The organism is Xenorhabdus ehlersii (assembly GCF_003610465.1).
Lineage (GTDB): Bacteria > Pseudomonadota > Gammaproteobacteria > Enterobacterales > Enterobacteriaceae > Xenorhabdus > Xenorhabdus ehlersii.
Window position 1 is genome coordinate 861,460 of record NZ_RAQI01000001.1, and the last position, 115,343, is coordinate 976,802.

At 43.2% G+C, this 115,343-nt stretch carries 106 protein-coding genes, 7 tRNA genes and 2 pseudogenes (1 of these 115 running past the window's edge); 66 read left to right on the forward strand and 49 right to left on the reverse strand.

Features of this window, described 5'->3' with window-relative positions; translation table 11 throughout:
- Together BDE27_RS04130 and BDE27_RS04135 are read right to left on the reverse strand one after the other, a co-directional pair.
- A protein-coding gene (locus BDE27_RS04130) for a DUF637 domain-containing protein (protein ID WP_099130981.1) crosses the window boundary here: on the reverse strand, positions 1 to 3,199 show its 5' portion. It extends 1,925 nt beyond the left edge of the window; the window shows 3,199 of its 5,124 coding nt (coding positions 1–3,199); the start codon lies at positions 3,197 to 3,199; its stop codon lies beyond the left edge, outside the window.
- A 29-nt stretch (positions 3,200 to 3,228) separates the two neighbouring features.
- Positions 3,229 to 4,875, reverse strand: a complete 1,647-nt coding sequence (locus tag BDE27_RS04135) for a ShlB/FhaC/HecB family hemolysin secretion/activation protein (RefSeq protein ID WP_167450540.1) — start codon at positions 4,873 to 4,875, stop codon at positions 3,229 to 3,231.
- Between the two features lie 459 nt (positions 4,876 to 5,334).
- On the opposite strand from BDE27_RS04135, the gene BDE27_RS19225 reads away from it, so the two are divergent.
- The 9 genes from BDE27_RS19225 (at position 5,335) to BDE27_RS04180 (ending at position 12,088) form a co-directional block, all read left to right on the forward strand.
- Positions 5,335 to 5,472 (forward strand): type VI secretion system baseplate subunit TssF, encoded by a 138-nt coding sequence (locus tag BDE27_RS19225; RefSeq protein ID WP_143707505.1) that lies wholly within the window; start codon positions 5,335 to 5,337, stop codon positions 5,470 to 5,472.
- A 301-nt stretch (positions 5,473 to 5,773) separates the two neighbouring features.
- Positions 5,774 to 6,367, forward strand: coding sequence for an antirestriction protein (locus BDE27_RS04145; protein ID WP_244208686.1), 594 nt, complete (start codon positions 5,774 to 5,776; stop codon positions 6,365 to 6,367).
- A gap of 96 nt (positions 6,368 to 6,463) precedes the next feature.
- A complete protein-coding gene (locus BDE27_RS04150) occupies positions 6,464 to 6,925 on the forward strand; it encodes an antirestriction protein (RefSeq protein ID WP_099130984.1) in 462 nt (153 codons plus the stop codon).
- Positions 6,926 to 7,049: 124 nt separating this feature from the next.
- Positions 7,050 to 7,592 carry a hypothetical protein gene (locus BDE27_RS04155; RefSeq protein WP_099130985.1) on the forward strand — a complete coding sequence of 181 codons (543 nt, stop codon included), beginning with the start codon at positions 7,050 to 7,052 and terminating at the stop codon, positions 7,590 to 7,592.
- Positions 7,593 to 7,608: 16 nt separating this feature from the next.
- The gene (locus BDE27_RS04160) at positions 7,609 to 7,917 is read left to right on the forward strand and encodes a TA system toxin CbtA family protein (protein ID WP_099130986.1); all 309 of its coding nucleotides are present in this window, start codon (positions 7,609 to 7,611) and stop codon (positions 7,915 to 7,917) included.
- Between the two features lie 89 nt (positions 7,918 to 8,006).
- On the forward strand, positions 8,007 to 8,930 hold the full coding sequence (locus BDE27_RS04165; RefSeq protein ID WP_099130987.1) for a DUF1281 domain-containing protein: 924 nt from the start codon (positions 8,007 to 8,009) through the stop codon (positions 8,928 to 8,930).
- 100 nt (positions 8,931 to 9,030) lie between these two features.
- On the forward strand, positions 9,031 to 9,720 hold the full coding sequence (locus tag BDE27_RS04170; RefSeq protein WP_099130988.1) for an N-6 DNA methylase: 690 nt from the start codon (positions 9,031 to 9,033) through the stop codon (positions 9,718 to 9,720).
- A 228-nt stretch (positions 9,721 to 9,948) separates the two neighbouring features.
- Positions 9,949 to 10,980 (forward strand): TraI domain-containing protein, encoded by a 1,032-nt coding sequence (locus BDE27_RS04175; protein WP_099130989.1) that lies wholly within the window; start codon positions 9,949 to 9,951, stop codon positions 10,978 to 10,980.
- 79 nt (positions 10,981 to 11,059) lie between these two features.
- Complete coding sequence (locus tag BDE27_RS04180) at positions 11,060 to 12,088, forward strand: tyrosine-type recombinase/integrase (RefSeq protein WP_099131205.1); 1,029 nt, start codon at positions 11,060 to 11,062, stop codon at positions 12,086 to 12,088.
- A gap of 635 nt (positions 12,089 to 12,723) precedes the next feature.
- On the opposite strand, the gene BDE27_RS04185 is transcribed toward BDE27_RS04180, so the two are convergent.
- From BDE27_RS04185 to mutY, 20 genes are all read right to left on the reverse strand, one after another.
- A complete protein-coding gene (locus tag BDE27_RS04185) occupies positions 12,724 to 12,990 on the reverse strand; it encodes a helix-turn-helix domain-containing protein (RefSeq protein WP_099130990.1) in 267 nt (88 codons plus the stop codon).
- 66 nt (positions 12,991 to 13,056) lie between these two features.
- Positions 13,057 to 13,227: a hypothetical protein gene (locus BDE27_RS19360; protein WP_167450541.1), complete on the reverse strand. Its 171-nt coding sequence runs from the start codon at positions 13,225 to 13,227 to the stop codon at positions 13,057 to 13,059.
- 1,070 nt (positions 13,228 to 14,297) lie between these two features.
- Positions 14,298 to 14,924 carry a DUF6445 family protein gene (locus BDE27_RS04190; RefSeq protein WP_099130991.1) on the reverse strand — a complete coding sequence of 209 codons (627 nt, stop codon included), beginning with the start codon at positions 14,922 to 14,924 and terminating at the stop codon, positions 14,298 to 14,300.
- An 82-nt stretch (positions 14,925 to 15,006) separates the two neighbouring features.
- Entirely contained in the window at positions 15,007 to 15,567 is a 561-nt protein-coding gene (locus tag BDE27_RS04195) for a GNAT family N-acetyltransferase (RefSeq protein WP_222941604.1), read from the reverse strand.
- Between the two features lie 184 nt (positions 15,568 to 15,751).
- Complete coding sequence (locus tag BDE27_RS04200; RefSeq protein WP_099130992.1) at positions 15,752 to 17,086, reverse strand: MFS transporter; 1,335 nt, start codon at positions 17,084 to 17,086, stop codon at positions 15,752 to 15,754.
- A 6-nt stretch (positions 17,087 to 17,092) separates the two neighbouring features.
- A complete protein-coding gene (locus BDE27_RS04205) occupies positions 17,093 to 17,758 on the reverse strand; it encodes a TfuA-like protein (RefSeq protein ID WP_099118160.1) in 666 nt (221 codons plus the stop codon).
- A 3-nt stretch (positions 17,759 to 17,761) separates the two neighbouring features.
- Positions 17,762 to 18,916 carry a YcaO-like family protein gene (locus tag BDE27_RS04210; protein WP_167450542.1) on the reverse strand — a complete coding sequence of 385 codons (1,155 nt, stop codon included), beginning with the start codon at positions 18,914 to 18,916 and terminating at the stop codon, positions 17,762 to 17,764.
- Complete coding sequence (locus BDE27_RS04215; RefSeq protein ID WP_099130994.1) at positions 18,897 to 21,929, reverse strand: carbamoyltransferase C-terminal domain-containing protein; 3,033 nt, start codon at positions 21,927 to 21,929, stop codon at positions 18,897 to 18,899. The genes BDE27_RS04210 and BDE27_RS04215 overlap by 20 nt, the downstream gene beginning before the upstream one ends.
- A gap of 55 nt (positions 21,930 to 21,984) precedes the next feature.
- Positions 21,985 to 22,818: a multinuclear nonheme iron-dependent oxidase gene (locus BDE27_RS04220; protein ID WP_099130995.1), complete on the reverse strand. Its 834-nt coding sequence runs from the start codon at positions 22,816 to 22,818 to the stop codon at positions 21,985 to 21,987.
- Positions 22,815 to 23,399 carry a hypothetical protein gene (locus tag BDE27_RS04225; protein WP_099130996.1) on the reverse strand — a complete coding sequence of 195 codons (585 nt, stop codon included), beginning with the start codon at positions 23,397 to 23,399 and terminating at the stop codon, positions 22,815 to 22,817. The genes BDE27_RS04220 and BDE27_RS04225 overlap by 4 nt, the downstream gene beginning before the upstream one ends.
- A gap of 1 nt (position 23,400) precedes the next feature.
- Entirely contained in the window at positions 23,401 to 23,661 is a 261-nt protein-coding gene (locus BDE27_RS04230) for a ubiquitin family protein (RefSeq protein ID WP_099130997.1), read from the reverse strand.
- Positions 23,662 to 23,679: 18 nt separating this feature from the next.
- Positions 23,680 to 24,756 carry a molybdopterin-synthase adenylyltransferase MoeB gene (moeB, locus tag BDE27_RS04235; RefSeq protein WP_167450543.1) on the reverse strand — a complete coding sequence of 359 codons (1,077 nt, stop codon included), beginning with the start codon at positions 24,754 to 24,756 and terminating at the stop codon, positions 23,680 to 23,682.
- 113 nt (positions 24,757 to 24,869) lie between these two features.
- Complete coding sequence (locus BDE27_RS20160) at positions 24,870 to 24,992, reverse strand: hypothetical protein (RefSeq protein ID WP_255430643.1); 123 nt, start codon at positions 24,990 to 24,992, stop codon at positions 24,870 to 24,872.
- A 980-nt stretch (positions 24,993 to 25,972) separates the two neighbouring features.
- Positions 25,973 to 28,408: a toprim domain-containing protein gene (locus BDE27_RS04240; protein WP_099130999.1), complete on the reverse strand. Its 2,436-nt coding sequence runs from the start codon at positions 28,406 to 28,408 to the stop codon at positions 25,973 to 25,975.
- 108 nt (positions 28,409 to 28,516) lie between these two features.
- Positions 28,517 to 28,723 (reverse strand): helix-turn-helix transcriptional regulator, encoded by a 207-nt coding sequence (locus BDE27_RS04245; protein ID WP_099131000.1) that lies wholly within the window; start codon positions 28,721 to 28,723, stop codon positions 28,517 to 28,519.
- 139 nt (positions 28,724 to 28,862) lie between these two features.
- Complete coding sequence (locus BDE27_RS04250; RefSeq protein WP_099131001.1) at positions 28,863 to 30,134, reverse strand: tyrosine-type recombinase/integrase; 1,272 nt, start codon at positions 30,132 to 30,134, stop codon at positions 28,863 to 28,865.
- A 165-nt stretch (positions 30,135 to 30,299) separates the two neighbouring features.
- A tRNA-Phe gene (locus tag BDE27_RS04255) sits at positions 30,300 to 30,375 on the reverse strand.
- Between the two features lie 168 nt (positions 30,376 to 30,543).
- Complete coding sequence (gene mltC / locus BDE27_RS04260) at positions 30,544 to 31,617, reverse strand: membrane-bound lytic murein transglycosylase MltC (RefSeq protein ID WP_099131002.1); 1,074 nt, start codon at positions 31,615 to 31,617, stop codon at positions 30,544 to 30,546.
- Between the two features lie 111 nt (positions 31,618 to 31,728).
- Positions 31,729 to 32,001, reverse strand: coding sequence for an oxidative damage protection protein (locus tag BDE27_RS04265; protein WP_099131003.1), 273 nt, complete (start codon positions 31,999 to 32,001; stop codon positions 31,729 to 31,731).
- 34 nt (positions 32,002 to 32,035) lie between these two features.
- The gene (mutY, locus tag BDE27_RS04270) at positions 32,036 to 33,076 is read right to left on the reverse strand and encodes an A/G-specific adenine glycosylase (protein WP_099131004.1); all 1,041 of its coding nucleotides are present in this window, start codon (positions 33,074 to 33,076) and stop codon (positions 32,036 to 32,038) included.
- A 246-nt stretch (positions 33,077 to 33,322) separates the two neighbouring features.
- Here mutY and trmB point away from each other — a divergent pair, with 246 nt between their 5' ends.
- The 7 genes from trmB (at position 33,323) to BDE27_RS04305 (ending at position 38,772) form a co-directional block, all read left to right on the forward strand.
- On the forward strand, positions 33,323 to 34,042 hold the full coding sequence (trmB, locus tag BDE27_RS04275) for a tRNA (guanosine(46)-N7)-methyltransferase TrmB (RefSeq protein WP_099131005.1): 720 nt from the start codon (positions 33,323 to 33,325) through the stop codon (positions 34,040 to 34,042).
- Complete coding sequence (locus BDE27_RS04280; protein WP_099131006.1) at positions 34,042 to 34,368, forward strand: YggL family protein; 327 nt, start codon at positions 34,042 to 34,044, stop codon at positions 34,366 to 34,368. Before trmB ends, BDE27_RS04280 begins: the two co-directional genes overlap by 1 nt.
- Positions 34,369 to 34,414: 46 nt before the next feature.
- Positions 34,415 to 35,386, forward strand: a complete 972-nt coding sequence (gene glsB / locus BDE27_RS04285) for a glutaminase B (RefSeq protein WP_099131007.1) — start codon at positions 34,415 to 34,417, stop codon at positions 35,384 to 35,386.
- Between the two features lie 36 nt (positions 35,387 to 35,422).
- The gene (locus tag BDE27_RS04290; RefSeq protein WP_099131008.1) at positions 35,423 to 36,160 is read left to right on the forward strand and encodes a DUF2884 family protein; all 738 of its coding nucleotides are present in this window, start codon (positions 35,423 to 35,425) and stop codon (positions 36,158 to 36,160) included.
- A gap of 128 nt (positions 36,161 to 36,288) precedes the next feature.
- On the forward strand, positions 36,289 to 37,248 hold the full coding sequence (locus BDE27_RS04295) for a siderophore ABC transporter substrate-binding protein (RefSeq protein ID WP_099131009.1): 960 nt from the start codon (positions 36,289 to 36,291) through the stop codon (positions 37,246 to 37,248).
- Between the two features lie 217 nt (positions 37,249 to 37,465).
- Positions 37,466 to 37,951 (forward strand): YbhB/YbcL family Raf kinase inhibitor-like protein, encoded by a 486-nt coding sequence (locus BDE27_RS04300; RefSeq protein ID WP_099131010.1) that lies wholly within the window; start codon positions 37,466 to 37,468, stop codon positions 37,949 to 37,951.
- A gap of 41 nt (positions 37,952 to 37,992) precedes the next feature.
- Positions 37,993 to 38,772 carry an L-threonylcarbamoyladenylate synthase gene (locus tag BDE27_RS04305; protein WP_099131011.1) on the forward strand — a complete coding sequence of 260 codons (780 nt, stop codon included), beginning with the start codon at positions 37,993 to 37,995 and terminating at the stop codon, positions 38,770 to 38,772.
- Positions 38,773 to 38,859: 87 nt separating this feature from the next.
- Here the strand turns inward: BDE27_RS04305 and BDE27_RS04310 are convergent, their stop codons facing one another.
- The gene (locus BDE27_RS04310; RefSeq protein ID WP_099131012.1) at positions 38,860 to 39,777 is read right to left on the reverse strand and encodes a LysR family transcriptional regulator; all 918 of its coding nucleotides are present in this window, start codon (positions 39,775 to 39,777) and stop codon (positions 38,860 to 38,862) included.
- Positions 39,778 to 40,000: 223 nt separating this feature from the next.
- Between BDE27_RS04310 and BDE27_RS04315 the strand changes: the two genes are divergently transcribed.
- From BDE27_RS04315 to BDE27_RS04325, 3 genes are all read left to right on the forward strand, one after another.
- Entirely contained in the window at positions 40,001 to 41,299 is a 1,299-nt protein-coding gene (locus BDE27_RS04315) for a 3-isopropylmalate dehydratase large subunit (RefSeq protein WP_099131013.1), read from the forward strand.
- Positions 41,296 to 41,847 (forward strand): LeuD/DmdB family oxidoreductase small subunit, encoded by a 552-nt coding sequence (locus BDE27_RS04320; protein ID WP_099131014.1) that lies wholly within the window; start codon positions 41,296 to 41,298, stop codon positions 41,845 to 41,847. Before BDE27_RS04315 ends, BDE27_RS04320 begins: the two co-directional genes overlap by 4 nt.
- Positions 41,848 to 42,036: 189 nt before the next feature.
- Positions 42,037 to 43,044 carry a taurine catabolism dioxygenase TauD gene (locus BDE27_RS04325; RefSeq protein WP_099131015.1) on the forward strand — a complete coding sequence of 336 codons (1,008 nt, stop codon included), beginning with the start codon at positions 42,037 to 42,039 and terminating at the stop codon, positions 43,042 to 43,044.
- 190 nt (positions 43,045 to 43,234) lie between these two features.
- Here BDE27_RS04325 and hemW read toward each other — a convergent pair whose 3' ends face one another.
- From hemW to BDE27_RS04350, 5 genes are all read right to left on the reverse strand, one after another.
- A complete protein-coding gene (gene hemW / locus BDE27_RS04330) occupies positions 43,235 to 44,365 on the reverse strand; it encodes a radical SAM family heme chaperone HemW (RefSeq protein WP_099131016.1) in 1,131 nt (376 codons plus the stop codon).
- Positions 44,358 to 44,951, reverse strand: coding sequence for an XTP/dITP diphosphatase (locus BDE27_RS04335; protein ID WP_099131207.1), 594 nt, complete (start codon positions 44,949 to 44,951; stop codon positions 44,358 to 44,360). The genes hemW and BDE27_RS04335 overlap by 8 nt, the downstream gene beginning before the upstream one ends.
- 65 nt (positions 44,952 to 45,016) lie before the next feature.
- Positions 45,017 to 45,580, reverse strand: coding sequence for a YggT family protein (locus BDE27_RS04340; protein WP_099131017.1), 564 nt, complete (start codon positions 45,578 to 45,580; stop codon positions 45,017 to 45,019).
- A gap of 32 nt (positions 45,581 to 45,612) precedes the next feature.
- On the reverse strand, positions 45,613 to 46,434 hold the full coding sequence (gene proC, locus BDE27_RS04345) for a pyrroline-5-carboxylate reductase (protein ID WP_099131018.1): 822 nt from the start codon (positions 46,432 to 46,434) through the stop codon (positions 45,613 to 45,615).
- Between the two features lie 65 nt (positions 46,435 to 46,499).
- Positions 46,500 to 47,195 carry a YggS family pyridoxal phosphate-dependent enzyme gene (locus BDE27_RS04350; RefSeq protein WP_099131019.1) on the reverse strand — a complete coding sequence of 232 codons (696 nt, stop codon included), beginning with the start codon at positions 47,193 to 47,195 and terminating at the stop codon, positions 46,500 to 46,502.
- Positions 47,196 to 47,217: 22 nt separating this feature from the next.
- Between BDE27_RS04350 and BDE27_RS04355 the strand changes: the two genes are divergently transcribed.
- Positions 47,218 to 48,216, forward strand: coding sequence for a type IV pilus twitching motility protein PilT (locus BDE27_RS04355; RefSeq protein WP_099131020.1), 999 nt, complete (start codon positions 47,218 to 47,220; stop codon positions 48,214 to 48,216).
- Positions 48,217 to 48,288: 72 nt separating this feature from the next.
- Here BDE27_RS04355 and ruvX read toward each other — a convergent pair whose 3' ends face one another.
- The 4 genes from ruvX to rsmE all read right to left on the reverse strand — a co-directional run bounded on the left by ruvX (position 48,289) and on the right by rsmE (position 51,082).
- Complete coding sequence (gene ruvX, locus BDE27_RS04360; RefSeq protein WP_099131021.1) at positions 48,289 to 48,711, reverse strand: Holliday junction resolvase RuvX; 423 nt, start codon at positions 48,709 to 48,711, stop codon at positions 48,289 to 48,291.
- Complete coding sequence (locus BDE27_RS04365) at positions 48,711 to 49,274, reverse strand: YqgE/AlgH family protein (RefSeq protein ID WP_099131022.1); 564 nt, start codon at positions 49,272 to 49,274, stop codon at positions 48,711 to 48,713. The genes ruvX and BDE27_RS04365 overlap by 1 nt, the downstream gene beginning before the upstream one ends.
- Positions 49,275 to 49,381: 107 nt before the next feature.
- A complete protein-coding gene (gene gshB, locus BDE27_RS04370; protein ID WP_099131023.1) occupies positions 49,382 to 50,341 on the reverse strand; it encodes a glutathione synthase in 960 nt (319 codons plus the stop codon).
- A 9-nt stretch (positions 50,342 to 50,350) separates the two neighbouring features.
- Entirely contained in the window at positions 50,351 to 51,082 is a 732-nt protein-coding gene (gene rsmE, locus BDE27_RS04375) for a 16S rRNA (uracil(1498)-N(3))-methyltransferase (protein ID WP_099131024.1), read from the reverse strand.
- 362 nt (positions 51,083 to 51,444) lie between these two features.
- On the opposite strand from rsmE, the gene BDE27_RS04380 reads away from it, so the two are divergent.
- Complete coding sequence (locus BDE27_RS04380; protein WP_099131025.1) at positions 51,445 to 51,879, forward strand: prepilin peptidase; 435 nt, start codon at positions 51,445 to 51,447, stop codon at positions 51,877 to 51,879.
- A 703-nt stretch (positions 51,880 to 52,582) separates the two neighbouring features.
- Here the strand turns inward: BDE27_RS04380 and BDE27_RS04385 are convergent.
- On the reverse strand, positions 52,583 to 53,467 hold the full coding sequence (locus BDE27_RS04385) for an MBL fold metallo-hydrolase (protein ID WP_099131026.1): 885 nt from the start codon (positions 53,465 to 53,467) through the stop codon (positions 52,583 to 52,585).
- 140 nt (positions 53,468 to 53,607) lie between these two features.
- Here BDE27_RS04385 and BDE27_RS04390 point away from each other — a divergent pair, with 140 nt between their 5' ends.
- Positions 53,608 to 54,522: a LysR family transcriptional regulator gene (locus tag BDE27_RS04390; RefSeq protein ID WP_099131027.1), complete on the forward strand. Its 915-nt coding sequence runs from the start codon at positions 53,608 to 53,610 to the stop codon at positions 54,520 to 54,522.
- Here BDE27_RS04390 and BDE27_RS04395 read toward each other — a convergent pair.
- Positions 54,505 to 55,434 carry a LysR family transcriptional regulator gene (locus tag BDE27_RS04395; protein WP_099131208.1) on the reverse strand — a complete coding sequence of 310 codons (930 nt, stop codon included), beginning with the start codon at positions 55,432 to 55,434 and terminating at the stop codon, positions 54,505 to 54,507. The genes BDE27_RS04390 and BDE27_RS04395 overlap by 18 nt on opposite strands.
- Before the next feature lie 132 nt (positions 55,435 to 55,566).
- On the opposite strand from BDE27_RS04395, the gene lysA reads away from it, so the two are divergent.
- Positions 55,567 to 56,844, forward strand: a complete 1,278-nt coding sequence (gene lysA, locus BDE27_RS04400) for a diaminopimelate decarboxylase (RefSeq protein ID WP_099131028.1) — start codon at positions 55,567 to 55,569, stop codon at positions 56,842 to 56,844.
- A 70-nt stretch (positions 56,845 to 56,914) separates the two neighbouring features.
- Here lysA and fadE read toward each other — a convergent pair whose 3' ends face one another.
- Positions 56,915 to 59,362 (reverse strand): acyl-CoA dehydrogenase FadE, encoded by a 2,448-nt coding sequence (gene fadE, locus BDE27_RS04405; RefSeq protein ID WP_099131029.1) that lies wholly within the window; start codon positions 59,360 to 59,362, stop codon positions 56,915 to 56,917.
- A 253-nt stretch (positions 59,363 to 59,615) separates the two neighbouring features.
- Between fadE and lpcA the strand changes: the two genes are divergently transcribed.
- From lpcA to nqrM, 10 genes are all read left to right on the forward strand, one after another.
- The gene (lpcA, locus tag BDE27_RS04410; RefSeq protein WP_099131030.1) at positions 59,616 to 60,197 is read left to right on the forward strand and encodes a D-sedoheptulose 7-phosphate isomerase; all 582 of its coding nucleotides are present in this window, start codon (positions 59,616 to 59,618) and stop codon (positions 60,195 to 60,197) included.
- Positions 60,198 to 60,233: 36 nt separating this feature from the next.
- On the forward strand, positions 60,234 to 61,001 hold the full coding sequence (locus BDE27_RS04415) for a class II glutamine amidotransferase (protein ID WP_099131031.1): 768 nt from the start codon (positions 60,234 to 60,236) through the stop codon (positions 60,999 to 61,001).
- 559 nt (positions 61,002 to 61,560) lie between these two features.
- Entirely contained in the window at positions 61,561 to 62,904 is a 1,344-nt protein-coding gene (locus tag BDE27_RS04420) for a Na(+)-translocating NADH-quinone reductase subunit A (protein WP_099131032.1), read from the forward strand.
- A 3-nt stretch (positions 62,905 to 62,907) separates the two neighbouring features.
- On the forward strand, positions 62,908 to 64,146 hold the full coding sequence (locus BDE27_RS04425) for an NADH:ubiquinone reductase (Na(+)-transporting) subunit B (RefSeq protein ID WP_099131033.1): 1,239 nt from the start codon (positions 62,908 to 62,910) through the stop codon (positions 64,144 to 64,146).
- Entirely contained in the window at positions 64,139 to 64,933 is a 795-nt protein-coding gene (locus BDE27_RS04430; RefSeq protein ID WP_099131034.1) for a Na(+)-translocating NADH-quinone reductase subunit C, read from the forward strand. The genes BDE27_RS04425 and BDE27_RS04430 overlap by 8 nt, the downstream gene beginning before the upstream one ends.
- On the forward strand, positions 64,926 to 65,555 hold the full coding sequence (locus tag BDE27_RS04435) for an NADH:ubiquinone reductase (Na(+)-transporting) subunit D (RefSeq protein WP_047769693.1): 630 nt from the start codon (positions 64,926 to 64,928) through the stop codon (positions 65,553 to 65,555). The genes BDE27_RS04430 and BDE27_RS04435 overlap by 8 nt, the downstream gene beginning before the upstream one ends.
- 8 nt (positions 65,556 to 65,563) lie before the next feature.
- Positions 65,564 to 66,160, forward strand: a complete 597-nt coding sequence (gene nqrE, locus BDE27_RS04440; RefSeq protein ID WP_099131035.1) for an NADH:ubiquinone reductase (Na(+)-transporting) subunit E — start codon at positions 65,564 to 65,566, stop codon at positions 66,158 to 66,160.
- Positions 66,161 to 66,175: 15 nt separating this feature from the next.
- A complete protein-coding gene (nqrF, locus tag BDE27_RS04445) occupies positions 66,176 to 67,402 on the forward strand; it encodes an NADH:ubiquinone reductase (Na(+)-transporting) subunit F (protein WP_099131036.1) in 1,227 nt (408 codons plus the stop codon).
- A 159-nt stretch (positions 67,403 to 67,561) separates the two neighbouring features.
- Positions 67,562 to 68,542 (forward strand): FAD:protein FMN transferase, encoded by a 981-nt coding sequence (locus BDE27_RS04450; RefSeq protein WP_420882885.1) that lies wholly within the window; start codon positions 67,562 to 67,564, stop codon positions 68,540 to 68,542.
- 16 nt (positions 68,543 to 68,558) lie between these two features.
- The gene (nqrM, locus tag BDE27_RS04455; RefSeq protein ID WP_074020165.1) at positions 68,559 to 68,783 is read left to right on the forward strand and encodes a (Na+)-NQR maturation NqrM; all 225 of its coding nucleotides are present in this window, start codon (positions 68,559 to 68,561) and stop codon (positions 68,781 to 68,783) included.
- A gap of 88 nt (positions 68,784 to 68,871) precedes the next feature.
- On the opposite strand, the gene BDE27_RS04460 is transcribed toward nqrM, so the two are convergent.
- Positions 68,872 to 69,387 carry a sigma-70 family RNA polymerase sigma factor gene (locus BDE27_RS04460; RefSeq protein WP_099131038.1) on the reverse strand — a complete coding sequence of 172 codons (516 nt, stop codon included), beginning with the start codon at positions 69,385 to 69,387 and terminating at the stop codon, positions 68,872 to 68,874.
- 131 nt (positions 69,388 to 69,518) lie between these two features.
- On the reverse strand, positions 69,519 to 71,816 hold the full coding sequence (locus BDE27_RS04465; protein ID WP_099131039.1) for a TonB-dependent hemoglobin/transferrin/lactoferrin family receptor: 2,298 nt from the start codon (positions 71,814 to 71,816) through the stop codon (positions 69,519 to 69,521).
- A 22-nt stretch (positions 71,817 to 71,838) separates the two neighbouring features.
- Between BDE27_RS04465 and BDE27_RS19365 the strand changes: the two genes are divergently transcribed.
- The 3 genes from BDE27_RS19365 (at position 71,839) to BDE27_RS04475 (ending at position 73,087) form a co-directional block, all read left to right on the forward strand.
- Positions 71,839 to 71,991 (forward strand): hypothetical protein, encoded by a 153-nt coding sequence (locus tag BDE27_RS19365; RefSeq protein WP_167450544.1) that lies wholly within the window; start codon positions 71,839 to 71,841, stop codon positions 71,989 to 71,991.
- A 32-nt stretch (positions 71,992 to 72,023) separates the two neighbouring features.
- The gene (locus BDE27_RS04470; RefSeq protein ID WP_099131040.1) at positions 72,024 to 72,461 is read left to right on the forward strand and encodes a hypothetical protein; all 438 of its coding nucleotides are present in this window, start codon (positions 72,024 to 72,026) and stop codon (positions 72,459 to 72,461) included.
- A 185-nt stretch (positions 72,462 to 72,646) separates the two neighbouring features.
- Positions 72,647 to 73,087: a GNAT family N-acetyltransferase gene (locus BDE27_RS04475; protein ID WP_099131041.1), complete on the forward strand. Its 441-nt coding sequence runs from the start codon at positions 72,647 to 72,649 to the stop codon at positions 73,085 to 73,087.
- 138 nt (positions 73,088 to 73,225) lie between these two features.
- On the opposite strand, the gene betA is transcribed toward BDE27_RS04475, so the two are convergent.
- The 3 genes from betA to betI are packed head-to-tail and all read right to left on the reverse strand — an operon-like array spanning position 73,226 to position 77,029.
- Positions 73,226 to 74,890, reverse strand: coding sequence for a choline dehydrogenase (gene betA, locus BDE27_RS04480; protein ID WP_099131042.1), 1,665 nt, complete (start codon positions 74,888 to 74,890; stop codon positions 73,226 to 73,228).
- Between the two features lie 27 nt (positions 74,891 to 74,917).
- Positions 74,918 to 76,396 (reverse strand): betaine-aldehyde dehydrogenase, encoded by a 1,479-nt coding sequence (betB, locus tag BDE27_RS04485; protein WP_099131043.1) that lies wholly within the window; start codon positions 76,394 to 76,396, stop codon positions 74,918 to 74,920.
- A 36-nt stretch (positions 76,397 to 76,432) separates the two neighbouring features.
- Positions 76,433 to 77,029 (reverse strand): transcriptional regulator BetI, encoded by a 597-nt coding sequence (gene betI / locus BDE27_RS04490; protein ID WP_099131044.1) that lies wholly within the window; start codon positions 77,027 to 77,029, stop codon positions 76,433 to 76,435.
- 209 nt (positions 77,030 to 77,238) lie between these two features.
- Between betI and BDE27_RS04495 the strand changes: the two genes are divergently transcribed.
- A complete protein-coding gene (locus BDE27_RS04495; protein WP_099131045.1) occupies positions 77,239 to 79,278 on the forward strand; it encodes a choline transporter in 2,040 nt (679 codons plus the stop codon).
- 148 nt (positions 79,279 to 79,426) lie between these two features.
- Here the strand turns inward: BDE27_RS04495 and BDE27_RS04500 are convergent, their stop codons facing one another.
- The 4 genes from BDE27_RS04500 to BDE27_RS04515 form a co-directional block, all read right to left on the reverse strand.
- Positions 79,427 to 79,963, reverse strand: coding sequence for a MarR family winged helix-turn-helix transcriptional regulator (locus BDE27_RS04500; protein ID WP_244208688.1), 537 nt, complete (start codon positions 79,961 to 79,963; stop codon positions 79,427 to 79,429).
- 65 nt (positions 79,964 to 80,028) lie between these two features.
- The gene (locus tag BDE27_RS04505) at positions 80,029 to 80,418 is read right to left on the reverse strand and encodes a nuclear transport factor 2 family protein (protein WP_099131046.1); all 390 of its coding nucleotides are present in this window, start codon (positions 80,416 to 80,418) and stop codon (positions 80,029 to 80,031) included.
- Positions 80,419 to 80,620: 202 nt separating this feature from the next.
- Positions 80,621 to 82,882 carry an ATP-binding cassette domain-containing protein gene (locus BDE27_RS04510; protein ID WP_099131047.1) on the reverse strand — a complete coding sequence of 754 codons (2,262 nt, stop codon included), beginning with the start codon at positions 82,880 to 82,882 and terminating at the stop codon, positions 80,621 to 80,623.
- Positions 82,883 to 82,887: 5 nt separating this feature from the next.
- On the reverse strand, positions 82,888 to 84,126 hold the full coding sequence (locus BDE27_RS04515; protein ID WP_099131048.1) for a multidrug effflux MFS transporter: 1,239 nt from the start codon (positions 84,124 to 84,126) through the stop codon (positions 82,888 to 82,890).
- A gap of 381 nt (positions 84,127 to 84,507) precedes the next feature.
- On the opposite strand from BDE27_RS04515, the gene dinB reads away from it, so the two are divergent.
- Positions 84,508 to 85,563, forward strand: a complete 1,056-nt coding sequence (gene dinB / locus BDE27_RS04520) for a DNA polymerase IV (RefSeq protein ID WP_099131049.1) — start codon at positions 84,508 to 84,510, stop codon at positions 85,561 to 85,563.
- A gap of 62 nt (positions 85,564 to 85,625) precedes the next feature.
- Here the strand turns inward: dinB and pepD are convergent, their stop codons facing one another.
- A complete protein-coding gene (pepD, locus tag BDE27_RS04525) occupies positions 85,626 to 87,086 on the reverse strand; it encodes a beta-Ala-His dipeptidase (RefSeq protein WP_099131050.1) in 1,461 nt (486 codons plus the stop codon).
- Positions 87,087 to 87,349: 263 nt separating this feature from the next.
- Here pepD and gpt point away from each other — a divergent pair, with 263 nt between their 5' ends.
- The 22 genes from gpt (at position 87,350) to luxS (ending at position 106,422) form a co-directional block, all read left to right on the forward strand.
- Positions 87,350 to 87,811: a xanthine phosphoribosyltransferase gene (gene gpt / locus BDE27_RS04530; RefSeq protein ID WP_099131051.1), complete on the forward strand. Its 462-nt coding sequence runs from the start codon at positions 87,350 to 87,352 to the stop codon at positions 87,809 to 87,811.
- 15 nt (positions 87,812 to 87,826) lie between these two features.
- Positions 87,827 to 89,074: an esterase FrsA gene (gene frsA / locus BDE27_RS04535; RefSeq protein ID WP_099131052.1), complete on the forward strand. Its 1,248-nt coding sequence runs from the start codon at positions 87,827 to 87,829 to the stop codon at positions 89,072 to 89,074.
- Positions 89,075 to 89,145: 71 nt separating this feature from the next.
- Positions 89,146 to 89,547: a sigma factor-binding protein Crl gene (crl, locus tag BDE27_RS04540; RefSeq protein ID WP_099131053.1), complete on the forward strand. Its 402-nt coding sequence runs from the start codon at positions 89,146 to 89,148 to the stop codon at positions 89,545 to 89,547.
- Between the two features lie 129 nt (positions 89,548 to 89,676).
- A complete protein-coding gene (gene proB, locus BDE27_RS04545) occupies positions 89,677 to 90,780 on the forward strand; it encodes a glutamate 5-kinase (protein WP_099131210.1) in 1,104 nt (367 codons plus the stop codon).
- A gap of 29 nt (positions 90,781 to 90,809) precedes the next feature.
- Positions 90,810 to 92,063, forward strand: coding sequence for a glutamate-5-semialdehyde dehydrogenase (proA, locus tag BDE27_RS04550; RefSeq protein WP_099131054.1), 1,254 nt, complete (start codon positions 90,810 to 90,812; stop codon positions 92,061 to 92,063).
- A gap of 167 nt (positions 92,064 to 92,230) precedes the next feature.
- Positions 92,231 to 92,761: a shikimate kinase AroL gene (gene aroL, locus BDE27_RS04555; RefSeq protein ID WP_099131055.1), complete on the forward strand. Its 531-nt coding sequence runs from the start codon at positions 92,231 to 92,233 to the stop codon at positions 92,759 to 92,761.
- Positions 92,762 to 92,889: 128 nt separating this feature from the next.
- Positions 92,890 to 95,058: a bifunctional acyl-ACP--phospholipid O-acyltransferase/long-chain-fatty-acid--ACP ligase gene (aas, locus tag BDE27_RS04560; RefSeq protein WP_099131056.1), complete on the forward strand. Its 2,169-nt coding sequence runs from the start codon at positions 92,890 to 92,892 to the stop codon at positions 95,056 to 95,058.
- A 33-nt stretch (positions 95,059 to 95,091) separates the two neighbouring features.
- Positions 95,092 to 96,261: an IS701 family transposase gene (locus BDE27_RS04565; protein ID WP_120211290.1), complete on the forward strand. Its 1,170-nt coding sequence runs from the start codon at positions 95,092 to 95,094 to the stop codon at positions 96,259 to 96,261.
- A gap of 4 nt (positions 96,262 to 96,265) precedes the next feature.
- Positions 96,266 to 96,412 (forward strand): hypothetical protein, encoded by a 147-nt coding sequence (locus BDE27_RS19370; protein WP_167450507.1) that lies wholly within the window; start codon positions 96,266 to 96,268, stop codon positions 96,410 to 96,412.
- A 33-nt stretch (positions 96,413 to 96,445) separates the two neighbouring features.
- Complete coding sequence (gene lplT / locus BDE27_RS04570; RefSeq protein WP_099131057.1) at positions 96,446 to 97,630, forward strand: lysophospholipid transporter LplT; 1,185 nt, start codon at positions 96,446 to 96,448, stop codon at positions 97,628 to 97,630.
- A gap of 25 nt (positions 97,631 to 97,655) precedes the next feature.
- Positions 97,656 to 98,159 (forward strand): nicotinamide-nucleotide amidase, encoded by a 504-nt coding sequence (gene pncC, locus BDE27_RS04575; protein WP_099131058.1) that lies wholly within the window; start codon positions 97,656 to 97,658, stop codon positions 98,157 to 98,159.
- Positions 98,160 to 98,262: 103 nt separating this feature from the next.
- Complete coding sequence (gene recA, locus BDE27_RS04580) at positions 98,263 to 99,339, forward strand: recombinase RecA (RefSeq protein ID WP_099131059.1); 1,077 nt, start codon at positions 98,263 to 98,265, stop codon at positions 99,337 to 99,339.
- A gap of 339 nt (positions 99,340 to 99,678) precedes the next feature.
- On the forward strand, positions 99,679 to 102,306 hold the full coding sequence (gene alaS / locus BDE27_RS04585) for an alanine--tRNA ligase (RefSeq protein ID WP_099131060.1): 2,628 nt from the start codon (positions 99,679 to 99,681) through the stop codon (positions 102,304 to 102,306).
- A gap of 247 nt (positions 102,307 to 102,553) precedes the next feature.
- Positions 102,554 to 102,739 (forward strand): carbon storage regulator CsrA, encoded by a 186-nt coding sequence (gene csrA / locus BDE27_RS04590; protein ID WP_010845367.1) that lies wholly within the window; start codon positions 102,554 to 102,556, stop codon positions 102,737 to 102,739.
- Between the two features lie 429 nt (positions 102,740 to 103,168).
- Positions 103,169 to 103,261 (forward strand) — tRNA-Ser (locus BDE27_RS04595).
- 7 nt (positions 103,262 to 103,268) lie between these two features.
- A tRNA-Arg gene (locus BDE27_RS04600) sits at positions 103,269 to 103,345 on the forward strand.
- An 82-nt stretch (positions 103,346 to 103,427) separates the two neighbouring features.
- A tRNA-Arg gene (locus BDE27_RS04605) sits at positions 103,428 to 103,504 on the forward strand.
- Between the two features lie 85 nt (positions 103,505 to 103,589).
- Positions 103,590 to 103,666: transfer RNA gene (locus BDE27_RS04610), tRNA-Arg, on the forward strand.
- Between the two features lie 85 nt (positions 103,667 to 103,751).
- Positions 103,752 to 103,828 (forward strand) — tRNA-Arg (locus BDE27_RS04615).
- Positions 103,829 to 103,914: 86 nt separating this feature from the next.
- Positions 103,915 to 103,991 (forward strand) — tRNA-Arg (locus tag BDE27_RS04620).
- Between the two features lie 193 nt (positions 103,992 to 104,184).
- Positions 104,185 to 105,744: a glutamate--cysteine ligase gene (gene gshA / locus BDE27_RS04625; RefSeq protein WP_099131061.1), complete on the forward strand. Its 1,560-nt coding sequence runs from the start codon at positions 104,185 to 104,187 to the stop codon at positions 105,742 to 105,744.
- A gap of 162 nt (positions 105,745 to 105,906) precedes the next feature.
- Positions 105,907 to 106,422, forward strand: a complete 516-nt coding sequence (gene luxS / locus BDE27_RS04630) for an S-ribosylhomocysteine lyase (RefSeq protein ID WP_099131062.1) — start codon at positions 105,907 to 105,909, stop codon at positions 106,420 to 106,422.
- Between the two features lie 252 nt (positions 106,423 to 106,674).
- Here luxS and BDE27_RS04635 read toward each other — a convergent pair whose 3' ends face one another.
- Positions 106,675 to 107,949: an HlyC/CorC family transporter gene (locus BDE27_RS04635; RefSeq protein ID WP_143707506.1), complete on the reverse strand. Its 1,275-nt coding sequence runs from the start codon at positions 107,947 to 107,949 to the stop codon at positions 106,675 to 106,677.
- A 52-nt stretch (positions 107,950 to 108,001) separates the two neighbouring features.
- Entirely contained in the window at positions 108,002 to 108,793 is a 792-nt protein-coding gene (locus tag BDE27_RS04640; RefSeq protein ID WP_099131212.1) for a cytochrome C assembly family protein, read from the reverse strand.
- Positions 108,794 to 108,991: 198 nt separating this feature from the next.
- On the opposite strand from BDE27_RS04640, the gene ffh reads away from it, so the two are divergent.
- The 5 genes from ffh (at position 108,992) to rplS (ending at position 112,512) form a co-directional block, all read left to right on the forward strand.
- Positions 108,992 to 110,353: a signal recognition particle protein gene (gene ffh, locus BDE27_RS04645; RefSeq protein ID WP_099131063.1), complete on the forward strand. Its 1,362-nt coding sequence runs from the start codon at positions 108,992 to 108,994 to the stop codon at positions 110,351 to 110,353.
- A gap of 137 nt (positions 110,354 to 110,490) precedes the next feature.
- Entirely contained in the window at positions 110,491 to 110,739 is a 249-nt protein-coding gene (gene rpsP / locus BDE27_RS04650; RefSeq protein ID WP_074020141.1) for a 30S ribosomal protein S16, read from the forward strand.
- A gap of 18 nt (positions 110,740 to 110,757) precedes the next feature.
- Positions 110,758 to 111,306: a ribosome maturation factor RimM gene (gene rimM, locus BDE27_RS04655; RefSeq protein WP_099131064.1), complete on the forward strand. Its 549-nt coding sequence runs from the start codon at positions 110,758 to 110,760 to the stop codon at positions 111,304 to 111,306.
- Between the two features lie 37 nt (positions 111,307 to 111,343).
- Positions 111,344 to 112,096, forward strand: a complete 753-nt coding sequence (gene trmD / locus BDE27_RS04660; protein WP_099131065.1) for a tRNA (guanosine(37)-N1)-methyltransferase TrmD — start codon at positions 111,344 to 111,346, stop codon at positions 112,094 to 112,096.
- A gap of 62 nt (positions 112,097 to 112,158) precedes the next feature.
- Positions 112,159 to 112,512, forward strand: a complete 354-nt coding sequence (rplS, locus tag BDE27_RS04665; RefSeq protein WP_074020138.1) for a 50S ribosomal protein L19 — start codon at positions 112,159 to 112,161, stop codon at positions 112,510 to 112,512.
- A gap of 117 nt (positions 112,513 to 112,629) precedes the next feature.
- Here the strand turns inward: rplS and BDE27_RS04670 are convergent.
- A pseudogene (locus tag BDE27_RS04670) lies at positions 112,630 to 112,974 on the reverse strand (anaerobic C4-dicarboxylate transporter family protein); the annotation flags it as partial.
- A 66-nt stretch (positions 112,975 to 113,040) separates the two neighbouring features.
- Here BDE27_RS04670 and BDE27_RS04675 point away from each other — a divergent pair.
- A protein-coding gene (locus tag BDE27_RS04675) for an IS5 family transposase (RefSeq protein WP_120211323.1) occupies positions 113,041 to 113,882 on the forward strand; the annotation gives its coding sequence in 2 pieces (ribosomal slippage) (positions 113,041 to 113,383 and positions 113,383 to 113,882; 843 coding nt in all).
- 11 nt (positions 113,883 to 113,893) lie between these two features.
- Here BDE27_RS04675 and BDE27_RS04680 read toward each other — a convergent pair.
- Positions 113,894 to 114,895: pseudogene (locus BDE27_RS04680) on the reverse strand (anaerobic C4-dicarboxylate transporter); the annotation flags it as partial.
- Positions 114,896 to 115,343: the final 448 nt, after the last annotated feature.

Sequence of the window (115,343 nt, forward strand, 5' to 3'; positions counted from 1 at the left end):
CTTTGGCTTTTACATCCGCACTGACACCTTGCCCTGCATCCACCGTCAATGTCCCGCCAACACGCACTGACGGTATGGACCATACCTCCTCACTGCTACCTTTATCGCGATGCGTAACAAAAAAACCTTCTGATACTGAGACAGTCCGCTCAAACGCGGTATTTGGCATCGCCCTGAAGTTTACTTTTCCTGTTTGGCTGGTAATTTTCGCGTTTTTGTTGGTGTCGATCCGGCTCGCTTCCAATGTCACATCGTCTTTTGCCATCAGGGTAATATCACCACCCGCAATAAACTCAGCCGGTTTACTCGTTGAGTTATGTTTTATCCGGGTTGCTTCCTTACAGCTCCTGAAGATTAAAACGCCGCCACATTTCCTTTCCTTGTCTTCCCATTTATATGACTCCTCCATCGCTTGCGCATAGAGAAAACCCCCTTTGGCAGCAATATCCATTGCCCCTTTAGCCATCAACGCGGTTGCCTGAAATAAAATACTGCCCTGGGCATGCATCGTTAATGCACCGCCACTCTTAAGCTGGCTAACACGTTGTGTGAAGCGTTCACGGTTGCCGTCTTCGATATGTTCCTGTACCGACTCTAAGCGGATATTCCCGCCCGTGGAGAGCGTCATATCGCGCCCGGCTGTCAGGCTTGAGCCATAGGTTAATAAATTCCCTGTAGCAGAGAGGGTAAGATTTTGGGCGGCATTAAGGGTGCTGATGCCAGCAGCATAGGATTTATAATCTGAAGCGTGGTCAGGTGAATATTTTTGCGCCAGGAAAACCACGTCTTGCCCCGCGTTAACGGAGATACCCCCTCTGGTTGAGGTTAATGTAGCAAACCGGCCAATGATATCCCTGCCAGCACTCAGTTGCAGGTGATCGCCGGCAGTAATACGGGCGCTACCCGCCAAAATTCTGGCGCTGGCTTCGCTTAAAGGCACATCTTGTGCATGATGTGCATGCATATCAATGTCACGCCCTGCACTCAACGTGACTTGTTGTCCGGCATCAATCTCTCTCCTGAGTAGCTTAATATCATTGCCCGCAAACAAACTAATACTGCCCGTCGTCTTCAGTGGACCAACATTCCAATCAGGAAGTGGGGGGGTAACATCCAGGTTATGGCCGGCGCTTAATGTCAGGTTATAGGATGCATTGGGCAGAGTCGCCGTGTAGAAACTCAAATCCTTACCCGCAGACATCCGTAAATTTTTAGTGGCTGAAATGGAGGGTTCATAACCGCTACCTATTGTGATATTTCCTTCACGCACGACATACTCAACATTATCCCCTTTCAATACCACATCTTTTGCATTGAGGTATCTGCCCGCGGTTAATGTCAGATCACTCTTTGCTTCCCATTTTACGGATTGTGCATCAATAGCATTTCCCGCATTCAACGTGATGTTATTTGCCTGATTTGACGGAAGCCCAACAATCTGGATATTATTACCCGCTAACATCTGTAAATTATTATCAGCCGCAGTAATACCATTTTTCACCATGATATTTCCTGTGCGAGCAACAAGCTCAATATCTTTCTTTCCTGTCAACGTTGCAGCATCAATCTGGATATTATCTCCTGCAACCAATGCCAGATTATTATCTGCATGCATCGTTCCTTGGGAAATATCTATGTTACGATCAGCGACGACTGACAGCTCATTTTCTGCTTTCACTTTAAGGTGACCGGGGCCTGTCATTTCACCGGCATGAAGCAGGATATTTCCCCCGATGATTGAGGTCATGCCCGATAATAGATCGAACCTATTTTTAAAATCGGCAACAATATTATGACCCTGGAGTGATGTGAGTTGTTTATATACTGTCCAGTCATAATGGTTACCCGTGAAAAAGTTGTTACCGGTTAAAATAAGATTATTACGTGCACTTAACTGGCTGGTATTTTTGTTGGTGAGGTTCGAGGCATTAATATAAGCGTTCGCCCCTGAAGCGAGAAGGCCACCCTCAATATTACTGAATTCTTTTGTGCGCATGACGATATCGCCATATTGGGTTTGCAGTGTCCCTTTATTGTTGCGAACCCAACTCGCTGGATTGCCCACCCAGTCTTTTTGCAGCCACAGGTTGCGATTGGCTTGAATCAGGTTAACTTCTCCCCCTTGATTATCCAAACGATCAACAAATAAACGCATATCACCGCCTGAGATCACCTTACCTGCATTGTTCAGGGTATTGGCAGCTAATGTGATATCTTTCCCGGCTTTGACCTGACTGTCTTTCGCTATTTCAATGTCTTTACTACTCACATTAATATCGGTTTTGGCGTTGGCATTCCCAAGGGTGATTTTGCCATCCACCGTCAAACGGATGCCGTCTTGGTGAGTGGTCAAATTGGCAAGGTTAACGCCAACGCCGCTTTCCGTTCCCACCAGGCTGATTTTATTGGCATACATCCCCCCCATCGCCCGTGTATCAATGGCAAGCTTGGGGACTGTTCCACTCCCTTTGACAGGGAAATTCCCATGTTCAAAGTCAAACAGGTTAGCCCCTTGTACCAACAACAGGTCTTTGGCTTTTATTACACCGTTAATGGTTGTTGCACGGCTGATAATATCAACATAATCTGCTGACTGTGCATCCAATCCATCCTTGCCAATGGTGATGTGCCCTTGTCTCACACCGATGGCCGCCAGTGCCCCATTTTTATCAATCATCGGTTCCCCGGTCGTTAATGTCACCCCCGTGGTATTGAGAAAACGACAACCATCACAGGTAATGCCATTCCAGTTGGCAATGACGATACTAGCTTTTTGACCCGCCACTTCCAGAGTCCCCGTCAGATTAGAAGGGTCGGGACCCATCACCTCATTAATAATCAGGTTTGCTCCTTTACCGTTAATCAGGTTCGGATTCGCCCGAATTCTCCCTGCCATTTCGGTTTGTGTTTCTGTGTTCGAGTTATTTAATACCAATTCGGCACCGCCCTTGACCTCAAAACCACCGTAATAAATATGGCTGACCCCTGCCGCATTTGGTTTTGGGATATGTATAACAGGGACAAATTTTTCAGCACCTGTGAGCGAGTCCTTGTAATGGTATTTCACAATATCGCCTTCTTGCAGTCCGTGGGCATCAGGATTGGTTTTTCCTATTGCCGGATGCAGTGGAGACACCGCAGTCAGGTAAGTGATCAGATAAATCAGGTACTTCATTTTGGGTGAGTGTTGTTCAGACATAATGGATACCTTTTATTATCGAAGTTAACTTAGAATTCGAATGAGACGCTGGCATAAAGCGACCACGCATCAGGCTTTAGGGTGTGCGGGTAATACAATGGTTTGCCAATCATTAGCTGAGATGACATCACCTGTTGCGTCAGCGTGACACCAAGAGCACTGCCCAATAAATGGGCCTTTGCTACGCCATAACGAGGCTGCCCAACCCGATGGCCATAATCCAATGCACCAATGAACGTCAGTGCACCAATCTGGCCAACGTCAAGTTGATGGGTGACTTCCTGTCTCCAGTAAAACCCCTGGTTGCCACTCAAGTATTGTGTTTTGTATCCACGTACTGAGTACCCCCCCCCCAGAGACAACCGTTCAGGGGAGGGCAAATCATCGGGAGTCAACTGCCCATAAAATGAGGTTAAATACGCAGTATTGGGGGAGAGAGGGTAATAGTAACTGCTGCTTAAGTTGAATTTACGGAAGGTGTTTCGGGTTGCGAGAGGAGGGGATGTGACCGCGTTTCCATACTCAAAGGTGGGTCTGAAGGTAAAATAACCGCCTCCCAATAGGGTACTGTATTGGGAGCCAATATAGGCTGTTTTTATCACCGGACTGCTTAAAAAAAGCTTTTGATACGCAATCGCACTTTTCACCTCCTTATAGCGTCCACCGGCTTGTAAACCCAATTTTTGTTTTCCATCCCGATAAAGAGTGTGAGTGATATCAAGCTGATGTGTCTGGTTTTCACTGTCATAGGGATAATTTTCCCCCATGATAGCCAGTTCTTGCCGCGAGGTATGATAAAAATAGTGATAACGCGCCGTCCAATAGCCGTAGGGGATACTCATGGACAATGCCAGGCTGCGGCTATGATGCATTGGCCTAAAATCCGTATCCTGTAACCAGGAAAATGACCACTGTTCCCCCAGTCCCAAAGGGGAATCCAAGACCAATTCGGCACTGGCCTGATATTCGCCTATTCCTTTTTGACCACTGTTATCGACACTGATCAGTCCCCTGCCCGGAAAGCGACGGGCTTGCTGCCGAATATGTACTGTAGAGTACCCGGGTTGTGTACCCGGTTTGATCTCAATAGTGAAACGGGACGAAGCCAGACGATTAAGGTGCTCCAGTCCCTGTTCAATATCGCGCAAATTTAGGATCTTTCCCACTATCCCCGGAAACAGCATCTTTGCCATGTGGGGCGGTTTTCCATCAATTTTAATGGCATCAACCCTGCCTTCTATTACCGTAATGTGGAGTTTGCCATCGGCCAAACTCTGTTCAGGTAAGTGTGCCTGCGAAGTAATATACCCTTCTGTGATATAGGTGTTGGTGATTGTCCGCACTAATTGTTTAAGTTCAGCCAGCGTCACGCAACGATGCACATAGGGCTGGATCACTGTGTGCTGCGCAGATACGGTCAAGGACTCTGCGCCTTGAAACAGGATTTCGTTAATGTTGACGCACTGAGTATCAGTAGCCGGTTCACTCTCCATTGTCTGTTCAGGAATAACCGATTTTTTCCGTAAATCCTCCCGCTGTTGCCGGGCATCATCCAGCAATGTTTTTTGCTGCTGACGCTGGCTATCAAGTATCGCTGACGAAGACTCCAGACGCGACTCTTGTGCTTGATGACTAATGAGAAATTCGTCGGCTTGTGCGGTGTGTATGACAAACACAGCCCAACCCAATAACCCAACTTTTATTTTGTGAAATATTCCTATTGCCATAGTCGAATTAATTAATCAGTTAATAATGATTTATAAAAAGCGAGATTGCCTATTTTGATATCTATTATCTGATTGTAAATATGGCCTAAATCACAAAGTGATATTTACAGGTTATAAACCCACAAATATATTAAAAAATAATATATTTACTATCACTTAAACTTATTAAGCTTAAAAATGAGTGTGTTTATCTGTTATTTATATTAATACAATAATAACAAAATTTAATATACCAACCGTCATTGAAAAATAAGCCTGATACTCGACCATCCTTCTAATTTGCATATTATTAAAGAAATTAATAATTAAATTTGTAAGATATCGAATGCAGCCCTTCACTCATTTTTTTATAAATATTATCGATGAAGTGCCGATTAATAATTGATCGAAAATGGAAGAGTGAGAAAAATGAAAAACAACAAGGAATCTCTGTACCTGCAAGAACTGGCTTATCTGCGAGAAAAGATGAAGTTGGCCGCCGCCGAAAATCCACATTTAGCCAAGTTTCTGGAGCATCCCAATGATCCGGATATCCAAGGATTTTAAGAATGGCAACCATTTTACTAATTATTTTGGGGGACGCCAAAGAAACATAGCAGTAGAGAAAAGGCCAGGTACGGAGATGGGTGAGGTCGCTATATTAAACAGGTGTATTATCAAAATATTGATAGCAACTGAGGCCATCACACTTTTGGCCTTATTTTCTGTCCCGGAAAATGAATTACCCGTTGACTTTATTATTTTCGTTTATTAGCGTGGTCAGGCTTACATATGATCCGGTCGCTTGTGAGGATCACCTTCGGGCAGCGACACCCACACTCCCGTAACCTGCAAGGGAGTACACACTGTGTGGTACATCTGCCCACCTTTGGAAGCAGATATCATCTTTGTTGATGATGAAGGTTATTTAATCCACGCTGGCAACCCAGCCAGTCAACCCGGACGGGGAACATGCTTCCCGTCGGGCAAGGTGTTCTCCGTTATTTTAAAGGAGTCCACCATGCAACAAAACGAAACCAGGACAACGGTGCATGCTGTACCGGCGTCTGAATTGTCCCCTTTTGCGGACGTCTTTCCGCGAAGTAGCCCACTGGAATTGAGGCTGCTGGAACACTCGGTCATTAAAGCGGCGGTTACGCTGTGTGAGGATTACCGGTGTGATACCTGGCAGTGCCGGAAAGTGTCCGACAAAATTGCCTATGCCGTGCCGACCCGTGCTGACACGTATGGGGTCAAAATCGAGACCACTGACTTTAACCGCGAGGTGTCAGCAGATACGTTCGGGCTGATGGTCACCCTGACGGTACTGGGCTATCTGACGGCACTGGTAAAGCAGGATGAAATCGCTGAACGGTTGTGTGATTTGCGGGAATATGCGCTGCAACACCCTCAGGCCCCGTGTATCCGGGCGGCTTTAAGTTTAGCGGGGGCGTGGCGATAATTTAATCTACCCTGGCACAATGCCAGTCACCCGACGGGGAATTCCTTTCCCGTCGGGCAGGGTGTTCTCCGTCTTTTTTATTTACAGGAGAACATCATGCAAGAAGGTGACCTTATCATGCTGGACAGTCTCGCGCTGTCCGCGGCATTTCCCGGCAAAAAATCGCTGGAGCGGTTGTTTCTGGGATTTCTGATTGTCAATACTGCCTCAACGTTATGCCGGGATTACCCGTCTGAGCAATGGACAGGCCGTCAGGTGTCTGAGTCGCTGGCCTATATGGTGCCGACATCAGCGAAAAACTATCCGGTGTACCTGTCGGACACGCAGTTAACGGTGACACTCTCAGCCGATGCCTTCGGGCTGGCGGTGACGTCAATCGTGCTTGCCCGTATCGCCGCGCTGAATGAGCTGAATGCGGATGCCTGTCGGTTTCGCGAACTGCGGGAATATGCGAAGCAACATCCGGAAAATGGCCTGATAGAGTCAGTCATGACATCGAGATTCCACGAGGACTTTATCAGCCCGTCATTAATCGAAAATCAAAATCATAATCATTGAGGTTATCGGCCTATGTCGCTGTTAACCCTGCTCTTTTCTTAAGCGCCTGACCAGGGAGCTGAAAACACCTTCCCGGCATCGGGCGGGTGTTTTCTTTATTTGACATTCCATCAAGGAAATACCGATGAACCCGATTTTTCTGCCCGTGCCGGCTGAAACCAACCCGGCCTTACGTGAAGATATTTTTACTGCCCAGGTCACCGGCCTGATGCAACCCCCACAAATGCCCCCGTCTCTGCGGGCGGAAACCCTGGCGGTGTGCGAAGCTTTCTCGGTTATGGAGGTGGTGCAGCGGCTGAAGGTTATCCATTTACTGGGGGACTGGCCGGTGTCGGAGACTTCATCCGGTCAGGCGGCGTGTGTGTTTTTTCCGCTGACCGTCATGATTTATGACGCCGGGGACAGAAAGGTGCTCGGTGGCCGGTTTTATGACGAGATTGTCTGGGCACAGCCGGTGACGCTGGCCTCAGAGCGCCTGTCACTGGCACAACGGCAACAGCAATTGTGTCAGTCGGCGGTACTTGAGCAGGGCTGGCAGAATATCCCGGCCGCCCGGGCATTGTGGCATGAGGCGCACTTACTGTCGCTGCATGGGGTTTCACCCCGTTATCACGAGTGCCGTGAAGTGCAGGATATTCTCCGGCACAGCACGACAGTCAGCGTCTAATGTGTGAGGTATCACTATGGCACTTTTACGTCTAACCGTCTGGCAGGTGATTGCCGGCACGTTGCTGAAACGGCATTTTGGCCTGAACCTGAATGATACGGCCCTGTGTGATGCTGACACAGTGGCTGAACTGATGGCCAGTGGCGTCCAGCCCTTTGAAGCCATCAATGCGTTGGTGGATAAATACGATTTAACCCGGCTGAATGCGCAGGGTATCCAGAGCAGTACACCGTATCTGGGTATTCATGATGAACTGAGGGTGATTTTCGACAGCGGTATTACCGAAACGCTGCTCAGTCAGGACACCGGGTCACAGTCCGAATAACCCATTTTTCAATCACCCATCGGGGGAGCGGTGCCCTGATGGCGCGGTTCCTCCGGTTTATGCTTATTCATCCAATGAGGAACCTGACCATGGCAGAATGGTATACTAATCAACTGGACATCACCGGTAAGTCGGTGTGTATTGACGTGATGCAGCAATGGGTCTGCGGGGAAGAAATCCCCCGTTACCGCCAGGCAATGCAGCAAAGCCTGCGGCTGTTTCTGGCCGGCTGTGCGGGGATACTGAAACCGACTAAACCGCAAACCTATGCGCCTTACCCGGCACTGGTGTGCGGCACGGCGGCGCCGACGGCACAGAACCTGGCTTTTGAACAGTGGCTTAAGTTGTTGCAGGATAATGTGCCGTTAAACAGTGACAACATTAAACGGACCGATAACCTGTACCGCCAGTCCTGTCTCAGCCTGTTGCGTTGGGAAAGCGTACCGGCACCGGCGCGTGACATTATCACCCGTCTCCTGACCCGCCAGTATACCGACTGGTTTGGCATGGTGGGCTGGTCTGAAACTATCGATATCGGCGCGTGCTGGGATAAGCTGAACACTTACCCGGCATCGGCGCAGCCCTGCGATATGCTGATGATAATGCCGACCCGTCTTGCCACCGAGATTAACGGCAACAGTGGCTTGTTGAAAGGCATCGCGACTACGGCGCAGTTTTACGACGCGCAATACGGTATGGAATGGCCGTTGGGTCACCATGTCCGCTGGGAGCGCCGGCATGTCAGCAGCTTAACCGTGCGCTTTGATTCCCCCTGGGCACCGCCTTCGGCCGAACTGATGGGCGAGCTGTCATCGGTGTTTGACTGTGAAATCCGCCACTGGTACAGCGAACCGTCAGGAAGCCTCAAAGGCTACGATTGCTATGACCAGGGCGAGCATGTGGACAGTGGCAACGGGCTGTCAGGACGGGAGAACCGGCCTGCGCTTTATCTGGTCAACGATGACAAACGGGCGGTGAACCTGCCCGTGCCGGCCATTGCCGTTGGGCAGTAACGCATTGCTTATTTAAACTATACCAACCGAATGGGGAAGCACGTTCCCCTTTCGGGACGTGTTTTCCTTTTTCTCTTTTTTTCTTCAGGGAAAACAGGTGATGGCATCTCAACCCGATTATCAGAAAGCCTTTATTTCTTTGTTTAACCAGACGGCACGTGACCACCGTCGTTATCAGGTTTTTCAGGACTTTTGCAATTGTGCGATGGCCGCCATTCACAATAAATACCATTATTGTGAGGAGCTGGAGCAGTATTACCTGAAAACCATCAATAAGTACGAACGGGAGGATGTTGACCGGATTGTAGAACTCTTTTCCTGTACCGTGCTGGGGCTGGCGCAGGAACCCGGTGATTTTCTGGGCAGTGTGTTTATGGCGCTTGATTTAGGTAATAAAGAACTTAATCAGTTTTTTACCCCCTGGTGCGTGGCCAGAATGATGGCGGAGATGCAGTTGCAGGATGTCTCTGCACGCTTGCAGGAGAAACCCTTTATCACCCTGTACGAGCCGGCCTGTGGGGCGGGTTGTATGACGCTGGCCGCTGCCGACGTCTTGAGAGCGCAGGGGCATGATCCGTTATGCAGTCTGTGGGTATCAGCGATTGATATTGATCCGCTGGCCGCGGTGATGGCCTACATCCAGCTTGCCCTGACCGGCATTCCGGCCGCGGTCACCATTGGCAATGCCCTGCATGATGGCGGCAGTCAGCGAACCCGCTATACACCGGCACATTATCTGGGTAACTGGTCGAACCGTTTACGGGAGCATCAACAGCCACAGGCAGCCTGAATTTTTCTCAGTATCTATTCTATTGTTCTCATGCGCCTTTCGGGGCGCTTTCTTACTTTTGAGTAGTATTAATGCATTGATTTATAATTAGAATTAAAGTGACCCGGTAAATGAATCCATGGATGAATCGGGTCAGTTTAATTTTCATTTCCGCAAAAAGAGTTTCTCCTTGTTTCCGATTGTGATCCACCGACACTGAACCCAATTTGAACCGAAAGAGGAAAAACTATGTTTGAACGTTTTAAATCGCATTTTGCCCGCCAGTCTGCCACACCGCAAAAATCCCCCGAACAACAACCGGCCGCTATTCGTGACAGCCAGGGCTATTTCCGGCCGCAATCGGCTGACGAGTTACTGGCAACGCCCCTGCGCCGCCAGTGTCTTCAGCAATTATGGCAAAACAGTGCCTTGCCGGAAGGGCTGTATCAGCGTTTCTATCTTGCACCGGTGAAGCAATTACTGGGCAGTGTCCAGCAAGTACCCGCTACGTCGGAAGGTGACTGGTCAGGGGCAGGGGGATTTGCCGACCTGACGCTGCAATTTACCACCTGTGCCGTGCGGCTGGCGAAAGGGCATCTGTTACCACCGGGGGCGGCACCCGAAACGCAGGCGGCACAGAGCCTGTTGTGGCAGGCGGTGGTGTTCTGGGCGGCGTTGTTTTACCACCTGCCGTTATTGCGGCAGCTCGAAGGAGAACTGGAAGACGGGCATGTCTGGCAACCGGGCATGGGTATCCCCGATAAACCGTTTCGTTTCCGTTTTCGCGCACCGGAGAACATACCGTCGGTTCCGCAGGAAGTGTTGCTGGCTGCCTGTTTGTTACCAGAAAAAGCCATGATGTGGCTGGTGAGTGTACCGGCAGTCTGGCATTGTCTGATGCAGCATCTCAATGGGTGTCCCTCCACTGTTCCGCTGATAGATACATTGCTTCAGGACGCTGCCGGGCAGGTTCATTCCCCTTTGCGGGGAAAACAGGGAGTTTCTCCATCTCCGGCGAAGGAGGCGGTGTGCTCTTCCGAATATAATCCGGTACCGGAAACGATACCCACGCCGCCTGTCAGTGAAATCACAACCCCACCGCTATCCGTGTCTGATGATACCCTGACATTATTATCCTTATTTCAGTCACCTGATGGATCTTCGCCGCAAAATCAGGGAAAAAGTCACCCCCCCGCCTCAAAACTGACCAAACGGTCAAAACGGGAGAAAGAAAGTATTGCCCCTGACAGTCACCAGCGTTCATCATTTAAAGATAAATAATTCAAACAGTTATTTTTATTTTATTGCCGCGAATTGTTTTTGGACAGGAAACGGCAGGATGAGCCGAGGAAAAAATAATATGTTGCACACAGCAGAAGCCCACAGTTGGGAAGCGCTATTAGAAGAGTACTTTTTTTCACATATCCTGCGACCGGATACCGAATGGAGTTATCGTAAGGTCACACGGGGTTTTATCCGGTTTATGGGGGAAGCGGCATCACCGGCGCAGATCACTCATCGGGATGTGTTGCGGTGGCGGCGCCATCTTCTGGTGGAAAAAAAGCAGTCGAGCCATACCTGGAACAATAAGGTAGCCCACCTGCGGGCGATTTTTAATTTCGGTATGGCGCAAAAATTGCTGCCCCACACCGAAAACCCGTTTAACCACGCCGTGGTTAAAAAAGAGAAGAAAAAGAAGAAGATTTTGAGTCAGCCGCAGATAACCCGTATTAACCTGTTGATGGGGAAGTTTGCGGAAGAAGAAAGAACCGACGTGATGCCACGGGGAGGGCGGTGTGCGCTGTACCCAACCTGGTATTGGTCAACCGTGCTGGCGACATTGCGCTTTACGGGAATGCGCCAGAACCAGTTACTGCACCTGCGGCTGCGGGATATTAACCTGGAAAGCAATTATATTGAACTGGGGCTGGAAGGCAGTAAAAACCACAGTGAATGGGAGATACCGATTATTCCGCAACTCAAACCCTGGCTGGCACAACTCGTGGCAAGGGCGATGGCTGCCGGTGCTGAAGGCCACGATCCAATTTTCGATCTCAGCCGGTTAAGTGTGCCGCACCCCAGCCGGCTTTCCCGTTACCAATATGATATCAATCGGGAAAAACAACAGCTCCGTTCTTTCTTTCGTCGGCTGTCCAGGGAGTGTGATTTTGCCGTCTCGCCTCACCGTTTTCGCCATACCGTGGCCACGACGCTGATGAAAGCGCCGGATCGGAACCTGCCGTTGGTGAAAAGATTACTGGGGCATCGTAATGTCGCGACCACGATGGAGTACATTGATCTCGATATGGAAGTGACGGGGAAAACACTGGAGCGGGAGCTGGGATTGTACACCGATCGTTCTGATGAGCCTGCCGGTGAGAAGGAATAAAGCGGATTAAAAAAATCAGGGCAGATCGCAGGATGGATTAAGGAGGAGATAGCGTGAGCTGCCCTGCATCAACAGTGATGGGATGGAAAAAAGCGTTCATGCTGATCCGGTATCCCGTCGTGAAGTTTTCACCTGACTTGACATCAGAATCAATTACTGAAATCATTACCTTAAACAAGAAAAGGGCAACTGATAAAACAGCCACCCTGTCATCTTGTCTTAAATGTTCTTATCGACTAAACAGTACAAATTGAACTGATTAGGCTTTAACATTTAATTAACGATTGATTCTTTTTTGCGCTTTTGTCAGGGAATTTAATAATCTACGACAAACCCGCATGGAAACTTGGTGCCGGAGGCGGAATCGAAAATCATTGTAACTTGTTGAATATACAAAGTCTATAACCTGACTTTCCTTTTATGCCCCTTTTAATGCCCCCAGATTTTTTTGCTTACCTTTTCTTTTTTATCTAACTGATTTTGCTTATTTATATCATTCATTGTGCGCTTTTTAATCATCTTAAAGCAAAAAAGCCGTGAGGGTTAAAAATGGTCAAATTGGGCTGCCATTTTACGCTCAGGGCTTAAGATAAAAAATATTCATTTTTACGACGTTGATCACAAATTGAAGCGGGTTATTCCTGTGGTTTACTGCGAACCTTACGTTCAATCAGTTGACCCTGCTTATCAAAATAACGGCTTGGCCAGATTTCTGAGGGATGGATACCGAGATAATTCGCGATAATCCACTCGCCCTTAGGCCACTGTCTGCTGAGTGCATTTGCTAATGTTGATGAACAGAGTCCCGTCTCACGGGAGAGCGCCGCTAAGGTTGTACCGCGTTTACGTAATGCTGCGATGATATCGGCCTGATGCCAGTCAGTTCTAATGTTGTTATTCATTCCTGCTACCCCTTCCATTAATTAATATTGATGGTGGCGATTCAGACAGGGTTAGCAGACCGGCGCTTACTCCGGCGAGACGTGAGTCTCCCCTGCCTGAACCGCCATAGAAAAGGCGTATGCAGGCACACTGGTAAAGATTCTTACCAGTGTATAAGCGCACAAGGCTGCTAAACCTTGACCATTGGATTGTGCCAATGGCGGGAATACTTTAACTGATTGCTTTAGCTTACTCAATAACTGAACGGCTAAGTTTAACGGCTATAACTCCCCTCATGAGCGCACAAACTCAGGGGAGAATACGGACGGCTAAATCAATCTTTGTTGTTTATTCTCGTTCGTAATCGTTTCGCTGTCCGTATTTCCCCTTTGTTTTTCAGACTAATTTTACTCATTTAGAAACATTTTCCCTGCGTGTCGGTTAGGTTCACCGTTCCGTGGTGCGTCAGATAATGTGTATACAGGGCGAGGATTTCGGTGAGTTATTGCAGGAGTTCGCTACGTGCTCTGCACGGCGGTGGAGTACTCCCCATTCAGTGCCTGATTCAATCAGGATGAACGCCTCATTATTCGTGACGTGTGATATCTCCTTTCTTTACTGCATCGGCCTATTACAAGGCGGTGAGTGAAAAACAAACGAAATAAGTGAATTAAGGCAGAAAAATGCCAATGAAAAGTGGTTTCACTGAGTAATACGAGGTTCAAATCGGTCGTAAAGCCAGACCGGACGTGTTCTGGACGTTGACGCTTGGCCGCGTCACTTGGTAATCGCTACGCTTTAACGCAAGTGACGCCGCGTAGTTTTCAGGACGTTTATCGAGCATTTAATCAGCGTATAGGTAAAAATCGTACAGAATAAATTGAGATTGTGAATATGGCAGGAGCTATTGCTCTGCATGAATGAAAAGCCGGTGCATAACGAGACCGGGAAACTTTCACCGCTAGACGATAGGTTAGGTGTCCGGCGATATCTACTTCCAAAAGTGTGCAGATGTACCGCAATTATGCTCTCCCTTTCAGGCTACAGGAGTTTTTCGCCACCAAATGGATGATCCTTGCAGACGATGAATCATTAATAAATAGGTTATACTGTATCGGTTGAATTGAGCGGGGTCAAATTTTTTTCAATGATGGGGAGTGGAAAAAGCACCATTATTTTTTGATGGAAATGACTTAGCCTTTGTTAATAATCTCAACATACTTTTGGTCTTTATAAGATTATCATTCCACTACACACCATTTTTATTAAATTAGCATCGATGATTTGATTATATTTTCATAATGCAAAAATTCAATCACACTAATATTTATTTATCATAGGTATAAAATTCGAAATGTTGAGTTAATCTACCAGTTTCCATAGAGTCACCAAAAATTCCAGTGGATCCATGAAACACTCTGGCCATAATAATTACAGCACGATTAAATCGCATTGGAATTTCACCAATTTTATCCCAATTATTATCATCCTTAAAGTATGAAAGAACTCTCTTATGAAAATCATCGCCAACGGTAGGGAATCCTTTACTTTGAATTACAGTTTTATTAAAAAAAACCTCTCCTGTTTTTTTATGTTTATAAAAAGCAACCCCTCCTTGGCAAAGAACGTTAGGTGTTAGATATATAATTCCTGAATATTTCTGTTGATCTACATGGACATTATCTAGACGTTTTTTATTATCATTTGCAACAGCAATGCGAAATTTTCCCTGTGCAAATCCATCCGATTTAGGACAGGGGGCACTGACATCTTCATTTATGTATGACATGAGAGTATTTCTAACTATTTCCCAATTTCGTTCAGATGTAGCCTCCATTCCTGGATACGTAGCTCCATTTTTTTGTTTATAATCAAGTGAAAGTGCATGCTTTCTGATTTCAATGGGATTATGATAAAAATCATCGATTACAATAATACTTTGTGATTTTAACATTTTATCACTCCAAAATTAAGAAACACTAATTGCTTTGGGAAAACTAACATGTGTGATTTTTACATTGAAAAAATAATTATAATTAATCTTCAAATACAAAAGAATTCAATACATGATCTTGCCATACTCCATTTATCTTAAGATATGATTTGGCATAACCTTCTTTAATAAACCCAATTCGTTGTAATAAATGAGCACATCTATCATTAGTTGGAAGGTGATTAGCCATTACGCGATGTAGTTGATATTTATTTCTGATATGTTTTAATGATTCTGTTAAAACTTCACGCATCACACCTTTACCCTCAAAACTAGTATCAATTGAGAAACCAAGGTGGCATGCTTGAAAAACCCCAAAAACGAAATTAGTAAAATTGATATTCCCAACTATATCTGATGAATTTTTGGGAGTAAATACAAGTGAGACTCCTTTATTTTTCTCTTGCAGATTCACAGTTGCTCGAATACGCTTTTTTACTTCATTTAATTCGTAATATTCGTAAGTCCTTAATGGCTCAAATGGAGCTAATCTATCTTTATTATTCACCAAATACTTCTGAAAGGCATTAGCCATTTCCTCATTGAAGTAGTGAACATCCATTTGTTTTGTACTAAATGATGTAATATAATTACTTTTATGCATAATATTTTCCTATTAATTGCGTAATTAAGAATGGTTGCTAGGGTTATGTGAAATTAATTAGTGAAACAAATAGTCATAATAAAATAGTTCCTCAAGAAAAAATATATACTTAAATATTGAGAGCGATAAGTAACATGCTATTGTTATACTCTATAAATTAGTTTAAGTATAGTCAAAATTATATTTAATTCATTGAATTAAAAACAGAATTTTCAGTATCTATTTGTGGGGTGGTTTTTATATAGAACGTCAAAAGTCCTCCTATCAGTGCAATCACTGCTATTTCTAACAAGATATATTGTGCAGGCTCTGCACCAATACCAGTAAAGGTTAAATAGACAGAATAAGCACCATATAATATAATTACAGTACCTGTTATGAGACTCAAAGAAAAGGCTCGGATTTCCTCAGGTAAGCGAGAAAGAAAATTACTGATCGCCACGTCTTGACCAATAGTCACGGTCGTTCTAAAAAACAAAACATACAAAGTTAATGCTAAAATTCCGTTGAAATAAAGATAAAGAAGATAACAAAGTCCTGAGAGTAACATCAAACTGACGAAAGAAATCATAATCATCGTATTATCTGAGAACTTTGCTGCTACACGTGGAACTATCACACCTTTAATATAATGAGCTACATCAAATGATATAATAAAAAAAAATAAAGGAATTAGATAATCTATTTCAACCTGAATTATATTGTATTCTCTGAATTCAGAAATCATGAGATAGGTATGAACATGAATCATAGAGAAATTTAGAAGAATTATTACTATAGAAAGTTTCAAAAAAATCAAAAATTGGGTATGTGATAATTCACGCATATATAAAATAAAGTGACGTAATGTACTTTTACGCCTGATGTGATCGTTCTTTTTTCCGAGATTTTCATGCATACCACTCAACTGAGGAAAACACCATAGCCATATCCCTAAACCAATAAACATTATAGTTGGAATAAATAATATAATTTCAGCATGTCCTATAGTCCGGTAAAGCACTAATAATAGCAATAAAAAAAGAACAGGAACGATAGAAACAATTTCTTTACCATATCGTTGGGAAAGTAGAAGTGCTTTTGTACGTAGAGTGCTCTCTTCACCATGTTTAATGATTTGATAATCAATCAAATCCTGTAACATTGCTTGATAAGCACCAGAAATCAAAGACATCGCGATGGCACTTAAAAAAGAACTGATAATAAGTAATGTAATTTGATTATTGATATTATCTGCCGTTGCGAGTGAACAGTACAATATAAGTAGGGCGATAGCACTAAACCAGTTCCCTAAAGCAACTGTTTTAAAATGACCTAATCTATCAGCCAGTAATCCAGAAGGAACTTCAAGGAAGAGAGATGAATAGAATGCAATAGAAACACGTAATGAAACCGCTGTACCAAACATACCACCTAAGCTTCCGACTAATAAATGACTAATTTGATTTGATGTTGATTGCATTGCACGCGATATGCTATCTAGATAACCTATGTTTTTTAACCAATTTTGATTTTTCATTTCTTATTACTCACATTTGGCCAAATAAAATTTCACTAAATAATCTATTGCTAATCTGGCATCTTGTTTTTTAGGGTGCATAGTGTCGTCTTTAAATAAAGAATACAGCTGCGCTATGTCTAAATGTGGAGCAATCTTAAACATGGCATCAATCACCCGATCAATGTAGCGTTCGTACCAAATGATTTGTCGTACCAAAGCCATCATCTGACGTTTTTGTAGTGAACTTATCTGCCCTTCTGCCATCAGATAGCAAGCAATATATTCTATATGCACATAAGAGAGCGTGATTTCCTGATAATTATCAGTATGATATCGCAGAGCCACATCTGCATCTGAGTGGTAATACCCGAATAGATATCCCTGAAATATTTGCCCTATTCCTACCATTCCTTGAATGTAGCAGTCTGCAGCGCGCAATGCTCCCATGCTGGAACTACCGAGTAGAATTCCTCCTGCGTTGATAAAATTTAAGCACTCCACTACAGTAATCGACATATTGCTACCAAAAAGGCCATCTGTAATCAAAACCGGCCTACCACTCCCTGACAGTTCCAGTAAATCTCCTGTCTGGATTGGTGGGCGAAATTCAATTATTGCGTCATAACGCTGATCACAGGGTAAGGAAGAACCACCAAACACAACTGGTTTTTGTTTACGAGCAAATAGCACGATTTATTTCCTCCTTCCTGGATTAACATGCCAATCAAATAGCCCTGGGATAATAGCTTTTACCGTATGAAAAGGTACATCGGGCAGAGATAAATCCGTGATATAAACCTGTTCCTTTCCTTCCTCCGCTAGCTTTTGGGTTAAAAACTCGGTAGCAGAAGCCGGTGTTGTCGGGGCATTCTGCTCAGTCGATATATTCATCATTTTATAATGCTTGCGAAATAATTCGCGCAGTACGTAGAAACGTGAATGATTAAAGAAATTCTTATCATCATACTTTTTCTGCTGACGGCTTAAATCTTCTCGTGAAGCTTGTAAACAGACTACTAATCCCTGAACTGCTTCCATTAGCGCAGCATCCAGAGCTAGTGTTTCAGTAAATCCAGAGGCGGAACCGGCAACCATAAATTTTGGTCCCATATTGGTTGGATCGTATAAAGCTACATAACAAGTCGGTATCGTACCGTAGATACGTAAGGCGAAACTTTCATACCCTTTGTCAGATAACGATTGCCATAAAGCTTTTGTCGACGGGTAGTTGATGCTTTCTGGATCTATAATATCTGCACAAATACTCGATAAACAGTTTTGGTAAAATAGAGAAGTAATATTGCGTTCAAAGGATTCTAATATAGCAAAACAGATCGCTTCTTCTAAGGTACCACCACACGCCAGTCCCGAAGTGTGAGCGTGTATATTTACCCGTTGAGTATCTGAACCATGATAAGGAAACTGTACTTCTACAGCAGGTAATAAAATTTTTTTTCCAGTTTGCAACTCGTATCCTGGTATCCAGTCTTTGATATCATACTCTGGATCAAATCCCAGTTGCCGCTGTATGAGACGGTCATAATAATACGTATTTTGGTGAACAATCAGATCATCACACCAACAAGCACAGTGGCGTTCATAGGCCTCCATTAATGCGCTACAGGTGGCTGTATATAAATTTCGCCCTTTTCCTTGGGTGGTTGATATTTGTCCTTTTTTCAATGTGGTACGAACTGCATTTACTATACTGATGCCAGCAATATCCACAAATTCACCAACAGAAGCCAAGCGTGAGATTCCCAGTTTCTTACGTAATGGTAAAATTAATTTCAGTGCCTCTCGGGTAGAGTAACGGCGCAACCCTAATTCAGTGATGGAGATCGTCACACTCAAATTCCTCAGTAAAATCACGTGCAATATTAAGAAATTTCAATCGAACATAGTGCATCACTGCTTTCCTTAGCTCAGGGTTTAACTCATCATATACAGCTTGGGTATCCGCCAGAGACATTTGCTTCACTAATAGTAAAAGAGCCTGATATAGTGAGGCAGTAATAATTTGATTATTACCTTGGTATTCGTGGCTTATTATATGACGCAGTTGATTTTTCTCTAGGCTGCTTTTTAAGCTACAACCCGGACTCAAACGTAACAATCCTGAAACTACTTCTGGATTAAACGATGGAGCGAATAGTTCGACTATATAGTCACCAAATACCACCGCATCAATATGGGTGGAAAGCAACATTTCGATTGCCTGTTCTGCCCGTTCTACGATAGGTTTTCCACGAACATTAAACGATGTATTCAATAAAACGGGAAATCCAGAAAGTTTGCCAAATGCGGAGAGCAAAGCATGGATTTCTTCATTATCATTGACAGACACTGTTTGTACACGTGCTGAACCATCTACATGCGCGATAGCGGCAAGTTGCTCCCGGTATTCAGGACGAACTGGCAGCACTTCAAGCATATATTTATAGTCACCTTCACCTTCGAAATAACGACTCAGGTGCTCAGTAGCAACCATCGGCGCAAAAGGACGAAAATCCTCACGGAACTTCACCCAGCGATTGATGAATTTCCATGTATCCATCGAGCAAGGGCTAGCTAGTATTGAACGGGCACCCAACGCACGTGGACCAAATTCAGACCCTTTAGTACAGGAGTAGTAACCAATGATCTGTCCCGCATGTAACCGTTCGGCTAGTGTAACAGTATCAATAGGTTTCACTATTACCCTATCAGCAAATAAGTTAAGGGCTCTGGCAATATCTTCATATCTGTAAACTTTTCCCAGATAATCGTGATTAAAAGCATCACTAAGAATTCGGTTATGCCTTTTATAATAAGCAGCATTAGCGGCACCGATAGAAATACCAGCATCATGTTGAGCTGGGAATAAATAGAAATCACGTAATTGAAAGTTCTGACGCACCTTATAGTTCACTACAGAATTTAGAGCAACACCTCCTGTCATGACAAGAGGTTCATTATTAGTTATGTGGTAATGCTCTAAGCGAGAAAAAATCCCTTTTTCCAGAACGAGTTGTACCGAAGCGGCCAGATCTGCGTAATCCATCACGTTAAGTGTTTTCTTGCTAAATTTTTGCTTCCAAGTATAACCAAAAGAAATACCCTGCGGGCTTTCAATCGCAATCTCCTCAGCAAATTTTGGTATACCATAAGGTGCAAGCCCCATTAATTTTCCAGAAGCGTGCCAAGAATTAAAAACAAGTTGGCTCACAGAGGCATAAGCCTCGCCCAATGAGCGACTTCCAGTTCGAATATTAAATGATGGGCTGTATTCACGGGCTAGCAGCGTATATCCATTTTCACAAAAGGTATAATGAGAAACTACATGCAATTCCGGTTTATACTCTTTAAGTCCAGCATTTAAGTACTCAGAAAACTCTTGCCCAGAGATGAGTAAATCATTTTGTCCTACGACACTACCTCCGGAACCATCCGCTACCACTACATTTCCTCTGGAAAACTTTGACCCCGACCAAGCGGCAAATGCGTGACACAGATGATGGCTAACAACTACAGCCTCTGGAGAGAAGGGGTCAAACAACGAAAAATCTGTACTACAAACAGGCTGATTTAGCCCGATATACTCCGGAGTCATTGATTGAATATTATAGGCAAAACAGCTTACATCTTCCCGCATTAAACCAGCGGCATTCAGACAATAATCTACAGCTAAAGTAGTATTGAGGGATTGGCTTCCATCGTGTTTGACACGGGTTAAACGCTCAAGCTGAATTCCATAACGAATTTTTCCGTTAATCATCACACAAGCAGAAGCATCGTGACTTGCAGAGATACCAACAATAATTTCATCGTCAGGCGCGACAAGTAGTTGCGAGCTAATACATTTTATTACCAGTGTGTTCTGACATGCCACTGTCACATGATCGAGACGTCCTACAACGCATACTGTAATATTAAGGGGGGATTTTTCAAGCAAATGAGCTGGTATTAATAATGTACCTCTTTGCCCTACAATTTCTTGACCATTGATTACGGTTGTCAGGCGTGTTTGTCTGGCAATGGACGCTTGATAAGAAACGACCAATGCAATTTGATTGTTTCTGACGGATTTGTTTGGAGTAAGCGTAAGCAGTATTTCTGCTTCCTTCGAACGCTCCAAAGGAATACTCCATGTTTGAGGCATGCTTTCTTGCTCTGATACATCATCAAAAAGATATCTACCTTGAAATGCTTGGCTCATGCAAATCATGGCTGCATGTAAAGCATGGCGATCATAGACCATTTGATTTCTTTTTAACCACGAATGAAGTTTTCCAGCCAGACTAGCGAGATAGACTACTGCCGCAGAGGTACCTTTTGTTGTGGTTAGTGCCCCTTGTTCGTCGTAGGTGGAATAGTCACATTCTTTGACCAAAAACTCGATATTACCCCATCCTAAGGGTGTCATACCTGGAATACTGCCATTATGGCATAATAATCCTACGCCAATAGTTTCACTGCATGACCCAGGAAAACGCTGGCGACCAAAATCATGGCCTACAGAAGCTAAAATATAAGGAGCTAGTGCTTTATCATGGAATGTAGATAATGAGGTATGAATATCTGTAATATATTCATCCTCTGGCAGAGAGTATGCATGTGCTTCTATAGGGCAGATGTCAAAACGCTCATATATATGAGTGCGCAACTCTGAATATCCTTGCTCAAACGCATCCAAGTAGCTGGCTGATATTAAATCCAGAGAGACTTGTGTTGTCCATGGAAAAGATATTTGTGATAAAATATTAGCGATTTTAGCGGTATGATTATGTAAATTATTCTGTTGAGAAACGTCATTAAGCTTGGATAACTGATTTTTTTTAGCACTATCGATAAGAAGAATAGATGTTCTATCATTTTCCATATACTCATTACCTTTAAATTTGCAATAACCTGATTATCAGCTCTTGTTTGTTTATTCAGAATGAAGGGATAAACGCCATTCGTTGACAAATATCTTCAATATTCTGTAAATCTGTACGGATCACAATTGGAGTAATTCCCACCCCTAACTCATATGTCACAGCTTTCAGATTTGGGCACTGAGCTAGTGCCTGTTCCAACAGTGGGAAAACACTATCAACAATTGGTTCTGAGTGTGTATCACGGTATCTCCATGAATGGTTTGGGTGTACACTCCCCCCAGCAATATGAATTTCGTTCACTGAGGTCAATGGAAGGCTGGCCAATACATCCAGTGGCTGTAGATCACAATAAATGGCATATGAAAATACGTGGCTAATGTCTAAAACAATATTACAGTCTGTCGCATCAACTAGCCGATGGAAAAACTCACCTAAAGCCATTTCTCCGGCAACAATGCTGAAAGAAGGTATTTCCGCAGAAAAAGGGATACTGGAAACAGACTGAATCGTTTTCACACCTTCAATTGCCATAGAAAGAACGGATTCACAAAGTACTGGTGCAGCAAAATAAGGTAAGTTGTAAGGGCCAATATTCCAAATACCGATATCTTCCAGACACCAGTATGCCTGAAGAGTCTCACTAATGGCATTTTGCCTTACAAGCACATCAGAGCGTAATCCATCAATACCTGCTGGCTCCATTCCAGAAAAATGATGAATGATAGGATATTGAGGATATTTATTACGAAAAGCTTGTGCAATATCCTCATTAGGTATGGCCACGACAGATAAATGACTAATTCCGTTTTGCGCTAATTGTAATAATTTAGTTAAGTCATAACCATAATTATGTGTATAATCAATTCCTAACCCTACTCGTGCATTCATACAACCTCCCGACAGGATAATGCCACTTTGCCACTTTCGTTATGAAAGCGAAGCTTAGCTAATTTATTTTTAAAAATTATTTCCTTGAGAGAATTTATTGTATCTAATTTAGATAGAGTAAAATAACGATCACAGTTAATTTCTTCTGTTATGGATTTTTCATTGTTTCTGGAAATTGTAGAACTCCATGGTGAGTTTATCATTCCAGTAGAAATGCCAGAATAAATACCATCAATAAGAAAAGGAATTTTTTCTTCTTCCATCAAATCTGCATTTGTATAAACAAAATAGCAAAAGCTTTCAATCAATGTTCTACTATTCCAATTCCAGAAACTATCCGAATCACAATATAAATTTACAAGCTTAAGGAAAAAATCCTTACTAAAAAAGCGTGGAGAAAAATGCATATCTGCATAAAGTACTGTACGTAAATTTCTGCGACGAGCAGCCCGCTCAACTACCAGTCTGTCGTGATCCATTGTAGAATGGATATAATGATACTCTTTTTCCGCACCTGTAATACAAAAATGATCACTATATAGTAGTGATACGTAGGCTTTTTGTAATAACTTAGCATCCATTTCATCCTCCTGAAATAGCTATTTCAAAAGACAAAATGTCTCCATCATTTAATGAAGGATTACTCTCTACTGACATGACATTATTTATAAAAAGAGTAACGAAAGGTTTAAGTTTAAGATTATCGTTTTTAGATATCGCAATCAAAGAAAAAATATCGGTATGTTTCTTCTGCATATTTTTTAATATTTCATAAAGATTATTTGCTGAGATAACAATCTGTCTATTTCCGCTAACAGATTCAGGAAATGATACAGTAATCATATTAATTCCTTCAATTATTTATTGGTTGTGACACAAACAGTCAGTGCGTCTCTTGGTCTCTAATAATTGATATTTATTATTTAACAAATCAAGTTTAAATAGCTTTCCATCTAATGTATCACCTATATTTAGAATAATTTTCAATGCTTCATTTGCCTGATGTAATCCTAAAATACCCGGAATAATTCCAACTACACCATTCTCAGAGCATGAGGGGGACAAAGTTGTTGGTGGAGCTTCGGGGTAGATACAGCGGTAGCAAGGAGAATAAGGTTGAGTACGTGCCATTACATGGCCTGTAAATTGTTGTACGGCAGCAGAAATTAATGGTTTATTTGCCTTTACTGCAGCATCATTTATCGCATAACGAGCATTAAAGTTATCTGTACAATCGATGATTATATCGTAATCCTCCAGAATAGGCTGAATATTCTTGGTATTAATGGCAACATCTATGATTTTTATTTTGATGCCAGAATTTAATGCTTTTAGCGTATGAAGGGCTGATTCAACTTTTTTCTTTTGTAACATCGTTTCATTATGGATAACTTGCCGTTGTAGGTTACCTAAATCGACGATATCGTGATCAACAATGGCAATCTCACCTACCCCAGCGGCTGTCAAATAAAGCAGACAAGATGAACCTAGTCCCCCTGCTCCAATGACCAGTATTTTAGACTTCATGATTTTTAATTGTCCATGAAGTCCAATATCTTTTAAGGAAATATGACGTGCATATCGGTTTTTCTCGGTTTGGCTTAAGATTGTGGAGGGTTGTTCTACAGAATTACCTCCTGCTTTCCATGCTTCGAAACCACCCTCAAGAGAATATATATTAACGAAATTCAGTGCAATTAAGCCCAATGCAGCGTATTTTGAACGAAGCCCACTAGCACAAAACAGAACAATTGGATGATCTAGTTCAATTTGTCTGTTTTTTAGCTCAATTTCCAAAAAACCTCGTCCTAGGGTTAATGCTCCGGGAATTGTGCCATTAGCAAATTCATGGCTTTCCCGAACATCCACCAATAGAAAGCTATTAAGTTCTTTTAATGCATTAATTGTTATTGTTTCAACATCTTGAATATCACCCATAATATTGCTCATATTAAAGTCTGTTTTTAGATGAAAAACTAATTTTAATTAAAATTATATGGTTAATAATTTTAGTCGTGATTTAGACATGGCCGCATCGCGGCCATGTAGTATTATTCTTGCCACTCTTTGTTGGAAACTACACCTGTAATATCTAACAACAATTCATTTTCCGCATCGGAATTTTCTGCATTCAGTTCGGCTACAGCAATTTCCAATTCTTGAGCTTTATCCATTTTATTTTCCTTCTATATATGTTTGTAAGAGTGTAAAAAATGTCAATATACGCACCATTTTACATTTTATGTTGCGAACAAAACCCATGTTAATTTAATGTGTTTTTTTGTCAAAAAAATGTTCTATCTTGTATATGAAATATTGATAAATGATAACGGCATTTCTGATATTGGCTAGGAGAAAATATATCCGTTATTCCGCACAGCGATATCTGTAATACAATGATTTTAAAGCGTTTGCATAATACTTGCGTAAATATTAATTTTTAATTAAAACAATGGATTAAGAATACGATTCGGAATGTAGATGTATCTTCAGGTCACATATTTTATGATCTCTGATTTAAATTATCTGGGATATACACCTAACGCGTTGGATTATATTTTGAAGTTATTGTTAATTAAATTTAAATTTAAATTTAAATTTGACTGACAAGAGTATATGTAGATACATTGCTTGGGCATTAACTTGCAGGTACTCCCGTCGTTCCTAAACATTGAGTTATGTCGGGTATACAACATTATTAGGGCATATCTCTATCATCGATAGTTCCTGCTGATAACCACTTTAACCTACTTAGAGCGACACTGACGCGCTATGCTTGTCTTCTCCGAGTTACCGGGCTAATACATTAACCCAGTAACTCGGAGAGCTGAAAAACACCTTCCAGAGAAAACTTTTTTGCTTACCCCCTGTATTAAAGAATTAGGGATAAAACTGTTCACCCTGTTCACCTTTGAATATTTTTGTTTAAATTCATATTGTTAAAGGTTGATGACTTGAAATAAAACTCATCACCACTCTTCACCTAACCGTTCACCTCAAACTAAGATAAGGTGAACAGAGGTGAAGACTTGTGAACAGTTTAAAAATAACTATTCACCCTATAATATATTGATATATCTGGTTTAAATTATAGAGTGAACAGGAATGAACACTTTTTTATATTTCTTTGAAAAATGTCTGTAATCAGAAAGAATTATTCTTCTGGTAGGTTATCCCTTGTCAATTTTGGCAGCCACTCGATGGCAGTATCAAGATCCAGACTCAGATTGCTGCGAATACCCTGTTTGCTTTTCTTGCGCAGGTATTGCTGGTTGTACTCTGCCAATGCGCCCGGCATATCCATGCCAAAGCGGGTCACGGAAACGGGTTTATTCAGGTTATTGCCTTTCATATAAGCAAGGTAAGCGTGGTAAAGGTATTTGCGGGGATTGAACGGCATAATTTCTGCATTGCCGATGAGCAAGCCGTCAGCTTCATCGGACGCAATCAGGTAGCCGCAGAAATCGACCAGTGGATCGGTACCGCGTTTGATATCCAGTGCTTCTGCGGACTTTTGTTGCTCTGCCAGTAAACGCCTTGCGGCTTGTGAGTCAGCAAACCGATGCAACAGGTGCCGGATAATCACAGGCAGTTCTGTTGCGATTTTGTCCCGCAAGAGCGGATCGCGTTCATTCTCCGGTACGACTTCGGAAAAATTGAAGATTACCCGACGCCGTGATACGCCACCACTGCGATCACTGAAACTCATGGCATTATTATTCACCGCCAGTACCACAGCAGGAATGCGGGTTGAGTAGGGCTGTTTATGCTTTGGATCGATAGCCACTTCATCGCCGCCTGTAATGGCCTTAATACCTGAGCCATCGCCCACATAGCGGGTCTGGTCTGGCAGGATAATCAGCGAATAGCCGACAATCAACGCCCGTTCCCGTGGAATTTCTAATGCAGACATACTTGCTGAAACAGTATTACCTTTACCCGCCAGCATGGAACAAATTTCAGCAAAGATACTTTTGCCGCTGCCTCCGGCACCAGTGACTTCCAGAAATAGCTGCCAGTCGTAACGGTTCGCCAATACCATAAACAGTGCCGCCAGTACCCGATCAAACTTGTTCTCACAGTTGACTGTTGCCCGGTTAAGCCAGTGCCAAAAATGTGAAGCATGGTCTTTCAGGGTTTCCCCCGAAACAGGGGAATTGAATTCAACCTCATTAGCCAGCAGCAACCAATCATGTTTACGATGAGGCCGGAACTGGCAGGATTTCAGGTCAAACACGCCGTTGCTGAATCCGATTAAGTGACGTTCTGGTGGCTGCATCATAGGAAGCTGTAATTTGAGAGCATCCACGGCAGAGCTGATGCCATGCGGTGAATACGGTAGTTTCTCTTCCATAAAGGCAACCACCATTTCCCGTCGTAAATCGCGGTCACTGACCGGACGCCAGACAATACCATCATAGTGATGGATGGTTTCCGAAGCGCCATCCAACGCCAAATTGCTGTCATAACGCGCCAGCAACACTTCTCCGCGCTGGCTGGCACCCATCTGGCATAATGTCAGCTTAGAAGACTCGACGTCATTGGGCTGAATAGCTTCTTTTTTCTTTGTTGGTGTCGGTTGATAAAGCCCCTGAACAAAGGCCAGCTCTGCTATTTTCACACTATTTTTCTGACGATAATCATCCCAATCGGCTTTAACAGCATCCGGTGGTAACGTGACCCAACCATTCACCGCAAGGGCAGCTTTTTCTGCTGAGATCTTGCCGACATTCACTTTGGGTTTGCCGTTCTTATCCAGCTCGCCGGGAGAGTGCCAATCATTATCCGCTGCAATAATGATTTTTGTGTCCGGCCAGCGTTCCCGAATGGATTTGGCAACAGAAGATAAATTGCCCTCATCCAGCGCCGCCAGAACAGTACCTTTATAGAGCTGGCTAACCGTGAGTGCTGTGGCGTAACCTTCGGTGATAATTACCGTCTCCGGATGCTCTTCCAGCGCTGTCAAGGGAATAAACGCCCCTTTTTTCTGGCTACCGGGGAAGAATTTTTTCTCGCCATTGGGTTTAATGATCTGCGCCCCGGTGACTTGTTTATCCAGTGCTGTCAGTACCAGCACTGTCGAATTATCAAACAGTAGCCGCTGATCAAGATGTTGCAGACCCTTTGCAGCCAGATAAGGCGATTGCCCCACGACAGTTTGCGCCATCAGTGCTGCCACTCTTTCAGCAATCGGTAGTGTTGGATGGGTTTCTTTGGTTGGCTTGGGATCTGGTAAAGGTAGCGCCAGTACATTAGCGACAACTTTTGCCGCCTCAGTAACAGAGATCCCTTTGGTTTTTGCCACTAAATCCAGTCCATCACCATAATTCGGCGCGTCACACTGACGGCAATGCCAGTTGCCGTGATGGTGATCATCGATAAAGTGGAAACGGTCAGTACCACCGCAGATGGGGCAGGCGCCATGCTTTCCCTTTACCGGAACAGTAATACCGCAAGCGGGCAGCAGGTTTTGCCACGAATACATGGCGGATGTTTTTACGGTCTGGATCAGATCAAGCGGTTTTTGATTGCCCGCTGTTTTTTGAACTGTAAATTCAGGGCGAGTTTGGGTATGCTGTGTATCAGCCATAATTTTTTACCTTACGAATGGTTATTGGTTAAACGCCTCAGATGTGTTCTCAGCACGCTGGGGCGTTGTGTTTTATAGTAAATGTCTTATGTCATAGTCTTTTGTTTGTTATGCCGCTCGCGATTCAGCAATACGCTGGGCAATCCAGTCATCAATCTCTGCTTCAATAAAAGCAACGGAACGCGGGCCAATCTTGACCTGCTGCGGGAATGCGCCGTCGCTAATCAGTTTGTAGATCCATGCTTTGCTATAACCCGTTCTGCGTTGCACTTCTGGCAAACGAATCAGGCTTGTTTTCAATGCTGCCATTGTCATGTCACTTCTCCTGTTACCCAGTCCCTGAAATATCATCGTGGACGCTGTTTGATGACAGGCGGATTATTTAAAAAGCAAGACTTAATGAACAGCGTTAATTGTTTTTCTTCCGATGAAAATTAACGGGTTGCAAATTGTACTAGCGGTTTTTCCTGTCACGCAGCGGTTTGGCGAAGTCATAGGGTGTGATTGACTTTTCCCTGTTCGCATCCAGATAATCCGCCCACCACTGCACCATCAGCCGCCGTTCGTCCAGATGTTTGGATGTATGAATATACGCCGCCCGGACGTTGTTTCGTTCGATATGACTGAGCTGGCGTTCGATGGCATCATCGCTCCACAGGCCGGATTCGCCCATTGCACCGCGCGCCATTGTGCGGAAGCCATGCCCGCAGACATCGGTTTGGGTGTCATAGCCCATCGCCCGTAGCGCCTTATTGACGGTGTTTTCACTCATAACTTTCGCAGCATCATGATCACTGGGGAATACCACTTCGCAGTTGCCGCTCAGTACGCTCAACTCTTTGAATAACGAGACAGCTTGACGGCTCAGCGGCACGATGTGATCCGTTTTCATTTTCATGCCGCGCTCAGAAAAACGAACGCCTTTGATGGGTTTTCGTGTAGCGGGAATTTTCCAGACAGCGTTTTCAAAGTCGATTTCCTGCCAGCGGGCAAATCTCAGTTCGCTGGAACGGACAAACGTCAGCAGTGCCAGCTCGACAGCGATTTTGGTCAACAGGCGCCCGCGGTAAACAGACAATCGGCTCAGAAAATCCGGTAAATATTCATGGGGCAGGGCAGGATGGTGACGGGATTTTGCGGTGGTAAGTGCGCCTACCATGTCATTAGCCGGGTTGGATTCCAGAATATCATTCTGGACGGCGTAGCGCATGATGGCAGTGATACGCTGGCGCAGCCGCTGGGCGATATCGTGTTTGCCCTGTTCATCAATGGCCTTGACGGGGGCTAAAAGCTGGCTGGTACGTAACGTGGTAATATCGCGTGCGCCGATATGCGGGAAAATAGACTGCTCAAGGCTGCGCAGCACTGTTTGGCTATGTCTGTCACTCCAGCGTTTGTTACTGGCGTGCCATGCACGGGCGACTTCTTCAAACGAATTGACTTTGGCGGGCGTTGGGGTGCCTTTCTTTTCGGCTTTGGGATCGATGCCCTGTGCCATCAGCTTTTTGGCTTCATCCCGTTTAGCACGGGCATCGGCTAATGATACCGCCGGATAAACGCCGAACGCCAGACGATCTTCTTTCTTATCGGTGGGGCGGTAATACTTCATGCGCCAGTATTTCGAGCCGCGTGACGAGACTTCTAAATAGAGACCGCCGCCATCGGCGAGTTTGTAGGTTTTTTCTTTGGGCTTTGCAGTTTCGATTTGCCGGGCGTTTAGTTTCATTATTAAGGGCATTCCTTGAATCGAACGGTAAGTGCCCCGAATTATGCCCTTCGCTGCATCTTGATTGCAACAGACGAAACTAGACGTAGAAATAGGAAATAGTATTAATTTTGCAGGATTTACTAAGAATTGTTTGACTGGGCTGGACTTCACTGGAAGTTGAAGTGGTGCCCGGAGGCGGAATCGAACCACCGACACGGGGATTTTCAATCCCCTGCTCTACCGACTGAGCTATCCGGGCTAACGGGGCGCATTAAACCGTATTCAGCCCAATCCGTCAAACACTTTCTGCATAAATTTATTTATGTGCTTTTAATTCACACAATAAGCTATAAATATAAACAAAACGGAGAAGCAATTGCTTCTCCGTTTGTTATTTCTCTACTATCCGTTGCTAATTTGTTATCAACTATCTTCGATAGCTTTTCTGTGCATTGTTCACTTTTATCAAATAGCGACGTGATTCAGCAGCAGGGTGTTTATTGGTTAGAGTTGCATAAATATCACCAGGTTCCATTGAATTGATGATTTGAACCGCTTTCTTTTTATCATTGGAGAATACGCGTAATACACTGCCTGCACCGCCATTGTAAGCAGTGATAACGGCATATCGACGTGAAGTTGCGTTTTTGATTTCCCCTAAGTATGTATTTTGCAATATTGATAGATAGGCAGTACCGGCATCAATATTGTTTTCAGGATCGAAGAGATAATTGCGGCTAGGCTGGCCTGACTTTCCTTGCATCTTGAAAACATCTCGTCCGGCGGTGTGTTGCATTACCTGCATAAGGCCCAAGGCATCAGAACGGCTGACGGCATAAGGGTTAAAACTGGATTCAGTCTGCATGATGGCAAGGATCAGGGATTCATCAACGCCATATTTTATGGATGCTTTGCGAACGATAGGAAGATATTTATGAGCGCGTTTATCCAAATGGTTAGGAACCAACTGTATGGTGACTGACCAAATGATGTGTAATCCCGATTGACGTTTTTGCAATTTATTTTGGATCAGATAATTGGCAAAATGACGTGCGCGCCACTCCCAGCGAATGGGTTCACCAGTGTTATCCAGAACCTGTCCATATAGAAAGGGTTCTTTGCTGATCTGAATATCGTTGGTGTCGGAATAAAGATCGATAGTTCCAGGATCATCTCCCATCAGCAAAGTCGTAACGATCGCTTTGCGTAAATGTTCAGTGGGTTCAATTGGGGAAATGGTTTCAATCGTAATATTTCCCGTCTCAAAATTGATATGGCTACGGGTCTTATATTGATCTGTATATTTAACGTAATCTTTTGGGCCTGCGATTAAAACTTCCTGTAATCCCCAAATATTTTCAATATTATGGGCAAATTGTCCCATCAAAATATCGAATCCATTGGTGTCTTTTATATATTCTTCTCTGTATTCAACGTCTTTTTTGCCAGAACAGGAAATTAGAAGTGGAGCAAGGAGGATCAGAGCCAGCAGTCTTTTCATTTTACAATGCCGTTGGATATTAATGCTGTTGGATATTCAGGTTTTAATCAATGTTTAGAGCCATACAAAATGGCTCTTATTATGTCAATCTATACGAATAGCGTAGTAATATTATTTTTCTGGAGGTGTATAACCGTCGATTTTAATGTCATGTCCTTCAAACAGGAATTTAACCATCTCTTGTTCAAGCAGTTTGCGATCTTCTGGATTCATGGTATTGAGTTTTTTTTCATTAATCAGCATGGTTTGTTTACTCATCCATTGTTGCCATGCTTCTTTCGAAATCTCATTGAAAATACGCTTGCCCAATTCTCCTGGATAGAGCTGAAAATCTTGACCTTCCGCTTCTCGTTGTAAAAAAGTGCAAAAAATAGTTCTGCTCATAATTAATCCTCAAATCCTCAAAATAGTGGGCAACTTAACCCAATTGTTGCAAAAGGTACTCAATGGGAGCTGCCAATCCAATAGTTGCTGGCTGACGTAAGTTATACCAAAGTCCCTTACTTTCATCCATGCAGGAATCAAAAGCTAAGATATCGATCTTAATAGGAACGATATCTAAATGAAAATGGCTGAATGTGTGGCGAAATGCTGTCAGTTGTTCAAGTTTGCTGTGTGAGATACCTGAATTTTTTAGCCATTGTTCCAGTGATATTTGATCAGTAAATTGCGGGAAAGCAAACAATCCCCCCCAAATACCAGAAAGTGGGCGCTGCTCTAGCCAGACCATATCGCCATGTTGCATTAATAAAAAGTAGGCTGTTTTTTCAGGAATGCTTTGTTTTGGTTTTTTCCCCGGATAGTTTGCCCAACTGTGATTGGCGTAAGCGATACAACCCGTATTAAGTGGACAAATCTCACATTTTGGTTTGCTGCGGGTGCAGACTATAGCGCCCAAGTCCATCATCGCCTGATTAAAATATTCGACACCTTGTTTGGGCGTTACGCGTGTGCTGATATCCCATAACTGGTTTTCAACCTCTTTTTTCCCCGGCCAGCCGTCAACAGCGTAGCAACGAGCCAAAACACGTTTCACGTTACCATCAAGGATCGGGTAATGCTTACCTTGGGACAATGAAAGAATGGCTCCGGCAGTTGAACGTCCTACACCGGGCAGGGCAACAACATCATCAAAGGTTGTTGGAAATTTACCCTTGTGCAATGTCACGATCTGTTGTGCGGCTTTATGTAAGTTACGGGCACGGGCGTAATATCCTAAGCCAGTCCATAAGTGGAGAACCTCATCCAGTGGGGCAGCAGCCAAAGAGGTAACATCAGGAAAACGTGAAATAAATTTTTGGAAATAAGGAATGACCGTCGCAACTTGAGTTTGTTGCAGCATCACCTCTGAAAGCCAGACGTGATAGGATGTTTTTTCCAACTGCCACGGCAGGGTTTTGCGGCCGTAGCGGTGATACCACTCAAGTACCACTTGTGAAAATTGCTCAGCTTCCATCATTAGAATAATTGTCTTTATATCTGGTAATTGTTTCGTGAGCGGGATTGCAACATAGTGTAACCTCAGTGTAAACCCGAACTTTGTTTCGAAGCATTACGCAAACATAGCATTAAAGTTGTGCTTATGGACACTGAACTTGATAAACTCAGCCATCTTTGCATAATTGCGCTCTCTTTGGGCAATCCTGCGGTACATAAAGTCCCAGACGCCTGAAAAAAATGTCTTTAGAAACTGACAAAAAGTACCATGATAAATAATGTAATTTCACCGGAATATGATGAAAATGGCAGGGCATTGCGCCGTGTCCGCAGTTTTGTGCGTCGGCAGGGGCGGTTAACGAGTCGCCAGCAACAAGCACTTGATAATGTGTGGCCAAGGATGGGAGTGGACTATCAGACAGAATTGTCCAATATGGAAGAGATCTTTGGTCGTGAAGCACCTGTTGTGTTGGAAATCGGTTTTGGTATGGGCGCATCATTGGTCACAATGGCAAGCGAAAATCCAGAGAGAAACTTTTTGGGAATCGAAGTTCATGTGCCGGGAGTTGGGGCTTGTTTGGCATCCGCAGAAGATGAAAATCTCAGTAATCTGCGAGTGATGTGCCATGATGCTATCGAAGTATTGAATAACATGATCCCAGATCAGAGCCTGGCAATGGTTCAGCTTTTCTTCCCTGATCCGTGGCATAAAGCGCGCCATAACAAACGTAGAATTGTGCAGCCTGAATTCGCTCAATTAATTAAAAGTAAACTGAAAATTGGTGGTGTCTTCCATATGGCGACCGACTGGCGGCCATATGCAGAGCATATGCTGGAGGTGATGAGCACAGCAGAAGGGTATCACAACTTATCGGAAAACGGTGATTATGTGCCACGTCCTGAGTCGCGCCCGGTCACAAAATTTGAGACGCGTGGTCAGCGGTTAGGTCATGGTGTATGGGATCTAATGTTTGAGAGGGTAAAATAATGGCTAAAAACCGTAGTCGTCGTCTGCGTAAAAAATTGCGTATTGATGAGTTTCAGGAATTGGGTTTTTCAGTAAAGTGGAACTTTCCGGCTGATACATCCGTTGAGGTTGTCGATAGCACAGTTGATGCCTTGATTGAAGAACTGATCGAGCCAAATGGCCTTGCTCTGGATGCCAGCGGTTATTTGCAATGGGAAGGTATTGTCTGCCTGCAAAAAATCGGCAAATGTACGGAAGAACATCGCCAATTGGTTGAGAGTTGGCTGAAAGATCGCGGTATGGAAGACGTTATCACATCAGAATTGTTTGATGTGTGGTGGGATTGATTCGCTGTTGCATAAGAAAAAGCGTATTACGTAAAAATAGCGCTGTATGCAGGGGCTCGTTAGGGGCCCCTGTTTGTCTGGAGAAAAAGTGGTGAAGGTAAGGTTCTCTAATTCGTTGTTGGCAGATATCTTAGAAGAAGTACGCCCTTTGATTGGTCAAGGAAGAGTAGCAGATTACATTCCTGCTCTGGCGGAAATTCCGGCAAATAATTTGGCGATGGCCATTTGTACGGTAGATGGGCAAGTTTTTAAAGCGGGAGATGCGGAAAAGCGCTTCTCCATCCAATCCATTTCTAAAGTGTTGAGCTTAACATTAGCGATGACACGTTATAAGGAAGAGGATATCTGGCAACGGGTGGGTACGGAACCTTCGGGACAGCCGTTTAACTCATTGGTACAGTTGGAGTTGGAAAAGGGAATTCCCCGCAATCCTTTTATTAATGCGGGAGCATTGATTATTTGCGATATGCTGCAATCTCGCTTGAGCGCACCTAAACATCGAATGCTGGAGTTTGTTCGTAGCCTCACAGGACAAAAAAATATTTCTTATGATGATATCGTTGCCCGTTCAGAAATGGAGCATTCCAGCCGCAATGCCGCGATAGCTTACCTGATGAAATCATTCGGTAATTTTGGGAATGATGTTATCACCGTTCTGCAAACATACTTCCAATACTGCGCCTTGAAAATGAATTGTGTTGAATTAGCTCAATGTTTTATTTATTTAGCCAACCAAGGACGAATGATGGATTCCGGTCAACAAATTTTGAGCCTTCGACAAACTCGTCAGATTAATGCACTTATGTTGACATGTGGTATGTACGATGGTTCTGGCGAGTTTGCTTTCAGGATCGGTATGCCAGGGAAATCGGGTGTTGGTGGTGGCATTATCTGTGTGGTTCCGGGAGAATTCACTGTTGCGGTATGGTCGCCTGAACTGGATAAATCCGGCAACTCATTGGCAGGTTGCGCAGCACTGGAAAAATTAGCAGGGCGTATTGGACGTTCTATCTTTTAATCTGTCTGTGTTTAACCTTAGAAATCAGGAGAATGTATGCTACGCAGGATCACGATTGCTGCATCATTATTATTTGCGTCTCAAGCCATTGTCACTCAGGCACAGGCGAGTTCTGAATGTCATGCGACACTTAATGATGACATTATTGTCACACCAAATTCTGTCCAAATTACAGGAGCGAGTGGAAACCTGAAAATATTGTCTGATGGTTCCATAACCAGAGAGGGTAAGGTGTTATCGCTGAATACAGAACAACGTAGTAAAGCTCAGCAATATCAACAGACGATCCGTCAGGATTTACCTTGGGTTAAGAAAGAAGCGCTAAGTCATTTGACGAATGCGCGCCAGTCACTGGATAAAGTGGTGGTCGAAACAATGGGTAAGGAAAGTAATATCCGTAACCGTTTATCTCAATTGGAATCTGGCCTCATTAAACAAATCGATAAAGTGATTGAAACCCGTGCTAATGGTTTTGCCTTTAATGCTCAGGCCGTCAAACAGGTAGAACCTGAAGGCCGGAAACTCATTGAACAGAGCCTTGGTGGTATTTTGCAGGATAGTATTAACGAAATGAGCCGTAAAAATAGTGACCAAAATGGTGACGGCAAACAAATGATAATGTCTCTTCTCGGTGGGTTAGGCGGCATGCAAAATGGTTTTGATGCAGAATGGAAAAAGCAGGAACAAGAATTAAAGCGTTTAAAAGCGGAAGTATGTAGCAAAGCCAGTCAATTAGAACAACAGCGCATTAGTCTTATGAATGAGATTAAGTAAAATAGGTTGTTTACCCTACAAGTAAATAAGAATCAATATGAAATTGATTCTTATTTTGTTGACATATTAATGTTGCCACCTAGAATGCAAGCCACCTCTTATTAATAGACTTAATTTAGGTGTAACGAATGAAAAAAATCTTGTCAATTGTTATTGCATCACTGCTTTCTGCTATCAGTTACTCTGCATTCAGCCAATCACCAGAATTAGTTACGCCAAATTCAGTGACAGCTCAGTCTGGTGATTATGCCACGGTGAAACATATTTCCGGCGAAACCCAGGTTAAAAAGAATCCAAAACGGGTGGTTTTATTCGATTTCGGAACTTACGATTCAATGGCGAAACTGGGATTGTCTGATCGAGTGATTGCATTACCCATTAATAATTTACCTGAATATGTGCGTACTGAATATGTGCGTAATAGTGTGTCTACAACTATGCACAATGCCGGGGGAATGAAAGAGCCGAATTTGGAAAAATTAGCGGAAATTAAACCAGATTTAATTGTCATTACCGGACGTCAAGGTGCTTTTTATGATCGTCTGTCACAAATAGCACCAACCATTAATTTAAGCACGGACAATAAAAACTATCTGTCATCCGTTGATAGTAATCTTAAATTGTTGGGTGAGTTATTCAATAAGCAGGATATCGTGAAAGCGCAATTTGCTGATTTGGAAAAAACGATTGCATCCGCTGAGGAAAAAGCAAAAGCAGCAAACAGTAAGGTATTAGTATTACTGCATAATGCGGGTGAGTTATATCCTAATAATCAGGTTATTGTTTACAATGTGATTAAAGCGCCTCGTGCTGTATTGCCGGTTACATCGGATAAAGACAAAAGTCGAATTGTGACGGCGGATATGATTGCACAAGCTAACCCTGATGTGATCTTGATTATCGACCGTAGTGAAGCAATTGGTGCAGGTAAATTAGAAAAAGATCAGTTTGAAAATGATCAAGTCAAATCAACTAATGCCTATCAAAATGGGAAGATAGTGTATTTACAGTCTGATCTCTGGTACTTGTCTGGCGGTGGTTTAGATAGCATGACGCGACAAATCAAAGCGGTTGCTGATGCATTATAATTTCATCACGTTGTAATTTCACAAATTAAAATTCTTTTTCTCTGAAGTTACCCTGAAGTCTGAATAGTGAGATTTCGGGGTATTTTTGACTCACTTATTACCCCTAACCCGTTATTGTTCCTAAATTGAAACAATCAAGCAAAATCATAACCTGGCCTTGCGGTACAGAAAATCTACGTTAGGATATTTCAAAAGGCATCCAATGGGGGACATAAGCATGATTATTAGTTCAACTGAATTTAAGAATAGTGATTTCTTGAAAAAAGAGCATGAATTTAATCAATTTGATGGCAATGGTGATAACCGTTCCCCCGAACTTGCTTGGGCGGACGTACCAGCCGGAACCAAAAGTTTTGCGATTACTGTCTATGATCCTGATGCACCAACGGGTAGTGGCTTCTGGCACTGGGTCGCTTTTGATATTCCCGTTGTAACACAATCCTTACCTGCAAATGCAGGGCAAAGTGATGGTAGCAAATTACCAACCGGTACAATTCAGAGCAGAAATGATTATGGCCTGTTTGGTTTCGGTGGTTGTTGTCCACCTGTGGGAGATAAAGCCCATCGCTATGTTTTCACTGTACATGCCTTATCGGTAGAGAAACTGGGAATTGATGCTGAAACAACAAATGCCGTTGCGCGTTTTATGATCCAGGCCAATACCTTGGCAACAGCTTCTATTACCGGCTACTACCAGCGTTAACCGAATCAATAATTCTTCCGTTTCCAGTAAGGGGTATCAATATGAGCAGCAAAAAAATTCAATGGAACTATGGGTTACAGCCGGAAGCGGTAGAGATCCTCGCTAATGATGGAGGCATGATCGTCTGCCCAACCAAAGTTGGCTACATTATCATGACATCTGATGCGCAAGGTCTGGAGCGTAAATTTGAGGCTAAGCTGCGTAATCGCAACAAGCCTGGTGTTGTTTTATGTGGTTCTTTGGAACAATTGAAAGAGTTGGCTCAGCTTAACGCGGAAATTGAAGAACTTTATCAAAGACATTGGGATGAAGACGTATTATTAGGTTGTATCTTGCCGTGGAAAGAAGAAGCGATAGCCCGTATTCCAGATGATGGTTCTAAAGAACTGATGATGGATCAACGTGGTACGAGCTGTTTCGTCATTAAATTTGGCAAACCCGGCGAAATCCTGGCAAAAGAACTGTGGGAAAAATATGGTAAGTTCTCTTTTGCCAGCTCGGCTAACCCATCAGGTAAGGGAAATCGCGGGCTGGTTGAATGTATCGGTGAGAGGATAGAAGAGCGGGCCGATCTGATTATCTGCGCTAATGACTATGTCAAATCTATCCAGCCAAATGAAACTGAGCAAACTCGTTATGAACAAGGTGTGATGGTTTCAATGGTAGATGAAAATGGTAAATTAGTTCCGCTGCAACAGGGGCAACGCGATATTACTCCATGTCCGGTATTAATCCGAAAAGGGTTGGATGTACATAAAATCATGGCAATGATGTCCGACACTTTCACTACCTGGGATTACCGTCACGGCAATTACTATTAATTATTGTTGATTAATAGTAATGGCTATTGATACCTCTGACAGATAATATCTTTGGCGGGTGCTGTTGTACCCGCTTGATATCTGTAGTTATGCTTTTTTTCCTTTCTCCAAATCTTGCCTTAGCTTGCGTTGCAAAGAGCTTGCAAATTTTTGTACACGCGAAGATAGCGTATTTTCTGATTTAAATAGTATCCATGCCTGATAAATATCCATGCTCCATTCTGGGAGAAGTCGTACTAATTTCCCTTCTGCCACGGCTTCATGAGTAACATAATCGGGGAGATAGGCAATACCCGCTCCTGACAGAGCGGAACTCATTAACGCCACACTGTTATTGATGCGAAATCGGCTGCGTACTTCAATATCCAGCTTATTTCTTTCCTTACGGAATGGCAGGGAAATCGTATGTGCAGGGCCACGAAATAGCAGATAATCGTAACGAGGAAGATCTTCAGGTTTCTCTATTGGAGAAAATGGGTTTATATAGTCTGGGGTTGCGTAAAGTCCCCAGGTGATATCAATTAAAGGCATAACAAGTGGATATTGTGGCGTTTCACGCCCTATGATGATGGCAATATCGCATTGGTCTTCTTCCATATTAATTGTTCTGTCGGTCAGTTCCAAATCGACACTGATATGAATATTACTGGCGATAAAGTGATTCAGGGCGGGAACAATACATTGGCTGCCAAAGGATACCGGCGCAATCAAGCGTAAGCTTCCCATCGGTTCTTCATGGAAATTACGTATAAAATGTTCAGCATTTTGGGCTTCGGTAAGGATCCGATGGCAGTATTGGTAATAACTCATCCCAACTTCTGTTACTTGAATTTTACGTGTAGTGCGGTTGAGTAATTGGGTGCCTAATCTTACTTCTAATTGTGCAATCTCGCGGCTGACAGAAGACTTGGATAGCCTTAACGATCTTGCTGCTTCAGTAAAACTCAGCGTCTCTACAACACGGGCAAAGACCACCATTGAGGTAAGATTCTCAATATTATTCATGCAATAACCTGATGATTTACTCGTAGGAACCAGCCTATAACATATCACATATCCTATAGTGATATGTCAGATTCAATGGGTAAGAATTTCCCATTTTGTGGACAACTGTTCCATAATGGAAACAGTGAATCATACGATGGTATTTCCCTACGTTAAGGAGTCGTAATCTTGTTAGGATGACAGTCTATTGAGTCTGTTTTTATCTTTCGGAGGGCAATGTGAGATGAGCCAAACTATTACACAAAAAATTCTTGCACGGGCAAGTGGGCGTGCGCAAGTCACTCCGGGTGAAGTGGTTTGGGCGAAAGTGGATATTCTGATGTCTCACGATCCCTGCACGCCAGGTGTAGCCAGCGTATTTAAAAAGGAGTTTGGGCAAGATGCAAAGATATGGGATCCTGAACGCTTTATTTTAATTCCAGACCATTTTGTCTATTCGGCTGACTCACAAGCTAACCAGAATATTCGGGTGATGCGTGAATTTGCCGCTGAACAGAACATAAAATATTTTTATGATGTTGGGACACCCAATTATAAAGGTGTGTGCCATATAGGGCTTGCAGAGGGAGGACATATTCGCCCGGGTGAAGTGTTACTGGGCACAGATTCTCATACTGTAACTGCGGGGGCTTTTGGTGCATTTGCCATTGGGTTAGGGATTACTGACGCAGCTTATGCATTAGGTACGGGAGAAATTCCTCTTAAGGTGCCAACAACCATTAGGGTCAATTTTACCGGAACCAAGCCAGCCCATGTTTTGGCTAAGGACATGATTTTATCTGTATTGTCAGAGTTAACTGTCGATGGTGCAACCTATCAGGCTATAGAGTTTGGTGGTAACGTTATTGATGAGTTATCAGTAGAAGAGCGCATGACGATTTGCAATATGGTCGTTGAGTGTGGAGCTAAAAATGGCATTATGGTTCCCAATCAGGCGACTCTGGATTATTTAGCAGAAAGAAATAATCTCCCGTTTGAAATTGTCTACCCTGACGAGGATGCACAATATAGCCGTGTGTTAAATATTGATGTTTCCACGATGCAGCCAAAGATTGCCAAACCCCATTCTCCGGATAATGTCGTTTCCATTGAGCAGGTAGCCAATGTTGCCATTTCTCAGGCATATATTGGTTCTTGTACCGGGGGCAAGCTGGAGGATTTTGTTGCGGCAGCCCGCGTTATCAAAGGGCATAAAGTGATAATTCCAACTTATGCAGTACCTGCAACAAAAGAAGTTTTCCATAGAACGATTACGACCCAAATCGATGGCGTTTCTGTCTACCAGATTTTAAGCGATGCGGGAGTGAAACTTTCTTCTGAATCAGGGTGTGCCGCTTGTTGTGGTGGCCCGCCAGATACTTTTGGCCGCGTCAATGAGCCAATATCAGTCATATCCACCACCAATCGCAATTTTGTCGGCAGAATGGGGCATAAACGCGCCAATATTTATCTCGCTTCTCCTTATTCTGTTGCCGCGGCTGCTATTACTGGTCAAATAACAAATCCTAAGGAGTTTTTATGAGTGAGTTAAAGGAAAGTATCATTCGGGGTGAGGTTTATGTATTGACCGATAATATTGATACTGACCAGATTCTTTCAGCGGAATATCTCAAGGTCAATCCTTCTACTCCTGAAGGATACGCTCAACTGGCTTCGCTGGCGATGTGTGGATTACCGGAAGGTTCACTGCCTTTTATTGATGAATGCAAGGGAAAAGCGAAATACCCGATCATTGTGGCAGGGCAGAATTTTGGTTGTGGATCTTCACGTGAACATGCTGTGGCAGCCTTAGGTGCTTCAGGGGTGAAAGCGGTGCTTGCTCAATCTTATGCCCGTATATTCTTTCGAAATTGTGTATCAACTGGCCAGTTATTGCCCGTTGCAGCCCAAGAGCGCTTGTGTGACCAATTAGTCACGGGAGACAGTATTGAGATTGATATTGAAAACCAGACTGTCATTCTGTTGAAAAATGGTGAAAAATATCAAACCGATCCTATTGGTGAACTTGCCAATATTGTCTCTGCCGGAGGGCTATTTTCTTACGCCCGTGCTTCAGGCAGAATAAGATGATATTGAAAACAGCCATCTTTTCTTAATAGATGGCTGTTTAATTTAGAAAAATTCTGGTGATAATTTTATTCTCTCTTGATTTATTTTTCCTTTTATAAATTTTAATGTGATTAATTCACTTAAGATTTTTATAAGATATTGTTGGTAGTATAATGACATGTTTGGAATAATATTATTTGGAGGTTTAAAATGATTAGTGTTTACAAATTTGACAGGTTGGAAAACAAAGATATTTTTAATGCTCTTGATATAATTAATGTTAATCCTTATGAAAATTATATTAATTTTAAGCATGAAGTTAGCAATCTTATTTTGTTGGGAAAAGTACCAAAGAAATTTGTAGAAGTATGTCATAAAATAAAAGATGAAAGACGACTATATGGTATTAATGCACAGCTATTGAAAAATCTTCCTATTGATAGAGTTATTCCTGAATTCGATCAGGAAGACCCTGTGAATGATAAATACAGGAAGAAAACAACATTTATTGGAGAAAGCCTGTTAGAACTTTTCTCACAGTTAACTGATTCTCCTCTACTGGCTTACCAGACACGCAATAACGGTGATTTCTTTCATGATGTCTACGCCCATAAGAAATATTCTAATACACAAACGCAAAAAACTGATGGTGAACTCTATTTCCACAATGATCGTACCGCGCATCCTGTGAGAGCGGATTTTCTTAGTTTACTTGGTATGCGTTGTAGTGAACGAAATTTGATTTATACAGGTTATCTTGATGGCAAGGATATACTTTCTTACCTAAAGCCAGAATCGCAGCACTGGTTACGTCAACCTTGGTATATGACTCCTTATGACGAATATTCAAGAGACTCTAACAAAAAACAAATTTACTCTGAAAAGCATATCATTCTTGAGAACATACATACTTTTCGTTACTACGATACCCGTACTACCTATTTATTAGATGCCCCTAAAGAAGCTATTGAGGCTCTTCTTGAATTGAAAATTGCTATCACTAAAGCAAAAAAGGAACATATTTCTATTAATAGCGGAGATTTATTTTCTTTTGCAAATCAGGATTCACTACATAATCGTGAAATTATCAAGGTTGTTGATAAAAATGCTGCGGAAAAGCGTTGGTTACTTAAAACATATAGTTTCAGAAATGAAGAGTGTTTAAATAAATATAGAGAATATTTTCATCCAGAAATATCTGGTCTTGTTCAGGAATAATTATAATGTTTTCTAATATGAAATATTACCTTTATCTGGTAATGCTGTTTGATTAAGAGAGAACTAAGTAATGTGGGTAACTATGTGCACTGGTTAAAATATAGCTCTAAAAACAATATTCCCTCAGATTCTAACCAATAAAACTGCACCTTTTAATTTTTAGGTGCAGTTTATTTATAAGTTTATTTCTTCAAAGAAACAGCTCTAGTAAGGAATTCAGGAATAGTTTTCCGTGCTTGGTGATTTGCCAATGTGTATCGCTTTCAGTGATATAGCCTTTCGTCAGTGCCTCGTCAATTTGTGGACGAATGACACTTTCCGATAATCCGGTGAAATCACTGAAATCCTGGCGTGGCATCGATTCCAGCAAGCGAAAACGGTTCATGAAAAATTCAAATGGACGATCTCCATTATCCACCTGATTTTGCTGATCCAGATAATTCCCTTGCATATAACCGCGTGGATGTTTGGTTTTTACCGTACGGAGAATACGGCCATCTGCAAACGAAATTTTGCCATGTGCTCCGCAACCAATCCCCAAATAATCACCGAAACGCCAGTAATTGAGATTATGCTGGCATTGATAACCGGGTTTGGCATAGGCCGAAGTTTCATATTGTTGATAACCCGCCTCTGTCAGTAATTGATGGCCTTGGGAAAAAATATCCCATAACGCATCATCATCCGGTAAGACCGGAGGGCGAGAACCGAAACTGGTATTGGGTTCAATCGTTAGTTGATACCAGGACAGGTGGGGGGGCGATAACTCAATAGCCTGACGTAAATCATTCAATGCTTCATTGAGTGTTTGGTTAGGCAGGCCATGCATCAAATCCAGATTGAAACTGCGTAATCCAAGCCCGTTAGCCAATTTAGCTGCCCGTTTGGCCTCTTCCGGGCCGTGGATACGCCCTAAACGGATAAGTTTATCTGAACCAAAACTTTGTACACCGATAGAAATGCGATTGATTCCCGCTTGCTGATAAGCACTGAAACGAGCAGCTTCAACGGTTCCCGGATTGGCTTCCATTGTAATCTCTGCTTGCGGAGAGAGTGGCAGTGAAGCCCTGACCCCATCAAGCAATCGTTGCATACCTTCGGCGCTTAACAGACTAGGGGTTCCTCCACCGATAAAAATCGTTGATACCTCACGATCACCAATCATTGGTAGATCCACATGCAAATCTGCCAATAGATGATCAACATATTCCTGATGCGGTACATCCCCTTTTAAGGCATGTGAATTAAAGTCACAATAAGGGCATTTCTGCACGCACCACGGAATATGAATATAAAGACTCAGAGGTGGCAACTTAAGCATTACGCATGGCTTCCAATAACATTGCTAATGCTTTCCCACGGTGTGAAATGGCATTTTTTTGCTCACGAGTTAGCTCGGCGGCTGTACAGTTAAATTCAGGAGCATAAAAAACGGGATCATAACCAAAACCGCCTTTTCCAGCCGGTTCACGGGTAATCATGCCTGACCAGCGACCGTGATATACCAGAGGGGTAGGATCTTCTGCATGGCGTAGGAAGACCAGTACACAATTGAATTGAGCCTGACGCTGTTCATCAGGAACATCGCGCATGACTTGCAATAATTTTTCCAGGTTCTCCTGATCGGAGGCATTACTGCCTGCATAGCGAGCGGAATAAATACCTGGTGCACCACCTAATGCGTCAACCGATAACCCAGAATCGTCGGCAATCGCAGGTAAACCGGTCACTGCTGCGGCATGGCGAGCTTTGATGATTGCGTTTTCAATAAAAGTGAGACCTGTTTCATCGGCTGAATCCACACCTAATGCGGTTTGAGCCACGATATCTAAGCCAAAATCAGCTAATAAATCAGCCAATTCACGTACTTTACCTGCATTTCCCGTGGCGAGAACAACTTTTTGCATTGCCATTTATTTTATTAACCTGTATATCCAATTAATCTATGTATCTAATTGATCTGTTTATCTAATTAACTTGCGAACATTGAAGCCAGCCACCCCATTACATCGTAGCGCAGGGCATTCAGTGCGTAGAGAATAAGAATGACAATCATGGCAGAGAAATCAAGGCCGCCCATAGAAGGGATAATGCGGCGGATAGGTGCCATTAGTGGTTCAGTTAATTGAATCAGGACATAATCCACAGGGTTGCGTCCTTGGCTGATCCAGCTTAATAACGCGCGGGCGATCACTAACCAGAATACGAGCTTTCCGGCAGCAGTCAGTAACTCAATCACGCTAAACAAGAATATGGCACCAGAAGGGACTAAAAATTGCCCTGTGGCTAACCATATCGGCAACAAGATCTTGATAATAATCAGCAGGTAGGAGAGAAGTACGGACGCGGTATCAATGGGACCAATGGCAGGAATGACTCTGCGTAATGGGCGTACCACAGGTTGGGTAATTTTAACGATAAATTGTGAGAATGGATTATAAAAATCACAACGTGCCCACTGCATCCAGACACGCAGTAGTAAAACGGCAATATATAAATCCAGAATGGTGAAAAAGACGAAGTTTAAGAATTGCATGTAGCAGCCCTGATTGAATTAAACCAATTGAATTAAAATAATTTTTCCATTTCCTGTGCTCGGCGAATGGCTCCTTGCATGGCATTGGACACAATTTCAGGCAGCTTGCCTTCATAAAAAATGCGCAATGCTTCAGCCGTTGTACCGCCTTTAGATGTTACCTGCTCACGCAGGATAGCAAAAGGAAGATCTTTTTGCGTTTCAGCAAGTTTAGCTGAACCTATGGCTGCTTGCAGGACAAGTTCTCTGGCCGTTTCACTGTCAAATCCCAGACGTTCCGCTTCTTGTTGCATCGATTCCATGAACAGGAAGAAATAAGCAGGGGCACTGCCTGCGATGGCGATAATATCGTTGATACCGTTTTCATCATTTACCCAGCTGACTTTCCCGACACTACTCATTAGCGATGCTGCAAAGTCGCGATCAGCTTGCCCGATATGCTCAGGCGCAAACAATCCACTCATCCCTTGCCCTACAAGCGAAGGGGTATTTGGCATAATGCGGATAATATTGAGATTATCCTGCAAGAGCGTATAAAAACGGGACACTGGAATACCAGCAGCAATAGAAATAACCAGTTTTCCACTGAAATCGACGTATGAGTGCAGTGATCCACAAACTTCTGCCATCATTTGCGGTTTAACCGCCAGAACGATGACATTGGCTTCTTGTGCGTAACGAATATTATCGCCTTGACTATTAATGCCATATTCTTTTGCCAGCACATCACGGCGGGCGGTAGTTGGAGAACAGACAGTGATAAGTTCGGCAGGATAACCTTTGCTGACTAAGCCGGCAATAATGGCATGAGCCATATTTCCTGCGCCAATAAAGGTGATTTTACGATTTTCCATTAGATAATCTCGTCTATTAATCAGTTAATTTAAGGTATTGAATCAGGTGATTTTCATTTTCTATATTAAGACTTGTACTGACGGGCACCGAATATTGCCATTCCAATCCGAACTAGTGTAGAACCACAAGTAATAGCGGCTTCCATATCATCCGTCATGCCCATTGATAGTGTATCAGCTTGGGGATATTGCGCTTTTAGCTTAATCAATGCTTGTTCCATTTGGCGAAAAATGGCAATTTGGCGTTCAAAGTTGTTTTCCGGTGCAGGTATTGCCATCAATCCGCGCAATACCAGATTAGGCAATCCATTAATAGTTGCAGCCAATTCGGTTAACTCTTCCAACAAAATGCCTGATTTGCTCTCTTCTCCACTGATATTAATCTGGATCAGAATATTAAGAGGCGGCATGTTTTCAGGACGTTGCTCGCTTAAACGTTGGGCGATTTTTACTCTGTCAACGGTATGACACCAATCAAAATTTTCTGCAACCAAACGACTCTTGTTCGATTGTAATGGGCCAATAAAGTGCCACACTAAATCGTCACGGTTAGTAAAGTATTGGATCTTTTCAACCCCTTCCTGCACGTAATTCTCACCAAATTCCCGCTGGCCATTGGCTATGGCTTCTGCGATGGCATCCACAGGTTTGGTTTTACTGACTGCAAGCAAAGTAATTTCTTCTGAAGAACGTCCGCATTTTTGCGCTGCAAGTGTCATGCGGTTCCTGACATCGTGAAGATTTTGTTCGATATTGTTCATAATTGACTCAGGAGATAAAAAAATGAATATGGAAAAATGGGTGTCCCTTAGTGTAAAGCATAATGCTTCCGATCTGCATCTTTGTGTCGGGCAAGTTCCGGTTTTGCGTATCAATGGTGTGTTATACCCACAGAGACAATATGAGGAAATTCAACCTAATACCCTTATAACATGGAGTGAAGAAATATTATCGGATGCGCAGAAACAGCAGTTACATAAGCACGGTCATGTCGATTTTGTGGTAACAATGCCAGATAAACAGCGACTCAGGGGAAATCTATTCTATCAACAATCTCATTTATCATTGGTATTGCGATTGATTGAGAATAAATGCCCGACATTGGAACAACTCTATGCGCCTGACATCATCCAGCACCTTACCTTGCAGGAGATGAGTGGATTGATATTAGTGACAGGTGCGACAGGAAGCGGTAAGTCTACTACGCTGTCAGCTATGATTAATGCTTTGAATAGCCATGTTTGTAAGCACATCATTATGTTGGAAGATCCAATAGAATTTGTTCACCGAAGCCGAAATTGTTTGATACAGCAAAGGCAGATTGGTAAAGATGTCGAGGATTATCAAACGGCATTGAAAGGAGCATTACGCCAAGATCCAGATGTGATCCTGCTGGGAGAATTACGGGATAAGGAGACGATCAGGTTGGCTTTGACAGCGGCTGAAACGGGGCACTTGGTTTTGTCAACGCTGCATACCCGTGGTGCAATTCAGGCGATAGATCGTCTGGTTGATGTTTTTTCCGCAGAAGAAAAAGGTTGGATTTGTAGCCAGCTGGCCGGAAGTTTAAAGGCAGTTATTTCTCAGCAATTGCTTCCTGCTAAAGATGGTGGAAGAGTAGCTATTTATGAAGTTTTGGTCATCAATCAGGCTGTTAGTCATTTGGTAAGAGAAGGCAAGAATCATCAAATAGCATCATTAATGCAGACTGGTGCTGCTTGCGGTATGCAAACTTACGAGCAAAGCCGAAAACAACGCAATTCGTTGGGGTTGCTGGGATAAACTGCTTACGGTAATAGCCATGCCTAATGGTGAGTATGGCTATTACGGATATTGCTATTATAAATATTGTTATTATTGATATTGCTGTTCAAACCAGCTTTCCAGGATAATAACAGCGGAAGTGGCATCAACCTTACTTTTATTCAGTGCTTTATAGCCACCGTGATCAAAAAGGTGAGAGCGTGCTTCCACGGTAGTTAATCGTTCATCATGCAGTTCAATTTGTACCCCGAAACGGCCATGTATGCGATTGGCGAACTTACGGGCTTGTGCGGTGACAAGTTGTTCTGTGCCATCCATATTGAGTGGCAGACCAACAATAACCAGATCGGGTTGCCACTCTTTAAGTAATTTTCCAATAAGCTCCCAATTAGGGGAACCTTCGTTGGCTTTGAAGGAGGTTAATGCTCTGGCCGTGCCTGTGATTTCTTGCCCGATGGCAGCTCCAATACTGCGAGTTCCAAAATCAAAAGCGATGATTGTACGGTTTTTCATCAGGCGTGTCCTGCTTGTGATGAGAGATTGTAAATATTAACCCCCAGTAAAGAAGCCGCTTCATGCCAGCGGGTAGCAATAGGAGTATCAAAAATGATGGAAGGTTCAGCGCTGACAGTAAGCCAACTGTTTTCCATAACTTCCCTTTCCAACTGACCAGCTTCCCAGCTTGAGTATCCAAGGGTCATTAAAACATTTTTCGGTTGGCGCGATGTGCCCAGAGCTTCCAGCATATCTTTGGATGTCGTGATCATGGTGTGTTCAGAGATCTGAATACTGGAACTGAAACCTGATTGCGGCGTATGCAAAATAAAACCGTGCTCTTCAGACAGAGGACCACCCGCCATCACTGGCCGGTTGAGATTGATCGTACTGTCTCTATCTTTAGGAGTGATATCTAATTTTTGTAAGATACTTTGGATAGAAACTCGGTCTATTGGCTTATTGATAATTAATCCCATTGCCCCGTTTTGATCATGTTCGCAGATATAAACCACGGAACGATTGAAATAAGGATCAGAGAGAGAAGGCATGGCAATAAGAAAATGATGCTGTAGATTCATGTGTTTTCTGATAATTATTTTGGCAATATAAGAATGACTGGCCCACAGTATGTGGGCTCTTATTATAAATGGCAAATATTGTCAGGAAACGAACGTTGTTTGGCCTGTTATGCTATCTGTTTTTCCAATCGTTTTTCGATAGCATCCATCAGTATGCCGGTAATGGAGATGTCTGGGAATGCCGCTTCTATTTCACGTACACAGGTTGGGCTGGTCACGTTGATTTCAGTTAAACGGTCGCCAATGATATCCAACCCAACAAAAATTAATCCTTTTTCTTTTAATACCGGAGCAACTGCACGGGCAATTGCCCAATCGCTTTCTGACAATGGGCGTGCTTCTCCACGACCACCTGCCGCCAGATTACCACGGGTTTCTCCTTGAGCAGGGATACGGGCAAGGCAATAAGGTACAGGTTCACCATCAACAACCAGTACGCGTTTATCTCCATCTTTAATGGCAGGCAGAAAATTTTGTGCCATGCAATAACGAGTGCCATGTTCAGTCAGCGTTTCAATAATAACGCCGACATTGGCGTCATCTTTTTTCAGACGGAAGATGGAAGCGCCCCCCATACCATCCAAAGGTTTAAAAATAACATCGCTATGTTTTTGGTGGAACTCGCGTAATTTTTTGGCACTGCGGGTGACTAGCGTATCGGGTGTCCATTCCGGGAACCAGGCAGTAAACAGCTTTTCGTTACAGTCGCGCAGGCTTTGGGGCTTATTAACGATCAGGCTGCCTTTGACTTCTGCTCTTTCCAGAATATAGGTTGCATAGATGTATTCAGTATCAAAAGGTGGATCTTTGCGCATCAAAATAACTTGCAAAGTATCGAGAGCGATTTCCTGCTCACTGCCAAGCTGATACCACTGTTGGGGATTTTCTTCTACCGTGAGCAAACGTGTATGAGCGCGAGCCTCTCCTTGATGCAGATAGAGATCATGCATTTCCATATAATGGATTTCCCATCCGCGTTTTTGTGCTTCCAGCAGCATGGCAAAACTAGTGTCTTTCTTGATGTTGATGGATGAAATAGGGTCCATCACAATACCGAGCTTGATCATTTTTTCTCCTTAACCTAGGTCACCAAAACGTACTTGCAATGCGGTAATTGCAGTGAGTGCCGTCGTTTCTGTCCTCAGAATACGAGGCCCTAACAGGATATCAGTAAACTGATATTTTGCTGTCATTTCTATTTCTTCGGCAGATAATCCCCCTTCAGGCCCAATCAGCAGGCGCACTTTTTCCACAGGGAGTGAGAGGGTATTGATGCTATGGCTGGCACGGGGATGCAGATTCAATTTTAAGCTACCATCGTTTTCTGCGCACCAGCTTTCAAGTGGCATAACGGGGCGGATTTCAGGGATCCGGTTACGTCCGCATTGCTCACAGGCAGAAATGACAATTTTTCTCCATTGTTGTAATTTCTTCTCCAATCTTTCTGTATCCAGTTTTACACCACAACGTTCAGACAGAAGTGGGGTAATCGTGTTGACACCCAATTCAACAGATTTTTGGATTGTAAATTCCATTTTTTCACCACGGGACATGACCTGCCCCAGATGCAGGTTCAGCGGTGATTCATGATTAGACAATTTGCCATCAATGATAGACACTTTAATCGTTTTTTTACTGGCTTCCGTGATTATTGCATCAAAAGCCTGATTACTGCCATCAAAGAGTTGTAATGCTTGCCCGTTACTCATTCTAAGCACGCGGCCAACGTGATTGGCAGCATCGTCACTCAAATAAATTTCCGCTCCTGTTGAGAGCAGTTCAGGGTGATAGATGCGGGGTATTCGCATATTCTTCTTTCCTTCTTTTTTCCGGATTCTTCCGGTATGGCGCAAACAACCATATGACAAAATTGATTCACCGTCATGATAAATGAGCGCTGTTTGCGTGATCAAGTTATCTCTTGGCTTAAGGAATACAAGAGATCTCCTTGCGAGCTGGTTCGCATATTTATTTTATAATTGCTTTTTTCGCTAAAATTTCATTGCCAATAACCGGAGTGGAAAATTAATATTCATCTTGTCCTGATTTATGTCAGGAAATAAGGAAAGAAGACGGTGACAAGGATGTTTTTTATAAATGGATTTTCATTTTTTACAGGTGAGAAAAAGGAAGGAACTCTATTTTAATTAACGTAGATTATATAATAGTTATGTTTTTCTGTAGTACCTTATTGTTATTGGCCGTTATCGATATTAAAACATATTGCTTGCCTGATATTATCACTCTTCCTTTATTATGGTTTGGGCTTTTGGTTAATATTGATGGTAATTTGATTCCGATAAAGAGTGCAATATACGGCGCCATATCAGGGTATCTTTTTTTGTGGTTTTTGTATTGGTTATGTCGATATACCTTAAATAAGGAAGGAATAGGTTATGGTGATCTCAAATTAACCGCGGCAATCGGTGCCTGGTTGGGTGTGGAAATGATACCAATATTGATACTGATGGCTTCATTGTCTGGACTGTTTGGGTTTGTAATAATTGGAGTGAAAAGAAAATCTTTTCCTGAGTTTATCGCATTTGGGCCTTATTTATGTTTATCCGCGATAGTATTGCTGGGGTATGGTATTGGTAAAGTATAATATTCATCTGCAAAGTGGGACAATAGATAAAAAGTGGCGGAGAGAACAGGAACCTAACCTACGGTACGCATTCTGTATATACTAGATGTTAAAAGCATCTAGTTGGTTTAAGCTGCTTTTCTGCATATGCCAGACGTTGGAAGCATCTGTTAGCTTGAGCAGCGCATCCTGCGTACATTAGACGTTAGAAGCATCTAGTTGGTTTAGGCTGTTTATCCTGTATGCGCTAGATGTTAGAAGCATCTAGTTGGTTTTAAGCTGCTTGCCCTGCATATTCTAGACGTTGGAAGCATCTGGTTAGCTTTGGGCTGCTGGCTTATCTCTCCGCTGACTGCAAATTTAAAAAAAGTGAGATTTTTATTCAAGTTGATTTATTGGATTATGGACTATTGATCACAACTTGAGTTTATTAGTTATTTCGAATTATCAAAAGGCGATAAATATCACATCAATTAAAAAGGAACTGTGTTTATTTAATAAGTTTTTTATTTTCAAAGTTAATGTGTTATCGGTTTTTATATGGGGGTAAATATAAAATATTAAAATGGATTTTGATACTAATTTTATTAAAAATTGGCGCTGGACTTTTGTTTTTTATTTGGCATTTGGGATTCTTTAAAATTAAAGAGGGGGAGTGTTAAGGTAATATTTCAAATATTGTTATACGGGCGCTACTATCCGCAACGTCCGCAATATTTTCAACTTACTGAGGCCACTTCATTTCGCCTTTTAATACTCTGGCACTGAGTTCAAGGCTAGATTCATCAGCCAAATCCGGATAATGTTTTTTCATGGCTGCAATCAACGCATTGGAATCTTTTGCTTTCGGTAACTCTTTTTCCAATGTGGTCAGATAATTCTGGGTGAAAGTTACTGAATCCAACGTCATTGATGAATTCCCCAGATAGTGACCAGGTACAACAGTTTTAGGTTGCAGGCTCTTGATACGATCCAATGTTTGTTGCCAATGCTGGCGTGATGCTTTGGTTTGGGTATCTGCAATCCATACATGGATATGGTCAGAAACAGTCACACCACCAACAACTGCTTTTAATTTAGGAATCCAGACAAAAGTACGATCTGCGGCTGGGCCATCTAAGCCTTCAACAATCAGTTTTTCACCATCAACAGTAAAGGAATTTCCTGCTAGTGGCGCTGGTACGACGATCTTCTTGGGGGCCTGATCTGCAAGAATTCCACCCCAATAAGCTAGTTTGCCATCTTTGGTTTCATTGATTGCTTTGATGGTTTCTGGTGATGCGATAACTTTGGCGTCAGGGAAAGCTTCGGTGATCACGTCAAGACCAAAGTAAAAATCAGGATCGGATTGGCTAATATAGATCGTTGTCAGTTTTTTGCCTGTTTGCTGGATCATTTTTACCAGCTCTTGTGCATCATTTTTCTTAAATTGGGCATCAATCAGGACAACTTCATGATCGCCACTGATAATTTCAGAAGAAACAGGGAAGACACCTTTTTCACCTGGATTGTAGATATCCAATTTTAGATCGGTTGCTTGAGCCAGTGAGGCCATTCCCAAGGAGAGTGTCGCTGCCAGAGCGATGTTTAATGTTGTTTTGTGAGCCATCGTCGAATTCCTATAGCAAAAAGCTTGTGTGCTTGAATGGCATGTATGATAAGTTGCATATTCCGATTTAAAAACCCCATAACCAGCAACTATTTGTTGCATAAATCGAGCTAATTAGGGCGAAAAATAGGTTGGCCGAAATGGATAGGATCACCGCAGCACAAGTGTTTATTACGATTGTTGAACAGGGCAGCCTCATTGCAGCAGCAGAGCGATTGGATATGTCGAGGGCAATGGTATCGCGATATTTGGCTGAAATGGAAAAGTGGGCAGGAGTTCGCTTATTGCATCGTACGACACGTAAAATTAGCCTGACTTCGGCGGGTGAGAATGCTTATCAACGCAGCCTTAAGTTAATGGAATTAGCAGAAGGAATGCCTGTACAGCAATCTTTGGCAGCACAAACCCTAAGAGGATTGTTGCGAGTGAGTTGTTCCCAGTCGTTGGGCATTAGTGCGTTGGCAGTTGCCATTCCCGAATTTATGCGGATATATCCTCACATTGCCGTCAATTTGCAAATGGATAATAAGGTTGTCAATTTGATAGAAGAACGCATTGATTTGGCGATCCGTATTACCAATAATCTGGAGCCAAATCTGATCGCTCGCCCATTATCGACTTGCCATTCCATCGTTTGTGCTGCGCCGTCTTATTTAGTGGGGAAATCTATTCCCAACAATCCTATGGATTTAACATCACATAATTGCCTGACCTATAACTTTTTCGGCAAAAGTTTGTGGGTATTTGAAAAACAGCATGAGCACTATTCAGTCCCTGTCAGTGGTACGTTAAGTGCCAATGAATCGACTGTATTAATGGAAGCTGCTTTGCAGGGAGCTGGAATCGCAATGCAGCCTTACTATTCAGTTTCTTCTTATTTGATGTCAGGGCAGTTAGTTGAGCTGCTGCCTGATTACCAACCTCAGGCAATGGGGATCTATGGTATTTATACCAGCCGCCAGAATATGCCAGCGACTTTGCGGGCACTGTTGGATTTTCTGGTAGATTGGTTTGCTACATCACCTCATTGGCAGCAATTAATGTTGAAACGCTAATGTCAATTTTTCGGCAAGTAGAGCAGCCTGTTGTTTTAAATGGGTAATGAAAGCCTCTACGGGCTCTGAGGAGGGGCGATGTATGGGTTTGATTAAACTTACTGTGAATGGAATGTCGATACTGAATGGCCGAATGCAAATTTTTGCGCTGTTATCTAAATAATCCAATGCAGTTAGCGGATTTACGATGGATATGCCAATGCCTTCGTTAATCATGGCACAAATTGAGGCTGCGCTATGGGTTTCCATTACCATCTTGCGATTGATTTGATGCTCAGTAAAGATTGTATCAATCAGTTGCCTGTAACTGTCTGTGATCGAGAGGCTGATAAATTTTTGATTGTGAAAATCTGCTGGCGTCAGCTGTGATTTTTGACCGAGCGGATGATGAATGGGTAAGACACAAATTTCATTTAAGGTTATCAACGTTTCTCGTTCAGTACCTGCCGGAGTCTGTAAATGTTCGGTTAAGCCAATATCATGGCGCTGTGCTGAAAGCCATTCTTCCAATAGGGGAGACTCTTGTGGAATGATGGTCAGCCTGGCTTCAGGATAGCGTTCGATAAAACTGCAACAGGCTTTTGGCAGCAGAGATTGGGAGAACATTGGCAGGCAAGCGATGGATAACTGCGCCTGTTCAAATTGTCGGATACTGCCAGCCGCATTGATTATTCTTTCCAGCCCATAATAAGAGCGCTGCACCTCCTCAAATAACCGTAATCCTTGTGTGGTTGGAAACAGACGCCCTTTGATTCGATCAAACAATTTAAGTTTTAGTAATTGTTCAAGGCGTGCAAGTTCACGGCTGACCGTGGGCTGGGATGTTTTCAGTAGTAACGCTGCATCAGTCAGGTTCTTAGTGGTCATTACAGCATGGAAAATTTCAATGTGTCGCCATGAACAGGAGTGCATAGATTTATCTCGTTGAATAAAAAACACACATAATAATATCACAAATGAATAGACTATGGCTAAATGGATATTTTTCTTCCTGCCTCATTATTGTCAATAATGAAAAAATTGCTGATTTTGTGAGACGCTTCAATGACCATATCGACCTTTACTCATGACCCAGGGAAACATTTTATCCCTGATAATCTACTCCGTTTGCCAACTCAGTACGGAACACCATTGTGGCTTTATGATGGCGATAGCATCATCAAACAAATCAAAAAATTAAAACGGTTTGACATCATTCGGTTCGCACAGAAAGCGTGTTCCAATACCCATATTTTACGCTTGATAAGAGAACAGGGCGTGAAAGTTGATGCGGTGTCATTGGGTGAAATAGAGCGGGCGCTTTATGCAGGTTTTAAACCTGGTCGCGATAAGTCAGAGATTGTGTTCACGGCGGATGTGATTGATGAGGCAACATTGTCGCGTGTCATTGAGCTGGATATTCCAGTCAATGTTGGTTCTATTGATATGTTGGCACAAATTGGTGAACGTCAGTCTGGTCATCCGGTGTGGTTACGTATTAACCCCGGATTCGGGCATGGGCATAGCCAAAAGACGAATACTGGTGGCGAAAATAGCAAACATGGGATCTGGTTTCAGGATCTCCCTCTGGCAATTGCAAAAATTCATCAATATGATTTGCAGTTAGTGGGGCTGCATATGCACATTGGTTCAGGGGTGGATTATCAACATCTCTCCAATGTTTGCAATGCTATGGTGGAGCAGGTCATGCTGTGTGGGGAGGATATTCAAGCCATTTCCGCAGGTGGTGGTTTATCCATTCCCTATAAGGACGGTGAAGAGTCAGTCGATACCGAACATTATTACAGCTTGTGGCATGAGGCTCGTCAACGTATTGAGCAGCATCTGGGGCATCATGTTGAGCTGGAAATTGAACCTGGGCGTTTTCTGGTTGCTGAGTCAGGGATCTTAATGGCGGAAGTACGGGCCGTTAAGTCTATGGGTAATCGACATTATGTGCTGGTAGATGCAGGTTTCAATGACTTAATGCGTCCGGCAATGTATGGCAGTTATCACCGTATTTCTGTATTGCCGGTAAACGCGCCGCCGGAAACCACGTCGTTAGAAACTACATTGCTAGAAACCATCGTTGCGGGGCCGTTATGTGAATCTGGTGATGTGTTTACACAGTTAGAAGGTGGGGAAGTTGTGTCACATATGTTGCCTCGTGTTAGCGTCGGGGATTATCTGATTTTTCACGATATCGGCGCTTACGGTGCTTCTATGTCTTCAAATTATAATAGCCGTCCTTTGATCCCTGAAATTTTGTTTATTGAGGGAGAGGCGCGCTTGATCCGTCGCCGCCAGACAATCGAAGAGTTGTTATCACTAGAATCCATTTAAATAAAAACGGGGCACCGGTGCCCCGCTTCTTAGTCCTATATTTTGCATGAATCAAGCTTTCTGGTCAGCATCAGGCGGCTTTATTTTGACGCTGACTTTCAGGCTTTTTTGCTGGATTGGGTACAGCGAATGCATTTGGCTCAAATTCATCGACATTGATTGAACGCAATCGACTGTTTTCAGCTCGTTTCAGGATATCTGCTTCTTCTTGGCTGATTTTGTTCTCTGTCAGCGCCTGCTTAGCTAATTCATCCAAACGTGTGAAGCTTAGGTTTTTGCCTGCCTCGTGGCTTAAGCGAACATGGATTGGCTCTGCGGCGATGATATCAAGCAATGCTTCTTCCAGTAACCCGTGAGGGTTATGCTCACTTGGTGTCAAATATTGCCCACGTCCAATCCGGCTACGGGTTGCGGAAGGAGTCTGTAATATCTGAGCCAGTTTGTGATCCAATTTATCAGATGGTGCGGTATGTACTCGCCCCAATGGGAAGATAATCACTCGCATTAAACCTGCAACCAAACGGTTGGGGAAATTGCGCAGCAAATCGTTCATGGCCTGTTCAGCTTGTTTCAGGCTATCTTCTACTACCCACTGGATCAATGGCAAATCTTCTTTCTGGCGTCCTTCATCTTCATAGCGTTTCAAGGCCGCAGAAGCCAGGAAGATTTGGCTCAGAATGTCCCCCAAACGAGCTGAAATGCGTTCACGGCGTTTCAGGCTGCCCCCCAATACGCCCATTGACACATCAGAGAGCAGGGCAAGGTTAGCGCTTAAACGGTTAATCTGTTGATAGTAACGGCGAGTAGCATCATTGACTGGCGAACGACTGGTTCTGCCTTTGGTAATACCAAGCCACAGGCTGCGCAGAGTGTTACTGGCAACATGGCCCAAGTGACCAAACAGAGCCTTGTCAAAGTGTTTCACATTGTTGCTTTCTGCTGCGGCGATTTCAGCCAATACATAAGGATGGCAGCGGATTGCACCCTGACCAAAGATGATCATGCTACGGGTCAGGATATTCGCACCTTCAACGGTAATAGCAATGGGAGCACCCTGATAACCGCGAGCAAGGAAGTTCGATGGCCCAAGACAGATGCCTTTGCCGCCAGCGATATCCATGGCGTCAATAAAAGAACGTTGACCTCTATGCGTACAATGGTATTTCACGATAGCAGACAGAACCGAAGGTTTTTCGCCCAACATGATACCGCTGGTGATCATGGTTGCGGCCGCATCTATCAAGTAAGCGTTACCTGCGATACGTGCCAGTGGCTCTTCGATACCTTCCATTTTACCGATAGGCAGCTTGAATTGACGGCGAATATAGGAATAAGCACCAATTGCCATAGCTGCACTTTTCAATCCCCCTGTTGCGTTGGATGGCAAAGTAATACCACGACCAACAGACAGACATTCAACCAGCATACGCCAGCCCTGACCTGCCATTTTCGGTCCACCAATGATGTAATCGATAGGAACGAAAATATCTTTACCACGGGTTGGACCATTCTGGAATGGGATATTCAGAGGGAAATGGCGGTGACCAATTTCTACGCCTGGTGTATTGGTTGGGATCAACGCACAGGTAATTCCCAGTGATTCAGTATCGCCCAGTAGATGATCCGGATCATACAGTTTAAATGCCAATCCCAGCACGGTAGCAATAGGGGCAAGGGTAATGTAACGTTTATTCCAATTCAGGCGCATACCAAGAACTTGTTTGCCTTGCCATTCCCCCATACAGACAACACCAGTATCAGGAATAGCTCCGGCATCTGAACCGGCTTCAGGGCTAGTCAACGCAAAGCAGGGAATTTCTTCACCACGGGCAAGTCCAGGCAAGTAATGTTTTTTCTGTTCATCTGTGCCGTAGTGTTGCAGCAATTCACCTGGCCCCAAGGAGTTAGGTACGCCAACAGTAATTGCCAGAATACCTGATACGCCGGCCAGTTTTTGCAATACCTGAGATTGAGCATAAGCGGAAAATTCCAGGCCACCATATTCTTTCTTGATGATCATGGCAAAGAAACGATGTTCTTTCAGGTAGGCCCAAAGCTCAGGTGGTAAGTCAGCCAATTCATGAGTGATTTGGAAATCATTTGCCATGCGGCAGGCTTCTTCTACCGGACCATCAATAAAAGCTTGTTCTTCAGCAGTTAACTGCGGCTTTGGATAGTTATGCAGTTTTTGCCAGTCAGGGTTACCACGGAATAGATCGCCTTCCCACCATGTAGTTCCTGCATCAATGGCTTCTTTCTCTGTGTTGGACATGCTTGGCATAACCTTGCGGAAGGCTTTTAGGCCCGGCGCAGAGAATAAGGAGATACGTACAGGTGTAAAGACAAGAGGGAATAGGACGATGACCAGTGGTAACAGCAACCAATAACTCCAAAGGCCAGTTATACTCATAACGAACGTATAGGCAACAAGCAGCAAGCTGCTGAGCGTTAAGCTGACTTTGTGGTAACAAAGCCCGCCAATCAAGACTAAAAATAAGATAATGCTGAAAGTGGTCATAGTAAAACTCCTGTAAATCTCAGGTTGAGTTGTCAGAGGTCTGACCTGTTGTGATGTCCTTCTTTTTTAGATGAGGAAAGTGTATTTATCAATATATTTACATCTTAATTACAATCTAGCTCACAAAGTCGAGTTAGTTTTGCAAACGATAATTCTTGCAAGATGTGATGATATCTTCTTTCAGATAGGGGAATCCGTTACACTTGCTGACTGACATTATTAATCCCGAAGACTTTTCAGGAGTATGAGTTCCATGTATCAAGAACTGATCCGCAGTGAATTATCCGAAGCCGCAGAGACGTTGGCTAACTTCCTCAATGATGATGCAAATATCGACGCTATTCAAAAAGCTGCGGTTTTGCTGGCTGATTCATTCAAGGCAGGAGGAAAAGTGCTTTCCTGTGGTAATGGTGGCTCGCATTGTGATGCCATGCATTTTGCGGAAGAATTGACAGGTCGCTACCGTGAAAATCGCCCAGGATATCCGGCTATTGCGATTTCTGATCCCAGCCACTTATCTTGTGTGAGCAATGACTTTGGTTATGACTATGTATTTTCCCGTTATGTTGAAGCCGTCGGTCAGAAAGGTGATGTACTGCTGGGCATTTCAACGTCAGGAAACTCTGGCAACATCATTAAAGCGGTTGAAGCAGCCCGTGCCAAAGGGATGAAAGTCATTACACTGACTGGCAAGGATGGCGGAAAAATGGCAGGAACGGCAGATGTTGAAATTCGAGTACCACATTTTGGTTATGCAGATCGTATCCAGGAGATCCACATCAAAGTCATTCATATCTTGATTCAATTGATTGAAAAAGAAATGGTAAAAGCCTGATTGCTTTTCGTCAGGAATCGGCGTTAGGGGTAGTCAATGTGTGAATTACTTGGCATGAGCGCCAACGTGCCAACAGATATCGTTTTCAGTTTGAGTGGACTCATTCAGCGTGGTGGGCATACCGGCCCACATAAAGACGGTTGGGGAGTTACCTTCTATGAGGGATTGGGATACCGGACATTTAAAGATCACCAATCCAGTTGTCATTCGCCTGTGGCGCGATTTGTACAAGGCTATCCAATCAAATCAGAAGTGATTGTCGCCCATATTCGTCAGGCAAACAGTGGTAATGTTTCCCTGGCAAATACCCATCCATTTACCCGTGAACTATGGGGAAGGTATTGGACTTATGCCCATAATGGTCAATTTAAGGGATATAGTAAGCTGAAAACGGGTAATTACCGGCCGGTTGGTGAGACAGACAGTGAATGGGCATTTTGCTGGATATTACATCAATTATCGTTGAAATATCCCAAGCGACCTTCTAATTGGCCTGCGGTATTTAAATTTATTGCTTCCCTGGCGGATCAACTGAGAAATAAAGGTGTTTTCAATATGCTGTTGTCAGACGGGCAGTTTGTCATGGCTTACTGTTCTACTCAATTGCATTGGATTACTCGTCGTGCCCCTTTCGGCAGGGCTAAATTACTTGATCAGGATGTTGAAATCGATTTCCAGCAGCACACCCAGCCAGGGGATGTCGTATCCGTGATTGCCACCCAACCTTTAACCGGAAATGAAGTCTGGCACCGTATTGAATCAGGTGACTATGTGCTATTTCATTTTGGAGAGAGAATAATTTGATTCGCTGTTCCAAAAGGGTAACGGGTTTTCTGGTTTTACATTAATAACATATTGCCCGTCTATGACGTTAACTGTGGCAGGAATGCTATTTTGGACAAAATACTCATAGGCGGGCTGTGATTGTTTCCAAAACAAGTCATTGTCGTTATTTTGGTGCCGCTTCCATTAAATTCCTGCCGGAATATCCTTTTGATTTATCGAACTCATTGGGAAGACTCAAATTAACGGCGCGATAATTAATTTTTGATTAAAAATCGCCCTGGCGTAGAGAAAAGTGATAGAAACATTCGTCTTTATCGAATGGTTGACGGTTTAGCAGAGAAATTATTTTTATTTGCTTGAACTGTGTCACTTGATTAATCAGACAGTCAGTGGGGGAGGTGTTAGAATTACTCCGGCGAAAATTAAGAGAAACTTTGTAACGATTATCGGAGTGAATAACTTGAGACATACTATTGCTCAAGGTTTTTTGTATTACTAGAGTCGCTGCATTACCTCACGGGAATACCGCAAGGTAGTCTGTAGTATATGATTTAACTGATAAACTTGTGCAAATCTTATGATTAAAATTAAAAAAGGACTCGACCTCCCGATAGCAGGAGCGCCTGCCCAAGTTATAGAAGATGGTCCGACAATTCGCCATGTTGCTTTACTGGGTGAAGAATATGTTGGAATGCGTCCTTCTATGCTGGTTAAGGAAGGTGAGCATGTCAAAAAAGGGCAAATTCTTTTTGAAGATAAGAAGAATCCAGGGGTTGTTTTCACTAGTCCTGCAAGCGGGAAAGTTGTCACCATTGGACGTGGAGAACGTCGTGTTTTGCAATCCGTTGTTATTGAAGTGAGTGGTGATGAGAAAGTCACATTCGATCGCTATGAGCGTGCTGAACTTGCTGGCCTGAGCCGTGAAAAAGTAGAGAAAAATCTGCTTGCGTCAGGATTGTGGACAGCGTTGCGTACACGTCCTTTCAGTCGTACCCCTGTCTCCGGTTCCACACCAAAGGCAATCTTCGTTACGGCAATGGACACCCAGCCACTGGCTGCTGATCCACTCGTCGTTATCGCAACTCAGGAAGAGGCTTTTGTTGATGGCCTGAATGTTCTGTCAACATTGACAGAGGGGAAAATCCACGTTTGTTACGGCGCTGGAAATATTCCAACAGTGGGAAATAACGCTCAAATCACCTACAACCAGTTTATTGGTCCACACCCAGCCGGTTTGGTGGGCACTCATATTCATTTCATTGAACCTGTTAGTGCCCAAAAAATGGTTTGGCATCTGGGTTATCAGGATGTTATTGCTATCGGTAAACTGTTTACTACGGGTGAGCTTTACACTGATCGTGTGGTGTCTCTGGCGGGACCACAGGTTAAATCGCCACGCTTGGTACGTACTCGGTTGGGGGCTGATTTGCTGGAATTGACGCAAAATCAGTTGCAAGAGGGTGAAAACCGTATTGTTTCTGGTTCCGTACTGTGTGGTGCAAAATCAGATGACGTTCGTCATTATCTTGGCCGCTTCCATACGTCAGTTTCTGTACTTGCTGAAGGCCGGGAAAAAGAGCTGTTTGGTTGGATTGCGCCAGGCGCTAATAAGTTCTCGATTACCCGCACCACAATCGGCCACTTCCTGAAAAAGAAACGTTTTGCTTTCTCAACCACGACAAACGGTGGGGAACGTTCTATGGTGCCAATTGGCAACTATGAGCGTGTCATGCCACTGGATATTATGGCAACTCACTTACTGCGTGACTTGCTTGCAGGTGATTCTGATAGCGCTCAGGCGCTGGGTTGTCTGGAGCTGGATGAAGAAGATTTGGCATTGTGTACCTATGTTTGCCCAGGCAAATATGAGTACGGTCCAGTACTGCGTGAAGTGCTGACGAAGATTGAGCTGGAAGGGTAATTCATGGGCCTGAAAAATTTATTTGAAAAAGTAGAGCACCACTTTGAGGCCGGTGGCAAACTGGAAAAGTATTATCCTCTCTATGAGGCAGTAAGCACCGTTTTCTATACGCCGGGCACAGTGACAAAAGGAAATGCCCATGTCCGTGATGCCATCGATCTCAAGCGCATGATGATCCTGGTGTGGCTGTCTGTTTTCCCTGCGATGTTTTGGGGCATGTATAACGTCGGGAATCAGGCAATACCAGCCCTGACTCATTTATATAATGGAGATGCCTTACAGCAGGTTTTGGCTTCTGATTGGCATTACATGCTTGCTCAGTATCTTGGTGCATCATTAACACCAGATGCAGGGTGGGGCAGTAAAATGCTGTTAGGAGCAAGCTACTTCCTGCCAATTTATGCGGTTGTATTTGTCGTGGGTGGCTTCTGGGAAGTTTTGTTTGCCATTATCCGCAAACATGAAATCAACGAAGGTTTCTTTGTTAGCTCCATTCTGTTCGCGTTGATTGTTCCACCAACACTGCCATTGTGGCAGGCGGCTTTGGGGATTACTTTCGGCGTGGTGATTGCGAAAGAGATCTTTGGTGGTACTGGTCGTAACTTCCTTAACCCGGCTTTGGCGGGTCGTGCTTTCCTGTTCTTTGCTTACCCCGCCCAGATTTCTGGTGATTTGGTTTGGACTGCGGCTGACGGTTTTTCTGGTGCAACGCCTTTGTCCCAATGGGCAACTGCGGGTAGCCACGGCTTGATAAATACCGTTACCGGTCAGCCAATCACTTGGATGGACGCTTTTATTGGTAACATTCCAGGTTCAATTGGTGAAGTATCCACTTTGATGATTTTTATCGGTGGGGCCATCATTCTGTTTTCCCGTATTGCTTCATGGCGCATCGTTGCTGGTGTGATGATCGGTATGATTGCAACGTCTTATCTGTTTAATGCGATTGGTTCTGGCACTAACCCAATGTTCGCTATGCCGTGGTACTGGCATATGGTTCTGGGAGGCTTCGCTTTTGGTATGATCTTTATGGCGACTGATCCTGTATCCGCAGCGTTTACGGATAAAGGGAAATGGGCATACGGTATCCTGATCGGTGCTATGTGCATTTTGATCAGGGTTGTAAACCCAGCGTATCCAGAAGGAATGATGTTGGCGATCTTATTCGCTAACCTGTTCGCGCCACTGTTCGATTATCTGGTCGTACAGGCCAATATTAAGCGGAGAAAAGCCCGTGGCTGATAATAAACCAAAAAATAATGATAGCATCGGCAGAACATTCCTCGTTGTTTTTGTGCTGTGTCTTGTATGTTCGATTGTGGTTGCTGGTTCAGCCGTGGGTTTGAAAGCGCAGCAGCAGGAACAGAAGCTGCTGGATAAGCAGCGTAATATTCTGGATGTGTCTGGTTTGCTAAAACCTGGTATGACAACTGAGGAAATTAAAGAAGTCTATAACAGCCGTATCCAGCCTGAATTGCTTGACTTGAAAACAGCGATGTTGAAAGAGAGTAATGGCAATTTTGACCTGAATAATGCCCTGCGCAGTGACGAAACCAGTATTGCTTTGTTACCTGAGCAAGATCTGGCGAAGATCCGCCGCCGTGCCAATATGGCGGAAATCTATCTGGTCAAAGATGAAAGCGGCAAAACGACTGAACTGGTTCTGCCAATATATGGCTCTGGCCTATGGTCAATGATGTATGCCTTTATTTCCATTGATATAGATGGTGTCACTTCTCACGGCATTACTTACTACTCTCATGGTGAAACCCCAGGTTTGGGGGGGGAAGTTGATAACCCACAATGGCGTAAGCAGTGGGTAGGTAAAAAACTCTATAACCCGCAAGGTGTTCCGGCACTTAAGATCGTCCGTGGCGGTGCAGGTGATAACCCTTACGGTGTAGATGGGCTGTCCGGAGCAACCCTGACTTCTAACGGTGTTCAGCATATGTTTGATTTCTGGCTGGGTGATAACGGTTTTGGCCCGTTCCTGAAAAAAGTACGTGAGGGAGCCTTGAAAGATGGCTGATAGTAAAGAGATAAAACGCGTCCTGCTAGGGCCGCTGTTTGATAATAACCCAATTGCATTGCAGGTTCTGGGGGTGTGTTCAGCGCTGGCTGTGACTACCAAATTGGAAACTGCGTTAGTCATGACCATTGCAGTTACCCTGGTCACAGCGTTTTCTAGCTTTTTCATTTCATTAATTCGTAACTACATCCCCGGCAGTGTGCGAATCATCGTACAGATGGCGATCATTGCGTCTCTGGTTATCGTCGTAGACCAGATCTTGCGGGCTTATGCCTACGAAATTTCCAAACAGCTATCGGTATTTGTGGGCCTTATCATTACAAACTGTATTGTCATGGGACGTGCTGAAGCTTATGCCATGAAAGCACCACCCGTTGAAAGTTTTATGGATGGTATCGGCAATGGTTTGGGCTATGGCGTCATCCTGTTGCTGGTTGGTTTCTTGCGTGAACTGTTTGGTTCAGGAAAATTGTTCGGTGTTACGGTGCTGGAATCTGTCAAGAATGGCGGTTGGTATCAACCCAATGGTTTGTTCCTGCTGGCACCGAGTGCATTCTTCATTATTGGTATGCTGATTTGGGGTTTACGGACTCTGAAACCTGCGCAGGTTGAGAAGGAGTAACAAACAAAATGGAGCATTATATTAGTTTGTTTGTCCGCGCAGTCTTTATCGAGAATATGGCGTTATCTTTCTTTCTCGGTATGTGTACGTTTTTGGCGGTATCAAAGAACGTTAAGACGGCTTTTGGCCTTGGTGTAGCTGTAACCGTTGTATTGGGCATTTCCGTTCCTGCCAATAACCTCGTCTACAATCTGGTACTCCGTGATGGAGCGCTGATGGATGGGGTGGATTTGAGCTTCCTGAATTTCATTACCTTTATCGGGGTCATTGCTGCACTGGTACAGATTCTGGAAATGATCTTAGACCGTTATGTTCCGGCACTTTACAACGCATTGGGAATTTTCCTGCCGTTGATTACGGTGAACTGTGCAATTTTCGGTGGTGTTTCATTTATGGCACAGCGTGACTATAACTTCAGTGAATCCATCATATACGGTTTCGGTTCAGGTATGGGCTGGATGCTGGCAATTGTTCTGATGGCTGCTATCCGTGAAAAAATGAAATATGCGGATGTTCCGGCAGGTCTGAAAGGATTGGGGATCACCTTTGTCACCACCGGTTTGATGGCATTGGGCTTCATGTCCTTTTCCGGTGTGCAGCTCTAAAGGCGAGAAGAATTCATGGATATAATTATTCTAGGCGTAGTCATGTTTACCCTGATTGTGTTAGTACTAACGGCAATGATTTTGTTCGCAAAATCTAAGTTAGTGAACACCGGGGATATTAAAGTTGAAATCAATGGCGATGAGGATAAAAGTTTCTCTGCTCCCGCCGGTGATAAGTTGTTGGGTATGCTTTCCAATCAGGGGATTTTCGTCTCCTCTGCGTGCGGTGGCGGTGGTTCTTGTGGCCAGTGCCGGGTGAAAATTAAGGAAGGCGGTGGTGATATTCTGCCAACGGAACTTTCCCACATCAACAAGCGTGAAGCAAAAGAAGGCTGCCGATTGGCATGTCAGGTCAATGTTAAACAAGACCTGAAAATCGAACTGCCAGAGGAAATTTTTGGTGTTAAGAAATGGGAATGTGAAGTTATCTCCAACGATAACAAAGCCACTTTCATTAAAGAATTGAAGCTGAAAATTCCTGATGGGGAAGTGGTGCCATTCCGTGCCGGTGGTTACATTCAGATTGAATGTCCTCCCCATGTTGCCCGTTATGCTGATTATGATGTTCCACAAGAATATCGTGAAGATTGGGATAAATTTAATCTGTTCCGTTATGTCTCTGAAGTCAAAGAGCCGACGGTTCGTGCATATTCAATGGCGAACTATCCAGAAGAGCATGGCATTATCATGCTGAACGTGCGTATTGCAACGCCACCACCAAGAAACCCAGATGTTGCTCCGGGTATCATGTCTTCTTATATTTGGTCGCTGAAATCAGGTGATAAGGTAACGATTTCTGGTCCGTTTGGTGAATTCTTCGCGAAAGACACGGATGCAGAAATGATCTTCATCGGTGGGGGTGCAGGTATGGCACCAATGCGTTCTCACATCTTCGACCAGCTTAAACGTTTAAACTCCAAACGTAAGATTTCCTTCTGGTATGGTGCGCGTTCTAAGCGTGAAATGTTCTATACCGAAGATTTTGATCAGTTGGCAGCAGAAAATGAGAACTTCACATGGCATGTGGCACTGTCAGATGCTCTGCCGGAAGATAATTGGGATGGCTATACAGGCTTTATCCACAATGTCCTGTATGAAAACTACCTGAAAGATCATCCAGCACCTGAAGACTGTGAATTCTATATGTGTGGGCCTCCAGTCATGAACGCTGCGGTCATTAAGATGTTGAAAGATCTTGGCGTAGAAGATGAAAACATCATGTTGGATGATTTTGGCGGTTGATGGTATACCCAATAAATTTTGGGTTGCAGCTAACATGATTTAACGATAAGCGCCCACATTTTGTGGGCGCTGCGATTTAGAAAAGCCACAATAAGTCAGAAAGAGTAAGTTATGCTGAGTAAAAAAATTATCAATTGGGGTGCATTGCTGTTTGCAACTATGATGCTGGCGGCATGTGATGGCCCTAAACAGCAAAACCTGAATGGACAGACAATGGGGACTTATTACTCCGTTAAATATGTTGCTGATTCGTCTGTACCTGCCCCAGAAGTTCTGCAAAAAGAGATTGATCGTCTGTTAGAAGAAGTGAACGATCAGATGTCCACTTATCGGCCAAATTCTGAATTGAGTCGTTTTAATCAAAGCCGTGAAGTGAATAAACCATTTCCGGTATCTGCTGCTACGGCAAAAGTTGTCAAAGAAGCTATTCGAATTAATAAACTGACAGACGGTGCACTGGATGTGACTGTTGGCCCGTTGGTAAATCTATGGGGATTTGGGCCGGAAGGACGCATTACCAAGGCACCGACGGATGAAGAATTAGATATACGCCGTGCCTGGACGGGGATCGATAACTTGTCTGTTGAAGGCAATAATCTGATTAAATCCATCCCTGAACTGTATGTTGATCTCTCTTCCATCGCCAAAGGTTATGGTGTTGATGTTGTTGCTGAATATCTGGAATCTCGTAACATCAAAAATTACATGGTTGATATTGGCGGTGAAGTTCGCACATCGGGCAACAATGGCAAGAAAAATCCATGGCGGATAGCGATTGAAAAACCATCAGACAGCGGCATGGCACAGAGCGCTCAGGAGATTATTGAACCGGGCAATATGTCTGTGGCAACATCGGGTGATTACCGCAACTATTTTGAACAGAATGGCGTGCGTTATTCTCACACTATTAATCCGAAAACCGGTAGGCCGATAACGCATAATTTGGTTTCAATTACCGTGATAGCGCCGACGTGTATGAGTGCTGATGGTTTTTCTACAGGTTTAGATGTATTAGGGCCAGAGAAAGGTATGGAAGTGGCTGAGAAGCTGAATATTCCGGTCTTTATGATTGTTAAAACCAAAGAAGGCTTTGAAGAGCGCTATAATACCGCTTTTAAGGCATATTTACAGAAGAAATAAGAAAGGGGGAAAGGCGATGGAAGTCTTTATTGCCACTTTTATCTTTTTCTTGCTGGCTTTTGCAGGCATGGCACTGGGCTATATTTTTAAGCGCAAAAGCATTCAAGGAAGCTGTGGTGGCTTGGGAAGTATTGGCGTAGAAAAAGTGTGTGATTGTCCTGAACCTTGTGATGCCCGCAAAAAACGTATGGCGAGGGAAACTGCCCGTCAAGCCCAGTTGGAGAAGAATCGCATTCTTTGACACTGTTTTTCCGTCAAGTAAATTTGCAGTTAAAACAAATGCCCTGCTGCCAGATAAACAGCGGGGTTGTTTGTTCAGGGATGGCTGTTCAATGCGTATTAAAAAGGTGACATTCCCTGTGGGCTTGATGCAAATAATTTTTCACTGAGCTTATTGAGATACCCAAACTTTCCGCAACTTCTTTATAACGCCAGCCCTGGAGTTGAATGAGTAGAAATGTCTGCCGGACTTTTGCCGGAAGCTCATCCAGGGTTTTATCTATCTTTTCTAACTGTTCTAACAGCATAAGTTGATTCTCAGAAGAATTTGCTGAGATTTTAGGCTGTTCACTGACATATTCCAGATAATTATCTTCCAGTTTTTTTCTGCGCCAGTAATTGGAGAGAGTTCTGCGCGCTATCGTCATTAAAAAGGCTCTTGGCTGGCGGATATTTTCAAGATCCGAAGATTGCATCAATTTGATGAAAACCTCATGAACGAGATCTTCAGCCTGATTGGGATAAACACTGTTTTGTCTGAGCCAGTTGCATAACCAATGATGGTAATCGGCATAGAGTTTCTGGGTGATTTGATTGTGCTTAAATGTGCTTTTTTGCACCGCCATAATGATATTGCCTGATAGGATATAACTGATAATAGTTATTATTTGTATTTGATAAGCGGAAGTCAATGCAGCGTTTGGAAACCTAACCCTCTTAAGGTAAGAGGGTTAGGGATTGGATGGTTAAGTGTCAGTTAGAATTGTTGTGAAATACTGAATTTGTAATTCCGGCCAATACCTGAAATCTTATCTCCTAAGTAAGGATAGTAATCACGGTTGAACAGGTTATCGATAGTGACTCGTGCTTCAAATCCTTTTATAAAAGAAGGACGCCAGCTTGCAAACAGACCGTGCAGGGCGTAGCCCTTACTTTTATGGAATGACCAAGAACCTGCGTCTGGATCTCCATCTACGGGGGATCGATCTTGTTTGCGGATAAAATCACCTTTCCATCCCATTGCCATCTGCCATTGCGGAATTTTAAACCCTAACATGGCATGTGCAGAAGTTGGCGGTATTTCTGCAATCCAAGTTTTATGCCCTAACCATGGATCACGTGGAGAAGCGTCACGCTGTCCACGAATAGTAGAGAACGAGAATTTTCCAAACAGCGTGCGGCTGTCGTAGAAGGTTTCTATTTCTAAGCCTTCAATAGTATATCCCGGTAAGTTGCGGTAATTTCCCAATGATGTTCTACATGAATTGGTTGAGCCACTATCAAGTTGGGCTTTACAGTAAATACCACGCCTTCTAAAGATCTCATCTTTACCACGGTTACGGAATAAGGTGGTACGAATTTGCAGGCTATCATCTTCAAGTATTAAGTTATCGAAATCGAGAATTGCACCGAGGCGTATTCCTGCCATTCTTTCAACGGCAAGATCGCGGCTGGAGCCTCTAAGGTTACTATTGCTCCCTTGTACCTCATATTGTTCATCGACTATTGGAGCACGCCATGTACGGCTGATATCTGCAAACAATGAAAGGTTTTTATTGGTTTGCCACAGAATGCCTAAATGAGGTGACCAACCAGTATAGGTTACATTGCTATAGTCATGATTAACTTCTGGTGATGCATCGTTATATACGGATGCGTTATTTTCTTTCCCCCTATTTTTGACATGATCATAGCGAACACCCGGCGTGACGGTGACGCTGCCTATTTTCAGGGAATCTTGAATATAGAAGCTGTAAGCTAATTGAGTTCCAGCAGGCATATAGCCTGGTTGATAATAACCATAGTTATAGTTTTTATTCTTTATTTTGCCTTTATCGAACATCAGTACATTACGTTCGTTTTTATGCCAACGGGTTCCCACCAATAATTCATGTTCAATGATACCTGTTGAGAATATGCTTTTATTGTTGATATCAACCAGATTATCGGTGTAATCAACCCAGCTTTTATTACCCATTAATACACTGAAATAGGAGGAAGCATTTTCTGGGCGACTATCGTCTTGTTTGGTTTTGGAATACGCATAGAGCATCGTCAGGTTTAGCCATGGATTATTTTCTGGTGCGATATTCCATTTGGCAGTGTAGTTTTGATCAATTTGATCACGAAAGACCAACTTTCTTTTCCAGGCGCCATCCCAACCGTATTGCTTTACATCAAGGGCTGATGGAACGGCAATCTTACCTCGTTTAGCCGCCCAAGGCTGCCAGCCATCCGATTCAGATCGCATAGCGGACAGACTAATCGTATGAGCGTCACTGGGATAAAAGTTGGTTTTCAATAAATAAGATGTTTGGTTGTTTTGTGAAAACTCAAAACGTGTGCCATCAGGGAGTTTAATATTGTGTCCATCCCGCTTGCTTACATAAAGCAACCCATCAGCAAAGCCGTTAGGATCTCTGCCGTATATTGCGCCACTATTGATCCACTGTCTGTCATTCGTATGGTAGCTTTGTTTAACAAAGCCACCCCAATTCTCATCAGGACGCAGTAAGTCATTCGCATCTTTTGTCACGAGTTTGACAGAACCACCAAATCCACCATTACCGTTGAGTAAATTGTGTGGCCCTTTATCAACTTCGACCCGTTTGATTAATTCAGGCTCAATAAAGATGGAACCCTGCATATATTTCTCGAATCCTTTTGGTGCATCGTCCAGCGTGATTTTGATATCTTCCTGGTCTCCCATTCCCCAGATATTCAGCGTTTGTCCACCAGGGCGCGGGGAGCCTGACATTGAAACACCAGGGAGTTGGTCGAGTAACTGAGCAACATTGTCGGCTTGAGTGCGGTCAATATCCTCCTTTTTGAGCACTGAACTTCCTGCATTGGTGCTGTTGTGTAAACTTTTAACAACGGAAAGTGTGGGTAATTTTATCACCTCATTTTTCTTTTCAGATTTTTGTTCTTTGAGATCTTCAGTTGCGTAAACAGCGCTGGAGAATGCCGCTCCCAATACTAATGTACCGGTTAAAATTTTCTGAACCATGGTAGCGATTGGGCGTTTTTCTAATTTTTGACTATTATTTGCCATAAATTTCCTGAAATGTGATCAAATGAAATACTTTCAAAGTAATAAGTCACCTGAGAAATTAAAAAAGGTAAATAAAAATGAGAATTATTTTTGTTTGCTTGGGGTTTTGGGAAGCATACCATACGATGATGAGGTTTATCCCATGGATAGTGAGATTTTTGGCATTGAAATTTAAGTTCAATTTCCTTACGTACAAGGGGGTCGTCAATGAAGAAAAAGATTCTTGGTTTTCTGATCTTGGCTGCTATCGTAGCCTTGCTCGCTGGCTGTGATGACGCATCTAAAAAAGCGGAAGATCCGGGCCAGCAAACTGAAAAAAGCGCACAGGAGATAAAGGAAAACGCTTCGCGCGAAGGCCATAGTTTGGTTGATAAATCGAATGAAGTTGCTGAACAAATGAAATCCAAGGTAACGGATATACAGAGTCAAGCGACTAAAACAGCGAATGATGTGATGGAGGCGATGAAAGCGAAAACAGATGATATCCAGCATCAGGCTAATGATAAACTCGATCAGCTTTCAGATACCATGAAGTCGAAGACGGAAGAAATAAAGTCTGAGGCTGATAAAAAGGCAGATGACTTAATTAATCGTCTTAAAAGTAATGATCTTAAAGGTGACAGTGATAAAAAAGAGGAAAATTAATTTATCTTCTTACTTCAATATATTATTGGTATAAAGTGGATTGCATCATAAGGGTGATCTAACAAGGGTCGCCATTATTATTTGTAACTTAAATCGAGTCTTAATTTATTATTTTGGCTTGACTTACTTATCTATTTAAAAGTAGGTTATGGATAGATTTTGTAAATTATAATCAGGATATAATAATGAAAATAAAGTACAGCATAGGAAGACAAAATCCCGAATTAATTCAGCAAGCATTTGCCATTCGCAAACAAGTATTTACGGATGAACAGGGATTTGATGCAGAGATTGATATTGATGAATATGATGATATTGCTTTGCATGTGGTGGTATTTGATGGTGAAAAATCAATAGGGGTATTACGGGCGATCCCGAAAGATAATAACATGCTCAAAGTTGGACGTGTTGCGGTATTGAGGTACTATCGCGGGCAGGGAATAGGTCGTAAAGTTATGGAATTTATTGAAGATTATGGCAGGAAAAATAACATTGAGACTATCGTTCTATCTGCACAATGCCATGCCCAGCCATTTTATGAAAGCCTTGGTTATCAGGCCCAAGGTGGAATTTATTTGGAAGAAGGTGCAGAACATATCTTTATGACTTTGAATTTAATATCGTAACAAGATAATTATTACTATTCGTAATATAAATACGGGAAAGATGAGTGTTCAAATAATATTGCTTGAATATCTCAATTTCCCGTATTAGTGATTTATTCAGTTTTTGTGAGAATAAATTGATTGATCAACTGTTTTTACTCATTGCCGGACAGGAACATCACTGGCAACATAATATTTTGCCTGACTGCGGGGCAGAGGAGAAATTCCCCTGATTTTATCAGCAATTTTTTCAGCCATCATAATTGTTGTAGCATTTAAATTACCGGTAATAATTATTGGCATAATAGAGGCATCAATAACACGTAGATTTTCAATGCCATGCACTCGTCCTTGACCATCCACGACCGCCATTTCATCTGTTCCCATTTTGCAACTGCATGATGGGTGAAATGCGGTTTCGGCATGTTGACGAATAAAGGTATCTAACTGCTCATCTGATTGATTTTCAACACCTGGGCTGATTTCACGTCCACAATATGGCGCCAGTGCAGGTTGCGCCATTATTTCCCGTGTAATGCGAATAGCAGCACGGAACTCCTGCCAATCTTGTTCTGCTGACATGTAGTTGAATAAAATACTGGGATGCTGACGAGGGTCTCGCGATTTAATTTTTACCCGACCACGGCTTGGGGAACGCATAGAGCCTACATGGGCCTGAAAACCATGTTGATTGATGGCATTACTGCCATTGTAATTAATGGCAACAGGCAGGAAATGAAATTGAATATTTGGCCAGGCAAATTTTTCATCGGTACGAATAAAGCCACCTGCTTCAAATTGATTGCTGGCACCAATACCTGTTCCTTTGAATAGCCATTCAGCACCAATTTGAGGTTGGTTATACCATTTCAATGCGGGATAGAGGGAAATGGGTTTGAGGCATTCATACTGCAAGTACATTTCAAGGTGATCTTGCAAGTTTTGCCCAACACCTGGTAAGACATGCACCGCAGGAATACCAAGCTCGTTTAATACTTCTTCGGGGCCAATACCTGAACGTTGCAAAATCTGTGGAGATGCGATCGCACCGGCGCAGAGTAAAACTTCTTTACGCGCTTTTGCCTGGGTTAAATCTGAGCTATTGCCTTGATAAAAATTGACGCCAACGGCTGCTTTTCCTTCAAATACGAGGGTATCCGTTAACGCATGAGTCATGATAGTGAGATTGGAGCGTGAACGTGCTTGATCCAGGTAACCGCGGGCTGTACTGGAGCGGCGTCCTTGAGGGGTAACGGTGCGATCCATCGGCCCAAAGCCTTCTTGCTGATAGCCATTCAGATCGTCAGTACGTGGATAACCAGCCTGGACACCGGCTTCTACCATCGCGTGAAAGAGTTCATTGTTTCCTGCCTTGGGTGTTGTGACACTGACAGGCCCGTCTGCACCATGATACTCATTTTCGCCAATATCCCTTGACTCAGCTTTGCGAAAATAGGGTAAGCAATCAAGATAAGTCCAGTCTTCCAGACCAGATAGTGTTGCCCAATGATCAAAATCCAGCGCATTGCCACGGATGTAGCACATGCCATTGATGAGTGAAGATCCACCCAGCCCCTTACCGCGCCCGCATTCCATGCGCCGGTTATTCATATAGGGTTCGGGATCGGTTTCATAAGCCCAGTTATAACGGGTTCCCTGCAAGGGATATGCCAGCGCTGCTGGCATTTGAGTACGGAAGTCGAATCGGTAATCTGGCCCACCTGCTTCCAGCAGTAGGACAGTCACATTGGCATCTTCCGTTAAACGAGTTGCAAGCACGTTACCCGCTGAACCAGCACCGATAATAATGTAATCAAAAACCATTGTTATCTCCTCTGTTTCAGGCGTGGATTAAAATAGGGATTCAAAATTGCCTAATTCCACCTGTATTGATTTGGTTTGTGTGTAATTTTGTAGTGTGACCAGCCCATTTTCCCGGCCAACACCAGAATGTTTATAGCCACCGACAGGCATGGCTGCCGGAGATTCTCCCCAGGTGTTGATCCAACAGATCCCGGCTTCTAGCTGGTGGATCACGCGATGTGCGCGGGAAAGATCTTTGGTGACTAATCCTGCACCCAGGCCATAATGTGTATTATTGGCACGGACAATGACTTCATCTTCCGTTTCATAAGTCAGGATAGACATCACGGGCCCAAAGATTTCCTCCTGTGTGATCAACATATCATCGGTACAGTCACTGAATACTGTCGGTGCAACAAATGCACCTTTTGCTAATTCGCCCTCCATCAGACGCTTGCCACCACAAAGCAGGCGGGCATTGCTGTTTTTACCGCTTTCGATATAGCGTAAAACAGACTCCATGTGTGGAAAGCTCACCAGCGGACCAAAGTTAGTGTTGGGATTGAGAGGTGAACCAATTCGGATGCGTTTAACACGCTCAAGAATTTTTGTTTCAAATTGTGGGAGCAGTGCCCTGGGGACAAAGACTCGTGTTCCGTTCGTACACACCTGACCTGAACTGAAAAAGTTTGCCATCATGGCAATATCAGCAGCACGATCCAGATCGGCATCATCAAAAATGATCAGCGGGGATTTGCCACCTAATTCCATCGTGACTTCTTTTAGGGTGGAAGCGGAAGCATTTGCCATCACCTTTTTGCCGGTCACAATACCGCCGGTAAAAGACATTTTGGCGATTTTAGGGTGAACAGTCAGATAATGTCCGACTTCATGACCGGCTCCGGTTAACACATTGAAAACACCATCAGGCAAACCGGCTTCAGTATAGATTTCAGCCAACTTCAAAGCGGTAAGGGAGGTGACTTCACTGGGTTTAAAAATCATGGCATTGCCGGCAGCCAGAGCGGGTGCTGATTTCCAGAGGGCAATTTGGATAGGGTAGTTCCATGCGCCGATGCCTGCTACGATACCCAATGGTTCACGGCGTGTATACACAAAAGAAGATTCACGTAATGGGATCTGCTGACCTTCAAGGGCTGGAATTAAGCCAGCATAGTATTCCAGTACATCGGCACCCGTGACGATATCAACCTGCCGGGTTTCAGAAAGGGGTTTGCCGGTATCCAGTGTTTCCAATTCAGCCAGTTCATCATTGTGTTCACGCAAGATGTTCACCGCCTTGTGTAAGATCCGTGAACGTTCCACCGTGGTCATGGCTGCCCAGATTTTCTGTCCTTTATGGGCACTTTCAACTGCTAGATCAACATCTTGTTTTGTCGCAGACTGAAATTGAGCAATAACTTCACCATTAGCTGGGTTAATTGCGTCAAAAATTGTATTATCAGGATTGGTGCTATCAACATAAGCACCGTGGATATAAAGTTTTTGTAATCCAAAATGAGCCATAGATTCTCCTTAAGAGTCTATCCATTAGGTGATAAGTCAGAACTTATCAGATGCTCCGAGTTTCTGTTCGATGTAATCGATAGTAATTTTGAATGTCCCTGCTATATCAAAAGGCTTCCTGCTTAATGCACTTCGCAGCCAAATGCCGTCAATCAATGCAGCAAGACCTTGTGCAGCTAGCCGTGCTTCTGCTTTTGGCATGGCACGTTTAAATTCAACACACAGATTGGAATGCAAACGGCGTTCATTGACTTGTTGTAACCGATACAGGTTTGGTTGATGCATACTACTCGCCCAGAATGCTAACCAGGTTTTCATTGCTGCGCTGTTGATCTGGCTGGGATCAAAATTGCCTTCGACAATGGCTTTCAACCTTTGCGTGGGAGTTGCGTTATCTAGCAAGCGTAATCGGCGTGCTACAGCCATTCTCAGCTGATGTAATAGATAACGCATGGTAGCTTCCAATAAGCCGTCTTTGTCCTTGAAATAGTGGCTGATAATTCCGTTGGAAACCCCCGCTTTTCGGGCTATTTGCGCAATAGTTGCTTCCTGCATTCCAACTTCATTCACAACGATTAATGTTGCATCAATGAGTTGCTGTTTTCTTATCGACTGCATTCCAATTTTGGGCATGATTTTATGCTCAGAAAATCAATTATTCGGACAGTATTAAACTTTTTTTTAATTGAATATTCAATCAAAATTAAATATGTTTTATCACAATAATTTTACAATGAAGGAGCGATTTTATTTGATGTTATTTATATTTTATATTTAATTCAAATGGTTATGTGGTTTATGCTTTTCATGTGTTTTAACGCTATTAATTTCAGGAACTGCCTATGAATACACAAGACAGTCCAAAAAACACCCAGAAAGATACCCTGAATTCTGTCGTTTTTTTCACCTCTGCCGGACTGATTATTGCATTTTCTTTGTTCACTATTTTTTTCACAGATGCAACAAGTAGTTGGATAAAAAACACCCTGAATTGGGTGTCTAAAACTTTTGGTTGGTACTATTTATTGGCCGCGACACTTTACATTGTGTTTGTTGTTTTTGTTGCGGCTTCCCGTTTCGGTTCAATCAAATTGGGACCGGAGCAATCTAAGCCGGAATTCAGTTTGCTGAGTTGGGCGGCAATGCTGTTTGCTGCTGGGATCGGCATTGATTTGATGTTTTTCTCGGTGGCTGAACCTGTTACGCAATATATGCGACCGCCAACGGGTCAAGGGGAAACCATTGAAGCAGCTCGTCAGGCGATGGTGTGGACACTGTTCCACTATGGCCTGACGGGCTGGTCTATGTACGCTTTGATGGGAATTGCACTGGGATATTTTAGTTATCGTTATAATTTGCCCCTGACTATCCGCTCGGCACTTTATCCTATTTTTGGTGACCGCATTAAAGGATTAATCGGTCATACTGTGGATATTGCAGCCGTAATAGGGACCATTTTTGGTATTGCAACGACGCTGGGAATTGGGGTTGTGCAGTTGAATTATGGTCTGAAAGTACTTTTCGGATTACCGCAAGGATTGGGGGTTCAGGGAGGATTGATATCATTATCTGTGGTGATAGCCATTATCTCTGTCACTTCTGGAGTAAACAAAGGCATTCGATTTTTGTCTGAATTAAATGTCCTGCTGGCTCTTGGCTTGGTTTTGTTCATTTTGTTTATGGGCGATACCGAATTCCTGCTTAACGGATTAGTGCAGAACGTCGGGGATTATATCAGCCGTTTTATGAGCATGACGCTGAACAGTTTTGCATTTGAACGCCCGACTGAATGGATGAATAACTGGACGCTGTTTTTTTGGGCATGGTGGGTGGCCTGGTCGCCGTTTGTAGGGTTATTCTTAGCGCGTATTTCCCGTGGCAGAACCATTCGTCAGTTTGTTATGGGAACATTAGTCATTCCATTTGTTTTTACACTGCTATGGCTATCGATTTTTGGTAACAGCGCGTTGTATGAAATTCTGCATGGTAATCGTCAACTGGCTGAGACCGTGCTACAACACCCAGAACAAGGTTTTTATAATTTGCTGTCACTTTATCCGGCATTCACATTCAGTGCTTCTGTGGCTACCATTACCGGACTACTGTTTTATGTCACATCGGCCGATTCTGGTTCGTTAGTGTTAGGAAATTTCACCTCTAATCTGAGTGATATTAATAATGATGCACCGAATTGGTTGCGTGTTTTTTGGTCTGTGGCAATTGGCGTATTAACGTTAGGTATACTCATGACGGATGGTATTTCTGCTTTGCAAAATACCACGGTCATCATGGGGCTTCCTTTTAGTTTTGTGATCTTCTTTGTGATGGCGGGGCTATACAAGTCTTTGCGGGTGGAAGATTTCCGTAAAGCCAGTTCACTGCAAAATACCTCACCCACTCTTATGCATGACAATGGTTCATTGAACTGGAAGCAGCGTTTGAGCCGTATGATGCACTTTCCTGGTACGAAAAACACTCAGCGAATGCTGGATATGGTGTGCCGCCCCGCGATGTTAGAAGTGGCTAAAGAGTTAGTTGTGCGTGGTGCAAAAGTTCAGTTTAACGCACTGCCAGCCAAAGAGGACAAGCGGCTGAATCCATTAGAATTGATTGTTAATTTAGGTGATGAACAGAATTTTATCTATCAAATCTGGCCGCAACGCTATTCTGTGCCTGGATTTACCTATCGAGCGAGGGCGGGCAAGTCTCACTATTATCGGTTGGAGACTTTTCTGATGGAAGGAACTCAGGGCAATGATTTGATGGACTATACGAAAGAGCAAATCATTAGCGATATTCTTGACCACTATGAAAAACATCTGAATTTTATTCACTTGAACAGAGAAGCACCGGGGCAAACACTGATTTTTCCTAGTGGGTAGTCAACAAACATATGAGTTCGACACTGCTTTCGTGAAGTGTGCCCCATTACTGGATATAAATGTCCCCCAACTATTGGGGACATTTCAGAGTACACCAAATAAACCATCCGAAATGACGAGGATTCGATGTGTTGGTTCAGGCATATGTTCAATTATCATCACGAATGGGGGTTTGTGCATACAAAAGATCGGCGGCACGATGGCAAAGTTCTGTAAATATGGCGATTTCACCTTGGGACATATTAGACGCCACAATATCAGCCATGTTATGGCGGCTGGACTCGGCCCGTTGCAAAAATGTTAGCCCTTTTTGGCTCAATTTGGTGACCAGCTCGCGTTTATCGTTTTCCCCCGCTTCTTGTTTAATAAGCTCTTTATCTTTTAGTAATCGCAGAATTTTAGACATCTTAGAGCGAGTAAAACCGAGCTTTTCGCCAATCACAGTAGGATTCATAGGCTGATATTGTCGAAGTAAATGTAAAGTATCATATTGCGCCCATGAAATACCTTCCGGGTTTGTGATGGTTCTTCTCGCAACAAGAACACATTGAAGCCGACTCAATGCATTTTCAAAAGGTGTTATGATAGTGTCTTGATTATCTGTTTTCATGTGGGCTTTTTTATAACCTGAATATTGAATAAGAAACTGAACTAACCGCCTGTCCCATAAATAAAATTTCATCATAAAAATGATTTTTCATGGAACAGGCTTGTAAATATCTACTTATTTACGATTAAGAACAGCCAAAATCAAGAGAAAATAGTTGCTCGGTTAAGAACATCCTCATAGTCATGTAATTCTTTAATCTTACCATTGTTTAATTTGAATACATTGACATATAAACAATAAAAATCTTTTTTATCTGGCAATGTCTTACCATTCAAGCGATATTCAACGATAAAAATATTAGGATTATCTGTAGGGTACAGTTCTACATCCTGAACAGAAGTAAAAATCAGAGGCGCCTGACCAAAACTTGCTGAATAATGCTCAAGTATCTGTGACTGGCTCTCAATTGTATCGCGACTGGTGCGGAATGGTAACCTCAGGATACCATCGTCACAAAATAGAGCGGCAAGTTTTGTTGGAGACTTTTCCAAAACAGCTTCTATATATTTATTGAACACAGTTTTAAACATCATTTCTCCTTAGTGTCTTACAGGTTGCTTACTTTCAGGTTTATATGTCGGTATGATTTCTTTATTCATAAAATAAGAAATTAATTTTGAGAAAGTTTTTACATTAATATCTGGAAAATCGAGACCCAAGGCTTTAATAGCCTCGTGTGTGCTTTGGTTGTCCCGCTTAACTAATTGGCACTTTATTTTTTGTTGGTTTTATTTAGCGACAATGTTGACGTAAATAATCTGCGGTCAATGAATTACCCTCTTCAAACATCGCCTGTGGTGTGCCACTGAACATCACCTGACCACCCTCAGTCCCTGCGCCTTCACCTAAATCAATAATCCAATCCGCTTCTGCAATAACTTCTATATTGTGTTCAATGATCAAAACAGAGTTTCCCTGATCGACAAGGCGGCGAAACAACGTAATGAGTACAGCCACATCAGAAGGATGAAGCCCGGTTGTTGGTTCATCAAAGATGTACACGTCACCTTTATTGTTAAGGTAAGATGCCAGTTTCAGTCTTTGACATTCTCCCCCGGACAGGTGATCAAGTGATTCACCGAGGTGCATATAACCCAATCCAACATCCTGAATGTGCATCAATGTTGGGTGAATTTGATTGTCTCCCGCAAAAAAATTTGTTGCCTGAGTAATACTCAGATTCATGAGATCAACAATCGTTTTTCCTTTATATTGATAATTTAAAGTTTTTTTATTGAATTTTTGCCCCTGACAAGCTTCGCAAGGCAAGGATATCGAATCCATAAAAGCCAAATCGGTTTCAATCACTCCTAACCCTTTACATTCCGGACATCCTCCCTTAGCATTTGGCGAAAACCACGATTTATCCACATGATTAGCCAGCGCAAAGCGCTCCCGGATGTGATCAAAAACACCGCTCCACGATGCAATATGCGAGCGTTTCGAGGTATGAATAGGTTTTTGGTCAATAACAATAGCATTTGTACATTGAGGGGCAACCTCTCCCATAATTAAGGAACTTTTTCCGGAGCCTGCTACGCCACTGACAGCAAGCATTATTCCCAGCGGGATCTCTACAGATATCTCTTTAAGATTATGTAGCGTTGTGTTCCTGACAGAGATATAACCAAGCGGCTTTTTGGGATTTCGATTAAGGCGGGTTGTTTGAGACAGATATTTTCCTGTTAATGTGCCAGAGGCACGTAACCCATTCAGATTGCCCTGATAAATGATAGTTCCACCGTTATCGCCTGCGCAGGGGCCTAAATCAATGACATGATCTGCGATTTTAATGACATCAGGGTCATGTTCGACCATCAAGATAGTGTTGCCCTTGTCACGTAATTGCTGAATCAGTGTATTAAGTTTTGTTATATCAGCCGGATGTAACCCGGTGCTGGGTTCATCAATAATATAAGTCATCCCGGTAAGACTGCTGCCTAAGTGTCGCACCATTTTTAATCGTTGTGACTCTCCACCTGATAATGTTGTGGTTGGACGGTTAAGATTCAGATATCCCAGACCGATAGAGCACATTGATGCTAAACGTTCTTTTAAGGCGTCAATTAGCGTAATCACTGAAGGATCAGACAGTGTAGTTATAAACTGGCTCAGCTCTATAATCGGCATATCGACACAATCACCGATACTTTTGCCCTGAATTAAGCATGACAGGATCTGTTTATTAAGTCTTTGTCCATGGCAGGCAGCGCACTGTTTCATTGAAACAATGTTCTGAAATTCTTCACTTTTGTATTCTTTGTTGTCTTTTACAAGGTAACTGCGCGTGAATCTGGGAATGATCCCTTCAAATCGGGCAGATTTAGGCCAGTCAGGGGATGGATTCGTCGGCGTGATATTATCGGCGTAAAGCAAAAGCTGGCGTTCTTCTGTCGAGTAATCGGCGATTTTCTTATTATTATCAAACAACCCCGAATGAACATATCGGCGCCACCGCCAGGTGCCTGGTGCAAATGAGGAATATGCGATTGCACCTTCATTCAGAGATTTGTCTTCATTCAGCAGTTTTTTTACATCTATCGTACTGGCAATGCCCAGCCCCTCACAATTGGGGCACATACCTGATGGGTGGTTGAAAGAGAAAATGTTGGAATACCCGACAAAGGGTTTACCGATTCGGGAAAACAGAAGGCGTAACAAAGTATAAATATCTGATGCTGTACCCACCGTCGAGCGGACATTTTCCCCAATCCGCTTTTGGTTAATGATAATCGCGGTGGTAAGGTTATTTATCTCATCGACATCAGGCTGACCATAGTACGGTAACCGATGCCGGATATAAGGCGGAAAAGTATCATTGAGTTGTCTTTGGGATTCTGCTGCAATTGTACCGAATACAAGAGAGCTTTTACCTGAACCAGAAACACCGGTGAACACAGTGATGACATTCTTAGGAATACGTAAGTCAATTCCTTTAAGGTTATTTTGCCTTGCACCACGAATTTCAATGGTGTTTTGTTCATGACTTCTCATTTCATTTATCTCCTTACACGCACTAACATCAGGGAAAAGAGAGTGATAATCCCACATCCGATTAATACAATAGACATAGGAAACAGAGACACAGATTTACCAAGACCGGTTAAAAATGCCGTCAAAGAAGCCGTCCCAAACTGAAGAGCACCGAGGACAGCAGAACCAGCCCCTCTTACATCAGGAACGGCTGTTAATGCCAAACTTGCTGCATTGCCAAAAATTAACGCCATCGTAAACATAAGCATCATGAAAATTACTGTTGTCAACGCAAACTGATAGATGCCGAGATAATTTACAACCAATAGCAGACACGCTAAGACGAAGGTGGTTATAACACCAATGATGACAAGCGATTTGGCACCTATCCGCTCAACCCACCGCGCACTCAGTATGCTGCTGAACATCATAATTCCGGCATTAATCGCAAACACAATGGAAAAAAATCCGGGGGTGAATTTGAACATAGACTGGTATATAAAAGGTGAGGCTGAAATATAGGCAAACAGTGCCCCAAAAGTGGCGGAAAATACTAATGTATATCCCATATAGGTTCTGCTTTTGAACAGTTTTAAGAACGGTCTAACCAAACTGCCTTTACTCCCACCAGATGCTGATTTACTCGGCAAACTTTCCGGCACATAAACGAACGTTAAGGTAGTAATTATCAGTGAAATAACCGCCATAAAGATAAATACAACCTGCCACGGGAAATATGCAGCAACCCCTCCCATTAATGGAGCAACTATCGGTGCTGCACCTTGTATTGCCAGTATCAGATTGAAATAGTAGGCAGCTTTGTTACCAAAACTGAGGTCGGAAACAATGGCTCGTGTCAGGACAATACCTGATGCGCCACCAGCACCTTGGAAAAAGCGGCTAATGATTAACATTTCAATACTTGAAGAGAATGAACAAGCTATTGAGGCTACAGTCAGCAAGACCATGCCACCTAACAAAAGTTTTCTCCTGCCAATGAGATCCGACCAGGGGCCAATGATTAATTGTCCAATCGCGAGACCCGCCATAAATGAGGTTAGACTTAATTGAACACCTGCCTGAGTCGTGTTTAGTGCGTGTGACATGGCGGGGAATAAGGGAAGGTACATGTCAGTTGAAAGTGCACCAATGGCACTCAACATTCCCAGAATCAGAACCAGTCTGAATGCCAGTTCACCTTTTTTATTAGATGAAGCAGTTTGTTCTAAGTAATTATTAGTTAGTGTGTTTTCTGATTTTTTCACTGTCATTCATCTCGGATAATAAAAATATTATGAAGACTATAACATTGTAGAAAAATGATTTCAAAATAGAAATCATATTCTTCATATTGCTGACGAAATCCATGCGATATTGAATCCTATTTAACCTTTTTGATTAGATAAGGTTGTTATTGTAATAATCTGTTATTTATTATATTTATTGTTTTTTGTTGTCATTTTCATCGTAATATAAGATAGCATAAAACCTATGACTCAGGAGAAATTCGATTTCAAAATGGAAATTATTTTTATCCTATAAGGATATCCAAGAAATCAATTTGTTGAATTTTTGCTGAAAAATTAGCTAGAGTTTCATGATCTCTTTCTGTATATTTATACAGTTGTTTGGCATGGGGAGAGCAGATGCGAAAAATTATTCATATTGATATGGATTGCTTTTTTGCTGCCATCGAAATGCGGGATAATCCTTCCCTTCGCGATATTCCGGTTGCAGTTGGCGGGAGCGCTGATCGAAGGGGGATAATTAGCACGGCAAATTACCCTGCCCGTCGTTTTGGGGTGCATAGTGCGATGTCCACCGCCATGGCATTAAAGCTTTGCCCCCAATTGAAAGTTATTCCTGGCAGAATGGCGCATTATAAAGAAATATCTCAACATATCCGCCAAATTTTTTCCCGTTACACTGAATTGATTGAACCTCTTTCTTTAGATGAAGCCTATTTGGATGTGACGAATTGCCATTATTGTCACGGTTCTGCCACGTTGATTGCTCAAGAAATTCGTCAGGTAATTTTTGATGAATTGCAGTTAACCGCTTCCGCAGGCGTTGCACCCGTCAGGTTTTTAGCCAAAATTGCTTCTGATATCAATAAACCCAATGGGCAATATGTTATTTCTCCTGAACAAGTAGAGGCTTTTGTTAACTCATTGCCATTACGCAAAATTCCTGGTGTCGGAAAAGTCACAGCCAAGCGTTTATCAGACATGGGATTGGAAACCTGTTCTGATGTGCAACGTTATGACAAGCTGACACTAATAAAAAGTTTGGGTAAGTTTGGATTGTCACTTTGGGAACGCTGTCACGGTATTGATGAAAGACCAATTACACAGGAACGCTTGCGTAAATCGGTTGGGGTAGAAAGAACTTTGGCGCAGGATATCCATCAATGGCATGAATGTGTGGAGCTGATTGAAAAACTTTATCCTGAACTGAAAAAACGGCTAGAAAAGGTAAAACCCGATCTCCGCATTGCCCGTCAAGGTATCAAATTAAAGTTTGATAATTTTCAATTGACGACACAGGAACATGTCCATCCTATGTTGGATAAACTCGATCTGATTCAAATAGCAAAACGGGCCTGGGAAACACGCAGGGAAGGGCGAGGAGTCAGGTTGGTTGGGCTGCATGTGACATTACAAAACCCACAACTGGAGCGTCAGCTTTTATTGGAATGGTAAGATGTAAAGAACGAAGTCTCCCCCACAATCAGATGGCAGGGGAGAGGCAATATAACTTTCTATTACTCGTTAGCTGGAATAGCTTTTAGAATTGCAGTGAGTAGCTGCCAATATTGACCGACACTCTTAATATGTACTTTCTCATCAGGGGAATGGGCACCCCGAATGGTTGGGCCGATAGAAACCATGTCCATAGCAGGATACGGTTTTTTGAATAGGCCACACTCTAAACCAGCGTGGATCACCATAATATTCGGCGTTTTATCGAAGAGTTGGTGATAAGTTTCGCGTACTAAATGCATGATTGGAGAATTGGCGTCAGGCTGCCAGCCTGGATAGCTGCCACTTGCCACGGTTTCTGCTCCAGACAGTTTTGCCAGAGAATGCAACATTTCAGCAACGTACACCTTGCCACTTTCAATAAGTGAACGGATCAGGCAGATAATTTCGACTTTCTCTTCGTCCATGGTGACAACGCCTACGTTCAGTGAAGTTTCTACAACACCTTTGGCAACATCACTCATACGAATAACACCATTCGGCATGCTATTGAGCATGGATATAAAGCGAACCTGGCAATCCGTTGTTAGCGCTTGTGATGGTGCTTCGGTTTCATCTAACAAGAGAGTGAGATTATGTTCAACCACGGAGCATTCGTTTTTCAATGTCTCCAGATAGCTGTCTTTTATTTGACAGAGTTTTTCAACTTTATCAGCAGGAACAGCAATCACGGTAGAACCTTCACGAGGAATGGCATTGCGCAGGGTTCCACCTTGCAGATGAATTAATTTCAGACCCAACTCATCGGAATACGCAGCTAGGAAACGAGCCAGTAATTTGTTGGCATTACCCAATCCAAGATGAATATCGCCACCAGAGTGACCACCTTTTAATCCCTTAATAGTTAATTGCAGCGTTTTATAGTTAGCCGGCAGCGCTTCGCGGGACAGGCGTAAGGTGGTGAAAAAATCAATGCCACCCGCACAACCCATGTAGATTTCGCCTTCTTCTTCCGAATCGGTATTGATCAGAATATCAGCTTGTAGCCAGCCGGATTTCAAGCCGAATGCGCCATCCATACCTGTTTCTTCAGTCATGGTCAGTAAAACTTCCAATGGGCCGTGTTTAACGGATTCGTCCGCCAAGACCGCCAGAGCGGAAGCCATACCAATACCGTTATCCGCGCCTAAAGTTGTACCATCAGCTGTAATCCAATCACCATCGATATAAGGGCGAATAGGATCTTTTGTGAAATCGTGTTGGGTATCGTTATTTTTCTGTGGAACCATATCAAGGTGCGCTTGCAGTACAACAGCCTTGCGATTTTCCATACCTTTTGAAGCTGGTTTTCTGATCAAAATATTACCCACTTCATCCCGCTCTACATGGAATCCTTTATTTTTTGCCCACTCAATAATATGGGATGCGAGCGCTTCTTCATGATAAGAAGGATGAGGAATGGAACAAATTTGGGCAAAAATATCCCATAAGGGTTGTGGGGATAGCGTTGATAATTCGGACACGGCGAATCTCCTGTAACTGGATCTTAGTGAGAAGAAAGTGGTAATGTTTGACATATCAGGGAATTTTTGTCATCTGCATTGACCTAATATCCATGCTATGCTTGAGAATATCATTTTATTACCAGCAATGGGCAGTAAGAATGAGGGCTTACCTTGTTTTTACTGGTTTTTGTTGGTTCAAATCACTATAATCTCGCGCAACCTTTTTTCCGCAAAAACACTTTTCTGAAATATTCTTTATTTAGTTTCCAGGATCTAATTTTATGAGTGAAAAATATGTTGTAACGTGGGATATGTTGCAAATACATGCCCGTCAATTGGCGCAACGTTTACTTCCCGTAGAACAGTGGAAAGGCATTATTGCCGTTAGCCGTGGTGGCCTTGTTCCGGGAGCGTTACTGGCTCGTGAATTGGGCATTCGCCATGTCGATACTGTCTGCATTTCCAGCTATGATCACGATAATCAGCGCGAGTTGAAAGTGTTGAAAAAAGCAGAAGGTGACGGCGAAGGGTTTATTATCGTTGATGATCTGGTTGATACCGGAGGCACTGCCCAGGCAATCCGTGAAATGTATCCGAAAGCTCACTTTGTAACAATTTTTGCTAAACCCGCCGGTCGCCCTCTCGTGGATGATTATGTTATTGACATTCCCCAAAACACATGGATTGAGCAGCCATGGGATATGGGAGTCGTGTTTGTTCCACCAGTTTGTGAAAAGCAGTAAGATTTTTCTTTTGTCATGACGAAACAAAACCTTTCAGAATCGCTGTTTAAGCCTCGGTTTAAACATCGGGAAACTTCTACACTGGTGAAATATACTCGCCCACAATCTGTAACTACCAGTGATAGTATGCTTGGTGGGGAGCGCCGCGAGCGTTGGTATCGTATGATTAATTGGCTCGCTTGGATCTGGAGGGGAGTCAATCCGCTAGAAATTCAAGATGTCCTCAGTCGGATTGCTGTGACAGATGCCGAACGCACCACTGAACATTTGTTGGATACTGTGGTCGGCTATCGGAAAGGAAACTGGGCATTTGAGTGGTCTCAGCAGGCAATGTACTGGCAACAGGAAGCGTTGCATACTGAAGAGACGGAAAAAGCCGGAGCATGTTGGTTAAAGGCTGCAACGCTATATAGTATTGCAGCTTATCCTCATTTACGCGGTGATGAACTGGCAGATCAGGCCATTGTGCTGGCTAATAAAGCCTATGAAAACGCGGCACGTTTTTCTGACTATGAATTAAAAAAACTGGAATTCCAGCTGGAAGGGGGTAAAAGTGTTACTGGGTTATTGCACTTGCCTTCCCATATACAGGGGCCTTGTCCAACGATATTAGTTTGTGCCAGCCTTGATAATGTCCAGAGTGATTGCTGGCGGTTGTTTCGTGAACATTTCTCGCCTCTTGGTTTTGCCATGTTAACGCTGGATATGCCTTCTGTTGGTTATTCCGCTAAATTTACCTTGACGCAGGATACATGTGTACTTCATCAACAAGTTTTACAACAACTAAATAGCGTGCCGTGGATTGATCATACCCGTGTAGGTGTATTTGGTTTTCGTTTTGGGGCAAATATCGCGGTTCGGCTTGCTTATCTGGAGCCGAAACTTATTAAAGGAGTATCGGTGGTAGGCCCGATTGTGCATGAATTACTGCATGATGAAAAATTACAGCAGAAAATTCCGTCAATGTATATCGATGTCTTGGCCAGTCGCTTAGGGATTTATCACGTTGATGAAAAGAGATTGCGTTCAGAATTAGCGTGTTATTCGTTGAAGAATCAAGGGTTATTGGGCCGTCGTTGTACTGTACCCATGTTTTCGGTGTATTGGGAAGATGATATTTTCAGCCCAAGGAAAGACTCGAAGTTGATTGCTATGTCATCAATGGAGGGTTCAGTACGAGCTATTCCTGCAACATCAGTTTATAGTGGTTTTAATAAGGCATTACACGAAATGCGTGTATGGTTGAAAGATAAAGTTTTATAAAACAAAATTTATAACTTGATATTTTTTAATCGTTTGATACAAAGGTGTTCTGTATATAAGGAGACCTTGGTATGACTTTACCTGTAAGTTATTCTAAAAATAGGTTGTTAAAGCGTTTTTCTGCATTAGGGCCGTATGTACGTGAATTAAAGTGCCAAAACGGTTATTTTTTCTTCGACTGTTTGGCCGTTTGTGTCAGTGCCAAAGCGGCCCCGGAAAAACGTGAATTTTGGGGATGGTGGTTAGAGCTGGAAGAGCAGGATCAAGGTTTTGTTTATCACTATCAGATAGGCTTGTTTGATAAGCAGGGTGAATGGAATATCATGAATATCAAAAAAAAGGCCGATCTTGAGCATCTTGAATCAACACTACAGGCATTCCACAAACGTCTGGTTGATTCTTTTGCAACTCTCAAACTGACATTGATCCCATCTGAGAATACCGTCACCCTGCAAACGCAAGTGATAGCGTGATTTTGTTTTTAACCTGCTTTTGCTAAATTTTGCGTTATGTCAGTTGGCATAACGCTTCTCTCCTGTTAAAACTGAACGTTGTTTTTTTAAAAATTGTTTTTTCAAATTAACTGTAATGGCAGAAATATGATGAATGGCAGCCAAACATTGGTTGTAAAACTGGGAACGAGTGTTTTGACCGGTGGCTCTTGTCGTTTGAATCGTGCCCATATTGTGGAACTGGTTCGTCAATGTGCTCAACAGCATGAAAAAGGTCACCGTATTATTATTGTGACTTCTGGTGCGATTGCCGCTGGGCGTGAGCACTTAGGATACCCTGATCTTCCGGCAACTATTGCTTCAAAACAATTGCTGGCAGCCGTTGGGCAAAGTCGCCTGATCCAATTGTGGGAGCAGCTTTTCTCTATTTATGGTATTCATGTTGGGCAAATGCTCCTGACCCGCGCAGATTTAGAAGATCGTGAACGCTTTCTGAATGCAAGAGATACCCTTCAGGCTTTGCTTGATAATCACATCGTTCCCATTATTAATGAAAATGATGCCGTTGCGACAGCAGAGATTAAAGTGGGTGACAATGACAATCTTTCTGCACTGGCTGCTATTTTGGGTAGTGCAGATAAGCTATTGCTTCTGACAGATATAGCAGGGCTTTATACCGCAGATCCTCGTAGTAACCCTGATGCAAAATTGATCTCTGAGGTGCATGACATCAGTGATGAGCTGAAAATGATGGCCGGGGACAGTGTTTCGGGATTAGGGACGGGAGGAATGGCAACAAAACTTCAGGCGGCAGGTGTGGCAGGGCGTGCTGGAATTGATGTCATTATTGCTGCGGGTAATAGGCCGGATGTTATTGCTGATGTTATTACAGGAAAGTCGGTTGGAACACGCTTTCATGGCCTGGCTAGCCCAATGGAAAACCGTAAGCGTTGGATTTTTGGGGCACCTCCGGCAGGGGAAATTATTGTCGATCATGGTGCAGAAGCGGCGATTATTGGGAAAGGCAGTTCGTTGCTGCCAAAAGGGATCAAAAACGTTAAAGGTGATTTTTCCCGCGGTGAAGTTATTTGTATCCGTAGCTTATCGGGCAAAGATTTGGCTCATGGCGTGTGCCGTTACAACAGTGATGCATTACGCCTGATTGCAGGCCATCATTCACAGCAAATTAGCCAGATATTAGGTTATGAATATGGCGCTGTTGCGGTTCACCGTGATGATTTGATCGTAATTTAATGCATTGATCGTGAGTTAAGGATTTCACCATGCTAGAGCAGATGGGAAAAGCAGCCAAAGCAGCATCGTGGCAGTTGGCGCAATTGAGTACCAGCCAGAAAAACCAAGCGTTGAATCACATTGCTGATTTGTTGGAGACGGAGATTGAAGTGATTCTTGCTGCCAACCAGCAAGATATGAAGCAAGCCCGCGAACAGGGAATGAGTGCAGCACTACTCGATCGGTTATTACTGACACCGGAACGGCTGAATACCATTGCCAATGACGTGCGCCAAGTCTGCCGTTTGGCTGATCCTGTAGGGCAAGTTATTGATGGGCAATTATTGGATAATGGATTGCAATTGAGCCGTCGCCGAGTTCCATTGGGCGTGATTGGCGTGATATATGAAGCCCGCCCCAATGTTACCATTGATGTGGCGTCGTTATGTCTGAAAACGGGTAATGCAGTGATATTGCGTGGTGGCAAAGAAACTCACCATACAAATCAAGCGATGGTTAAAGTCATCCAGCAGGCATTGGAACAAAGTGGATTGCCGGCAGCTGCGGTTCAGGCTATCAATAAACCTGATCGTGAATTGGTGGCTGCATTGCTGAAAATGGATCGTTATGTCGATATGTTGATCCCTCGAGGCGGGGCTGGGTTACATAAATTGTGCCGGGAACAATCGACTATTCCCGTGATTACTGGCGGTATTGGCGTTTGTCATACATTTGTGGATGAAACCATCAATATTGAAAAAGCACTGGAAATCATTACTAATGCGAAAGTCCAGCGTCCAAGTGCCTGTAATTCACTGGAAACATTATTGGTGCATGAAAAAATAGCAGCCGATTTTCTGCCAGTCTTGAGTACCAAAATGAAAGAGCAGAGCGTGATATTACACGCAAGCAAATCAGCAATGACATTGCTGAAAGATGGCCCTGCAACTGTCGTTGAAGTGGCAGAGGAAGATTACTGTGATGAATGGTTATCTTTAGATATGAATGTGGAAATTGTTAGCGATATCGATCGAGCTATTGAGCACATTCGTACTTATGGCACAGCCCATTCCGATGCGATACTGACGGAATCTTTGCAGCAAGCTGATTACTTTGTACGCCATGTGGATTCAGCCGCAGTATATGTAAATGCCAGCACGCGCTTTACTGATGGCGGACAATTTGGTTTGGGGGCTGAAGTGGCTGTCAGTACTCAGAAATTACACTCCCGAGGCCCAATGGGACTTGATGCACTGACAACGTATAAGTGGATTGGTTATGGTGATTATTTGCCTCGTAGTTGACCATATCCTACTTTAATTAGATTTTATTGAACTATGTTGGGTCACACTTAAATTTTCAGTGTGACTTTTTAATCCATCAAAAATACCTTTTTACACTAGTGTAAATATTTAGTGACTACACTCTGTGTTTAGGCTTAATTTTATAGACTCTTCGGGAAAACAACGAAATGAAACAAACTCTATTCATCGTAGGTGCACGAGGTGCAGGGAAGACGACAATAGGTAAGTTGTTGTCTGAAGCGCTGTCGTATAAATTTATTGACACCGATGAAAGTATCCAGACCATGAGTAAAATGACGATAGCTGATCTTGTTGAACAATATGGCTGGGAACATTTCAGAAAATTAGAAAGCCAAACGTTGAAAGCAGTTAGCCAAAGTGAACGTATCATTTCAACAGGTGGAGGAATGGTGCTGTCGCTTGAGAATCGCCAGTATATGCAACAAAATGGTATTGTGATTTATTTACAGGCATCCGCAGAAGTTTTGAGTCAGCGATTATCTCTTAACCCAGAAAATTCACAGCGTCCCAGTCTGACAGGGAAGTCCATTATAGAAGAAATGGAGGGAATATTGGTTGAAAGAGAGCCGCTATACCAAGAGTGTGCCAATTTCATCGTTGATGCCAATCTCGCAACAGAAGATATCGTATCTCACGTTAAATCTTATATTTTAAACCAGAAAAACAAACGAATTTGATATATCAACGGCGTTTAAGTTTATTTTCTAACTGACAGGGAAATCTGATATAACAAATCGCCCATACAACTTATAGTATCGTTCTATTTACTCACTTTAATTTTATTAATTATATTTGAGATATGGATATGCTCTTAAATTTTATTCGATTACTTATTCGTGTACTCTTCAGGGTTACCATTGAAGGTGATACCAAACAGTTACAACAACACACCAAATGCATTATTACTCCCAATCATGTTTCATTTCTGGATGGCCTGTTAATTGGGCTATTCCTGCCGATAAAGCCTGTATTTGCTATTTATTCTAATATTGCAACTCGCGGCTTTCTCAAATTTATCAAATCTTATGCGGATGTTGTACCTTTGGATCCTAATAACCCAATGGCAGTCAGGACATTGGTTAAAGAAGTGGAGAAAGGGCGTCCGATTGTGATTTTCCCTGAAGGGAGGATCACCGTAACTGGCTCCCTTATGAAAATTTATGATGGTGCCGCTTTTATTGCCGCGAAATCAGGCGCAAAAGTGGTACCAATCCGAATTGAGGGGGCAGAACAAACGGTTTTTGGTCGGTTAAAAGGCATTGTGAAGCTGCATTGGTTCCCGAAAATCACCCTCAAAATTTTACCTGCCGTTGATCTGCCAATGCCGGATGCACCTGATTCAACAACACGTCGTCGTTTAGCAGGAGAACATCTCCACGCTATTATGATGGATGTGAGAATGCAGACGCGCCCAAAGGAGACGTTATTCAGCGCTTACCTAACTGCACAAAAACGCTTTGGCCGTTTTAAGTTCTGTATTGAAGATGTGAATTTTAAAGAAGATAGCTATCATTCATTACTGAAAAAAATATTGGGAATTAGCCGGATCTTAGAACGCTTTACACAAGAAGGTGAACACATCGGCCTGCTGTTGCCAAATGCGACTGTGATGGCGGCTACCATATATGGTGCTTCGTTAAAAGGGCGAGTACCGGCTCTTTTGAACTATACGGCAGGAAGCCGCGGCATTAAGAATGCCATGCAGGCGGCAACCATTAAAACCATCGTAACATCCCGCCAATTTCTGGAAAAAGGACAATTGTCTCATCTGCCAGAACAGGTGACTGAAGCTAATTGGGTATATCTCGAAGATTTAAAGGACACGATCACGCGGGAAGATAAGCTTTGGATATTGTGGCATTTGATTTTCCCTTCCAAAGCCATTTTGACTTCGCAAAAGCCGGATGATGATGCATTGATCCTGTTTACGTCAGGCTCAGAAGGTGCACCAAAAGGTGTTGTTCACAGCCATACCAGCTTATTGGCGAACGTGGAGCAGATAAAAACTGTTGCTGATTTTACTCCGCTGGATCGCTTTATGTCTTCATTACCACTGTTTCATGCTTTTGGCCTAACAGTTGGTCTATTTACTCCATTAATGACAGGCAGTCGTGTATTCCTTTATCCAAGCCCCTTACATTATCGTGTCGTGCCTGAACTGGTCTATGACCAAAATTGTACCGTGTTATTCGGAACTTCGACTTTCTTAGGCAATTATGCTCGTTTTGCCCATCCTTATGATTTTGCCCGTCTGCGTTATGTGGTGGCTGGAGCAGAAAAACTGTCCGAAAACACCAAGCGAGTTTGGCAAGATAAATTTGGTATCCGTATTCTGGAAGGTTATGGGGTGACGGAGTGTGCGCCGGTAGTGGCAATCAATGTACCGATGGCGGCAAAAACGGGAACAGTCGGGCGGATCTTACCTGGTATGGAAGCCCGTTTGTTGCCTATACAGGGTATTGAAGGAGGAGGCCGCTTACAGCTACGTGGGCTAAATGTTATGAAAGGATATCTGCGAGTTGAAGCACCTGATCGTTTGGAACCACCATCTGCCGAAGACGCCGAAGGGAATAATCAAATCGGCTGGTATGATACCGGAGATATCGTTTCTATTGATGAAGAGGGTTTCTGTACGATCAAAGGACGGGTGAAACGATTTGCCAAGCTTGCAGGGGAAATGGTTTCTCTTGAAGCGGTAGAACAAATAGCTTCTCACGTTTCTACTGATGCGCTACATGCGGCTACAACCAGGAGTGATCGAAGCAAAGGCGAAGCACTGGTATTGTTCACTACAGATGCGAATCTAAATAGAAACAGAATGCTGGGAGTGGCGCGTGAAATAGGGATGCCTGAGTTGTCGGTTCCACGTGATATTCGTTATGTGAAGCAACTTCCTTTGCTTGGCAGTGGCAAACCGGATTTTGTCACCCTAATACTACAGTCGTACGCTCCATTGTGGCATGATAGCTCATGATATATTCTTCCTGAAAATAGGGGGAGGTGTTCAATGCACTCACCTGTCAACCTTTGGGAACAAGAACTGCTCTCATTACACACGCGTCTGACACCGTTATTTCACCATGCCAGTCCACAGCAACGCAGCCTCGCCTATCTCAGGGGATTACTCAGTGATGTTGAGCGTAAAAATAGCTGGCAACTGGCGGAATGGTTGGGTGAACACTCGCCTGATGGCATTCAATATTTTCTGGAACGCGCCCGTTGGGATGCCGAAGCGGCTCGCGATATTTTACGCGACTATGTGACTGACCATCTCGGTGATGAGCAAGGCATCCTCATCATCGATGAAACCGGTTTTATCAAAAAAGGGACCCATTCTGCTGGCGTCCAACGCCAATATAGCGGTACTGCCGGACGGATAGAAAACAGTCAGATAGGCGTCTTTCTCTGTTATGCCGGTCAGGGCGGCCATGCCTTTATTGACCGGGCCTTATATCTGCCTGAACAATGGACAGATAACCGGCCCCGCTGTAAAGCCGCTGGCATTCCTGACTCGGTCACCTTTGCCACCAAACCCCAACTTGCCCAACAGATGTTGGAACGCGCATTAGATGCCGGCGTCTCTTGTCGTTGGGTGACCGCCGATACGGTGTATGGTCAAGATCGTCGTCTGCGGTGCTGGTTAGAATCCCGATATCAACCGTTTGTACTGGCGATCCCCAAAAATGAACGTGTGTGGAGGCAAGGGCCCAGATATACCAGCGCCGACAAGGTTGTGGACAGTCTGCCATCTTCGTTTTGGGAAAAACATTCCGCGGGATTGGGGACAAAGGGAGAACGTTGGTACGACTGGGTCCGGGTGCCGCTTTGGCGTTTACAACTCAGTGAGGAAGAGCGGGATTATGGTCATTATCTGCTGGTTCGGCGCAGCCGGGATGAGAAACAAGAGCGGGCTTATTATATCGTCTATGCCCGCAGAGAACAGGCTGACCTGAAAACCCTGATTCAGGTGGCAGGGCATCGCTGGGAAATTGAAAGTGGTTTTGAGGAAACGAAGGGGGAATGTGGCCTGGATCATTATGAAGTGCGGCAATGGCACAGTTGGTATCGGCACATTACCTTATCGCTATTAGCTCATGCGGTGCTGGCGGTCTTGCGGATACGGGAGAAAAAAAACACCGGCAGGATTGGTAGCCCTGAGTATCCCGGAACTGCGTAAGCTGTTGTCAAAATTGATGGAAAAAACGGGAGAGGCAGTCGAACAGATTTTACATTGGTCAGACTGGCGGCGGCGACACCAATACTATGCACAACAATGTCATTACCGTCGTCGGAATAACCCTATGGTGACAGAGCAATTACGGCTGTAGTACTAAGAGAAATGGCCGAACAGGAGTAAGGAAATGGAGACACAACCTCTACTAACCCGCGGAATGAAAGCAGTATTGCTGTCACAATTTCTTTCTGCTTTTGCTGATAATGCTCTGTTCTTTGCCATGTTAGCCCAATTAAAGGCAGAGTCTTACCCTGAATGGAGTTGGCCAGCACTGCAAATTGTTTTTGTTCTGGCTTATATCATATTTGCCCCTTTTGTCGGGCAAATTGCTGATCGGTTTGCAAAAGGGCGTGTCATGCTCTTTTCTAATGGCGTCAAATTGCTTGGCGCCATCAGCATTTGTATCGATATGAATCCTTTTCTGGGATATACCTTAGTGGGAATTGGGGCAGCGGCCTATTCTCCTGCTAAGTATGGGATATTGGGGGAGTTAACAGATGGTGGGCGTTTGGTAAAAGCCAATGGCATGATGGAGGCTTCTACTATTGCAGCTATCTTGATTGGCTCAGTTGCTGGCGGTTTCCTCTCTGATGTTAGCCTGGTACTGGCATTAGGGCTTTGTGCCTTATCGTATGGTGCTGCAGTCGTATCCAATTTCTTTATACCTCGCCTGGCGGCGGCTCGTAAAGGAAAGGGTTGGAATCCCAAAAAAATGTTGGGGGATTTCATGACGGTTTGTGCTTCACTTTGGCGTAATCAGGAAACGCGCTTCTCACTGGTAGGTACTAGCCTATTTTGGGGAGCGGGTATCACGCTGCGCTTCCTGTTAGTAGCATGGGTTCCTGTTATGCTGGGGATTGATGGCAATACGACCCCTACATTGATGAATGCAGTAGTTGCGATTGGTATCATTGTTGGAGCAGGTTTAGCTGCGCGGTTTATTACATTGAAAACCGTGCGTCGCTGTATGCCTGCGGGGATCTTAATTGGGTTCATGGTCATTCTTTTTGCTACTCAGCAATCAATCGTATTTTCCTACTTAATTTTGATCGTCCTTGGCGTATTTGGTGGCCTTTTTGTCGTTCCATTAAATGCGCTATTGCAAGAACATGGAAAGCATTCGATGGGGGCAGGCAAAGCCGTTGCTGTGCAAAATTTGGGCGAAAATAGTGCTATGCTGGTAATGTTAGGGCTGTATTCGGTTTCCGTTATGGCGGGAGCTTCGGTCGTTGCTGTTGGCATTGGTTTTGGTATCTTGCTTTCTTTGGCAATTGGGGGGCTGTGGATTTGGGATCTGCTTCGGAAAAATTAATTTCTTATAGAATTGAAGGCCTGTTATGGATGAAAAAATCCTGAATCAGCTTAGTATTGAACTTGGAAAGAGATTAAAACGGAAAAAATTATCCGTGACCTGTGCAGAATCTTGCACAGGGGGTTGGATAGCTAAAGTGATCACAGATATTGCGGGAAGTTCAGCCTACTTTAATCGTGGTTTTGTGACTTACAGTAATGATGCTAAGCATGAAATGCTGGGCGTCTTGCCAGAGTCATTGGCGCAATTTGGTGCGGTAAGTGAGCAGATCGTAAAAGAGATGGCTACAGGGGCATTAATTGTCGCTAAGGCCGATGTTTCTGTTGCGGTCAGCGGCATTGCTGGGCCAGAAGGAGGAAGTGAGGAAAAACCGACTGGCACAGTTTGGTTTGGGTTTGCCTTTTACGTTAATGAAAACATCCAGACTGTAACATATCGCCAGCATTTTTCGGGGGGGCGCAATGCTGTGCGTCTGCAAGCCGTCCTTTTTTCTTTGAAAACCTTATTGGATGAAATCATAAAAAATTAGCTTGATGCTGTATGATTATACAGTATAATCATACGGCACTTTGGTATCAGAAACAGTTTATCAGCAGTGAGGCAGCCCCTTCATTGCTTGCGAAGGAGTAAACATGGCTAACGATGAAAACAAACAAAAAGCACTAGCAGCAGCGCTGGGCCAAATTGAGAAACAATTTGGTAAAGGTTCCATCATGCGTTTGGGTGAAAACCGCTCAATGGATGTTGAAACCATCTCTACCGGTTCCCTGTCACTGGATATTGCATTGGGTGCGGGTGGTTTGCCAATGGGCCGTATTGTTGAAATATACGGACCAGAATCTTCCGGTAAAACAACGCTGACACTGCAAGTCATTGCCGCTGCCCAGCGCGAAGGCAGAACTTGTGCTTTTATTGATGCCGAACATGCTCTTGATCCGGTTTATGCGAAAAAACTGGGTGTAGATATTGATAATCTGTTGTGTTCTCAGCCTGATACTGGCGAACAGGCATTGGAAATCTGTGATGCCCTATCACGTTCTGGTGCGGTTGATGTGATTATTGTTGACTCTGTTGCCGCATTAACACCAAAAGCAGAAATTGAAGGTGAAATCGGCGATTCTCATATGGGCCTGGCTGCACGTATGATGAGCCAAGCGATGCGTAAGCTAGCGGGGAATTTGAAAAACTCGAATACTCTGTTGATTTTTATCAACCAGATCCGCATGAAAATTGGTGTAATGTTTGGTAACCCCGAAACGACCACAGGTGGTAATGCGCTGAAGTTCTACGCATCTGTCCGTTTGGATATTCGCCGTACTGGTTCGGTGAAAAATGGCGACGAAGTGGTTGGTAGCGAAACGCGTGTGAAAGTGGTCAAGAACAAGGTTGCTGCACCATTTAAACAGGCCGAATTCCAAATTCTCTATGGTGAAGGCATCAACACTTTTGGTGAGTTGGTCGATCTGGGTGTTAAACACAAAATGGTAGAAAAAGCAGGTGCATGGTATAGCTATAATGGTGAAAAAATTGGACAAGGTAAAGCCAATGCCACTATGTATTTGAAAGAACACTCAGAAATTGCATCCGGGTTGGATAAAAAACTGCGCGATTTATTGTTGAATAATACAGGTGAGTTCAGTAGTGCAGCTACGGATTACGTGACAGATTATGAAGACAACGGCGAAGAAGTAAATCACGAAGAGTTTTAATTACTTATTTGTCTTCCAATTCAGTCATAATACAGAACTAATTTGGCTTTTAAAAACCACATCCATATCCGGTGTGGTTTTTTTTATGCCTGTTTTCCTGGAGGAAATAAACATCCTTGAAATAGGCGTATTGAAACAGGTGTAACGAACAGACTTTCAGAAAATCTTTAGACGAATTACAATGCTGGAAAGCGAATGGATTTATATGGGATTTTACTTCTTATGGAAGACACTCTATCTTAACCCTACTTTAATTTATTCGTGAGTTGAAATGGTGACGCGATATACCACCTCAACCATTCATAGATCTGTTTTTTTCAGCTTGATTTCGGGACAATTATGAGCAAAAGCACCGCTGAGATCCGTCAAGCGTTTCTTGACTTTTTTCATACTAAAGGGCACCAGATAGTACCAAGCAGCTCGTTGGTGCCAACCAATGATCCAACATTGTTGTTCACTAACGCAGGGATGAACCAGTTTAAAGATGTTTTTTTAGGATTGGATAATAGACCTTATTCTAGAGCAACAACGGCTCAGCGCTGCGTTCGTGCTGGCGGTAAACATAACGATTTAGAAAATGTGGGTTATACAGCCCGTCACCACACTTTCTTCGAAATGTTGGGTAACTTCAGTTTTGGCGATTATTTTAAACAAGATGCAATTAAATACGCATGGGAGTTATTGACCAGCGAAGAGTGGTTTAACCTGCCAAAAGAAAAGCTGTGGGTTACTGTCTATGAGACAGACGGTGAAGCTTATGACATTTGGCATAAAGAAGTCGGTGTTCCAGCAGAAAGAATCATTCGTATAGGGGATAACAAAGGTGCTCCATATGCGTCAGATAATTTCTGGCAAATGGGGGATACTGGGCCATGTGGTCCTTGTACGGAGATTTTCTACGACCACGGTGAACATATTTGGGGAGGCCCTCCAGGCAGCCCAGAAGAAGACGGTGACAGATATATTGAAATTTGGAACATCGTTTTCATGCAATTCAATCGTCATGCCGATGGCACTATGGAGCAGTTGCCAAAACCTTCCGTTGATACTGGCATGGGGCTGGAGCGTATCACAGCCGTCTTGCAACACGTCAACTCCAACTACGAGATTGACCTATTCCAAAGCTTAATTGCTTCGGTTGCAGAAGTGACAGGAGCAAGAGATCTTACCAATAAATCTCTGCGTGTTGTTGCAGACCATATTCGTGCATGTGCGTTCCTGATTTGCGATGGGGTTATTCCATCCAACGAAAACCGTGGCTATGTACTTCGTCGTATCATTCGCCGTGCTGTTCGTCATGGCAACATGTTGGGGGCAAAAGAGGCCTTCTTCTACAAGCTCGTTGCACCATTGATTAAATTCATGGGGGCGGCTGGTGAAGAGCTGAAACAGCAGCAGACTTTGGTTGAGCAGGCATTAAAAACCGAAGAAGAACAGTTTGCTCGTACTTTGGAACGTGGTTTGCAGTTGCTGGATGAAGAGCTGGCTAAATTATCTGGTGATACGCTCGACGGCGAAACCGCTTTCCGCTTGTATGATACCTATGGTTTCCCTGTTGACCTGACTGCGGATGTTTGCCGCGAACGTAATATTAAAGTAGATGAGGCTGGTTTTGATGCAGCGATGGAAAACCAGCGTCGTCGTGCTCGTGAATCCAGTGGCTTTGGTACTGATTACAATGAACTGATCAAAGTTGATGGACGTAGTGATTTTTGTGGTTATGAACATAATTCACAGCAAGCTGCTGTTATCGCTATCTTCCGCAATGGCCAAGCCGTTGAGCAAATTCACGCTGGTGAAGAAGCGATCATTGTACTTGATAAAACTGCATTCTACGCTGAATCTGGTGGACAGGTTGGTGATACGGGTAAATTGTCGTACGACAATGGTGTATTCGACGTCGTCGATACACAAAAATATGCTCAGGCAATCGGTCACATTGGTAAATTAACAAGTGGTAGTTTGAGCGTTAATCATACAGTTAATGCTGAAATTGATGTGGTACGCAGAGGTGCGATTCGTTTGAATCACTCAGCGACCCATTTGTTACATGCGGCATTACGTCAAATTTTGGGAGAACATGTTGCCCAGAAAGGTTCTTTGGTAAATGATAAGTATCTGCGCTTTGACTTCTCTCACTTTGAAGCCATGAAGCCAGAACAGATCCGTCAAGTCGAAAACTTGGTGAATGAAGAGATTCGCAAAAATTCACCAATTGTTACAGAATTAATGGAGCTGGAAGAAGCAAAAACCAAAGGTGCTATGGCGCTGTTTGGCGAGAAGTATGACGAAAAAGTACGTGTACTTAGCATGGGAGGTTTTTCTACCGAATTATGTGGTGGTACTCATGCGAGTCACACAGGTGATATAGGGTTGTTCCGTATATCCAGTGAATCAGGTACAGCAGCAGGAATTCGCCGTATTGAAGCTATTACGGGGCAAACTGCATTAAACTCTATCTATCAGCAGGCTGATTTACTGCAAGACATCGCTCATCTGGTGAAAGGTGATATCAGTAGCCTGAATGAGAAAGTGAAAACGACACTGGATAGAACGAAACAGTTGGAAAAAGAGTTGCAACAGTTGAAATCTCAGCAAGCAGCTCAGGAAAGTTCTTCCTTGGCAAACCAAGCCAAGGAAATCCAAGGTGTTCGTCTACTGGTGACACAATTAGGTGATATAGAACCGAAAATGCTTAGGACGATGGTTGATGATCTAAAAAATCAGTTAGGATCAGCAATTATTGTGCTTTCTACAGTGACTGGTGATAAAGTCAGTCTAATTGTTGGTATAACGAAGGATTTGACTGCTAGAATAAAAGCAGGCGATTTAATCTCTTTTGTTGCCCAACAGGTTGGAGGTAAAGGAGGAGGACGTCCTGATCTGGCTCAGGCTGGCGGGACCGATGTAACAGCTCTTCCTTCCGCATTAGCTAGTGTAGAAGAGTGGGTAACATTGCGGTTATAGTTGGTATTGCCGTGACAGCAGTGGCACCATGAAAGCATTTTTTTATGGTGTCAAATGTTTTTTGTTGTGAAATTGTTGAAATGTTGGGCACATACTTATATTTTAGCTATCCTATAGATATAGGAAATGTGTTCAAAACTGCTTATACTTTAAGTAGATACCATTGCTTTACGTTTTCACGGTGTTTGATGGATAATAGCGGGGAAACCTAGAGACCCGACTCTTTTAAATTTTCAAGGAGCAAAGAATGCTTATTCTGACTCGTCGAGTTGGTGAAACGCTCATGATAGGCGATGAGGTAACAGTCACAGTACTGGGAGTTAAAGGCAACCAAGTTCGCATTGGTGTAAATGCGCCCAAGGAAGTTTCTGTTCACCGTGAAGAAATTTATCAACGGATTCAGGCGGAGAAATCTCAGCCTACAACTTTTTAATTCAAGAATGGCGTCCATGCTTTTTTAAGACTTGGGCGCTACTCTACTTCCTTCTTTTGTCACCCTACTATGTTTATCTCTTTTTGATACCTTGATTCTATTCTCTCATGTCTTTTTATTTTCTATCTGTTGAAAAAGCATCGTTCATGAGGCCATAGAGATGAATAATCATTTTCATCAATTTTAACGGTTTTTAGACAATTTCATTGTTGATAAAACAGTCCGTTAGATGCTAAACCAAGCATTTTGTGTGCTAAGTGTTCAAACGGAAAAAAGTTTCGAAAAATTGTTTGACTTATCAGGCAGGGAAAGTAATATGTGCGCCATCGCAGCGACGAAGGGCTTGAAGAGAAGCTTCTGAGTAAATACCGGAAGTAAAGATTCGAAGAGCTACGAAGTGAAAACTTCTAAGTCGCAGGTTTTAAAAATGGTGAGGTGGCCGAGAGGCTGAAGGCGCTCCCCTGCTAAGGGAGTATGTGGTTAAGAGCTGCATCGAGGGTTCGAATCCCTCCCTCACCGCCATTAATATGCATCCATAGCTCAGCTGGATAGAGTACTCGGCTACGAACCGAGCGGTCGGAGGTTCGAATCCTCCTGGATGCACCATTTAAATACCGCGATTTTTTAGGTATCTTCAATTCTAGTCAGGCAATCAATAGCACCTGAGCAGAAATAGAAAACCGACAATGCATCCATAGCTCAGCTGGATAGAGTACTCGGCTACGAACCGAGCGGTCGGAGGTTCGAATCCTCCTGGATGCACCATTTTAGATGTCCCGATTTTGGGAGATCCTAATTCTATCAAGTCAGGCAATCAACAGCGCCTGAGTAGAAATAGAAAACCGACAATGCATCCATAGCTCAGCTGGATAGAGTACTCGGCTACGAACCGAGCGGTCGGAGGTTCGAATCCTCCTGGATGCACCATTTTAGATGTCCCGATTTTGGGAGATCCTAATTCTATCAAGTCAGGCAATTAACAGCGCCTGAGTAGAAATAGAAAACCGACAATGCATCCATAGCTCAGCTGGATAGAGTACTCGGCTACGAACCGAGCGGTCGGAGGTTCGAATCCTCCTGGATGCACCATTTTAAATATCCTGATTTTTGGGATGACCTAATTCTATCAAGTCAGGCAATCAATAGTGCCTGAAAAGAAATAGAAAACCGACAATGCATCCATAGCTCAGCTGGATAGAGTACTCGGCTACGAACCGAGCGGTCGGAGGTTCGAATCCTCCTGGATGCACCAGCTTAAAACCCTTGCCCGATAAGGCAGGGGTTTTTCTTTTTATTTCCGTTCAAATATAACATTTGTTTTATTAATTCTGTTTATAATTTGGGCGGAAGTGCATTGCTACCTCTATGTAATCAGCGACAACTTGACTTGTTTCATATAAAGTAAACTTTTAGTAATAATCTTTTAAACTCCACGGGAGGACAAATTGATCCCGGACGTATCAAAAGCATTGTCATGGTTAGAGGCAAACCCAACTGTATTAAACGGTATTTGTCGTGGCATTGAGCGTGAAACATTGCGTGTTACTCCAGACGGTCATTTAGCTAAGACGGAGCATCCAAAATCACTTGGTGCTTCTTTAACGCATAAATGGATTACAACTGATTTTGCTGAATCTCTATTGGAGTTTATTACCCCTGTTGATAGTAATATAGATAGAACCATTGCTTTCCTTAAAGATTTGCATATCTATACCGCCCGGAATCTGGACAATGAAAAAATGTGGCCTTTAAGTATGCCATGTTTTATCGACGAAGAAGAAAATATCACTTTGGCTCAATATGGTACGTCTAACTTGGGCCGCTTTAAGACCTTGTACCGTGAAGGATTAAAGAGCCGTTATGGCGCACTAATGCAAACAATTTCTGGTGTGCATTATAACTTTTCTCTGCCAATGAGTTTTTGGCAGGCGTGGTTAGGTATTAAAGACGCCGAAACAGGAAAAGAGCAGATTTCAGATGGCTACCTTCGTTTAATTCGTAATTATTACCGCTTTGGCTGGGTGATCCCTTATTTATTTGGTGCATCACCGGCAATCTGTTCTTCATTCTTACGTGGGCGAAATACAGCATTATCTTTTGAGGAAACAGAAAGAGGGACTTGTTATCTGCCTTATGCGACTTCGTTGAGGATGAGTGACTTGGGGTATACCAATAAATCGCAAAGTGATCTGAATATTACTTTTAATCATCTTCATACCTATGTAGAGGGGCTTAAGAAAGCAATTCATAAGCCATCTGAAGAATTTGCGGCAATCGGTATCAAAAAAGGAAATAAGTACTTACAGCTCAATACTAATGTTCTTCAAATTGAAAATGAGTTGTACGCACCAATTCGGCCAAAACGAGTCACGAAAGAGGGAGAATCACCTTCAGATGCTTTGTTGAGAGGTGGTATAGAATATATTGAAGTGCGTTCTTTAGATATTAATCCTTTTTCCTCCATTGGGGTTGATGAGACGCAAATTCGTTTTCTTGACTTATTTTTGATATGGTGTGCTCTGGCTGATGCCCCTGAAATGGGAAATGAGGAACTTGCCTGTTGTCGTGGAAACTGGAATAAGGTTATCTTAGAAGGGCGCAAACCAGAGTTATCTATCGACCTTGGTTATGGGGTTGAGCAACAGCCGCTGAAGATCGTAGGACAGGAGTTATTCAGGGATTTAGAGCGAGTCGCTGAAATTCTGGATGCCTGTTCAGGGACTCAATATCAATCAGTCTGTAAAGAATTGGTTAACATGTTTGAAGATCCATCACTGACGTTTTCAGCGCGTGTCCTGGACAAGATGAAATCTCAGGGGATAGTTGGTTTTGGGTTGGAACTGGCAGGTCAGTATCATAACGAATTGATTGAAGAACATTATTCAATTCTGAATGATGAAAATTTTTCTGTTGAGCGTGAAGCTTCTGTGTCGCGTCAGCATGACCTTGAACAGCAAGATAACATGAGCTTTGAAGAGTATTTAAAACTTCATGCAGGGCGTTAAAAAAGAAAATGGCCACCACTGGTGGCCAAATAAAATATCTTAGAGAATAGGGATGATAACAATTTTGCGCGTCTTCATATCTTATGACCAGCCGCAAATGAAAAGGTTTCATCTATCTGAAAAAATCTTCGTAAAAAATCTGATACCTTAGGAGGTAGTATTATGCCTTTGTTGGATAGTTTTACAGTTGACCATACTCGTATGGCGGCACCTGCTGTTAGAGTTGCCAAGACAATGAAAACGCCTCACGGCGATACTATCACAGTATTTGATTTACGTTTTTGTGTTCCTAATAAAGCAGTGATGCCAGAACGAGGTATTCACACACTTGAGCATTTGTTTGCGGGTTTTATGCGCAATCATTTGAACGGTGACGGTGTTGAAATCATTGATATTTCTCCAATGGGATGTCGTACTGGTTTTTATATGAGCTTAATTGGTGCTCCAGAAGAATTGAGAGTGGCTGAGTCTTGGAAAGCGGCAATGGAAGATGTGATAAAAGTTCAAGATCAGAACCAGATCCCAGAATTAAACATTTATCAGTGCGGTACATATGAAATGCACTCATTGAAAGAAGCTCAAGATATTGCTCAGCGTATCCTTGATTCTGGTGTTCGTGTCAATTATAACGATGAATTGGCATTGCCTGAAGAAAAACTGGTGGGGCTTCAAGTTTAGTTTGTTAGATATGGTACCTCAACGACTATTACATTTGGTGATGGAGCTTTTGGTTAAGTAGTCAGATCTGTTTTATATTATTGAGGGGCTAGCTTATTCTGCTAGCCCTGCATTGGTGTTCTTTTCTCTTTATATTTTTGAAATTACCAGATTTTTTTGATTATTTTCCTTTAGTTACATAGACAAATTAGATTGAGTATTAATTTGAATGTTTTATAGTGGTTAAATTATTCACTGAATTAATTTTATACTTTATTCTGTATTTTGGTGTATCGGCGTTACACGAACTTGCTTGATAACATTATCTTGCACCGCAATAACCTCAAAATTGTATTTATTAATCTGTACGTTAGCATTTAATTCAGGAATTTCACCTAGTTCTTCCAAAATCATTCCATTCATTGTCCTTGGACCGTTTTCGGGAAGCGCCCAACCGAAAGCCTTATTTAATTCACGGATATTGGCTGTGCCATCAACCAGAACGGAGCCGTCACTTTGTGGAAGGACTTCTTCTGCCAGAGTTGGTGACATGGAAGTGGTAAAATCGCCGACAATTTCTTCCAAAATATCCTCGACAGTCACTAATCCTTGAATATCGCCATATTCATCAACGATTAGGCCAGCTTTTTGTTTGTTACGTTGGAAATTAATAAGCTGGATATTTAATGGCGTGCTAACTGGGATGAAATAGATTTTATCTGCGGCTTTGAGTAAATTTCTTTTTGTAAATTCTTTTTTCTCCATCATCAGTCGATAGGCCTCACGTACTCGGAGCATACCGATAGCATCATCAAGGGAATCTCGATATAACACAATACGTCCATGTGGAGAGTGTGTCAGTTGCTTGATAACGCACTTCCAATCATTGTTAATATCAATACCGACAATTTCATTACGTGGGATCATAATGTCACCAACGGTGACTTTCTCAAGATCTAATATTGAGAGCAGCATATCTTGATTGCGGCGTGATAGATTGACGTTTGATTCATTTACAATTGTGCGTAGCTCGTCTTTACTGACGGCATCACTGCGGATATTAGAGGTTTTGATACCCAAACAGCGCATAAACAGCAAACTGATCTTATTAAATGACCAAACAAGGGGCAGCATAATTTTTTCTAGTGGGCGTAACAGGAAGCTACTTGGGAATGCAATTTTTTCAGGGTAAAGCGCTGCAATGGTCTTTGGCATCACTTCAGAAAAAATAAGAATAATGAATGTGAGTACACCTGTTGCAATAGCAACACCGGCATCGCCATAGAGTCGCATACCAACGATAGTAGCAAGGGAGGACGCCAAAATATTGACAAGATTATTACCGATAAGTATCAGGCTAATGAGTCTGTCTGGATGACGCAGCAGAGATTCCACCCTGCGTGCGGGATTGCTCCCTTGTTTAGCTAAATGGCGTAAGCGATATCGGTTGATTGTCATCATGCTAGTTTCAGAGGCAGAGAAATAAGCCGAAACAATAACCATAACAACAAGAATTATAATCAGTGTACTTGTTGAGACATTCTCCAAAACAGAATTCCTTCCTAATAATTATATAGATTGGCGATGATACATTAACTTATTAATAAACCATCATTTCCTGTAATAGCCTGCTACCGAAAAAAGCAAGTGTCAGAATAAATGCACCAATCAAATTGAACCAAATAACACGCTTGCCACGCCACCCTTCATGATAATGCCCCCAAAGCAAAATAACGTAAATAAACCATGCAATAATAGATAAAACAGATTTATGGATATTTTCTTTACTGAAAATATCATCCATGTACATAATGCCAGTACAGAGCGTCAATGTTAGTAAAATTACACCAACCTGGGTAATGTGAAACATTTTCCGCTCAATTGTCATCAATGGAGGAATACCAGAGGTAAATGTGAGTTTTTTCTTTTTAAGCTGATGATCCAACCAACCAAGTTGCAATGCATAAAGAGCTGCAATGAGTAAAGTAGCATAGCCAAGTAATGCCAGCCCAATATGAATAAATAATTCGATACTATCTTCAAGATGAGTAATGAATTCTCCCGGCATCATGCTAGCCAGTATCAAATTGATCATGGCGAAACTGTAAACAACCGGCAGTAAAAACCATGCACGTCCACGGAAAGCGACGACTGTCATGATGATGCACATAAGCAAGCTAACAATTGAGCCTAAATTCAATAAAGTGAGATTTTGCCCGCTGCTGACATGAAAAACTTGGTATTTTAATGCAATCGCGTGAGCGACTAACGCTACAATGGCAAAAGAAAGTGCCAGTTTTTGATAACTGTTTTGTTGGCGCAATAAACCTGGCACGATGAGCGTCAGGCTAATGAGATAGGCAAATAAAGCAATAATTGAAAATATCAGCATAACATTTATCGTTTTCGCAATGAAATCCATTGGGTATGGATTGAACCTGAAATTTAAGTATACCGCTAGCAGGAGTAGCCTCCAACCGCTGTTAATCATACTTGGGAATCTCTTTGCAGAGATCACATAATCATCGTGCTATAATTTGCGAAATTTGCCTTACAGGTAGACCCACTTGTAGATATCTGAGCTGAGACAATGTTTGATAATTTAACTGACAGACTATCGCGCACATTGCGCAATATCAGCGGTCGCGGACGGCTGACTGAAGATAATATTAAAGATACGCTGCGCGAAGTTCGTATGGCTTTGCTCGAAGCGGATGTTGCATTACCTGTCGTGCGTGATTTTATTGCACGAGTCAAAGAAAGCGCTGTGGGACATGAGGTTAACAAAAGTCTGACTCCAGGTCAGGAATTCGTCAAAATCGTTCAAAATGAATTGGTTAAGGCGATGGGAGAGGTTAACAGTGAACTGAACCTTTCCACACAGCCTCCCGCTGTGATTCTTATGGCCGGTTTGCAAGGTGCAGGTAAAACGACCAGCGTTGCTAAATTAGGTAAGTTGCTGAAAGAGAAAAACAAGAAAAAAGTCTTGGTTGTTTCTGCTGACGTATATCGACCCGCGGCGATCAAACAGCTTGAAACCTTGTCTGAAACAGTTGGAGTTGACTTTTTCCCTTCTGATCCACAGGAAAAACCTGTTGATATTGTCAATAAAGCGATCCAACATGCTAAGCTGAAATTTTATGATGTATTGTTAGTCGATACAGCAGGCCGTCTGCATGTTGATGAAGCTATGATGGATGAAATCATAGCGATTCATGCGGCTATTAATCCTGTTGAAACCCTGTTTGTTGTTGATGCAATGACGGGTCAAGATGCAGCAAATACAGCAAAAGCATTCAATGAAGCATTGCCATTAACTGGGGTTGTGCTGACCAAGGTAGATGGTGATGCGCGTGGCGGTGCTGCGCTTTCTATCCGTCATATCACTGGTAAGCCTATCAAATTCCTCGGCGTTGGTGAAAAAACGGATGCATTAGAACCTTTCCATCCTGATCGCATTGCATCCCGCATTCTGGGTATGGGGGATATGCTTTCACTGATCGAAGAACTTGAAAGCAAAGTTGATCGTACCCAAGCGGAAAAATTGGCATCTAAACTGAAAAAAGGTGACGGCTTTGATTTAAGCGATTTTCTGGAACAGCTTAAACAGATGCGTAATATGGGCGGAATGGCTAGCATGTTGAGCAAAATGCCGGGAATGTCGCAGATCCCTGATGCCGTCAAATCGCAAATGGATGACAAGCTTCTGGTTAAAATGGAAGCCATCATTAATTCCATGACCCGTAAAGAGCGGGAAAAACCAGAAATCATCAAAGGTTCGCGTAAGCGCCGTATTGCGATGGGATCGGGCACACAGGTGCAGGATGTCAACCGTTTGCTGAAACAGTTTGATGAAATGCAACGTATGATGAAAAAGATGAAGAAAGGTGGTTTGGCAAAAATGATGCGAGGCATGAAAGGTATGCTGCCACCGGGATTTATGGGGCGATAATCGACAAAGTTGCGAAAGAAAATGTTCTTTGGATTGCTTTTTTGCGCCAAAGTGAGTAAAATTTTCGGGCTTTTAATGGACAGCCGGACTCCATTCCTCGATGGAGTCTGGTTGTTTTGCTAACTAATGAGGATGTTATGGTAACAATTCGTTTAGCTCGTGGCGGCGCAAAAAAGCGTCCGTTTTATCAAGTAGTCGTGACCGATAGCCGCAATGCGCGTGATGGTCGTTTTATTGAGCGTGTTGGTTTCTTCAACCCAATCGCTTCAGGAAAAGCAGAAGCTCTGCGTTTAGATCTGGACCGTATCGAACACTGGGTTGGTCTGGGTGCATCTGTGTCTGATCGTGTTGCTACACTGATCAAAGACGCTAAGAAAGCAGCTTAATCTGTCGCGGTGGTAACAATGAGCAAACAATCTGGCCTGAAGCACCCTGTTGAGCCAATTGTATTGGGGAAGTTAGGGTCTGCATATGGCATTCGTGGTTGGCTCAGAGTTTTTTCTTCCACCGAACACACCGAAGACATTTTTGAATATCAACCGTGGTTTATTCAACGCTTAGGCCAGTGGCAACACATTGAACTGGAAGCATGGAAATACCATAACCAAGATATTATCGTCAAAATCAAAGGTATTGACGATCGGGATGCGGCGAATTTATTCACTAACTGTGAAGTTGTGGTGGATTGTAGCCAGTTACCAGCACTGGAAGAGGGTGATTATTACTGGAAAGACCTTATTGGCTGCCAAGTAATAAATACAGTCGGTTATAACCTTGGAACTATTCATGACATGATGGAAACAGGTTCTAACGATGTGATGGTAATAAAAGCAAACCTGAAAGATGCATTCGGTATCAAGGAGCGGTTGGTTCCGTTTCTTGATGGGCAGGTTATCAAGAAAGTTGATCTCGCTACCAAAACCATCGAGGTAGATTGGGATCCTGGTTTTTAATCTCCGGTAAAAACGGTTTAAATGAGTGGGACACAGTATGTGGATTGGGGTTATTAGCCTGTTTCCTGAAATGTTCCGCGCAATAACCGATTACGGGGTAACTGGTCGGGCAGTAAAAAATGGCCTGTTGAGTATCGAATGCTGGAATCCAAGGGATTTTACCTACGACCGGCATCGTACTGTTGATGATCGCCCTTATGGCGGTGGTCCAGGCATGCTGATGATGGTGCAACCATTACGAGAAGCCATTCATGCAGCTAAAGCTTCGGCAGGTGATGGTGCAAAGGTGATTTATCTTTCACCTCAGGGACGCAAACTCGATCAACAGGGAGTTTGTGAGCTGGCAGCAAATGAGAAATTAATTCTGGTTTGCGGGCGTTATGAAGGTATTGATGAGCGTATCATCCAAACCGAAATTGACGAAGAATGGTCTATCGGTGATTACGTTCTTAGCGGGGGAGAGCTTCCTGCAATGACGATGATTGACTCGATATCGCGGTTTATTCCGGGCGTATTAGGGCGTCAAGCATCGGCAGAAGAAGACTCATTCGCTGATGGATTGTTGGATTGCCCACATTATACTCGCCCTGAAGTGTTAGATAGTATGGAAGTCCCCCCAGTTTTGCTGTCGGGAAACCATGCTGAAATTAATCGCTGGCGAATGAAACAGTCGCTTGGTCGAACCTGGCTAAGAAGGCCCGAACTTCTAGAAAACCTAGCTCTGACTGACGAGCAAAGGATGTTGCTATCTGAGTTCCAACGGGAATATCAAGATCAAGCAACGAATTAATCCAGACATATCCTAAAGGGATGTCTTTGATATATCAGTTTACCTAGGGTAAGAGAGTTATTATGAGCAACATTATTAAACAACTTGAACAAGAGCAGATGAAGCAAGACGTACCTTCATTCCGTCCGGGTGACACCTTGGAAGTTAAGGTATGGGTCGTTGAAGGTTCTAAAAAGCGTCTGCAGACATTCGAGGGCGTGGTTATTGCGATTCGTAACCGCGGTCTGCACTCTGCATTCACTGTTCGTAAGATTTCTAACGGCGAAGGCGTTGAGCGTGTATTCCAGACTCACTCCCCAGTCGTAGACAGCATCAGCGTTAAGCGTCGTGGTGCTGTTCGCAGAGCTAAACTGTACTACCTGCGTGAGCGTTCTGGTAAGGCTGCTCGTATTAAAGAGCGTCTGAACGCAAAATAATACGCTTTCGCTACATCCGAAAGTTATCAAAGGCCAGCGCATATGCTGGCCTTTTTACATGCTATAAATCAGGAAACTTATTTTTTCAGTTGTAAGTCAGGTTAGGGAGACAGTAAGTTACATAAACGTACTGGCTAAAATATATCCTACTGTACAAGCGCCACTGACGCCAAGCAATCCTGGTAAAAGAAAGCTGTGGTTGATAATGAATTTCCCGATTTTTGTTGTACCTGAACGGTCAAAACCAATACAAGCCAAATCGCTTGGATAAGTAGGCAAAACAAAATAGCCATAGGCAGCAGGAAAGAAAGCAATCAGAAGTTTAGGATCAACTCCAAGTTGTAATCCCATTGGCGCAATGGCCGTTAAGGCGGCGGCTTGGCTGTTAACCAGTTTTGATACTAAAAACAGTACAAGGGCATAAGTCCACGGCTGTGCCTGGACCACATCTTCTAGGACTAGGCTGTGTCCCTTAATGTAAATTGATAGTATTCTCATCTAAACTGTTTTCAATATGGGAAAAAGATGATGGCACGCTACGACATTCCTGATGACGCATGGATAGTGATAGAACCTTGTTTGCCCCCGGTCCATTCAGAGCGAGCAGGACGTCCACATGTTGAACACCGCCGTGTGATGAATGGGATGTTCTGGGTCTTGTGCTCCGGGGCACCGTGGCGTGATTTACCTGAACGCTATGGCCCTTGGAAAACGGTCTATAACCGATTTAATCGCTGGTCAAAATCGGGCATTATCAACAAGATATTTAATCGGTTACTGTCCATTCTGGATGAAAAAGGCTTGATTGACTGGGCTGAAATTTGCCTGGATGGCAGCAATATTCGCGCGAGTAAAGATGCCGCAGGCGCGAAAAAAAACATCCCGATATCACTGACGATCATGCGCTGGGTCGCTCACGCGGTGGTTATGGCACCAAAATCCACCTGGCAACCGACGGAAAGGGTTTTCCCCTCAACCTGATGTTGACCGCTGGGCAAGCTCATGAAAGTCAATCCGCCATCCCTTTGCTCGACGGCATTGGTATACAACGCAAAAATGGTTTCATGAAACGACGTGGCAAAGCCGTGCTGGCAGACAAAGGGTATTCGAGTAGAAAGCTCCGCGGTTATCTGCGTAAATTGAGGATCAAAAGCGTTATTCCTTATAAAATCAATGAAAAAGGCAGTGCTGATGGTCGTACGCAATTTGATGAACAGGCTTATCGTGACCGCAATGTTGTCGAACGCTGTTTCGGTTTTCTGAAAGGAAATCGGCGTATTGCAACCCGTTACGAAAAAACCGCCCGAAACTATTTGTCCATGGTGAAATTAGGCTGTATTCGACTCTTTTACAGGCGGTTATCTAATTAAGGGACGCAGCCTAGTTTTAATTCACCTAAATGTGAGTGGAAGAAGGTATCACTCATCCATGCCACACCAAAGACAGAAAAAATCGCAACCATACCTGCTTTGAACACGGCACTATTGGCGATTTCACTGGTTTTGATTTTACAGGCCATCAATATAATGGAGCCTGCAATTAACATCATCATCTGGATCACCAGATTCATAGAAAGGGGTTTTAGTGTACCTTTTACTTCAAAAGCAGGACGTAATTCGGTGAATGCACCAAATAAGACTACGACAGCAATTGCGGTAAAGAAAATCCAGGTTGCCCAATAAGCTTGCTTAGGAAAGACTTGATTCAATAGAGTGTCAGAACCACCATAAATAAACTCACGTTGCTTTGGATCTTTGATTTTCGCCTGGAATTCTTCGTCCTGATCAAGATCTTTTCCTCGACGTAAGCTCCATAATGCAGCAAGTATTACTCCAGTGAGTGATGCTGGTATTGAAACAGCCAAAATGTCCAAGATCCCGTACGCCTGCCCAATACCATGACTGGCAGCAATAATTGACACCAAAGAAACAACGGCGACAGATACAGGAGAAGCGGTAATTGCCATTTGGGAAGCGACAGAAGCAACAGCCATTGGCCGTTCAGGGCGAATACCTTTTTTCAAGGCAATATCGCCAATGATTGGGAACATGGTATAAACCACATGACCGGTACCGCAAAGAAAAGTGAGCATCCAAGTAGTCAGTGGTGCCAAAATGGTGATATGTTGCGGGTGACGACGCAGTAAGCGTTCTGCAAATTGCATCATAACATTTAGCCCACCTGCTGTTTGTAAAACGGATGCACAACCGATTACAGCAAGAATAGTCAGCATTACATCAACGGGAGGGTTACCTGGTTCCAAGCCAAAGACAAATGTCAGTATAAAGAGTCCAATACCACTGATCAGTCCCAATCCCATTCCCGCATAACGCGTACCTATCAATAAGCAAATGATTATTACAATAAATTGCAGCGTTATCATATCTATCCTTAACAAATGTTTAAAAAATAAATAAAAGTTGGTAATACGGATTTTTGCATCTGCATGACTTATATACATGCTGTTAGTCATAGCTTTAGATCTATTGGATATGGCTATTGTTTATAAAAATTTTTTTATAGTTTCATATAAACATTAAAAACACATATTTAATATTATTAGAATATTTATATAAAAATGAGATTGAGATCTTGTTTTTATTATTTGATTATAAAGGTATTTATTTGTGTAATAAATTATATGTAAGTGGTTAATAAATTATTTCTATTTTGATGCGATTGTTAGTTGTCATTTACAATGAATTAACTTTAAAAATTATTTATATATTTTGACATGAAAATAAAATTCAATGGATTGTTAGTATCTCCACTATATCAATAGTCTTTGCATTTTAATGTAAAATATTATTTACGGTATGTGGAAAATATTT

Bases quoted from the DNA above. Each gene is read 5' to 3' on its own strand.
- BDE27_RS04300 (WP_099131010.1), top strand. From the start codon at position 37,466: ATGATTATTAGTTCAACTGAATTTAAGAATAGTGATTTCTTGAAAAAA.
- gshB (WP_099131023.1), bottom strand. From the start codon at position 50,341: ATGATCAAGCTCGGTATTGTGATGGACCCTATTTCATCCATCAACATC.
- BDE27_RS04390 (WP_099131027.1), top strand. From the start codon at position 53,608: ATGGATAGGATCACCGCAGCACAAGTGTTTATTACGATTGTTGAACAG.
- BDE27_RS04500 (WP_244208688.1), bottom strand. From the start codon at position 79,963: ATGATGAAATTTTATTTATGGGACAGGCGGTTAGTTCAGTTTCTTATT.
- BDE27_RS04315 (WP_099131013.1), top strand. From the start codon at position 40,001: ATGAGCCAAACTATTACACAAAAAATTCTTGCACGGGCAAGTGGGCGT.
- BDE27_RS04640 (WP_099131212.1), bottom strand. From the start codon at position 108,793: ATGCTGATATTTTCAATTATTGCTTTATTTGCCTATCTCATTAGCCTG.
- aas (WP_099131056.1), top strand. From the start codon at position 92,890: ATGCTCTTAAATTTTATTCGATTACTTATTCGTGTACTCTTCAGGGTT.
- BDE27_RS04335 (WP_099131207.1), bottom strand. From the start codon at position 44,951: ATGCAAAAAGTTGTTCTCGCCACGGGAAATGCAGGTAAAGTACGTGAA.
- pncC (WP_099131058.1), top strand. From the start codon at position 97,656: ATGGATGAAAAAATCCTGAATCAGCTTAGTATTGAACTTGGAAAGAGA.
- BDE27_RS04470 (WP_099131040.1), top strand. From the start codon at position 72,024: ATGAAGAAAAAGATTCTTGGTTTTCTGATCTTGGCTGCTATCGTAGCC.
- BDE27_RS04245 (WP_099131000.1), bottom strand. From the start codon at position 28,723: ATGACAATGGCAGCATTGAAAACAAGCCTGATTCGTTTGCCAGAAGTG.
- nqrM (WP_074020165.1), top strand. From the start codon at position 68,559: ATGGAAGTCTTTATTGCCACTTTTATCTTTTTCTTGCTGGCTTTTGCA.
- proA (WP_099131054.1), top strand. From the start codon at position 90,810: ATGCTAGAGCAGATGGGAAAAGCAGCCAAAGCAGCATCGTGGCAGTTG.
- csrA (WP_010845367.1), top strand. From the start codon at position 102,554: ATGCTTATTCTGACTCGTCGAGTTGGTGAAACGCTCATGATAGGCGAT.
- BDE27_RS04460 (WP_099131038.1), bottom strand. From the start codon at position 69,387: ATGGCGGTGCAAAAAAGCACATTTAAGCACAATCAAATCACCCAGAAA.
- BDE27_RS04425 (WP_099131033.1), top strand. From the start codon at position 62,908: ATGGGCCTGAAAAATTTATTTGAAAAAGTAGAGCACCACTTTGAGGCC.
- BDE27_RS04220 (WP_099130995.1), bottom strand. From the start codon at position 22,818: ATGAATGCACGAGTAGGGTTAGGAATTGATTATACACATAATTATGGT.
- gpt (WP_099131051.1), top strand. From the start codon at position 87,350: ATGAGTGAAAAATATGTTGTAACGTGGGATATGTTGCAAATACATGCC.
- BDE27_RS04195 (WP_222941604.1), bottom strand. From the start codon at position 15,567: ATGCATAAAAGTAATTATATTACATCATTTAGTACAAAACAAATGGAT.
- BDE27_RS04250 (WP_099131001.1), bottom strand. From the start codon at position 30,134: ATGAAACTAAACGCCCGGCAAATCGAAACTGCAAAGCCCAAAGAAAAA.
- proC (WP_099131018.1), bottom strand. From the start codon at position 46,434: ATGGAAAATCGTAAAATCACCTTTATTGGCGCAGGAAATATGGCTCAT.
- BDE27_RS04225 (WP_099130996.1), bottom strand. From the start codon at position 23,399: ATGGATGCTAAGTTATTACAAAAAGCCTACGTATCACTACTATATAGT.
- BDE27_RS04510 (WP_099131047.1), bottom strand. From the start codon at position 82,882: ATGAGAAGTCATGAACAAAACACCATTGAAATTCGTGGTGCAAGGCAA.
- betB (WP_099131043.1), bottom strand. From the start codon at position 76,396: ATGGCTCATTTTGGATTACAAAAACTTTATATCCACGGTGCTTATGTT.
- BDE27_RS04150 (WP_099130984.1), top strand. From the start codon at position 6,464: ATGCAAGAAGGTGACCTTATCATGCTGGACAGTCTCGCGCTGTCCGCG.
- BDE27_RS04295 (WP_099131009.1), top strand. From the start codon at position 36,289: ATGAAAAAAATCTTGTCAATTGTTATTGCATCACTGCTTTCTGCTATC.
- BDE27_RS04310 (WP_099131012.1), bottom strand. From the start codon at position 39,777: ATGAATAATATTGAGAATCTTACCTCAATGGTGGTCTTTGCCCGTGTT.
- lplT (WP_099131057.1), top strand. From the start codon at position 96,446: ATGGAGACACAACCTCTACTAACCCGCGGAATGAAAGCAGTATTGCTG.
- BDE27_RS04185 (WP_099130990.1), bottom strand. From the start codon at position 12,990: ATGAATAACAACATTAGAACTGACTGGCATCAGGCCGATATCATCGCA.
- BDE27_RS04340 (WP_099131017.1), bottom strand. From the start codon at position 45,580: ATGCAATTCTTAAACTTCGTCTTTTTCACCATTCTGGATTTATATATT.
- BDE27_RS04325 (WP_099131015.1), top strand. From the start codon at position 42,037: ATGATTAGTGTTTACAAATTTGACAGGTTGGAAAACAAAGATATTTTT.
- rimM (WP_099131064.1), top strand. From the start codon at position 110,758: ATGAGCAAACAATCTGGCCTGAAGCACCCTGTTGAGCCAATTGTATTG.
- BDE27_RS04365 (WP_099131022.1), bottom strand. From the start codon at position 49,274: ATGAATCTACAGCATCATTTTCTTATTGCCATGCCTTCTCTCTCTGAT.
- BDE27_RS04450 (WP_420882885.1), top strand. From the start codon at position 67,562: ATGATGCTGGCGGCATGTGATGGCCCTAAACAGCAAAACCTGAATGGA.
- BDE27_RS04505 (WP_099131046.1), bottom strand. From the start codon at position 80,418: ATGTTTAAAACTGTGTTCAATAAATATATAGAAGCTGTTTTGGAAAAG.
- BDE27_RS04380 (WP_099131025.1), top strand. From the start codon at position 51,445: ATGTTTTTCTGTAGTACCTTATTGTTATTGGCCGTTATCGATATTAAA.
- BDE27_RS04385 (WP_099131026.1), bottom strand. From the start codon at position 53,467: ATGGCTCACAAAACAACATTAAACATCGCTCTGGCAGCGACACTCTCC.
- BDE27_RS04305 (WP_099131011.1), top strand. From the start codon at position 37,993: ATGAGCAGCAAAAAAATTCAATGGAACTATGGGTTACAGCCGGAAGCG.
- ruvX (WP_099131021.1), bottom strand. From the start codon at position 48,711: ATGAAAAACCGTACAATCATCGCTTTTGATTTTGGAACTCGCAGTATT.
- BDE27_RS20160 (WP_255430643.1), bottom strand. From the start codon at position 24,992: ATGGATAAAGCTCAAGAATTGGAAATTGCTGTAGCCGAACTGAATGCA.
- BDE27_RS04350 (WP_099131019.1), bottom strand. From the start codon at position 47,195: ATGAACAATATCGAACAAAATCTTCACGATGTCAGGAACCGCATGACA.
- rsmE (WP_099131024.1), bottom strand. From the start codon at position 51,082: ATGCGAATACCCCGCATCTATCACCCTGAACTGCTCTCAACAGGAGCG.
- moeB (WP_167450543.1), bottom strand. From the start codon at position 24,756: ATGGGTGATATTCAAGATGTTGAAACAATAACAATTAATGCATTAAAA.
- BDE27_RS04415 (WP_099131031.1), top strand. From the start codon at position 60,234: ATGTGTGAATTACTTGGCATGAGCGCCAACGTGCCAACAGATATCGTT.
- BDE27_RS04215 (WP_099130994.1), bottom strand. From the start codon at position 21,929: ATGGAAAATGATAGAACATCTATTCTTCTTATCGATAGTGCTAAAAAA.
- BDE27_RS04320 (WP_099131014.1), top strand. From the start codon at position 41,296: ATGAGTGAGTTAAAGGAAAGTATCATTCGGGGTGAGGTTTATGTATTG.
- frsA (WP_099131052.1), top strand. From the start codon at position 87,827: ATGACGAAACAAAACCTTTCAGAATCGCTGTTTAAGCCTCGGTTTAAA.
- rpsP (WP_074020141.1), top strand. From the start codon at position 110,491: ATGGTAACAATTCGTTTAGCTCGTGGCGGCGCAAAAAAGCGTCCGTTT.
- BDE27_RS04280 (WP_099131006.1), top strand. From the start codon at position 34,042: ATGGCTAAAAACCGTAGTCGTCGTCTGCGTAAAAAATTGCGTATTGAT.
- BDE27_RS04170 (WP_099130988.1), top strand. From the start codon at position 9,031: ATGGCATCTCAACCCGATTATCAGAAAGCCTTTATTTCTTTGTTTAAC.
- betI (WP_099131044.1), bottom strand. From the start codon at position 77,029: ATGCCCAAAATTGGAATGCAGTCGATAAGAAAACAGCAACTCATTGAT.
- fadE (WP_099131029.1), bottom strand. From the start codon at position 59,362: ATGACCACTTTCAGCATTATCTTATTTTTAGTCTTGATTGGCGGGCTT.
- BDE27_RS04420 (WP_099131032.1), top strand. From the start codon at position 61,561: ATGATTAAAATTAAAAAAGGACTCGACCTCCCGATAGCAGGAGCGCCT.
- BDE27_RS04160 (WP_099130986.1), top strand. From the start codon at position 7,609: ATGGCACTTTTACGTCTAACCGTCTGGCAGGTGATTGCCGGCACGTTG.
- BDE27_RS04175 (WP_099130989.1), top strand. From the start codon at position 9,949: ATGTTTGAACGTTTTAAATCGCATTTTGCCCGCCAGTCTGCCACACCG.
- BDE27_RS04190 (WP_099130991.1), bottom strand. From the start codon at position 14,924: ATGTTAAAATCACAAAGTATTATTGTAATCGATGATTTTTATCATAAT.
- dinB (WP_099131049.1), top strand. From the start codon at position 84,508: ATGCGAAAAATTATTCATATTGATATGGATTGCTTTTTTGCTGCCATC.
- aroL (WP_099131055.1), top strand. From the start codon at position 92,231: ATGAAACAAACTCTATTCATCGTAGGTGCACGAGGTGCAGGGAAGACG.
- BDE27_RS04240 (WP_099130999.1), bottom strand. From the start codon at position 28,408: ATGGCTGATACACAGCATACCCAAACTCGCCCTGAATTTACAGTTCAA.
- BDE27_RS19365 (WP_167450544.1), top strand. From the start codon at position 71,839: ATGAAATACTTTCAAAGTAATAAGTCACCTGAGAAATTAAAAAAGGTA.
- mltC (WP_099131002.1), bottom strand. From the start codon at position 31,617: ATGAAAAGACTGCTGGCTCTGATCCTCCTTGCTCCACTTCTAATTTCC.
- BDE27_RS04465 (WP_099131039.1), bottom strand. From the start codon at position 71,816: ATGGCAAATAATAGTCAAAAATTAGAAAAACGCCCAATCGCTACCATG.
- BDE27_RS04395 (WP_099131208.1), bottom strand. From the start codon at position 55,434: ATGCACTCCTGTTCATGGCGACACATTGAAATTTTCCATGCTGTAATG.
- trmB (WP_099131005.1), top strand. From the start codon at position 33,323: ATGATAAATAATGTAATTTCACCGGAATATGATGAAAATGGCAGGGCA.
- BDE27_RS04165 (WP_099130987.1), top strand. From the start codon at position 8,007: ATGGCAGAATGGTATACTAATCAACTGGACATCACCGGTAAGTCGGTG.
- proB (WP_099131210.1), top strand. From the start codon at position 89,677: ATGAATGGCAGCCAAACATTGGTTGTAAAACTGGGAACGAGTGTTTTG.
- BDE27_RS19225 (WP_143707505.1), top strand. From the start codon at position 5,335: ATGAAAAACAACAAGGAATCTCTGTACCTGCAAGAACTGGCTTATCTG.
- BDE27_RS04155 (WP_099130985.1), top strand. From the start codon at position 7,050: ATGAACCCGATTTTTCTGCCCGTGCCGGCTGAAACCAACCCGGCCTTA.
- hemW (WP_099131016.1), bottom strand. From the start codon at position 44,365: ATGCTTAAGTTGCCACCTCTGAGTCTTTATATTCATATTCCGTGGTGC.
- trmD (WP_099131065.1), top strand. From the start codon at position 111,344: ATGTGGATTGGGGTTATTAGCCTGTTTCCTGAAATGTTCCGCGCAATA.
- recA (WP_099131059.1), top strand. From the start codon at position 98,263: ATGGCTAACGATGAAAACAAACAAAAAGCACTAGCAGCAGCGCTGGGC.
- BDE27_RS04265 (WP_099131003.1), bottom strand. From the start codon at position 32,001: ATGAGCAGAACTATTTTTTGCACTTTTTTACAACGAGAAGCGGAAGGT.
- glsB (WP_099131007.1), top strand. From the start codon at position 34,415: ATGCAGGGGCTCGTTAGGGGCCCCTGTTTGTCTGGAGAAAAAGTGGTG.
- betA (WP_099131042.1), bottom strand. From the start codon at position 74,890: ATGGTTTTTGATTACATTATTATCGGTGCTGGTTCAGCGGGTAACGTG.
- BDE27_RS04355 (WP_099131020.1), top strand. From the start codon at position 47,218: ATGAATATGGAAAAATGGGTGTCCCTTAGTGTAAAGCATAATGCTTCC.
- BDE27_RS04290 (WP_099131008.1), top strand. From the start codon at position 35,423: ATGCTACGCAGGATCACGATTGCTGCATCATTATTATTTGCGTCTCAA.
- ffh (WP_099131063.1), top strand. From the start codon at position 108,992: ATGTTTGATAATTTAACTGACAGACTATCGCGCACATTGCGCAATATC.
- BDE27_RS04495 (WP_099131045.1), top strand. From the start codon at position 77,239: ATGAATACACAAGACAGTCCAAAAAACACCCAGAAAGATACCCTGAAT.
- nqrF (WP_099131036.1), top strand. From the start codon at position 66,176: ATGGATATAATTATTCTAGGCGTAGTCATGTTTACCCTGATTGTGTTA.
- lysA (WP_099131028.1), top strand. From the start codon at position 55,567: ATGACCATATCGACCTTTACTCATGACCCAGGGAAACATTTTATCCCT.
- BDE27_RS04435 (WP_047769693.1), top strand. From the start codon at position 64,926: ATGGCTGATAGTAAAGAGATAAAACGCGTCCTGCTAGGGCCGCTGTTT.
- luxS (WP_099131062.1), top strand. From the start codon at position 105,907: ATGCCTTTGTTGGATAGTTTTACAGTTGACCATACTCGTATGGCGGCA.
- BDE27_RS04565 (WP_120211290.1), top strand. From the start codon at position 95,092: ATGCACTCACCTGTCAACCTTTGGGAACAAGAACTGCTCTCATTACAC.
- BDE27_RS04200 (WP_099130992.1), bottom strand. From the start codon at position 17,086: ATGAAAAATCAAAATTGGTTAAAAAACATAGGTTATCTAGATAGCATA.
- lpcA (WP_099131030.1), top strand. From the start codon at position 59,616: ATGTATCAAGAACTGATCCGCAGTGAATTATCCGAAGCCGCAGAGACG.
- BDE27_RS04230 (WP_099130997.1), bottom strand. From the start codon at position 23,661: ATGATTACTGTATCATTTCCTGAATCTGTTAGCGGAAATAGACAGATT.
- BDE27_RS04475 (WP_099131041.1), top strand. From the start codon at position 72,647: ATGAAAATAAAGTACAGCATAGGAAGACAAAATCCCGAATTAATTCAG.
- BDE27_RS04180 (WP_099131205.1), top strand. From the start codon at position 11,060: ATGTTGCACACAGCAGAAGCCCACAGTTGGGAAGCGCTATTAGAAGAG.
- rplS (WP_074020138.1), top strand. From the start codon at position 112,159: ATGAGCAACATTATTAAACAACTTGAACAAGAGCAGATGAAGCAAGAC.
- crl (WP_099131053.1), top strand. From the start codon at position 89,146: ATGACTTTACCTGTAAGTTATTCTAAAAATAGGTTGTTAAAGCGTTTT.
- nqrE (WP_099131035.1), top strand. From the start codon at position 65,564: ATGGAGCATTATATTAGTTTGTTTGTCCGCGCAGTCTTTATCGAGAAT.
- alaS (WP_099131060.1), top strand. From the start codon at position 99,679: ATGAGCAAAAGCACCGCTGAGATCCGTCAAGCGTTTCTTGACTTTTTT.
- mutY (WP_099131004.1), bottom strand. From the start codon at position 33,076: ATGATGGAAGCTGAGCAATTTTCACAAGTGGTACTTGAGTGGTATCAC.